A 115,343-nucleotide genomic window follows, 5' to 3' on the forward strand; every position below is an offset into this window, starting at 1 on the left:
ATAGCCCGCTTTTGTGCTGGATAACAGATGGCAATGGTCAATTTGTTTATTGTAATAAAAGCTTTGAAAACTGGTGCGAGCAACCAGTATCAGAGGTAATGGGAAAGACAATTTTTGACCTCTATCCACCAGAAATTGCTCAACAACAACTTAACTGTATTAAATATGTTATCAGTACTGGGAATGTCTTTGAATTAAACGAGTCTATCTTGAACCCCAATGGAAAAATTTATGAGTTTTTGATATATCAGTTTCCATTATTTGACGTGAACGGGCAAACTTTAATAGGTGGTGTAGCTGTTGATATCAGCGAACGCAAACGAGCAGAAGCAGACCTTTTGTTACGAAATCAACAATTACTCACCCTTCATAAAATTTCTGAAATAGCTCTGAACACAGAATCTCTCGAAGCAGCAGTTCAAGAAACAGTCACAGAAATTAGTCTAGCGACTTGTTTTCCTGCTGTGGCGATTGAACTTTACAATCGCGATCGTCAAGTTATGGAATTTATTGGGGCGACAGGAATTCCTGCACTAGCTTCTTGTAACAGTCTGGAAGTTCCCATAGACCAAACGCTTTCTGGAACAGTTGTTTTGACAGGACAGCCTTTGGTTAAACTGTATCAACCAGAAGGAATTACTATAGATTCTACCAATCCAATCTTACAACAACTAAATGTCCAAGCGTTCGTATGTCAGCCAATGGTAGTTAACCAACAAGTTATTGGAACTTTGAGTTTGGCTCATCTCGAACGAATTCAACCAGATGCATTATTTCTAAGATGGGTAGCGAGTTTGGCAAACTTTGTCGCATCTTTAGTGGAACGCAAACAAGCGCAGCAAGCATTGCAGCAAGCTAATACGCAACTCAATAAATGGGTCAAAGAATTAGAAGTACGCAATCGCGAAATTGCATCGTTAGGTGAACTTAGAGATATTTTACAGGCTTGTGTGTCTGTTGAAGAAGCACATCAAGCATTAGCTAGATTAGTTCAACATTTGTTTCTTGACATATCGGGTGCAATCTTTGTGCTGAACCGCGCAAAAAACCTGTTGGAAGTAGTGGCGGTTTGGGGAAACCCTGGTGCTACAACTGAGTTGCTTTTTGAAGCGCAGGATTGTTGGGGACTGCGGCGGGGAAGGGTACATTTAGCGGATGCAAATCTTTTGAGTATACCGTGTCATCACAGGAAACAAAAAAGTTATTCTCCATCTTTTGAATCACTTTGCATTCCCATGATGGCTCAAGGAGAAGCCTTAGGGTTGCTGTATTTAAGTTCTGAAGAGCCAGAAAAACTGGTAGCAAAACAGCAATTTGCTGTAACAACAGCCGAACACATCGCTGTGGGATTAGCTAACTTAAAGCTGCATGAAGCTCTTAAGCAACAGAGTATTTGCGATCCCTTGACTGGTTTATTCAATAGACGCTACCTCGAAGACACTTTAGAACGGGAAATTCAGCATGCGGAACGCCAGCAAACCACTATTGGGATCGTAATGATAGACATTGACCACTTTAAACACTTCAATGACACTTTTGGTCATGATGCTGGTGATGCTGTATTGCAAGAATTAGCCACATTCTTGAAAAAACATATTCGAGAAGCTGATATTGCTTGTCGTTATGGTGGTGAGGAAATGATGTTAATCCTACCATTGGCTTCTTTGGCAACAACTCTAGAGCGTGCTGAACTAATTCGAGAAAGTGTCAAGGATTTGGTTATGCAACATCACAACCAAAGCTTGGGTGCTATATCCTTATCGTTGGGAGTTGCTTGCTATCCAGAACACGGTTTGACAGAAGGGGCTGTGATGAAAGCTGCAGATGCTGCTTTGTATCGCGCCAAACAAGAAGGTCGCGATCGCGTTTGCGTTGCTTACCCTTTACTAAATACTTGATGCTCAACAATAGTGAGTTCTGGAGGCTGGCACCACTTAACCTGGGCAAACATCACTTGAGATCCTTCTTGTTCTAAGTCTTCGATGTAGCCAGCTTTCGATCTATCTGCTTCCTCGGCACTCATAAAAGGGCCAAAGAAATAACTACAACGCGGAAATACAGTCATAATCTCCACCCACCAAGCTAATTCCAACGGCTCTGTTATCGTTTCTGTTGAGTGCATAATAACCTTCTATTTGTTAGGAGATTTCAGCTTGATAATACATCATCAATCGATTGGTTATCTGATTGACTTAAATGCAATCAGAGCAGCGATCGCTGCTCTCAAACCTTTCAGTCATAAAATCCTGACAATTCCTGAAAAAGAAGCACTGAATTGGGAAGATTTTGATAAACTTTAAATCTTCTTAAAAATTGACGATACGGGAAGTCATATGAAAATCCAATGGTTAATCTACCCAATTTATCAAAAACAGATAGGGAATTTTACCCAGGAATTGTAAATTTGTGTAAAGCGAATAGAATTCACTGCTATAGGAATCCTATTTGATTTTTTGATTTTTGAACTACATCGGGGAGAGGTCAATTCTTGAATTTGTAGAGACGTATCCTACATCCTACATCCCTACCTAAATTACAAACGCTGAAAACCTTTTGCTGACTTTTGATGCTTACCCTTAGGCTTAGATTTACTCATCTCAACCACTACTTTCTGAAATAAATTATGCAGATGTATTGGGACACTGGCAATTTCTGGTAACTCTGGTTCTAGAGGCTTATCGAATGTTACTAACAGTGCATCTAAATCCGTTTGCAGTCGAAACTTTGGATGTTGCAGAACTATTTGTAACACTTTTTCTAACTGTGTTGGATACTGTTGGGCTAATCGATGCCAAATAGAAGCATTTATACTTTTATCTTCCAAGTAAAAACGAATGAGTTTTTTAGCCCCTTCTATACTTTGCCAATCCTCTGCTGCTAAAATAGCTTTTATCTTGGCATAGGTTGGGAGAAACATCTGTCCCCAACGAGGATGAGAAAGGGCTGTCAACTGTTCTGCTTTCTTAAGTTCCGCAGGTAAATCCACTTTTGGAATCACCATTTTACTGGTGCCTTTTTGAGGATTAAACATTTGCGTTACTGTGTTGATTCCATCACCCAATTCTTCAGTGACTTTTTTGATTTTTTCCTCATCAACACCAGCTTTTTTTGCTATTTCTTCCAATGATTTTGAAGAGTCTATACCTGCTGCCTTCAGGTATGTTTGTATTAGGATTTCTTGAAAATCAGTAATTTTTTGATTGAGTCGATATCCCGGCATTGTGACTTCGTCACTACCAAAGAATTCCACAAATTGCTGATGATAGTACCCCACTGATTGCCAAGCTTCTTCTAACAACTCCGGTGCATCGCCGTAAAGTTGGTCTTTATAATTGTCCTTAAAGTTACCAATAGCTACAGCCAGTTTTGGTTTACCTAACTTTCCCATCAGCGTGTAAAAACCGGAGAAAGTCCAGTAAGTATCAGTGACAGGAGCAATGCGAGTCAGTATAATTTCTCCTTTTCCTAATCGAGATGTATCTTTTTTGGCTCGATTATTGTTTAACTTGACTATATAGTGTTTGGCTGTTAACCAGTTTATCAGTTCAAAGCCATCGGGTAAGATGTTTTGAACAGCGAATAAGCCAGTAAATGTACGGTGCCAATTTTTAATCAGTTGACGCTCTTCATTCGTCAACTGAGGATGGCTTTGGATAAATAAATCCAGCACAGTGGAGTTTCCTAATCTCCCTTCTGTAATAAAGGAGTCAATGACGTGGTCTTTGTGGAAATTATCCCCATTACCACTTTTTGACTTTTTCGCAGCATAGATTTCTAGCGCTTTTGCAAGTTCATCGTCTGCATCAAAAACAAAATTTGTTAAGGCTTGTTGTAGTTGGTGCGATCGCTCTAGTATGGCATCCACTCGTTTATCTCTATGACCCGACATTATGTAGATTAGAGGTTCACGGATAGATTAAGCATCTGCGTTAAGTAAGATACAAGCTGAAACCTCATACTACATTTGTAATATGAGTTTAAGGAGTTCCTCAATCCCTATTCCCTATTTTCAGAACAAACAACCCGATCACGCCCCTCTTTTTTGGCACGGTACAAAGCTTCATCAGCTGCATGAATAACTGATTCTGCTGTCAAACCATGTTCTGGGAAACACGCAACTCCCACAGACAAGGTCATAGTGCCAAGGTTTTGATTGCGATTTTGCAATTTGAGATGCTTTACACCTTCCCGGATTTGTTCGGCTCTTTCTTTCGCAACTTCTAAAGATGTTTCCGGCAGAATTAATGTCATCTCCTCACCCCCATAACGACAAGCAATATCCGATCCCCGCACCTGTTTCTTTAAAAATCTCCCTAACTCCCGCAGAACCATATCACCAGCCTCGTGGCTGAATGTATCGTTAAATCGCTTGAAGTAGTCAACGTCAAGCATCATAACTCCCAAACAAAGCTGCTTGCGTTTGGCTCGTTGAATTTCCCGTTCTAAAGACTCTTCTAAGTAACGACGATTAAACAATCCTGTAAGAGGATCGCGAATATTTTGCTCCTGAATCGTTTCGTGAAGCTTTAAGTTTGCCAATGCCAATGCAATATGTTCGGCAACTGTGATTGCTAGCTGTTTTTTTGCTGTGGTTAGCTGTCCTTGCACTTGGGAACTTAGATGCAGTACACCCATCGCCTTTCCCTGTGCCATCATTGGGACACACAGAGTGTCTGTGAAAAAAGCATTCGGGATTATATGCTTGCACTCTAAACTACAAGCATCAACTGCAAATAAGTGGGTGCGTCCGCGTCGCAATCCCCAACATTCTCTTGGGGTAAAGATTTTCTGACTTACAAGGGTTTCTTTACCCCAGGTAGCAACAGCCTCTACTAAGTTTTTTGAAGCGTTTATCAAAAACACACCTCCTGACATATTGGGAAATAAAGATTGAATGAGTCGAGATAAAGTGTAATATGCTTCTTCAACCGTCAAACAAGCTTGTAGCATATCGCTCAACTTACCCATCAAAACAATTTCATGATTGCGTTGCTCCAATTCTTTTACCCAGTTAGTCAGTTGTGCATTCAACTGTTGAAGTTGGACGGTACGTTCTGCCACTCGCGTTTCTAAATCAGCTTTTGCTCGTTGTAATTCCAGTTCTGCTTGTTTGCGAAACGTAATATCTGTAAGCGTTAAAATACAACCTTTTAAACTGCTTTCTGGGTTAGAAAGCAAACGAGCATTGAGTAGTAAATTAAATTGCTGTCCATCTTTTTGTTGGAAAAAAACTTCAATTCCTTGAAAACTTTCTCCATTAAGAACAGTGGCAACAGAAAACAATTTTTTTGTTGCCAAATTGTTTTCTTCTTTAACTGTAACTTCTAATTGTCCCGAAGATTTTGGTTGCCAGTTACTCTGACAAAGTTGTAAGGGAAAAATCACATCAAAGGGTTGAAACAAAAGATTGTGTCCGCAAAGCTGATGAGCCGCTATACTTGCGCGAATAATCTGTCCGTTTTCATCACAAACAACAATAGCTTCAGCCGCTTGTTCCACAATGGAACGAGCAAGTTTTTCAGCAACAATAATTTCTTCATTTCGTTTTTGTTCTGTCAAATCTGTAACAATAAGGTAGTTAGCTTTGACATCATTCATTGTCAAAGAACTAATACATAAATGGACGGGTATCGTGGTTAAATCATTAGCAATCAGGTCAAATTCTCCTTGATAATGTCCTCGATTTTGCTGTAATAATGTCTGCAATAGAGGTTTTTGACTGGGTATAATATATTGATTAAAGTCCGAACCGATAACTTTTTTTATGGATCTCTTTAAGAGACGCGCCAAACTTTTATTACAGTATAAAATAAATCCATCATCTGTTAGTGTAGCAGCCCCTTCTTTCATCTCTTCTATCAACAGTAGATAAAGAGAATCAGTACTTTGTAAAGTAAAAATCTGTGTGCCTTGACTTCCCGAAACCACTAAAGCATCTGCCTCTCCTTGACAGATAGCCCGCAGAGTTTCTTCAGCAATTTCAAGGCGATCGCTCAGTTCTTGAACTTCTTGTTGTAATTCTTCCCTTGATTTGTCATTTGTCATTTGTCATTTGTCATTTGTCACTGGTCACTGGTCACTGGTCACTGGTCACTGGTCACTGGTCACTGGTCACTGGTCATTGGTCACTGATTCTGCAGCAGTTATCACCCGATCGCGACCTTCTTGTTTAGCATGATATAAAGCTGCATTAGCAGCATCAATAATTGCTTCTCCTGTCAAGCCGTCTTCTGGAAAAACTGCCACTCCCAACGATATGGCGATCGTACCGAGAGAATGGTATCGGTTATGCCAACAAAGGTGCTTGACATCTTCTCGTATTTGCTCGGCTCGTTTTTTAGTGGCGTCTAAACATGCTTCCGGTAGAATTAACACGATTTCTTCACCTCCATAACGACAAGCTATATCACCTCCGCGAATATTTTTTTCCAAAAACTTACCTAATTCTTGCAACACGGTGTCACCCGCGTCTTGTCCAAAAGTATCGTTAAAACGTTTGAAATTGTCTATATCCAGCATGATAATGCCTACAGATTGCTGTTTGCGATCGGCGCGGCTAATCTCCCGTTCTAAGGATTCTTCTAAATAACGGCGATTGAACAATCCAGTAAGAGGATCGCGGATGCTTTGTTGCTGAAGGGCTTCATGCAATTGTAGGTTTGCTAGCCCCAAGGCGATGTGTTCGGCAGCTGTTACAGCAAATTGCTGTTTAGCTTCTGTTAGTTTTTCTGGTTGATTGGAACTTAAATACAATACCCCTAGTGCTTCCCCCTGTGCCATCATGGGAATGCAGAGTGATTCAATGGGGGTGGAAGATTTGCAACAATCTTTTTTTCTATGTTGACATAGTATACTTTCTGTAGTCCTATCTGCTAAGTGCGATCGCCCTCTACGAAGTCCCCAACATTCTCCTGGTGCGAATATCAACTCTGTAGCTTCATTGACGTCTCCCCAAGTTGCTACGGCTTCAAGTAAGTTTTCTGAATGGTTCAGTACAAACACTGCACCCGATACATCAGGAAATAAAAGTTGGACTAATCGAGCCAGAGCTTGATGTGCTTCATCAATGGACAAACATGCTTGGAGAATATCGCTTAATTGACTCAGTAAAGCAATTTCGCGATTGCGTATTTCCAATTCCTCCACCCAGTTATTAAGTTGAACATTAGCTTGTTCCAATGCACTTTTTGCCTGTTTCAATGCACTAATATCATGAACAACTGAGTAAAGTAGTGTTTTTCCTTGCCGAGTTACCGGGCAAGAGTAAATTTCCACATCTCGAATTTCTCCACTGGCTAGTTTGTGGCGAAACTGAAAGTAACTTTGTTGATTGAATAGATGTTGCTGCATGAGAGAAAACACCTGTTCGGAAGGTAAAACATTGATGTCTGTAATCATCATTTGTTTGAGATGTTGTAAGTTATAACCGTAGAAACGACAAGCCGCTGGATTGGCATCAACAATAGCTCCAGTATCGCGCTCAATAAGCAACTTAATTGCCAAGTTATTTTGAAACATTTGGCGGTAAAGTTCTTCGCTTTCGTGTAAAGCAACTTCAGCTTGCTTTCGTTCTACTAAAGAGGCAACAAAGTTAGCTAAACTAGTTAACCATCTGAGAAATGATGCATCTAGTTGTACTGGTTCGGGATGCGCTAAACTCAATACACCAATGACTTGTTGATTGACAATCATTGGTTGACAGACAAAAGTCCGAATATTCAGTTGACCGATTGTTTGATGAGAATCATAGATTCTGATTTGGGAAGACTCCATTTCATGAGAGTTAAAAATTTTAATCATGGGCTTTCCTGTCAGAACAACTGTTCCAGAAAGAGTCCGATCTACGAAAACTTCTGGTATATCGCAAGAAGCGAGTGAAGGAATTCCCGTCGTTCCAACAAATCTCATCATTTGACTTGCTGGATCGTAAAGTTCAATTGTCACTCTGGGAAACCCAGTTGCATAACTAATTTCTGCTACAGCATCTTGAGCGGCTAGTTTCAAAGAATCAGTCCGTAGTGCAACTTCAGAAAGTTTATAAAGAGTGAGCAATTCTTGATTTCTTATCTGCAGATCTGCTTCTGCTTGTTTGCGTTCGGTAATGTCAATTGCTACACCCCCTACTAAAAGTTGTTCTTCTGTGTCAAACACGGGAAACTTATAGACTAAAAACTCACCAAGTGTCCCATCTGGATAAATAGCAGACTCATTCACTTCAAGAACTTGTCCTGTTTGTAAAACTTGTTTGATATGTTCGAGGTGTTGTTGAGCAAGATGGGGTGGATTAAAGTCAAAAATTGATTTTCCAATAATTTCCCACGTCGAGCGCTGACACCAACGTTCAAAACTTTTATTGCAATAAAGTAACTGACCTTCATCATCGGTAATCCAAGATAAAGGGGGAATGTGATTCATAAAAGCTTGAAACTGGGCTTCAGTTCTCCGCAAGGCAGCTTCAGTTGCTTTAAGCTCTGTTAGATCCCGCAAAATCAGGGTAAATACGTTACTGCTGACTAATTCCAACGGAGACATCGACACTTCTATGGGGAAGAATGTCCCATTTTTACGACAACCCGTCATCTGCCGACGTTCTCCTATCTTGCCGTTTGCTATATTTGAGTGGCAAGAGTCAAAAATGTATTGGCAATCTCCATTTGCCAACTGTTTTGGCAATAGCAAATCAAGTGTTTGTCCTAAAACCTCTGATGTTGCGTAGCCAAAAATCTTTTCTGCTTCTTTACTAAAAAGTGCAATCTTGTGGGCAGAGTCTACTGAAATAATAGCATCTGAAGCATTATCCAAAATTCCCACTAAACGGACACCAGCAGTCAGTAGGGCTTCTTCAGTTTGCTTGTACTTTGTAATATTTCTATTGATTTCCACAATCTCAGGTTCACCCCAATTGTTTTGTCGTACTACCCAGCTACTAGCAACCATAATCTCTGTCCCATCCCTTTGACTGTGAATGAGATCCCCTTCCCATCTTCCGTTTTCAAATAAGAAATTATTTAATTCTGACAATGGTTTGGGAAATTGTGCTTTAATTAACGAACAATACTCTTTTCCTACAGCTTCTTGTTGAGAAAAGCCATACATTGTTTCAGCACCATGGTTCCAAAAGGTAATCGCGCCATCTAGCTCTCGAACGATTATTGCTTCTTGCACTAAATCAAGAATTTCTACTTGCTTCTGTAGTCTCTGCTCTCGGAGTAAACTCTCTTTTAGTTTAGTTTGCAGTTGTTCATTAGCATGGTTTAATTCTAACTTTTCCTTAAAGGAATTGACAAATACTGCAACTTTTGATAGTAAAATTTCTGGTTGAATTGGCATGAATAGATAATCTACCGCACCAATCTCATAACCTTTGAGAATCATTTGTTCGCGATCGCTGGAGGTAGTGAAAAATATAATAGGAGTTTGTTGGTTCTTAGGGCGTTTTCTAATTAACTCGGCTGTTTCAAACCCATTAATTCCTGGCATTTGAACATTCATTAAAATTACGGCAAACTCTCGTTCGAGAAGTTGATATAAGGCTTTTTCCCCAGACAAGGCTTTAACTAAGTTTTCTCCCAATTGATTAAGGACTTCTTCTAAAACTAGTAAATTCGCTAAGTGGTTTTCTACAAGAAGAATATTAACCTTCTGTTCAGTTGGTTTCTCCGCACTACACAAACATGGTTCTAATTCTTGGCTGCATTGAATAATAAACGTGTTCATAAGGCTTAATATGGATTTTAAAGTCTGAAAACGTATTTATTTATATATCTATGCTCAGTCATTGATATATAAATAAATATTAAGATAATGAGGATTTGTAAAAAATCCCGATGTATATAAATAATCAATAATTCTGACAGATAACTTAGTATTTGTAATAGTGAATTATACAAGCTTAATGAAGTTTTTAGAATTTGTCTTAAAAACCTATTATAAGAGGATGTCTGAGAAGGAGAATAGAATTCGCACAGCAGGTGCTACAACTCTAGAGCGCCGGTACAGAAATCACAAAAACCCGGTAACTTCATCGTTGAGCATACGAGATATCAAGCTTTCCAACAGAGAGAAACCGGGTTTCTAAATAACTGCTTAACTGAACTGTATTGAATTATGGAAGAATTATTTTTTGAGCAAAAATTCAAGGTTTCGCTCCCATTAAGGCGGTAACTGCTTCACTATTTAGTGCTTTGGAGAAAAAGTATCCTTGCCCATATTCACATCCTAGCGATCGCAAATGAATTAATTGTTCTTCTGTCTCAACTCCTTCTGCAATGACATCTAACTCCAAACTATGGGCTAAGTTAACAATTGTCCTGACTATATCGGAATTTTTACTCCCAACAGCTATTTGACGGATGAACGAACGGTCAATCTTCAAAGCATTGATGGGAAGACAGTGTAAGTAAGACAAAGAAGAATAACCAGTACCAAAATCGTCAAGCAACAGTTGAATTTGTCTTTCTTGCAGTTGCTTCAAGACGGTGGCTGCTTTATCAGCATTATTCATCAAAACACTTTCAGTAATTTCTATCTTTAAAAAAGAGCTATTCAAACCCACCGCTTGTAAAATCTGGTCAATTTGTTCCACCAAATCAGGTTGAACCAGTTGAATGCCAGATAAATTCACACTGATGGAAACAGGCAAGCGTTTGGGTAATTTCTCTTGCCAGTGACGTAATTGCCGACAAGCTTCCATTAAAACCCATTGACCGAGGGCAATAATTAGCCCTGTTTCTTCTGCAACTGGAATAAAATCATTTGGGGAAATCAGCCCTTGTTTGGGGTGCTGCCATCTAACCAACGCTTCAAAACCAGTGATTTCTCCAGTTATGAGTGACACTATGGGCTGGTAGTTGAGATGTAACTTCTGGAGTTGAATTGCTTGAGCAAGCTCTGCTTCCATTTGCAGTCTGGCAACAACTTGCAACTGCATATTCGTATTAAACACCGCCGTGTTGCACGTTAAGTGCTTTTTGGCATAATGCATTGCAGTATCTGCCGCCTGCAGAAAATCTTCAGCTTGACTGTAATCAATCTCGTTATGAACGATGCCAATGCTAGCAGTACAAGATTCCACAGACTCCATAAGTTTAAAAGGTAATTTCATGGCTTGATGGATGCGTTTTGCTGCAAACTCTGCATCCTGTGCATTGGGAGTATATGCCAGCAAGATAGCAAACTCTTCTTCTCCCACTCGTGCGAGTATGTCTACAGGACACAAGTACGTCAAAAAACGACATGCTGCCTCAATGAGCAGTTGTTCGCCTTGGTAGTGACCGAGGCTGTACTTAATCATTTGGTAGCGGTTCAGGCTGATATACAACACAGCAAAATGATAGTCATAGTTAGTTTGAGTCCGCTTGATACATTGATTTAAGCAATCTAAAAACTTGACACGGTTGGGTAAACCTGTGAGGGAGTCATAAAAAACTTGGTGCTGTAGTTTTTCCTGTGCTTGTTTGTGTGAAGTGATGTCAAAGCGAATCGCTAAATATTGAAACGGTTTTCCCTCACTATCGAGAAATGGAACGATAACAGTGTCAACCCAATAATATGTTCCGTCTTTAGCTTTATTCTTAATTTCTCCTTGCCAAACTTTTCCTTGGGAAATAGTTGACCAAAGGTTTTGAAAAAAAGCTTTGGAATGATAACCAGAATTGACAAGTTGATGGGTTTTTCCAATGAGTTCTTCTCGAAAGTATTGGGAAATTTCACAGAACTTATCATTTACATAGGTGATAACTCCCTTAGCATCAGTAATGACCACAATAGTAGCTCTATCTAAAGCAAATTGAATATCTGATAAGTTTTTGAGAGACTTGCTTAGCTCCGATTCTACAGCTTGGCGAGCAGCAATTTGAGTTTGAAGTTCTTTGTGAATAGTTTTGAAGTGCATTGCTTGTTGTTCTAACTTCATCGTCATCTTAAACAAATTTACAAATACTTTAACTTTGGCTATCAGTACTTCTGCGGAAATAGGTTTCAAGACATAATCTACTAAACCTAACGCATAACCTTTAAAGATAGAATCTTCAGATTGGCTAAATGTCGGAAGAATGAAAATGATTGGCGTTAGCTCAGTTTTCTGTCGTTGTCGAATAAGCTTGGCTGTCTCAAATCCATCCATTTCCGTCATTTGAGCATTCAGTAAAATCACGGCAAATTCCTCATTTAGAAGAAATCGCAAGGCTTCATAACCAGAGTTTGCTTTTACCAAATTTTGTTTGAGACAACCCAGAATTGCTTCTAAAGCAAGTAAATTTTTACGGCAATTATCTACCAGAAGAATGTTAATTTTATTTTCTTTGTAAGTGGTTTTACTGATTTCATAATTAGCTAGAGATAATTCCATATTCTGGATAATCATAGAATGCCCTTTACAAACTTCATAAGTGACTGCGTGATTTTACTGATGACTTTATAACAGGTTTAAAAAAAGTGTTTGTTAACAAAGAGAATTTATATATTTTAAGAAATTTACCCTCTTTTATAACCTAAATCAAGGTATAAATTGTAATATTACAAAAGCCAAGAAGTCAATTCACAAATGAAGTCATATAAAATGAGATTAATTATCTTTTGCCTTATCAGAAATAATGCAGAGGGTAGAAGGTAAAAAAAAACACCGTCACAACACTATCTGCTGTGGCGGTGGGTGCTTTGCTAAACTACCTTTGTATATAAGAAGTGAGGCAGGCCTTGACGCCCACCCCATTCATAGTTAGGTTGACTGAGGCTATGCAAGTTATAAAATTATATTAAGAAGTGAGGCAGGCCTTGACGCCCACCCCACAAGATGGATAAATTTTTTGGCAAGATCTTCAGCAGAAGCCAAGAATAATAAGACGTTCAGACGCTCTCGTTCCCAGCCGAGGCTTCTAAATTTTCACTTGCCTTACATGAAAATCCCTCTTCCCCACTCCCCACTCCCTATTCCCTATTTTCAAGTCAGAGCCACCAGAACGAGAAATGAGGCGAGATAATTAAATAATTTTAAAGATAACAGGATTCAGCGAGCAACTTCCAAACCTTTTTATGAAGCCAAAACTTTTTCAGCTTTTCTTGACCTGTTGATCTTAAATTCGGCAACTTTGCAAGGATTTTTAATATTTATTTCAAGCAAGTTAATTTTTTTAACTTCTTTGCTAAAGTTTGGCATCTCTTGCCGACAGGATGGGCAAAACCAATAAACTCCTTGAGAGCGGACGTGGCGCAATAACTGGTCGGTGCAGCAAGGGCAGTAATTCATGGTATTTTTGACCTCCAGTCGCGGGTAGATTAAGAAATCGTTGATAAAGCAGTTGATATTAAAATTGGGTAGAGCATGACTGCGATCGCCAGCCCCTAAACTTGATATCTTGACGGTTTTCAGGACGCGTTGTTTTTACCGGAATGCTTTCATGCTAAGGTAACAATGTGAGAATCTTGTGAGGATGAAGTAGCAACATCATCAGTCGAGTTACGTGTTAACTCCGTTAAAAATACTCTCTTCGTCAATGTGACTTACGTAGGTCTTCGCAATTCTGTACCATCAAGTCAATTGCAAGAAAGCAGAAAAATGTATAAGTTTAGAAAATGCAATATTGTTGACTATTGTTAACCACCTAATTTAAGATTAATTAAGATTCAACCCATACCAACTCATAGCTGATGAGAGGCGGCGCAATCGCTGTGGTTGTGAAGGGAAAATTTACCGATACAACTTAAAACCAAAATTTGCCGATGTTATTTTTAATGCAAGTATAGGAGAATTAATAGGACTGATGAGCACGGAGAGAGGGAGCCATTTATTAATGGTTGAATGGATGCTGCAACGTAACAATTCTGAAGAGTTGTAAAGTCAATTTTCTATGAGTGCAGGTAACACGCAGTTGCATCCAGTTGCTTTAGCGCGATCGAGAGCAATATTGGCAGATTTGTATAAAGATTGCAAATCATCGCCATCCTCAGAATATTGGGCTATACCTGCACTGGCAGTTACCTGAAACTTGCTGTTATTGCTGGCAATAAACTCGTGCTCGTGTAGTGTTTCTAGAATTTGAACAACCCGTTGGAGTCCGTGACTTCGAGTCATACCATACATACCAACTACAAATTCCTCTGCGCCCCAACGCGATACAACATCTTCCCCACGAAATGATTGCTGTAGAAGTTGTCCGAGTTGACGCAGCACGGCATCACCAGATGCATGACCAAAATCACTGTTAATTTGCTTGAAGTGGTCTAATTCTAGAATAGCCAAGCACATGGGTTGATTGTGCCTCAAACTCAAGCGTAGTAGTTTGTTCAAGTCTTGAGTGGCTCGATAACGGTTATACACTCTAGTTAGTGGGTCAATTTCTGCTAAACTCTGTTGCAGTTTAGTCCGTTCTAACCGATGGAGGATGCGAGTGACTAGTTCCGATCCCACGATGGGGTTGCTGACAAAGTCATCTGCACCTGCAGCAAAAATTTGATGAATAGTTGTGGTATCTATATTCTTGGCAAGGAATAAAATTGGCAATCCACCCCACCGTACATCATTTCGCACCACTTGACACAGTTCAATTCCATTCAAGTTGGGCATATCGAGGTTCACGATCAGCAAATCCGGTGCAGATGCTTCTAGAGTTTCCCAAAACTGTTGAGGATCGTTCTCTACTATTGCTTTCAGTCCCCAAGGCTCTATTAAAGCTCGTAAAGTGGCTGGGGTTTGGGGATTGTTGTCTGCAACCATCACCACTGCTTCTGAACCGACGTTAGTTGGTTGCAAGATGTGCGTGACGACTTGTATCACATCATTTGCAGGTATTGGCTTTTGTAAAAAAGTGCGTCCCCCCAATCGAGCCACTTTCAAACGAGCATCCAAATTGCTATGGGCTGTAAAGACTACAACAGGTACTGGTGGCGTTTGTAACAAAAGTTCTGCTAACAGGGCAAAACTCTCTTCAGTTGTATTGCCAACAATGGGGTCAAGTAAAACCGCATCAGGACGGACACAGTCAATTTTATCCCTAACTTCAAATAAGGTTGTAGCTACTTCTGCAATAATTCCTTGAGCTTCAGCCCTAATCACTAATTCACGCGCCAGTTGGCGATCGCTATCAACTACTAATAACTTGGGACGCCCGTCTTTTGAATTTGCCAACTTTGACACCGCTCCTTGGGATGAAGACTCAATCTCTTTACGTAAAGCCATCACCAACTTATGCAAGTATTTGGCTTCTTTAGTTGAAGGTTGGCTGAGTTGGAGATGATGTTTGATTGTACGAGCTAACTGTGCGCCTTTGTTCAAACCATAATGAGACAATGAACCCACTAGTATCTGAGCTTCTCGTTCAGCAAGAGTCCGTAGTTCCTGATTCAGTGTCTCTTGTAAATACGCTGTAGCCGCTTGTTCGAGGACAGCTATATGCTGGTTAATTCTTTTTTTAAACCGACTCTGAACTTCAGTCAATGCAGATGATGTCTGCTGTTGCTGTTTACTTTCCCCCTTAAGAGAGATGTTACTGATTGGTTTTGTTGGTAAAGCTTTGAGACGATACCCAATACCATAAACAGTTTCAATCAAATCGGCGGCGGCTCCCACAGCCTTTAGCTTTTGTCGCAATCCTTTGATTTGAGTTCTAACTGCTTCTTCTGTCGGTGTGTTTTCAAATGACCAAATATGTTCGAGAATTACATCACAACTAAACACTCTTTTAGGATATCGCATCAGCAACTCTAAAAGAGCATACTCTTTGGATGTTAACTGTATGGGTTGTGTTTCATAGCGCACTTCAAGATTGCTGGGGTCAAGGCGCAATTTACCCCACTCTAATATAGGTGATAGAGTGGAGCTATTCCGACGCAGTAAAGCGCGGATACGAGCAACTAATTCTTTGGAATCAAAAGGTTTTACCACATAATCATCTGCTCCTGCATCTAGCCCCATTGCTTTATCATGACCACTATCTCGACCTGTTAACAAAAGAATGGGGACTTTAGAACCGTGCGATCGCAACTGGCGACACAGGCTAATACCATCAAGTCCCGGTAACATGATATCGAGTAGTATCAAATCGTAGTTGAAAGCTTGTACTAAGTCCCAAGCTACTTGACCATTTGTTGCCACTTCAACTGCATAACTTTGATAATGGAGGAGTGCAGTGAGTGATTTCACGATCAATTCATTATCCTCTACAATGAGAATCCTCATGATTACTCATCCCTCTAATTTTTGTTTTTATCTGCGTTAAGAGTTTGTAACAATTTTTAGACTAAGACACAGCCAGTCAAAATCGCGCTTGAAGCTCAGCTTCAAACATACTAAAATGACAAAAATTTTGTTGAATTCAGCGACAATAACTGATTTTACATCACTTACTAGCCCAAGTTATTACACACTTTGGCTGCGTTTTTTATACATAAACCCATAACACCTAGACTGCAGTTTAATATAAAAATTCTCTGACTGCAACTTTAATTTAAACTTTAGGGATAAAGATTTGATGAATACAAAAATCTTAGAGAGTCTCAATCACCGTAGATATAACTATTAGGTTGCCGACCATTTTATACTTTATGGTGATGAACATCTTTAAAGTAAGAACAACCTATTTAACTGTTATCAATCAATCCCCTCAGACTTAAATTATATTTCACCTACACCGTTAAATTACTGAAAAGCCAGTATCAGAATCTTATAATTATTCTATCTTTGGAAGAATAAGAAAGAAATGTAATAATTTCATAAAGATAAAATTACAATATGTTAAGTGCAGATTCCCGACTTCTTAGAGAAGTCGGGAATCTTGCGCCGTCAGCCTTATTCAAATCCCCTGCTTTGAAGTATGGGATTAACTGGTCACTGGTCACTGGTCACTGGTCACTGTTAATCGTAATGACTCCCTTAATATTTTCTTAAGAATTTCCTCACAAGTGTCCCAACTTTGACCTTTATGTTGGAAATTAAAGAGATTCTAATATCTACGTCATTAAAAATATTGTGGCTTTTGAGTTGTCTAGCTGTAACTAATAGTTCTCAGCGTCTTCAAGAGTATTTTCAAACTCACATTAACAAAAAGTAGTCGCCGTGGAGGTACTCTATGTCGGGCATCAAATTTCATATCTTGTACCACGAGACCTTCAGACTAAAAGTTTAGGGCTAATGCCTTATGTTCCTTGAAATCCTACCCGTTCTGGTTGTGGGATGATCTGAATTTTTGTCTCTTCAACACATAGAAAACATACTTATTTATGACTTCTCAATGGCTCGGTCAAAAATCAATCAATTCTTTGCTGAGCAGCTTGCTCAATCTGAGAAACCGTCATTTGTTTATTTGCGATCTTGTTATTTTCTCCATCACTCCAATACTTGCATTAATCCTGCGTTTAGATGGCAATCTAGCTTTAGAACCATATGTTTCAGATTTAACAGCAGTGACAATACTGTTTTTAACAGTGAAACTCAGTGTATTTTGGAACTGTGGTTTTTACAGACGTTACTGGCGCTATGCTAGTGTTGAAGAACTCTCTTTTCTAGCCATGCTGATGTCAGCAGCCGCGATCGTTCAAACTTTAGTTTTTTACGTTGTTTACTATATATTTCATCATACTGTAGACAATCTGCCACATTCACTACCATTCATTGATGGTTTGCTTTCATGTATCTTTATAGGGGCATTGCGTTTTAGTGTTAGAGCTTTGGAAAGCGTTAACCCAAAACATACATTTAACCCACAAAAACGGGTGTTAGTTATTGGTGCAGGCAGTGCCGGGGTGTCTCTAGTTCAAGAAATGCAAAGAAATCCGCAACTTGGTTTTCATCCTGTTGCTTTCATTGACGATAATCCTCGAAAATTTCATGCACGGATTCGCGGTATTCCTGTTGTTGGCGATCGCGATCGCATTGCTGATGTTGTAAAATCTTTTGACATTCATAAAGTTATCATCGCTATGCCGACAGTTGCAGGACAAGTGATTCGAGAAATTGTAGATATTTGCAAAGCTACTGGAATACAACCCAGTACTCTACCTGGAATACATGAAATTCTCAACGGGCGCGTGCGAGTAGATAGCATTCGGGATGTGCGAATTGAGGATTTGCTCAGACGCGAACCCATAGAAACAGATATTGTAGAAGTTTCGCAATTTCTCAAAGATAAGAAAGTTCTGATTACAGGGGCGGGTGGATCGATTGGCAGTGAATTGTGCCGTCAAATCTTTAGATGCTGTCCTGCTAAAATGATACTGATAGGACACGGAGAAAATTCTGTATTCAATATTCAGCAAGAACTCGAACAGTTTGTTCAAGGTTTGAAAAAAAATGGTGTTTCACAAATAGAAACTCCCTGTATTTCTACCTTCATTGCCGATATCCGCTTTCAAGACAGGCTGAAATACGCTTTTGAGGAATTCCGTCCTGATGTGATTTTTCATGCAGCCGCACACAAACACGTTCCTCTGATGGAATTAAATTCACCAGAAGCAATCACCAACAATGTGCTAGGAACCAAAAATCTGTTGGATCTTGCCTTACAGTATGATGTGAAACACTTTGTGATGATTTCTACAGATAAGGCAGTCAATCCAACCAATATCATGGGCGCAAGCAAGAGAGTTGCTGAAATGCTAGTCTTACAAGCTGCTAGAGAAAGTAGTAAACCTTTTGTTGCTGTGCGTTTTGGCAATGTTTTAGGTAGTCGTGGAAGTGTTGTACCGACGTTTAAAAAGCAAATTGCTGCGGGTGGTCCGGTTACGGTGACTCATCCTGATATCTGTCGTTACTTTATGACTATTCCAGAGGCTGTTCAACTTGTTTTACAGGCTGCAATTCTTGGTCGTGGAGGTGAGGTGTTAATGCTGAATATGGGTGAACCTGTGAAAATTGTAGACTTGGCAAAGGAATTGATTCGTCTTTCTGGATATGAGGTTAATAAGGATATTGATATTGTGTTTACAGGTTTGCGTCCGGGAGAAAAGCTGTTTGAGGAGTTGTTTATTCCTGGAGAGGAGTATGAGGATACCGAACACGAAAATTTATTTGTTGTGAAGAATGCCAGTCGCATTATTTCTAAGAATTTGAATTGTCAAATAAATGCTTTGTGTCAAGCTGCTTATCAGAATGATTGTAATACTATCAAATTGTTGCTTGAAGAAATTGTTTCTGGATATAGCTCGGAATCTTTGAGGATTTATGCGCCTTTGGGTAATAAGTGGGGTGTTACAGTTCAGGAAAGTTTTCACGGGTTAGGAACTTTAAAATCGCTATAAGATTACCGATTTCTTTTCCTCTTTCTTTGCGCTCTTTGCGTCTTTGCGGTTCATTTAAATAAACAGTCTTCGAGTGGGAAAGGAGTAATTTGAATTATGAATTTTTCTTTTTTAACCGCAAAGACGCAAAGGACACAAAGAAAGAGGAAGAGAAAGTGCAGATACAAAGGAAGGAATCATGAGTATTGGGTTGGGGTTACATAATATATTTCAAAGGTTTGATACTCTCTCTGTGGGTGATGGGAAAAGTATTGCTTATTTTAAGAGGTTTGTTAGGTCTGTTATTAGAAGAAGATGTGAGTGGTCTATTGGGATTTATGTGGGTGAATCTCTGTTTGATTTTGGTTCGCCTGATGGGATGATTAATCCTGTTTTGACTGCAAAGGATGTCACGGATGTACCAGCCCTCTTTGTTGCTGACCCGTTTATGGTTTGCGATCGCAACACGTGGTATATGTTTTTTGAGGTGTTAAATGGTCGAGATAATAAGGGAGATATAGGTTTAGCGACGAGTGATGATAGTTTTAAGTGGCATTATCGACAAATTGTTCTTGATGAACCTTTTCATTTATCTTATCCCTATGTGTTTAAAGTGGATAATGACTATTACATGATTCCGGAAAGTTATGAGGCCAATTCTGTTCGGTTATATAAGGCGATCAATTTTCCGAATCAATGGTCTTTTGTAAAAATTTTACTGGATGGTTCTGATTATGTAGATTCTTCTATTTTTTATGACAAGGGAATGTGGTGGATGTTTACCACTTCTTTTAAGGGGAATATCTTGCGTCTTTATTATGCTAGTGAGTTAATGGGGAATTGGATTGAACATCCTAATAGCCCTGTTATTCAAGAAAATTTAAATATCGCTAGACCGGGAGGTAGAGTTGTTGTATCTGATGGAAAAATTTTTCGATATACTCAAGATGTTGAGGGCTTTTATGGCAATCAAGTTCGAGTTGTTGAAATTACTGATCTGACAAAAACAACTTATAAAGAAGTCGCAGTTACAAACAATTCTATCCTTAAAGCTAGCGGTCATGGTTGGAATAAAATTGGAATGCACAATATTGACCCCCATCAAACTGAGAAAGGTCAATGGTTGGCTTGTGTGGATGGATATCGTATAGTTTTTGTTTTTGGATTTGATAATAATTATAACTTGATTTGGAGATATTAGGTAGGAGAAAAATGGCTCTTCTGAGAAAAGAAATTATCTCAATAGCAGAAGTTTGGTTTGATGAAGAACTTCAAGATACGAGTTTTGTAGATTTGGTTTACTATCTTCAAAGAACAAATCCTATTGAAAAATTTGAATATCAGGATTTTTACACAATTTTAATTGATTTAACAAAAAATGAGGATGAACTTTGGAAAAAACTTCATGGAAATAATAAATATAAGATTAGACGGGCATCTCAAAAGGATAAAGTTATTTATCAGTTTTGGGATGGCGATCGCGTTGATGCTAAACTGGTGAATAACTTTTCAAATGCCTACGACAGTTTTGCTTTGGAAAAAGGTCTAAGCAAACTCAAAAGGAATCGCCTAATGCAATATGCAGAGGCTAGCATTTTAAATATTTCTACAGTCCAATTACCCGACGAGCGACCATTAGTTTGGCACGTTTATTATCGGGGAGAAAACCGAGTTCGTCTTTTACATTCTGTATCAATTAAGAAAAACAGCGAAATAGCAACCCAAATCATTGGACGTGCAAATCGTTATCTTCACTGGCAAGATATTTTGAAGTTTAAAAGTTTGGGAATAGCCGCTTACGATTTAGGAGGATGGTATGCAGGAAACACAGATCAAGAAAGACTAAATATAAATAAATTCAAAGAAGAATTTGGTGGTGAAATTGTGAAAAATTTTAACCAGAGTTATGCCACCACGATGAAAGGCAAGTTGTATTTACTCGCACGAAAAATGAGGGGGTTATAAGTTATAAAATGCAACACCACAAGCCACTCACATTAGGTCGAAATTTTTCTTGGACTTTTGCAGGTAATCTTGTCTATGCAGCTTGCCAGTGGTGTATTTTGGTAGCATTGGCAAAACTTGGCACACCAGAAATGGTGGGACAGTTTACCTTGGGGCTAGCGGTGACTGCACCAATCGTACTGTTTGCGAATTTACAGTTGCGGGCTGTTCAGGTTACAGATGCCAAAAACCAGTATCTTTTCAGCGACTACTTGGGGCTAAGGTTGGTGACAACAGCTTTGGCACTTGTGATGATTGTATTTGTAACTATCATTGCCGGATATCGTTGGGAGACATCTATTATTATCTTGGTAATTGGTTTGGCTAAGGCATTGGAGTCTTTTTGTGATTTGATTTACGGGCTTGTTCAGCAACACGAACGTATGGATTGTATTGCTATCTCTTTGATGCTGAGAGGTTTGCTGTCACTGGTGTTGTTAAGTGGTGGGGTATATCTTGCTGGGAGTGTGATGTGGGGGGCGGTAGGTTTGGCTGTTGGGTGGGCTGTTGTTTTGGTTTTTTACGACATCCGCAATGCTGTCTTGATTCTGAATAATTCCATCGCATTGCAACCGCGTTGGAGGTTAAAAACATTACTACAGTTAGTCTGGCTTGCTCTACCACTCGGTTTTGTGATGATGCTAATTTCTTTGAACACAAACATACCCCGTTACATTATTGAACAATATTTAGGTGAACGGGAACTAGGTGTGTTTGCTGCTATGGCTTATCTGACAGTCGTAGGGGGTATGGTGGTGAATGCACTTGGTGAATCAGCTAGCGCACGATTGGCAAAATATTATGCAGATGAAGATGGTGCCGCTTTCTGGCAACTCCTTCTTAAGTTAGTTGCGATCGGTTTTCTACTTGGTGTATTTGGTGTTTTAGTGGCTGTTGTTATGGGTCGGGAAATTCTGACACTCCTCTATCAGTCTGAGTATGCTTTGCAAGCTGATGTCTTTGTTTGGTTGATGGTGGCTGCGGGTATAGGATATGTCGGTTCTTTTTTGGGAAGTGGAGTGACTGCAACGAGACAATTTGACCAATTTCCTATTCCTTTTTTGGTTGCAACTATAATGACTGCGGGGTTTTCGTGGTTGCTAATACCTAGATATTCGCTTGTGGGAGCGGCTTGGGCTGTTTGTGCTTCTGCCTTCTTTAGCTGTGCTATGACAATTTTTATTCTTTTTTCGATTGAGCGTAAAAAACAAAAACTGTGAAGGTTGTTATGGGGGTGGATATGAAACCGCAGATGAACGCAGATGAACGCGGACAATTATTGGTCACTGGTCACCGATCGCTGGTCACTGAAGAAATTCGCATCCTTCATGTTCTTGGAAGCATGAATCGGGGTGGTATTGAAACTTGGTTGATGGAGATTTTAAGGCATATCGATCGCGATCGCTACAGGATGGACTTTTTAGTTCATACAACTCAACCGGGTGCTTATGATGAGGAGATTCGCGCGATGGGGTGTCGAATTTTTCCCTGTCTTGCTCCATCTCGCCCTTGGGCTTATGCCGTAAATTTTCAACGTATTCTGCGTGAGTTTGGACCTTATGATATTGTCCACAGCCACGTCCATCACTTTAGTGGTTATGTTCTTCGTCTAGCAAAGTATGCTGGTGTACCGATTCGGATTGCCCATACTCATACAGATACAGTTTCTAGCGAGCAGAGGGGAGGGTTTTATCGACGTATATATTTCCATTTAATGAAGTCTTGGATTAACGGCTTTGCAACAGTTGGTTTGGGGAGTAGTTATAAGGCGCTAGCAGCTATATTTGGTTCGGATTGCGATCGCGATTTGCGTTGGCGGGTGATTGATTATGGATTTGATTTGACTCAATTTCATGGGTATATCGATTCAGCCCAAGTGCGTGCTGAGTTGGGTATACCAGCTGATGCTTTTGTTATCGGTCATGTTGGTCGCTTTGCATCTGTGAAAAATCATACATTTATTTTGGATATTGCTGCGGAGGTTATTCAACGAGAACCAAAAATGTATCTCTTGCTTGTGGGTGATGGACCCCTGCGCCCAGATATAGAGCAAAAAGCCGTAGAATTGGGTTTAGGCGATCGTGTTATTTTTGCAGGTGTTCGGTCTGACATACCGCGACTGATGCGTGGTGCCATGGATGTTTTTCTCTTTCCCTCTTTGTATGAAGGATTGGGAAATGTCCGGCTTGAGGCGCAGGCTGCGGGGCTTCCCAGTGTTATTTCAGATGTTGTTCCAGAACAAGGAGATATTGTTCTACCTTTGGTGAAGCGGGTTTCTCTATCTTTGCCTGCTTTTTTGTGGGCTGAGATGCTTTTGCTACACAGAGATGCGGTTTCTAGAGTCAGTCCGTCGGATGCTTTCGCACAAATGGTAGATAGTCAGTTCAATATTAAAACAGCAGTAAAGCAGTTGGAGAATACTTATTTGAGTCAATTCATTGGTTTGTAGTTGCGCTTTAGCGCATATATTGTCACTACAAACTAATTTGAATTATAAATTTTTCTTTTTGAACCGCAAAGACGCAAAGGACGCAAAGAAAGAGGGAAGGAAGTATAACATGAATCAACAAAATATTAAGACTCAATCTCGTAACGATAGTGTTATCTTTGCTATCTTGATTTGTATTCTCACATTGGTCTTTTTCTTTCAAACTTCAGAGCAATTCCTTCATTGGTTTGTGATTCCGGTGACGTTGTGTGGAATCTTAATTTGTATTGATGCTATTGAATGGTTTCGGGGTCGGTTAGATATTTTTTCTCCTATCGGTGTCCTGGGTTTATTGGGTTTTCATTTTTTCTTTTTAGCGCCTTTACTTCATGTTGGTTGGGATAAATGGTTTGATGGTATTACGCCTCCTAACGATTGGCGACCTTGGTTGGGCGGTATGGCAATTCTTAACTTTTTGGGTTTGTTAATGTATCGCTTCTCCAGGGAGATTTATTTAAAGCCTGCTCAGGGAAAGCTAGCACAGACGGTTTGGATAATAAATAAGCAGCACTTTGCTATTGTTCTTAGTTTTGCTCTGACTCTTTGTGGTGTTTTGCAGTTACTGGTTTACAAACAATATGGAGGGCTTGCAGGATATATCAATGCTTTTGCCGATCTAGAAAGTCAGGCTGGGGTAGGTCAGGGCTGGTTATTGATGATTTGTGAAAGTTTCCCAATTATAGCAATGATGGGGTTTACAATCTATGCTCGCAATAAGAAATATTTGCAAAATTGGTGCGTACTACTCATCGTTCTAATTGTATTTTTTGGACTGAAGTTACTTTTTGGCGGTCTGCGAGGGAGTCGGAGTAATACAGTTTGGGCGCTGTTATGGGCTGTGGGTATGATTCATTTGTGGATTCGACCCATTAATAAAAAACAGATTGGTCTTGTCCTTGTCTTTGTGTTTCTTTTCATGTTCTTTTATGGTTTTTTAAAATCAGGAGGTATCGAAGGAGTTGAAGTTGCTTTCCAAGGACAGGAAGCACGACAAGAGTACATACAAGAAAAAGGTCGAACTTGGGATAATGTCATACTTGGGGATTTAGGTAGAAGCGATTTACATGCTTTTATGCTCTACAGAATTATGCATCCTGATACTGATTATCAACTAGCGTGGGGCAGAACATATTTTGCTGCATTTAGCATTTTAATACCCAAACCACTATGGCCTTTACCTGAAAAGCCATTTAACAAGTCTCAAGAAGGAACAGATTTACAATACGGAATGGGTTCATATGCTCCTGAAGACTTTGTATCCTCTAAGGTTTACGGGTTAGCTGGAGAAACTATGCTAAACTTCGGTCCTTTTGCTATTCCATTTGCTTTTATATTATTGGGGATTGTTGTTGGATATATTGAACGTTGGTTTCAGACCTTGTCTGCTTTAGATACTCGTTTGCTTATGCTACCAATGCTCGTCAATTTTAACTTTATTATTCTTGTTGGTGACTTAGATAATATCATCTTTTTTCTAGTCACAGTTGGTGCAGTTCCTTTTTTAGTGCTTCTTTTAAGTTCTAAAAAAACAATTGTGAATTTTAGGTTGGGTTGAAGTACGAACCTAACATTGATTAAGCATTTGTCGTATGGCAGTCCTATTTGATAGATAAAAATTATCAACCGCTAAGACGCTAAGAGCGCCAAGAAAAGAAAGAAGAGAGAAATTTCAAGATTTTTCAATCTAAAATCCAAAATCCAAAATCCAAAATCCAAAATCCAAAATTTTATATGCGTGTATTAGTCACAACCAGTGCTCGTTTTGCTATTATAAAAGATGGAACATTATGGACTTCCGATCCATCTGTATCTTATCAATTTTGGTCTCGATATCTAGACGTATATGATGAAGTTCATCTGCTAGTACGTGCAACACCACGTGACATACCACCGTTAGGATGGAAAATGGCGTCGGGAGTGGGAATTAAGCCAGTACCACTACCAGACTATCGAGGTGTATGGCAGTATGCCAAAAATTATCGTTGCGTCAAACAGATTGTCAATGACGCTATAGCCAATGCAGAAGCCGTACATTTACGCATACCTTGTGAAATTGGTGGAATGGTTCAACATTCACTAGAATCTTCAAGACCTTACGGTGTGGAGGTGATAGGTGACCCATATGATGTTTTTGCACCTGGTGCTTACAAACATCTGTTGCGTCCAGCTTTCCGTTGGTGGTTTACAAAACGATTACAGCATCAATGCAAACAAGCTACTGCGGCTGCTTACGTTACGGAAAAAGCTCTTCAACGTCGATATCCTCCTAACGCTGAGGCATTTTCTACTCATTTTTCCAGTATTCATTTGCCAACTTCAACCTTTGTCACTGCACCACCTTCACGAGGTGAAGTTCCACCATACATTCTCGTATGCGTAGGTACTTTAGCTCAACTCTATAAAGCTCCAGACATACTCATTGATGCGATCGCTATTTGTGTTCAACAAGGATTAGACCTGCGATTAATTTGGGTAGGAGATGGCAAATACAAGCAAGAATTGGAAGCAAGAACTCAAATGAGAGGCTTGAGCAAGCAAGTTACTTTTTGCGGTCAATTGCATAGCAGAGATGAAGTTATTAAACAGTTAGATCGAGCCGATCTTTTCGTTTTGCCATCTCGACAAGAAGGCTTACCCAGAGCCACAATTGAGGCGATGGCGCGAGGTTTACCTTGCATTGGTTCCTCTGTAGGGGGCTTCCCCGAACTACTACTCCCAGAGGAAATGGTACCTCCCAACGATGTAGCTAGTTTAGCAGCCAAAATTTCCGAAATCTTAGCAGACCCACAACGCATGGCTGTCATGTCAGCCCGCAATCTAGAAAAAGCCCAACTCTACAGAGATGACATCTTACGCCAACGCCGGATTAAATTTTACAAATATGTGCGCGATCGCACTCAAGAATGGCTGACCTATCGATCTTACACTCAACCTGAAATCACCCTCCTCTAATTCTTCTTTATCCGCGTTCGTCCGCGTTCATCTGCGGTTTATATTTCAACAGGAGCAAAAACAATGTCCAAAAACATTAAACTACTCCACATTACTACCGTACCCGAATCATTCAACTTTTTTAAAGGACAAATAGGCTACATGAAGGCACGAGGAGTTGAAATTCATGCCCTATCCTCTCCCGGAGACCTTCTAGAAGAATTCGGCAAGCGCGAGCAAGTGCCTACATATGCAGTTACAATGCCACGAAGCATTACCCCATTAAAAGACATTTACTCTATATTTCAAATTTGGCAGCACATACGACGTATTTGTCCCCATATAGTTCATACTCACACTCCCAAAGGTGGTCTATTAGGAACGATCGCTGCTTGGCTTGCAGGAGTACCTGTTCTGATTTACCATATTCATGGTTTACCACTGATGACGGCAAAAGGCTACAAGCGCGTATTGCTGACCTGGAGTGAAAAAGTTTCTTGCTTGCTAGCACATCGAGTTATTAGCGTCAGTCACTCAATTCGTAAAGTTGCCATTAGGGAAGGTCTTTGTCCACCAGAAAAGATAACAGTGATGTTAGGAGGTAGCTACAATGGTGTAGACGCATCAGATCGGTTTAACCTTGCCAATTTACCTTCCAACACCCGTCTAGAAATACGCAGAAAATACAGTATTCCAAAAGATGCGATCGTCCTTGGGTTTGTTGGTCGCCTCGTTCGCGATAAAGGCGTAGAAGAATTAGTAGGAGCATGGCAAATCTTACGAGAAGAATTTCCCAACCTGCATTTACTTGTTGTTGGCTATTTTGAACCCCAAGATCCACTCTCTGACGATGCCAAAGAATTACTCATGAGCGACCCGCGCATTCATATGACTGGAAGAATGAGTCATATGCCACCATTGTATGCAGCAATGGACATCTTTACCTTACCTACTTATCGTGAAGGATTGGGCGACGTTCTTTTAGAAGCATCAGCAATGAAATTACCTGTAGTCGCCACTGATATTCCAGGCTGTGTGGATGCCGTAGAAGATGGCTATACGGGACTACTAGTCCCACCTTGCGATCCTGAGGTATTAGCCGAGAAAATTCGGAAATATATACAAAATGCTAAATTACGCTACCAACACGGAAACGCAGGACGCGATCGCATTTTACAAAAATTCCGTCAAGAACCCATTTGGGAAGCCTTATACCAAGAGTATTTAAAACTTTTACCTCCCGATTCTGCATCAGGTATTGAAGAAGAGATAGTGCTGCTTCATTCCAAACTTTTTTAGAAAACAGAGGATACATCAATGATTACCAAATATTTACCAGGTGCTTATTTCTCTAGACATAGCAAAATCATCAAGTCTCTGCTAGATAAAGTTGTTGCAGCAATTGCACTACTAATTCTTTCGCCACTGATGTTGATACTGGCGATCGCCATCTACATTCAGATGGGTCACCCAATTTTCTTCACCCAACCCCGTCCCGGTAAAAACGCTCGTATTTTTACCTTCTATAAATTTCGGACAATGACAGACCATCGCGATGAAAAAGGCAATCTTCTTCCTGATGAAAAACGCCTGACAGCATTTGGGCAATTTCTCCGCAAAACCAGTTTAGACGAACTTCCTCAATTATGGAATGTCCTCAAAGGAGACATGAGTTTTGTCGGTCCCCGCCCATTATTAGTGAGATACCTCGATCGCTACACATCCGAACAAGCACACCGCCACGAAGTCAAACCAGGTATCACGGGTTTAGCACAAATTAAAGGTCGTAACGCTATTAGTTGGGAGGAAAAATTTAAACTTGATGTTTGGTACGTAAATAATTGGAGTTTATGGCTGGACTTAAAAATTCTTTATCTAACAGCCTTTAAAGTTTTGCAGCAAGAAGGAATCAGCCAACAAGGCTATATTTCATCAGAAGAATTTAGAGGTCAGTTGAATCCCACAGTCAGTAAATTGAGTTAAGCGATCGCCTACTCTCTGGGTACTCTGCGCCTAGTAAGGTTAAAAAATAATTTGTTGAACCGCAGAGGACGCAGAGAACACAGAGAAAAGAGAAATAATGCTACCAAACTTTCTTCTTCGCAACGAGTGCGTGAGACAAAAATATATATGCAAAACTTCACCGCATTTACCAGAGCTATAGCCATAACTACAGCCTTATGGCTCAGTACTATACTACCAACCGTACCATCAAAAACGGTAAGAACAGTCATAGACAATGAAAGAGGATTGTACTACGTATTTCCCCACGATCAAGACTGGACAAAAGTTGGTGCTTACATAGGTTTACCTCATTATAATGATATTTTCTCCGCCATGAATCCCGAAGCCATTCAAGGTATTCATGGGCGTTTTCAACACTTTCATCCCCAGGATGAAGATGACTATGTTTATTTTCCATATGCTGAGTTAAAAAAATATGAATTAGATGAGTTAGCCCAACGCCGTCCTCCTCTTTGGATAACTGCCACTTATCAAGGAAAGAAAAGACCTGTCATTTTTGAGTGGCAATCAAAAGAAAAAGCACAAGCAGTTAATATTGGCGACCAACGCTATATTGATTTTTTTATTAAAAACTATATCCGCAACAGACTTCAAAAAGGTTCATATCAAAATTTGTGGGTGGGATTAGACAATTGTGCTTTTATCTACAATCTTTATGGTGTATTTGATGATCGAGGCAATTATACTAACAAAATAAAATGGGATAAATCGTTTCCACAAAATGATAGAGAATTTTTACAAGCAGTTCAATACTTTTTTAAACGTTTAAAAGAACTTGCACCAGATATCAAAACTATTTGTAATGAAGGAAGCATCTCTGATGAGAGCCAGTATAAAGAAATCTTTGCTCATACTGATGGAGTATTACTAGAAGATTTTCTTGGCGAAATTTATAGTTCTGGTAGCGATTATGCAAGGTTAAGAACTTATCGTTCTTACAGACGAATGCAAAATTTTTCAGCCAATAAAGTACAGATATATCAACCTAACACGCGTAACAAAGATGAACTTATTCGCAATATGTATCTTGCTTATTTGATTTTTGCAGGCGAAAACCGCTTTTATAGTGGTGATGATGGTCACAGTCTAGAAATCGATCCAAAACGCTATACAAAAATTAAGAATTTACTTGGCAATTCTACAAATCCAGCACAAGACAAACAAGAGCTAGGCAAAGGTGAAGGATACCGTCTTTATTGGAGAATTTTTGAGGGAGGAATTGCTTATTTTAATTTAACAGGAAAAACTCAGATAATAAATTTAAACTCAGGTAAGAAATACTTTGATGAAAATGGAAATTCTATAAAACGTATTTCCATTAAGGATAAAGAAGCAAAGTATACGCTTTTCACTGCTGGAAGTCGAACTGCAAAACCTGTATTTTATCCAATCAGAACAACATCTGTGGCTGATTCAGTTTCTGTTCAACTCAGCACAACAGCACCAAATGCATCTATTCGGTACACTCTTGATGGTAGTGAACCCAGTCAAAAATCTTTACTTTATACAAGCTCAATTAAGCTAACTAAAAGTACAGTACTGAAAGCTAAAGCTTTTGGCTTAAATTTACACGAAAGCTTTGTTTCTACAACTCTTTATAGTATTACAAATAAACAACCATCTGTAGAATTTTATCTCAATAGCAACAGTGGTAGCGAATTTCTTAAAGCCGATTATCCCTTAGTATCGCTCAGCCATCTTTCAGCAAAACCTATAACAGTTAATTATTCTGTCACAGGTGGAACAGCAACAAGCAATGAAGATTATAACTTACTTTCCGGAACTCTCACCTTTTTACCAGGAGAAAAGTATAAGTATTTTCCTATTGAAATTAGAAATGATAGCAAAATCGAAAACAATGAAACTATCAAAGTATCACTTTTGCAATCTAATAATGCAAATTTAGGAAATCAGAGACTGTATACATACACTATTCAAGATAACGATCGCTCATCTTTCAAAAAAACCGGGTTTCTTACAAATTATACAATCTCTATCCCTTGATTGTTCGCCCAGAAACTCTGTTTTTGAAGTATCTAGTCAATTAAATTAGGAATCAAACCATGGTAACTCAAATTATTACTTTATCCAGTGACTTATGGATGAACACCTTGAAAACACTTCCACATGATATTTATCACGAACCGGAGTATATATACGTGGATGCCATTAGAACTAACACAATACCAGAAGCTATTTTATTGACTCAAGATGATAAACTCTTCTTTTTACCTTATTTACTACGCTGTTGCGCTCCAGAGGAAAAAGAAGTTTTTGATGTTATCTCTCCTTATGGATATCCCGGAATTTTGTTCAATGAAGCAGCAACTCATTCACCTCAGTTTTTAAAACAAGCAATTGAAGAGTTAAAGACTGTATTGTTTTATAAAAACGTGTGCTCGGCATTTTTTCGACTTCACCCAATTCTTAATCAAGGTTTAGACAAGCTTTTACCTCCTCGTGTTTGTCAAGTCAGTGGTGAAACTATTTCTATCAATTTAGAGCTTTCTGAAGTAGAAATATGGCAACAAACGCGCAATAGCGATCGCACGAGAATTAGTAAGTGCAAACGTGCGGGTATGGTAGCCAAAATGGTTCCATTTATGGAGTACATCGATGATTTTATTGAAATATATGAAGAAACAATGCATCGCGTGGAGGCTAATAATTCCTATTACTTTGATTATAGCTACTATTTAAATTTGGCAATCTTAGGCAAAAAAATTCATTTATGTATTGTTGAATGGCAAGGGGAAGTCACTTGTGCTGGGTTGTTCACAGAATGCTGTGGTATTGTACAATTCCATCTTTCAGGAACAAGAGAGCGATTTTTGAAACAAGCACCAAGTAAACTCATGTTAGATTATGTGAGATTTTGGGCTAAAGAACGAGGCAATAAAGTTTTCCATTTGGGCGGTGGAGTGGGAAGTTCTCATGATAGCCTTTATGAGTTTAAATCAGGTTTTTCCAAACAAAGACACAATTTTTTAACCATGCGCCTGATTATTAATGAAAAAAAGTATCTGGATCTAGTTAATTTCCAAGCACAAATGTTGGAGACAGAACCTGAAAAATTACTCGTCAATGGTTTTTTCCCCGCATATCGTTGCACAGCCATCAAATAGTAAAGAGGGAGATGGAGATGATAAAACCTATTTTACTTTCAACACCCCACATGGGCGATCGCGAACTGGAATTTGTGAAAGAGGCGTTTGACACAAACTGGATTGCCCCTGTAGGACCCCATGTCGATGCTTTCGAGCAAGAATTTTGTCAACTGACTGGTGCGCGTCATGCGGCTGCTTTAAGTTCTGGAACAGCAGCACTTCATTTAGCGTTAAGATTAGTTGGCGTTGAACGTGGCGATGAAGTTTTTTGTTCGACACTCACATTTATTGCCACTGCTAACCCAATAACATATCTAGGCGCAAAACCAGTTTTTATCGATAGCGATCTGATGACTTGGAACATGAATCCCGACTTATTGTGGGAAGCATTAGAACGCCGTTCCAGACGCGGTAAATTCCCTAAAGCCGTTGTTCTGGTGCATCTCTACGGTCAAAGTGCAGATATCGATCCCATTGTGGAAATTTGCGCTCATTATGAGATTCCTTTGATAGAAGATGCGGCTGAATCGTTAGGAGCAACTTACAAAGGTCGAGCAACGGGTACTTTTGGGCGCATTGGGATATACTCGTTCAACGGGAATAAAATTATTACTACCTCTGGTGGTGGAATGTTAGTTTCTGATGACGAAAAACTCGTAGCCAAAGCCCGTTTTCTAGCAACCCAAGCACGAGATTTAGCTCCTCATTACCAACACTCCGACATAGGCTATAACTATCGCCTCAGTAATGTTTTAGCAGGAATTGGTCGGGGTCAATTGCGTGTTTTGAATGAGCGAATAGCTGCTAGACGCCGAAACTATGAGACTTACGCAGCAGCGTTGGGAAATTTACCAGGAATTGAATTCATGCCTGAAGCTGATTTTGGACGAGCCACGCGATGGTTGACCTGTTTAACCATTGACCCAGAAGCTTTTGGCGCAGATCGAGAACAGGTTCGGTTAGCACTTGCCAAACAGCAGATAGAAACTCGTCCTGTATGGAAGCCCCTGCATTTACAACCCGTATTTACTAAAAGTAAATGTATTGACGGTGTGATTGCTGAATATTTATTTGCACGCGGTTTGTGCTTGCCCTCTGGATCTAATCTTACAGTAGAAGACTTAGAGAGAGTAATTTCTGTGATCGAGTTTGTACATAACTGTCACTCTCTGGTCTCTCGTCCCCAGGCGGAGCCTGGGAATGCAGTCTGCGAGACTCTGCCTCACCAGCTTTTGCTGAATGCAGGAGGCGGAGCCTCTTAAGAAGATATTCCCAGGCAGTCGCGATGAAAAAATTTCATCACCAATCATGAAAATCTTCCTCCCCTACTCCCTACTCCCCACTCCCCACTCCCTATTTTTAAATTATGGAATTCCAAGAATCTTCCTTCATACTTGATAAATATTGGTACATAGCCAAACGCCGTTGGCTAACTATCATAGCAGTATTTTTTCCAGTTTTTCTAGTGTTTACTTTAGCTTCATTTATGCTGAAAAAACCATTTTATGCAGCAGAAGGAAAGCTCATTTTTGAAAGAACAAATACAATTTCTGCCCTTACAGGAGTAGGAGCAGAAATTGGGAAGTTAGAGTCAGTGGTACAGGAGAAAAGTAACCCTCTTAACACAGAAGCAGAAATTATACGTTCTATTCCTATTGTCAAAAAAGTTATTAATCAACTTAACTTACAAGAGAAGAACGGGCAGCCTCTAAAATATAAGGATTTTCTGAAACAACTAACTGTAAATGATATTCAAAGAACCGACATACTCAAGGTGTCCTATATGGATACTAACCCTGCAAAGGCTGCACGAGTTGTTAACGCTTTGATGGAGAATTATTTAGAGCAGAATATTTATGCCCACAGAACCCAAGCAACAGTTGCCCGTAAGTTTTTGGAAAAACAGGTTCCCAATGCAGAATTAATTGTCAAGAGAGCAGAAGCGGAACTGCGTGAGTTCAAAGAAAAAAACAAAGTTGTTGCCCTAGGACAAGAAGCAACCAAAGCAGTAGAAGTGATTGCAGAGTTGCACAAACAACTCGGAAACACTGCATCTGAAATCGTCAATGTCGATTTTCAGGCTGAAACAATTCGCCAACAATTAAGCATGAACCTGAAAAAGGCAGTCACCACGACTTCCCTCAGCCAGTCTCCAGGGGTACAGGATATTCTCAAAGAAGTTCAGCAAACCGAGTCTCAACTTGCAGTTAGGCGGACTGTTCTCCAAGAAGAACATCCCGAAATCCAAAATTTAGAAAACAAGTTAACAGTTTTACAACAGATACTGCAAAGGCGAACAAAACAGGTTGCAGGAACAACACCTGTAAATCAAAATGATAACCTTCAAGTAGGGATTTTGCAACAGCAACTCTCTGCTAAATTAGTAGAATTAGAGTCAACTCACCAAGGGTTAAGTCATAAATTATCAGCTTTAAACAAGTTAGAAACAATTTACAGAGAACGGCTCAAAAATTTGCCTCAGCTAGAACAGCAACAGCGTGAAGCTGAACGCAACGTACAAGTGGCGCAATCTACTTATTTACTTCTTCAACAAAAGCTGCAAGAGAGTAGAATTGCAGAAAATCAAAATATAGGTAATGCTAGGATGGCATCTGCGGCAGAAATTCCAGATGAACCCGTGTCTTCTAGAACGCTTGTCTATGTAAGTGCAGCTTTAGTAGCTAGTTTGGCTTCTTTGGCGACTATTTATCTATTGGAAGCAACAGATAAATCAATCAAAACCATTGATGAAGCAAAGCAGTTATTGGGATTGACTTTATTAGGAGTTATTCCTTCTTTTTATAAGTCGAAAAAATTGCCTCGCAGTTATCAACAGCTAGAATTACAAGCACATCAACTTGTAGTTAGGGATACTCCTCGCTCATATCTTAGTGAGGCTTTCCGGATGCTGCGGGCAAATTTGAAATTTGTGAGTGCTGATAAAGAAATTAGAGTAATAGTTGTGACTAGCTCTATACCTAAAGAAGGAAAATCAACAATTGCTGCTAATTTAGCCATAGCTATGGCTCAAATGGAACGAAAAGTCTTACTGATAGATGGAGATTTACATCGTCCAGTTCAACAGCAGATTTGGGAGTTACCTAATAACAAAGGTTTAAGCAATGCGATCGTGGGACAGGTTGATGTTAAGACAGCGATCGCAAAAGTTATGGATAATTTATATGTCCTCACTTCTGGAGTTGTACCTCCTTCTCCAGGGTCTCTCCTTGACTCAAAACGCATGGCTGGTTTAATTGACAGTTTTGCATCTCAGTACGACTTTGTCATCATTGATGCTCCATCCTTAACTGTTGCGGCTGATGCGGTGACGTTAGGTCAAATGGCTGACGGTGTATTGTTTGTGGTGCGACCTGGGGTCATTGATGCTACCAATGCTATCTTTGCTAAAGAACTTTTGGAAAAATCAGGGCAGAATGTTTTGGGGCAAGTGGTGAATGGAGTAATTTCCAACAATGAACGCTATAGTTACTACTTTACTGAAGAATACAGTTCTGATACTCAGGTCATTAGAAATCGGGTGTCTCGATTGGGTAATATGAGCAGAAGAGTCTAAGAAACTTGACTAACTCTTGGGCTATCGAAACCATTGGGTTGAAGTGTCCAGTTGCTGGCAAGGTTGCTATCAGGATACGAGCCATTTGTATTCTCCTGCTATCAAGACTGAAGCTATTTTTCCGTGAGCTTGAGGTTAAGAGGTACTGCTTGTTGTGCTTGGTATTTTAAAACACCTACAAGTACTGGTAAACGAAACTCAGCACCACCCAAACCGATTAAACCTCCTAGCACACCAATTGGTATGGCATAGGTAAAAGCCAAGCGAGAAAGGTGTTTTTGAAAGATACCACCCAAAAAAGATGTATTTTTGCCCATTTGTGCTTGTTAGTCTTTTTGCTAAGTTTACCAGTTATCTACTTGATGGCGATCTTGGTACATTGTGTACTTATGACAATTGCAAGGAAAAACGTGCTCTGTCGTTTTCGTTTCTGTTTGTAAATTTTTGCTTGAAAAATCAATTTTTTTTGAAATAATGATGATCGTGCCTCTACTTAGGAGCGTCCCACAGGCGGCGTGCCACCTCTTATGAATGAAAGAAACACTCTTTTCCCACTCCCTACTCCCTACTCCCCACTCCCCGTGTTTCTTGAGAGTGATGTATGCGATCGCCCAAATTCCCAGAAACACTTAGTCTCAGTATGTACGAAATACACTTACTTGGCTTGAGATAGTAGACTTCTGGGCAAAGGATGTGACGGTAGCAGAACTGAAAAAAGTTTGGGACAAAGCAGCCCAGGGTAAAGTGACTAATTGGAATCAAATACGAGCAACATATCCCAATCGGCCATTAAAACTTTATGGTGCAGGCAAAGACTCTGGTACATACGACTACTTTAACGAAGCTATTGTGGGTAATAAAAGCAATAGTTGTTCTGACTACACAGGTAGTGAAGATGATAATCGATGGGATAAGCAAAGATCCAAATGCACTTGGTTATATTCCTTTTGCCTACTTTGAATCTAACCAAAACAAACTGAAAGCACTAGCAATTGATAACGACAAACGTTCAGTTTCTCCTTCATCTGAAGTCGTGAAAAATGCTCAGTATCAACCTTTGTCTCGCCCGCTCTTTATTTATGTCAATTCAAAGTCCACTCAAGATAAGCCATAATTGCGAGCTTTTGTTGAGTTTTATCTGAACAATGCTAAAAACTTAGCAACTACTGTAGGCTATATTCCGTTACCAGATGAAGGCTATCAACTGGCAAAAGTTCAATACCATAAAGCTGAAATCGGAACTACCTTTGAAGGAGTTCCAGAGCCAAATGTAACCATTGCGGAAGTATTACGCAGACAAGCTAAGTTCCAAACTGAACAAGAGGCTAAAAGAGCTAGTAACAGTAATCAGTGACCAGTGAATACTTTGACTGGTTAGCTTTACTAGTGCTGATTTACTTAATATATATAATCAAACAACACTTTGTCTGTCATTAATACAGATTTGGAATGGATGTTTACCTTCCTATTTCTGTAAATCGATTGCAGACACTTTTTTATATAAAAAAATAATTTATCTCATAATTAATATATCAAAGAAATCAGAAAAACTACTGATTTTTTCAAAAAATTAACCCAAATTTAACCTAAACAGAAATTAATTTTAACTTTAATCTAGGATTCTAATTATTGAAGGCAAATATTCTAATAAGTAAGTGAATAGAGAAGCTTTTTGCCTATCTTTAAAAATAGGAATTTATGTAGTTAAGAATGAAATTTGTTTGAATGTGTACCCGAAATTTAACTTTTGGCGATTACCAACAAGAGGACTTTTAACACATCCTCTTATACCCATTACATGGAGCAATCAAAATGAAAGGTTCCCTTCACCCTAAAAATGATGTCACAATCAACCCATCAAACAACGAGTCAATTCTTGATGTGATTGGGCGCATGGGTATGAATCGTCGGCAGTTCATACTAACGGCAGCAACTACATCAGCGCTTACCGTTATAGGTGAGGTGTCTATTGGTGGCTTTCTCCGCACTGTCGAGGCAGCACCAATCCCACCCGGAGCAGGCTTTGGCGGTATTGGCTTTGAGAGCATACCACCGAATTTAAATAACTCAAGTACAGGTCTCTTGGAAAAGGATCTTGTTAGTGTTCCTGCTGGATATAAAGCTGAAGTGTTGGTTGCTTGGGGTGACCCCATCGCACCTGGTGGACCGGAGTGGCAAGCAGATGCATCCCAGGATGCTGCAACACAGGAAAAGCAGTTTGGGATGCATGCGGATGGTATGCATTACTTCTCACTGAAAAAACGTGGTTTTTTTGGTCGCTCCCAAGAGCGCGGTTTGTTGTGTGTAAACCATGAGTATACCCATGAAGAAATTCTTCATTCTGATGGTCTGACCTTTGTTCCAGCAACAGGGACTGCTGCACAGCGAGGGTTGCCCGGTTCGCAAGTGACAATTCAGAAGGTGCGGAAATCTCAAGCTGCTCACGGTGTTTCTGTTGTGGAAATTGTCAAGAGTGGGAATAAGTGGAGTGTAGATCGCTACTCCCCTTATGGTCGTCGTATCACTGGAAACACTGAGATGTACGTTTCGGGACCAGCAGCAGGCGATGCACTCTTGAAATCTAAGAAGTTCCAGATTACACCAAACGGTTCAATTGATACTGTCCGGTTGAATAACGGTTACACTACATACGGCACCCTCAACAACTGTGCTCACGGATATACGCCTTGGGGTACTTACTTGACCTGTGAGGAAAACTGGAACGGTTATTTTGCAAACCCCGCAGGAGATGTAGAGCCAATTCCAGGTGTAGACAAAGCTGATATCCTAGCAGGACAGAATCGGTACGGAATTTCCGGAACAGGATCTGGCTACCGTTGGCATGAGGTCGATCCACGCTTTAATGCCAGCACAAATCCACTCGAACCTCATTTATTTGGTTGGGTTGTTGAGATCGATCCGTACAATCCTAAGAGCACGCCAGTCAAGCGTACCGGGCTTGGTCGTTTCAAACACGAAAGCGCTCAAGTTGTGGTTGACGGGAGCGATCGTGTAGCTTTTTACATGGGCGATGACGAGCGTAACGAGTATATCTATAAGTTCGTTTGTGCCAGATCTTTGAACAAGTACGATCGCAACGCCAACCGCGATATGTTAGATTACGGCACTCTGTACGTTGCTAAATTTAAAGACGATGGTACTGGCGAGTGGATTCCTCTCGTCTACGGTCAAAACGGTCTCACACCTGAAAATGGATTCAGAAGCCAAGCTGAAGTGCTGATTAAGACACGACAAGCGGCAGATCGAGTTGGAGCAACCATGATGGATCGCCCAGAGTGGACTGCGGTACGTCCCCGGATAGGAGGATTTGAGGAGATTGAAGTCTACTGTACCTTAACCAACAACAATCGTCGCGGAACAACTCCAGTCTCCTCTAACCAAGCAGACGGTACGACAGGTGCAGGTAGCGCACGTCCTCCAGTCGATGCTGCCAATCCACGCCCCGACAATCGTTACGGTCATATCATCCGTTGGCGCGAGGATGGACGAACTGTTACAGCCTCTACTTTCACCTGGGATCTTTTTGTTGAATGCGGTGACAGCCTCAATCCTGCGGAAAATTTGACTGGCAACATCAACGGTGACGCCTTTGGCGCACCAGATGGTCTCTGGTTTGATGACTTTGGTCGCCTGTGGATTCAAACTGACCAAGAGGGTAATGGTCTTGGAGATTGGAAAAACATCGGTAGCAACGTCATGATGTGTGCCGATCCCAACACCAAACAGATTAGACGATTCCTAACTAGCCCAACGAACTGTGAAGTCACTGGCGTTATTACCACACCTGATGGCAAAGCCATGTTCATTAACATTCAACACCCAGGAGATGATGCAGTCGCCTCTAATCCAACCCAGTATAGCAACTGGCCGCACAGTCAAGGCTACGGTCTTTCTGGACGCCCACGTTCTGCGACGGTAGTCATTACACGCGATGATGGGGGCATAATCGGTGGGCTTTAACGGATTCTTTCACGTTTTGATTGTCAAGTGAAAATTTACAGCCATTTTCAGGTAAATAGACTAAATAGACCACAGATGTAGGGGCGCAAGGCATTGTGTCCTTACAAACAGTGTGGTTCATTTAGGTGAAAACTGCTGTAATAGACTGCAAGTACAACCAGAGTTCCTTATAGGAACTCTGGTTGTGGCTTAAAAGAAGCTCTTGTGGGGTAGGCGTCCTCGCCAGCCCAGTTCATCCCATCCCACAAGAAATGTAATTTATGTAGTTTAGTTCATCTCAAGAGCCTTATTCGCGACTGCTGTTATCTCTTTGGCTGCTTTTTCCTTACGTTCGCTATAACGGTCTGTTAAGTAGTCAACCTGATCGCGTAACAATAAAGTAAACTTATAAAGTTCTTCCATGACATCAATGACGCGATCGCGGTAAGGTGAATCCTTCATCGTTCCGTCTTCATTAAACTCCTGATAAGCTTTAGCGACACTAGACTGATTGGGAATTGTAAACATTCGCATCCAACGCCCCAAAATCCTCAAAGTGTTCACAGCATTAAAAGACTGAGAACCCCCACTCACTTGCATGACTGCTAAGGTTCTGCCTTGAGTTGGTCTGACTGCGCCTAGAGATAGAGGAATCCAGTCGATTTGGTTTTTCATAATACCAGTAATATTGCCATGCATTTCCGGTGAAGACCAGACTTGACCTTCAGACCACAGGCTCAACTCGCGTAATTCCTGTACCTTGGGATGAGTATCCGGTACACTGTTGTGAATAGGTAACTCACGAGGGTCAAAAAATCGGATTTCAGCACCAAATCCCTCGATGATTCGAGCGGCTTCTTCTGCTAAAAGACGACTATAGGAACGCTCCCGCAAAGAGCCATATAAAAACAAGATTCTGGGTGGATGATCGAAAGTTGTCATGAAAATCAACGATAAGCTTCTAACTGAGGTTTAAATCTGGTCACTGGTCACTGGTCACTGGTTACTGTTAAACCTGGTCACTGTTAAACAACGGGGGTCTCGTAAAGTTGCCTTTTCAGGTTCCCGTGGAAACCAAGCTGCTGTACGTTTGCAAAACTCAACCAACATCAACATCACTGGCACTTCAATCAAAACACCAACGACCGTAGCTAACGCTGCACCAGAATTTAAACCAAATAACATCACTGCCGTAGCTATAGCAACTTCAAAATGATTGCTAGCTCCTATCAAGGCTGCTGGTGCAGCATCTTCATAAAAGAGATTAAGCTTTAACGCGGCTACATAACTCATCAAGAAAATGAAATTAGTTTGAATAAAGAGCGGTACGGCTATTAACAAGATATGCGAAGGATTATTGACAATCAGTTCTCCTTTAAAAGCAAATAGCAGTACCAATGTAATTAACAAGGCAGCGATCGAAATAGGAGTGAGATACTTCAAAAATCTCCGTTCAAACCACTCTCTACCTTTATTCTTTAAGATCCAGTAACGGCTGTACATTCCAGCAACTAACGGCAAACCTACATAAATGAGTACTGACAAAAATATTGTTTGCCACGGTACTGCTAAATCATTTGCTGCTAATAACCATCTACCTAAGGGTGCATACAAAAACAGCATTGCTAAAGAATTCACTGCCACCATGACCAAAGTATGCCCTTGGTTGCCATAGGAAAGATACCCCCACATTAATACCATTGCCGTACAAGGAGCTATTCCAAGTAAAATTGTACCCGCAATGTAGGAATTAGAAAGTGCAACTTCAGTGCCGCGAACGATTTCAGATCCACTTATCAAAGGACGGAACAACCATCCTAAGAAAAACTGTGCGAAAACCACCATTGTGAATGGTTTGATTAACCAGTTCACTACCAAGGTGAGAACAACCGGTTTTGGAGCACGAATGGCATTCGTCGCTTGAGAAAAGTCAATCTTCACCATGATGGGATACATCATGAAGAACAAACAAACAGCAATTGGGATAGATACCTGGTAAATGCTCATGCTATCGAGAGCCACTGCTACCCCAGGAAACAATCTTCCCAGTGCAATTCCCGCAATAATGCATAAAAAGACCCAAACGGTAAGGTACTTTTCAAAAAAACTGAGATTGCTCCCAGCTTTTACTTGGGTTGTACTGGCTTGTGGATTGTGTATACCCATCAAAATTTCCTTTTAAACCTAAAAAGAACTGACTTCTGGTTGATTTTGACGTAAATTGTTCAAATATGTAAAATTGTTGCAAAGTGAGTCATGGCGTGCTTATTCTCCTGCCAACTCTCGCAAAAAAGTGGTTTGAGCTTCTCGCAGTTCGACTTCAGGGTTTGCACTGTGAATTGTTTGGATGGCATCGTCATAAGATGCGCCCGTACAAATCAGGTAAGCAGCTAGGATTGTTCCCGTCCTCCGTCTTCCACTTGTGCAATGAACGGCAACTGCATTGCTAAGGTTATTTTGAGTATCAATAAAATTCTGTAATTCCTGAAGCTGTTCCTCGTTAGGGGCAGTACCTCCTTTAATCGGTACCCAGAGATGAGGAATGTTTGCCTGCTGATACACATCCAGGTTGGAGGGGTCATCCATTACAGAGACAATCGCTCCAACTCCAGACGCTTGCAGTTCAGGCAGTTCCTGTGCCATTGGCTTACGAACACCCGCAAGTTTGTTAGGAATCACCCACCACAGGTTTTCTGAAATGGGTTCGATGAGTTGCTGCTCCATTGGTTTAAACCTTTGTCTCATTTGTTAACAACGACTTGACCGAACAAGGTGAACCTCAGCTGGCAGAAGTGAGTTCTTAATTGAGAGACGCAATCAGTTGCACAACCCGGTCTTTAATTTCATCACGCACCTGGGGAAAAATTTCAGGTTGTTCTGCTGGGTCATCCAACTGCCAGTCTTCAAATACTTCCCTCACTACCCACTCCGATGGCAAATTCACGCCACAGCCACACAGTGAAATCACTGCATCAAAATCTTCGGCGTTAAAGTCACTCAGAGGTTTGGAATATTGGTCAGTGATGTCAATACCAACTTCTTGCATGGCAGAGATCGCCTCTGGTCTGACTTGGCTTGCTTCTAACCCAGAGCTAGTTACATCAATCTTTCCCTTGCCAAGAGTTTTGGCAAAGCCTTCCGCCATTTGAGAACGGGCAGAATTCTTCTTGCAGACAAACATGACACGTTTCATGGTTGAATTTCTCCGTTGAGATCGCGAAATTTATTTGGAATTGGTTATTGAAGAAGGCAGGAGGCAGGAGGCAGAGGCTTGATTGCTCACTTCTGTTGGGGATTCTGACTCCAACCGATTGTAGACACCGTATAGACGGTGGGGTTTTATACCCCATTGGCAGAGGTCAGACGGTACAAAGGGTATTACTTGATACCTTCTTAACTTATTCCTCCCTTCTGCCCTCTGCCCTCTGCCCTCTGCCTTTCCCAGATAAAGGTATCGACTCCAGGGACGAAATAACCGATGCAGACTCCAATAGCCATTGCTAAAAAAATCCACAGGGTTAGGAAGCGGTCAAGAAACGAAAGCTGCGCTATAAGATTTTTTCTCTTCATCACTAATTCCGCATAATATCTAGGTGGATGCAATTTTCGGAAATCGGTCAATCTTCAAGTAATATTTTTTACTTTTTTAGAGAAGTGAGTTGGGAGAAATGCGTAAATTTTAGCCTCATGCCTCCTTTTACTTCCAAGACTCCTTAATCTTTAAAAAATTTGATACTTTTATGCTAAATTAGCATAATCGGTTTTCAAGTGATTTGCCCATTTAAGTTTTAAGTGTAGCTTGTTTGGTAATTAACTTAAAAAAATTGATAAATTCTCCTTTCGAGAGCGCCGCTCAAATGCTTTATTAAGCAATCAAAGCGACAACGGTATCAAACGCTCATCTGTACCCACTTAAGTACCTGCACAACTGCTGATGATACTTAGCGTCACTGCGTCAGTACCTGAACTCTCTTTAAAACTGCTTTCGTTTCCTTAATAACTCCCCGATTGTCAGATCGAACTGAGCTTTTCCTGCAAACACTGTTCCCACTTTGCCTTGATGCAAGTGAACATAATCGATATGGTAAGCTTCTGCAGGCAAAGGTACATAACCTACAGAGCTTGAGACTTTTGGTGCTCTCTTAATATAAAAATCTACAAATTGGTATACTGCTTGTTTGTGCTCGCTAGACCAAGGATTAACATAGATAAATAGAGGTCTCGATAGTGGTTGATACTTGGCTTTCTCTACAGTTTCACGCGAAGGCAGCACCACTCCTTTACCACTATCTACACCTAGTGCTTTTAACTTAGTTTTGTGTTCTTCAAGATAGGCATAACCAAAGTAACCTAGAGCTTCTGGATCTTTACTAATTCCCTCTGCTAAGACTTCATCGTCTTCGCTGGCTACGTAGTCTGTTCGACTGGCTCTGGATTTTCCAACAATTGCTTCTGTAAAGTAGTCAAAAGTACCAGACTTGTTACCTGCACCATACAATTTTAAGGGACGGTTGGGCCATGATGCACGTACTTGATTCCAACGAGTGATTTTGCCTTGAGCCGCAGGTGCCCAAATCTTTTTCAACTCCGCTATGGTAATGTCTTTTGCCCAGTCATTTTGTGGATTTACAACTATGGTAAGAGCATCAAAGGCAATGGGAAGTTCTATGTACCTTACACCATTTTTCTTACAAACTTCCATCTCCGAAGTCACAATCGGTCGAGAGGCGTTGCTGATGTCTGTTTTTCCAGCACAGAATTTTTCAAAACCACCTGTTGTACCGGACACACCAACTGTCACTTGCACCTGATTGTTTCGGTTTGACTGATACTCTTTTGCGATCGCCTGTGTTATCGGATAAACCGTACTAGAACCATCGATATTAATCGTTGGTGCTTGCGCTATCTTTGACGGCTCTGTTGCTGGTATCTGTAATTGCGATCGCTTAGCTTCCGATAAGCTAGGTGTTGCCAACCAACTAGGCATCACAAGCAACATTCCCATTGCAAAAGCCAACTTCACTGACCTTTTCATGGCTTATTTCTATGACATTTAAGAATATACTTCTATCATTTCAAAAAAAATTGATTTGTCAACAAAAATCTTGTATCTGTTTACAGAAATTTATCAAAAAAATTAATATTTAGGATAACTCGTTACAGGCACGAGTAGGCAAGATCTGGCTGAAGCGGCGGAACTCTGATAAGTACTGCTCAAGGACAACAAATTGAGGTAGATTAAGGCTGTAATAAATCCAGCGTCCTTCCTGACGCGAACGGACTAAACCTGCTTCTTTGAGGGTTTTGAGGTGAAAAGACAATTTTGATTGGGTTACCCCTAACGCTTCGCATAAGTCACATACACAAAATTCGTTGTCTCGAAGGAGTTCCAATATACTAACTCGTAGCGGCTCGGAAAGGGCATGGAATCCAGAAACAACTAAATCGGGAATCGTAGGAGAAGAGGGTTGCATCAATATATTTTGATAAAAAAGTCTCTCTCTATTCTGAACCATAAACTATGAACTTGGCTTAGTTTAGAGCGATCGCAGGCTAACCTTTCAACCACCAATACTTACATCATTCTCTGAATTTATACCAACAACCAACTCGTATTTGCGGCGTTCCAACTGTTCCCAGAGTGTCTCAATCTGCTTGTAAGCTTCTTCAGGAGCTAATTTTCCCCCAGTTTTTAAACAAGTAATGTATGTAACCTTCTGTGCAAATTCTTGGAGGTTAGCATTAAAGACTAAATTCTCTGGTTTAACTTGACCGTAGTAACGACGGCGAGAGTAAAGGAAGTTGTTCAAGTCTTTCAATTGAGTCTGTGTCATAGCCCTGGTCACTGGTCAGGTGACTATCCAATAGTACATGAAAGCTGTGTAGTCAGAAAGGCGAGCAGCTTGCAGTCCTTGAAGTGGAAATGAAGTTTTCATAAGTTGCATAACATATTATGAAGTTAAACAGCGTTCAGATCTCCGCTCGCTCCACCTCTGCCGTTGGGTTGTTCAGCATATAGATATTTTAAAATCTCTCTAATCCTTTCATTGTTTGCTGTAGCTAAGTTTAGAGCTAGATTGGTATTGGCGGTTAGCTGTGCGATACGGCTTTAGCCGTTAAGCTTCGCTTATCGCTTCGGCGCAAGCTGAAAGAGCGCTTATCGCGCTCTCAATTCTAGTGAGCGCTCTACTTCAATTTGACAATGCGGTCTTAGTACAATCTCTCCTTAAGCATTTAAAAGCTCAGGATTATGTTCATAGTTAGCGTTGTGTTACCTTGGTATTAATTGTAGAACAACGTGTTGAACAAGTAAGAGGAAATCATTATCGTAATCCAAAAGCAACCCATTAACTCACAAATCAAGTCACCTCAAGTCTTCTTGATTGACCATGAGAATAACAATCGTGGGCTGAGCGACACCCGTGAGGCTCTAGAGCTAGCCCAGAGCGTAGATCTTGACCTAGTTGTCGTCTCCGAAGGCAAAGAGGCCCCAGTGGCGAAGATTCTCAACTATGGCAAGCTTCAGTATCAAAAGAAAAAACGTCAGAGCCAGAGTGCTAGACCGATACTTAAGGAAGTTCGGCTGCGTCCAAATGTGGGTGTGGCTGATTACAATTTACGCATCAATCAAGCCATTGAGTGGTTGAGTAAAGGCGATTCAGTAAAGTTTGTCATTCGTTTGCGAGGTCGAGAACATCAAAATCGCGGTCATGCTGGAGAACTGCTAGACCGCATTGTAACTAATCTAAGTTCAGTGGGTAAAGTCCAGTCGCTTGATAAACGCTCACTTATTGTTCAAGTGATTCCTGCCTAAATTAACCAGGAATCTCTTAAGGTTTTCTCAATAAAGGGATGAGGCTTCCGGAGCGATTTGAGTCTATCAATCAACTATCTAATTTGTATATTTCTATTGGGCATTAGTCACATAATTTAACATAGCCTACTTGTCCACAGCGACAGCCCAATAGAAGATTTACACTACGCGTTGGCTTTAGAAAAAATGGTGAGCTTGTGGCAACAGTAAATTATAAACAAACAGGGAAATATCTCCCACCTAAGATATTTATTTTGGGAATATGTTTTGTTCCTGGAATAACTGAAATTAGCGGCGAACAGTTAACTGAAATCCGGCAATTTATCAAGAGCGATCGTTTGCTTCAGCATTATTTGGAGCAGAAAATTTTGATCCTCCACGATTGAAGATTTCGCCCCTTAAACTTGTTTCGCTTGAGCTTAACTTGTTGGCTGTACCACAAAAGGTTTACCCCCACATACGGTACGGGGGCAATAAGAGCTATGAGTACAAAATTGCTATACTCTCAAAAGGATTCAACAACTGTAAGCTCTCAATCCATTGAAAATCTTTCATGTTTCGCGTAACCAGCTTTAGATTATGCGATAATGCAGTTCCCGCAATAATGGCATCCCCTAAGCTCATGCGTCGTATTTGTCGTAACGCGACTGCTCGATCCAGTACGGGTTGGGAAATAGGGATAACTAGCGATACCGAGAAAAATTCTTCAAGAAACTGTTGTTCTATATCGCTCAGGCGATGATAACCTAGTGTTTCCACGTAGCTCAAAGCTGAAACCGCAGGCTCCTGTTCTGCAATAAACTCACGTAGCCTGCTATTTTCAAGTTGAGCCGCATAAATAATAATATTGCTATCCAGAAGCATTATTCATTCCGACCAGGAAGTTCTCGATCTTGTCGCACATCTTGCTGCCAAGCTACTGGATCGATTTCTGCAAAAGCTTGTGCTTGTGCTAGCTTCTCCAACACTGCTGCCATCCGTTGACCGCGCCCATTCTTCTCTTGCATTGGCTCTTCTTCGAGAATTGTAACTAGCACTTGCACTGGGCGACTGTCTTTAGACAAGCGCTGCACTTCTTCCCCCCACTCCAATGAGTCTCCCCTTAAGGTTGCTCTAAACGTTTGTAACATAACGAAATTTTAGAATTTGATGGTGTACCAATAGCTCGATTCTAACCTTTCACATAATTTACACCAAACTTTTGTTGCACGAAGAATGCGATCGCATATTGACCGAGCGTTTCTAGCAGTTGGTTGGTAATGTTTGGATGCAGGCATGGACAGTTAAAGAGGAGCAGGAGCAATGTGAACTACTCTTAAAATGCCCATTTCTCTCATCCTTCTAACTCACCAATTAAGTGTACTGGTCACTGGTCACTGATTACTTGACTTGTGCTCGCTTGTTGACTTCCGACCAGTTCACTATATTCCACCACTTCTCTAAATACTCAGCGCGACGATTGCGGTATTTGAGGTAATATGCATGTTCCCACACGTCATTACCCATAATCGGGTAAGAGCCTTCAGCAATCGGGTTGTCTTGATTGGGTGTGGGTACAATTTGCAGTTGACCTTGGGGATTACGCACTAACCAAACCCAACCACTACCGAATTGCTTTGCTCCTGCTTCGTTAAATTGTTTCTTAAAGGCATCAAAGCTACCGAAAGTTTGATTAATTTCTGTTGCTATTGCTCCTGTTGGTTCCCCACCACCTTTGGGACTCATAAGCTGCCAAAAAATAGTATGGTTGAGATGTCCGCCACCGTTGTTGCGTACTGTGTTACGAATATCCTCAGGTACATTGTTTAAGTCACGCAATAAAGATTCTACACTTCTGTTTTGCAGTTCGGTATGCTTCTTTAATGCATCGTTCAGATTGTTAACGTATGCTGCATGGTGCTTGTCGTGATGCAGTTTCATAGTTTCTGCATCAATAACTTTCTCTAGCGCTTCATAAGCATAGGGTAATGGCGGTAACTGTGCGGGGGTTTCCAGTTCGCGATCGACATAGGCTACAGGTAGAGCTGGTGCGGTTTGAGCTTGTGTGGCTGCGGGTGTGGCTGCAGTTGTCTCTGCTGGAGATGGTGACTCAGCTGTTGGTGCTGTTGGCTGACAAGAAGCGAGTAGTGCAAACAGCAAGATTCCTATCAAAAGGTAATTTATTTTTTGCCACAAAAACCTCACCATATCTTAGGCTCCAAATCTATATACTAATACATTGCTGGCTATTATTAGCACTATATTCAGTATATTATTTTTCGTTGTTTTGGGATCTGTAAATTGTAAATTATAGGACTTACGCACTGTACAAATTACACACCATACGTATCAACGGATAATGGTCGTTTTAGACTAATAGGGGCGCAAGGTCTTGCGCCCCTACGGTAGGTGGAGAAAGCTCTCATTCTTAAAAGACAGTTATTACCTCTTCTTCTTCTGCTTGCCCTTTGAAGAATTATTTCTATCAAACAAATCTGCTGCTTGCATGAGCGGAGACTTACGTTTCTTGGGTGGCTTTTCTGATTTTATATCAGGTGGCTCAGATGGTCTTGGATTTGGCAAAAATTGTGATTCTTCCTCATCAGTTATATCCAAATCAAAATCTTTAAATTGATTGTAAAAGGACTCAAGATTACCTTTCCCTGGTTCAGTTGCAAGAGGAGTCACTTTTTCAATACTCCTAGCAAACAAGGTAGCTTCAGCAGTAAAATCAGCCTCAGATACACTATCGGGAGGTAGCCAGCGATGGACAAAATCTAACTGCCACAAGTACTTATCAAAAAATTCAATCATTTTTTGTTTAAGTACATTTGTCACAGCAATTGCCTGTTGATGTACTGCTTGTCCAATGACTTGCTTGTTCAATAAAAAGTCATAGACATAAGGAGTTCCCCAAAGTACGGCGGCTGCTTCTGCTTGACCATCAGATAGTAAACCTCCAATCAACTGGGCAATGTGTTTGTCTAGTGTTTCTTCAGAAAAAGTAAAGAATTGATCGGGATAGCTCAATTGGTTGCGTGGTAATTTTCGGGAACTCAGAAATTCAAAAAAGGCTCCCCAAAGTCTTTGGCTTGTGATAAAACTGACTTGTTTTTGAACAGCCATATAGATAGAAAATGCCAATGATAAAGCACGTAGATTATCATCCCGTTTCTGCTCTGTTTTAAAATCAGCAAAAAATTGTTGATTGACTTCTATTTCTTTAGTTAAGTTGCGACGAACTTCCGCAATCCAAAGTTGAGACTCTTCTGTTACATACTGCTTGGCTGCATCACCAAATGCATCCCAATCAACTGTTTCACCTTGTTGCAACTGGCGATAAACTTTTTCCATAAGATCGATCAGGATGACACTAGCCAGTTCATCCTCTGTGCCAGGAAGCACTTCCTGTGAATTTTTGATCGGCTGATAAGTACTCTTGCATAAATCAACGATTTCTCGTGTTGCACCATAAAATCGCAGATACTCAACAAGGGAAGACATCATTTGATCGATGCTGCTAATAGGATCGTTCTTAAATTGAGCAAGACAGTAGCTCAAAAGTTCCGGTTGATTGGAAAAAAGGTAATACTTTACCTGTAGGGTATCAAGATATTGAAATTCTTGAGCATAAAGTTCTGGCTGCTGCTGCTGAACTTTTTCCATCAGTGCTAAAGCATCTGAAATGAGATTATTGCTACCCAACTCATCTACGAGTTCTACTAGCAATATCCCCAAATCGCTTTCCTCAATCACTTTTGATGGAATTGGGTTTTCTAGCGCCTCTACCATCAACAAATGTTTGTCTTTAGCAGAAGCAGCTTCGTAGTCAAGGCACCACTGCTGGGTGTTAGTCAAAATTAAAGACATAATTTAAACTGCAAGCATTGCGGCAATTAACATTGTATGCTTGACAATAACGCAGATTATTTTTTTCGCCCCTTAACAGGGAAACTGAAGTTTAGTAGTTTCTCCGTCGTATACAAGTGATATCCAGCTATTATCAGGATGGAACCTGCAAGGATAGCTAGCAGGGGTATTGGTGCAAAGGCTTTTTCACTGAACAACATAATTGAGATTCCCAAGCCCATCAAAAGCCATCCTACATTTTGGTTGATACGAGGCAAAGATAAAGCTCCGACGGCAGCAGAGCATAGTATAACACCTGGAAGACCCATTTTCATATCAATGAGTATATTCACTGCTAAAATCAAAACACCTAAAAGCATCACCATTATGCCTACAAATTTGTTAGAACGCTCCACAAGAGATGGTTTGGCGTTTGCCAACAATTCAACCTGAATCACTGTAGGAAAGTGGTTTAATGCAGTTTTATCAGATTGAGCAACCGCACTCTGTTTATTCAAAAATAAAAATGTTACGTTCCCCCCAGACCCCAAATCAATTTTGTCGCCAAAGTTGAGCTTATGGCGCTTTCCTGGCTTTAGCCTAATATTGTTAACAAATGTACCATTAGCGCTTCCCAGATCGACAAGACAGTATGTGCCTTTTTCTACATGAATTTCTGCATGAAGACGCGAAACAAAGTCAGCATTGGGTAAGTTAACAACATTGATATCTGGTACTATCTGGTCTTTTGGCTTACCAATACGAAGTACGGTAAAATTTAGTGGTAAGTCAAACGAAGTGTTCGTTTGAACGTGAAAAAGCTCTAAACTCAGTCCTGTTGGCTGTGCTCTAGTTGTGTTATGCATAACTTGTTCTACAGTTTCATGTATTAATTCATTTAAAAATAGCAATTCTTGTGTCTCAATTGTAATACTTGTACTGCCTGTGGATTATTATGTTTAGGTAATTTATTGTAGAAAATACGCAAAGTCAAATACCTTGTTAAAAAGCTTGCACCAAGCAGTCTTGAGGTCAATCGGTGCTTTAGTACAGCTTCGGCTTTATGAAAACTTGATATAGACAAAGTTTGTATAAATGAAAACTTGTTATCTGATAGGAATGCGAATCGCACGATTGTACTTTCGTACACCAAAACCAATGAAAATTTTCTTCTCCCATGCCCAATGCCCAATGCTCTATTTTTAAGTTAGTAGGCGTAATAGTATTAACCTATTTGTCTGTAGTTAATTACAGATTGGCAAAACTCTAAAAGTTCTTCTTCTTTAAAATCTCTCTTAGCAAAATTAGCCATTACGCTAACAAATTGAACATTTCCTGGGATGTAACCAATTGAGGAGTCTATTCTGTCCAAACTAGCAGTTCTGGGATGTAGCTTATGACTTTTAAGTGATACCTGTAGGGAGAAAAAGCATCCCTTCTAATGATGTTCCGTAAATAAGAAGTATCCTTATTTATCTTATCGCCAAAATTCATTAAACCTTTAAACTTTCCGTAACATGACTTAGAACAAAAATGCTGTCTTCCTAATTTTTCACTTCTCTTAACTTCAGCCAATCGCTTGGTAAATTCTTTACTACAAGCTGGATTTTCACAAATAACAAAAATTTCTGATTTACTCATAGCGATGGCAATATTACTCGGATAAGCGGAAATTATAACCCCGGTTTCGTACTTATTTACCGGGGTTCTGACACCTCAATTATCTTAACCGAGCAGTATTGATAGCAATCGTATTTTATTTTTAAATCTTACTCCCTTCTCGCCAGAAGATTACTTATGGAAGTTGGCAATGCCCACCCTACAAGTATCGATAATTTTAGAGAGGAAAAGGAGTAAAAGCAAACCCATCAGTAAAAGTTATCAACTGATGGGTGCGCCTTTAGATTAACTTATGGAGCTTATGGGAGTTGAACCCATGTCCGCAATGGGTATTCACCCCCCACTCATTCACAGGTTTAGCCCTTTTTACCCTCAGGGCGGGGATCGTTCTTTATCCCGAACGGTAGGATGCTCTGATTAAGTCTTAGCTAGTCAGCCAATCAGAGAACACTGCTAGCGCATCCGTTGGGGGTTGCCTCTAGCCTTTAACGGAGTCAGACTAGAAGCGCTCGAACCAGTTAGAGGTTATTAGGCAGCTACAGGAGCTTGCTTACGAGCAAAAGGTACGATGTTGTTTGCATCTATTTTTTTGAGCCTTTGATTTTCGAGAGACGACTCACTCTCGACCTGAATCATAGAGCAGCTTTCGCCACCACGTCGAAACCGTTAAAGCCCCGTGTGGTTTATATGTTCTATTGTAGTACGGAATTTTCAAATGTGCCACTAGAAATTTTGGATTTTAGATTTTGGATTTTGGATTGAATCTAAAATCCAAAATCTAAAATCTAAAATCTATTTATTTTAGCGCTTCTGCACCACTCACCACCTCAAGAATTTGATCGGTAATTGAGGCTTGGCGTGCTTTGTTGTATGACCGGGTGAGAGTATTGATGAGTTCTTTAGCGTTGTCGCTAGCGCTACTCATTGCTGTCATCCGCGCTGCTAATTCGCTAGCAGCAGATTCTTGCAGTGCTCGCAGTAACTGGTTACTCAGATACAGAGGTAGCAGAGAATCCAGAATTTGTACGGGGTCTTGCTCAAAAATCATGTCGCGAGGCAAAGTCCGTGTTGGGGTAGCTACTTTTGAGCGTTCTACCTCAAATTGACCGCCACGGGTTGTTAAGCGGAAAATTTCATCATCTTGTGCTTCCAAGCCCTGTGGGTCAAGAGGAAGCAGGGTCTGTACTACAGGACGAGAACTGACCAAAGAGACGAACTTGGTGTATACTAACTCAATCCGGTCTACTTTTTCAGACAAGAACAAGGAGAGTAGTTCGTCAGAAATCTTTGTGGCTTCTGCTGCAGTAGGAATTTGCTCTAAGCCAGTGTAGGTTGCATCAATAGGTTGCTCTCGGCGTTGGAAGTACTGACCGGCTTTGCGTCCTACAATGACAAATGTGTAATCAAGACCTTCTGCCTTGATTTCTTTGGCACGGTTTTCAGCACGCTTAATAATGTTGTTGTTGTAACCGCCGCACAATCCCCGATCGCCTGAAATCACGAGCATCCCTACTGACCGCACTTCTCTTTTCCGCAGTAGGGGGAGGTCTGCATCTTCAAACCGCAAGCGGGTTTGCAAACCATACAGTACCTGAGCCAAGCGGTCTGCAAAGGGGCGGGTTGCAATCACCTGTTCTTGAGCGCGACGTACCCTAGCAGCAGCCACGAGCCGCATGGCTTCTGTAATTTTCTTGGTATTTTTGACCGACTGAATGCGATCGCGTATTGCTTTTAGATTTGGCATAATTCGATTTTAGATTTTAGATTTTAGATTTTGGATTTAGGACTTTAGATTCAATCCAAAATCCCAAATCCCAAATCCAAAATTGTTACGCTGTTGCTAAGAAGGTCTTCTTGAATTCGGTAATTGCTTCCTTGAGGGCTTTTTCCTCATCATCACCTAGAACTTTCTTTGCCTTTACGCTATCTGTATACTGAGGCTTCCCAGTCTTCAAATATTCGCGCAGACCCTTAGCAAAAGCAGTCACTTTGTTTGCTGGTACATCATCTAAGTAACCGTTAATACCAGCGTAAAGAAGAGCAACTTGCTCGTGAACTGATAGAGGCGAGTTTTGTGGCTGTTTCAAGAGTTCCCGCAAACGAGCACCTCTTGCCAACTGGTCTTGAGTGGCTTTATCTAGGTCAGAAGCGAATTGTGAGAAAGCTTGCAATTCGTCAAACTGAGCTAACTCCAACTTCAACTTACCAGCAACTTTTTTCATTGCCTTTGTTTGAGCAGCTGAACCCACCCGCGATACAGAAATACCGGGGTTAATCGCCGGACGGATACCAGCGTTAAACAAGTCAGAGGACAAGAATATCTGACCGTCTGTGATGGAAATCACGTTGGTGGGGATGTAAGCAGATACGTCCCCTGCTTGGGTTTCGATGATGGGTAGAGCCGTCATGCTACCAGCACCGAGTTCATCGTTGAGTTTAGCCGCCCGTTCCAACAAGCGGGAGTGGATGTAGAAAACGTCTCCAGGGTAAGCTTCCCGTCCGGGTGGACGACGCAGCAGCAGGGACATTTGGCGATAAGCTTGAGCCTGCTTGGAAAGGTCATCATAAATCACCAAGGTCGCTTTCCCTTTGTACATAAAGTACTCAGCAAGGGTAGCACCAGTGTAAGGAGCCAAATATTGCAGGGTAGCGGCGTCACTGGCATTGGCGGCGACAACAATTGTGTATGCCATTGCGCCTTTGTCCTGCAGTGTTTGTACCACGTTAGCTACAGTAGACGCCTTTTGACCGATCGCAACGTAAACGCAAATCACATTCTCTTCCTTTTGGTTGAGGATAGTGTCAATTGCGATCGCAGTTTTTCCAGTTTGGCGGTCACCAATAATCAATTCCCGTTGACCGCGACCAACGGGAATCATTGCGTCAATAGCTGTGATCCCCGTTTGCATGGGTTCGTGTACGGAACGACGAGCCACAATCCCCGGTGCTGGTGATTCAATCAAACGGGTTTCTGTGGTTCTGATTTCCCCTTTGCCATCAATTGGACGACCGAGAGAATCTACAACTCGTCCAATCATCGCTTCCCCTACTGGCACCTGAGCAATTCTGCCAGTTGCAGTTACGGAGCTACCTTCTTGAATTTGACGACCATCACCGATAAGCACCGCACCCACGTTGTCTTCTTCCAAGTTTTGGGCGATGCCAACAGTGCCGTCTTCAAACTCTAGTAGCTCGCTTGCCATGGCCTTGTCGAGACCATAGATGCGGGCAATACCGTCACCCACTTGTAGAACAGTACCAACATTATTTACCTTGACTTGTTGGTCGTATTGTTCTATCTGTTGCTGAATAATGTTGCTGATTTCGTCTGGTCTGATGCTAATTGCCATTTGTCTTACTCTTAGAACTTGGAACTCTACTAAAAACTCAGGGAGTAGGGAGTAGGGAGTAGGAATTGGCTGCTTACTTACCCCATTTCCTATTCCCCATTCCCCATTCCCACTCCCTCATTAATTAGCCGCTAGTTAAGCGTAATGATAAGCGGCGCAGCTGACCCCGTATACTGGCGTCAATCACTTGAGATCCTACTCTAATGATGACACCTCCAATCAAATCGCGGTCAATTTTTGTATCCAATTCCACTTCACGAGCATTAGTCAACGCAATGACTTTTTCTCTGACAGATTGTTGCTGTGCTTCAGTGAGGGAAACCGCAGAAACTACTTCCGCAAGAACAGTTTGTTTTAGTTGCCGCAACAGCGTTAAATATTGCTGACAAATTGGTTCGAGCAATGAAATCCGCCTTCTATCTACCAGCAGCAGTAAAAAATTCCGGAAGTAGGTATCAGCACCATCTCCAAGGATGCGGGTGATGACAGCTTTTTTATCTTCTAGCTTCACAAACGGGTTAATCAGAAAGCTTCGCAATTCCTCACTTCCCGATAGCAAACCAAGTAACGAACGGACTTCTTCGCCGCAACGATCTGTCAGGTTTCTCGCTTGCGCTAGTGACATCAACGCCTGGGCGTAGGGATTGGCTATTTCAGATGTTGCTATTTTGCTTGTCATTAGCTCCCTCCGAGTAGCGCTATGCTGCGATCGATTAATCTATGTTGAGCATCGTCGGCAATTCCAGTCTGTAGTTGCGACTCGACTTTTTGCAATGCCATAGCGACGACTTGCGCTCTCACGAACGCGATCGCTTTATCCCTTTCCGCGTCCAAATCCCGAGATGCTGTTTCTTTCAAGCGTTGCACATCCTTAGCTGCCTCCGCCAGAATTGCTTCACGAGATGCGCGAGCATTTTCTTCAGACGCTTTGAGAATTTTCTGTGCTTCTGCTTGTGCCTGAGTCAGTCTTTGCTGAACCTCAAAGAGGGCGCTCGCTGCCTCCTTTGCACGCGCTTCTGCTTCCTGAATTGTCGCTTCAATATTTGAGCGCCGTTCGTTCAGGGTATTGCTTAAAACATTACGTCCAAAGTAGAATAATACGCCAACTAGAATCGCCAGGTTAATGATGTTGGTTTCTAGGATGTCCGTGTTCAGACCGAAACCACCTTCCGATTCTGTTCCTGCTAATGCCTCAGTGGCTAAAAATAAAACAGTCCCTATGATACCCATCTACAACTGCGCTGCTCCCTTGCTAGTTACGTTGAATTTTCCCCAAGGGAAAAAGTGTCAAATTGACACTCGAATGAAGCGCTGACCGGAGCAACGCCCCGTTGCGCGTATGCTTACACAGAACCGCTTTATCTAATAAGTTGGTTCCAGTAGTTTGTCTAGAATTTGCCTACTGAGAGCATCGACTTGTTGCTCTAATGAACGCAAAGCCTCTTGTTTTTGCTGGTCTATTTCTTGAGCCACCTGTTCTCGCTGAGCCTGAGCTTCTTTTTCCGCCTCAGCCACTTTTTCGGCAGTTATCTTTTGTGCTTCAGCCTGAGCTTGTGCTACAACAGATTGTGCTTGCCTGCGAGCGTCGGCTAGCTGCAACTCATAGTCTTTAGTTAAGCGCTCGGCTTTAGCCAAACGTTCTTTAGCTTCAAGATTATTCGTTCGGATGTAATTTTCCCGATCGTCCAGCGCTTTGGTAAGGGGCTTGTAGAAAATGACGTTCAATAAAGCTGCCAACAGCAGGAACTGCAATGCCATTACGGGCAAAGTAGCATCGAAATCAAACATTTCTCTCCTTATTCGGCTCGAACCGCTGTTTTTGTGGCATCTACAATCATCCAGCCTTTCATTTTAGAGACCCTATAGCTATCAAGGATCGACTAACTTATAAAGGTCTTGTCAGTTGTCAAGACTTGAACCATCGCGTCTCTACAACTGACAAGTTTTAACTCTTAGGAAAATGGGTTAGCAAACAATAGTACTAGGGCAATTACCAGACCGTAAATGGTCAGAGATTCCATGAATGCTAGGGTCAACAGCAAAGTTCCGCGAATTTTTCCTTCAGCTTCTGGCTGACGGGCAATACCTTCTACTGCTTGACCTGCAGCATTTCCTTGACCAATACCAGGTCCAATCGCAGCCAAACCAATCGCCAAAGCAGCAGCTAGAACTGAAGCAGCAGAAACTAATGGATCCATCTTGATTTCCTTACCTTTACTACAAAATGAATGGGTTTTGATTTGAGAGATTCTTAGATTTTAGATCGCGCCTTGAACTTAATATTCAGGCATCTAAAATCTTATTGAGTTGGTCAATGACCTTCGTGTTCTTCACCACCATGTCCCTCTAGTGCCTCGTGAACGTAAGCCGCAGCTAGGGTGGCAAAAACCAAGGCTTGAATGGCACTGGTAAATAATCCCAACGCCATGACTGGCAGAGGTACGAACAGAGGAACCAAGAGAACCAACACAGCCACAACTAACTCATCCGCCAAAATGTTACCAAATAGACGGAAGCTTAGGGATAGGGGCTTGGTGAAATCTTCAAGAATCGCGATCGGTAATAAAATGGGCGTCGGTTCTATATACTTTTTAAAGTAACCCAAACCGCGCTTGCTAAAACCGGCGTAAAAGTAAGCTAATGAAGTCAGTAACGCCAGTGCTACTGTCGTATTGATATCATTGGTCGGAGCAGCCAACTCTCCCGACGGCAATTTGAGGACCTTCCAAGGAATCAGAGCGCCTGACCAATTCGATACGAAGATAAACAGAAACAGCGTGCCGATGAATGGCACCCAGGGGCGGTACTCTTTCTCACCTATTTGATTTTTTGCCAGATCTCGAATAAATTCCAGGGCATATTCCATGAGATTCTGTATGCCGCTAGGAATTTTTTGGATGCTGCGAGTAGCTGCTAGTGAAGCTATTACTAAAATAGCAATTACAAACCAAGAGGTGAGAAAAACCTGCCCGTGCAGTTTCAGGTTACCCAATTGCCAGTAGAAATGATGACCCACTTCCAATGAGGCAAAAGGAAAGGAATAAAAAACGTTCAGAAAATTTAGCATTTTCTTTCCATGTCATTCGTTTCTCCAATCTTAACTGGAGATAAAGAGGCAAGCGATAAGTGAGCGATTACGGCTAAAGCTGTATCGCGTTATGGATTTTCCTCCCGAAAAGCACTCGCGCCATCGCCTTTTAAGGTCTGGTGGAGCTTTGACGAGTCAGGGATGAATGCCCCCCTAACTACGTAGATGAGAAGCGTACCTTTATAAGTGAGAAATCCCAAAAATATGGGCAACATTTGCAGTTTATTCCACTGTGATGCCAGTAGAATAACTCCTACTAATAAAGCTAACCGAGTTTTGCTCAGCTGGCTATTTTCTCTGCTCAAACGCTCAACATCTTTTGCCAACATCCTCAAGTAAACCACACCAGTGCATGCTCCAAGTAAATAATTCAGAGCAACGTTTCGGGAATAAAAAATCCATACGGAGATAAATACGATCCCTGTCAATACAAGAGTGATGAGTAACACTTCTCGGTAGAGATGGTAAAACTCTTGCATTGAGGAGCTTTTCGGTTCTGGGCTCTCCAAACCGGGCTTTGAATCTTGTCCTGTTGTCGGCGTGTATTTAATTGAGTCGTTTGACAAGCTCACGGGAGTTGAAACCAGTACAGTTATTTGTGTTGACTGTTTGCTCAGCCAGCTGAATCATATCACGATTGGGTAACAATACTTTAGAAAAAAACAATTAACTTATTGTCTGAAGAAAAAATTTAGTAGATGCGAATGCATAAAAAAGATTTTTAATACACAAGACTTGGGTAAAAAGAATAAATTTTTACCCTTTTATCCATTGATGAACTCCTAGATCCCCGACTTCTTGAAGAATTTGGGGATCTAACAGCGCGAATATTCTTCTAACTCTTATTTTACCGTTTTAGTGGTGTTGTGCATCTCAAGTTGGCAAGGTGATTATTTCAACCTAGATACGCACAAGCAAGAGCTTACAATGCTTGTGGGTAAAAATTTTCTTACCCCTACTCCCTATTCCCCACTCCCTACTCCCTTTAACATAATTAACTGTTGTTTAAGAAGCTCTCGCACCCTATCTAACTCTAACTGTACGCTTGCCAAAATTTCTCCCACTGTTGATTTCCCATCACAACTTTGTAAAAACTTTAACTCTGCTTCCAATAAATTAACAAGTTGGTAATCGTAGTTCAACAGACATTGACTGGGGAAACCTTCTATGCATGGATTTCTTTCTGGAATTGCTGCTAGTATTGTGTCTGAAGCTGACCAATCTGTTTTAGGTAGCGGTGGGCGGTTCAAAAAAAACTCGTAGTGACTCACTTCAGGATCTAATAACTCTATTAAGCGATAACGCTGGCGATCGCTCAACTCTTTTGTTCGCTCTACTAACTCCGGTGCTTTACTCAAAAGTCTCCCCAACTCCCAAAAACTGGGATTGGAAAAACCCACAAAATCCAACCCCGAAGCATCAATGAGTTCAAACAAAGTTTCTATGTTGTAATCAATTTCCTGAGGATGTACGTACATATCAGCAAAGCACTCATCCCGTTGATTTTCCAACAACCATCGTTCCCGTTCTCTTTTAAGAATGCGGTTATTATCTGGTAAAGAAGCAAATATTTGCCGTCCAACTCGAACACCATCGCGGTAATCGCCCCGCTTGTCACCTTGAAGGAGTGCGATCGCTTTTTGCATGAGTTGAATTTCCCAGCGTCCCAACTCTCCGTATACGAAGATATGCATCAAACCACCCGGAGCTAACTTCTTCGCCAAAGATTGAATGCCACGGATAGGATCGGGTAAGTGGTGAAGTACACCCACACAATTAATCAAATCAAACTCACCCGGTAACTGTTCCACGTCATACAAACTCAGGTGATGAAACTCCACACGATTTGTACCAGAACGCTGACAACGCTCTTTTGCCACTGCCAAAGCATTAGCACTAAGATCGATACCGACAACACGAGCATGAGGATTGAGGTGAACGAGATACTCAGTTCCCACCCCCGTACCGCAGCCAGCATCCAAGATACGGATATCCTGCTTGTGAGGTTTTTGACCCGTGCAAAAGTTATAAGCAGCCAACCAATTCCAGCGCCAATTGTAACCTGGGGGCGGTTCGTCCAATAATGGTTCAGGGGGGAAGGGGTAGGTGTTGTAAAGTTTAGCGACAGCAGCGCTAATCGTTTGATCGGACATAGTGAGCCTCGGACAACTATCTTGATCCCCCTTAGACTATAAGTCTAGACGGCAGTTGCTTCAACTGGTAGTTACCACAAGCTAGTACTACTACCTTGGAGATACAAACAAAGCCTGCTCGCGCAGGCTTAATTTTATTATTTCAAAAAATTTGTTAATACTGTATCAACAACACGGTTCAAGCATAACCAAAACTGATTCGTTTAGGGGATTTTGAGAGTTTCTAGGTGAAACGACTAGTTTGTTCTTGTTGACTCCCGAACGGGTTATTAGCTCTAGTCTTTCCCTGAGTGTCCCAGTAGCTTGACCCATTCCGTTTCCTTTAGCATCAGTTTGTAAGGCAGTAATGATTTCTGGTGAACGGTTATCGTCCACAAGATACAATCCATATTCTTGATTGGGCAAGAGTTCCATAACTAATATATCCAATCCATCTAAATAACCGAGAGAGCGAATCGTCACATTACCCATCGCTTTACCTTGCTTTGGTGATTTGAGCCCTATATTGAGGGTAAGGTTTTCCTTGGGGGATTGAAGATTTTCTCGACCTTCACCTTTAGGAACGGCATTAGAGACGTAAACCAGCGCTTGCGGCATATAACCAACAGGTATGCGCTCGATCCGTTGCTGCGCTATAGTGTCAATCACATCAACGGCATCTCCATTTTCCAGTCCCACGTACACTCGCGTACCGTCATCCGAAGACCAAATTCCATGCGGTAATTGGCCAACGGGAATTGTTGCAACTAGGTTAGGATTTGTACCGCGCTGATAGACTTTTACATGATTCAGCCCACCTACAGTAACATAAGCGAACTTACCTTTGCTGTTATCAGCGAAGTTGACATGATTTGTGATTGGACCTGTTTCTAGAGTTGTCTTAACCGTTAAGCTCTGAGTATCAAGAATGCTAACTTTTCCAATGTCCTTATGGGTAAACCAAACCTCTCCACCATCAGGAGTAACTGCCACATTTGGACAAAATGGGCTGACAACAGGAATTCGCTTCTCCACTTTGTAAGAACGTGTATTTACTACATCAAATTCTGGTGTAAAGCTAGAGCAAACAAAAGCTCGACTTCCATCGGGGCTAAACATAAGCATACCAGGACCATTTGCCACTTTGACTTGGCGTATCTCTTTCAATGCTTTAGGGTCGATAACAGAGATGTAGTCTTCACCACGTACAGTAACCCACAGTTCTTGTCCGTTAGGAGTGAAGAAGCCTTCGTGTGGTGAACGCCCCAGGTAAATTGTTCCTTTAATGGCATTGGTTGCTGTATCAATTAGTGTGACAGCATTAGAACCAGTTGAAATGACAGCCAACGTCCGATGATCTGGTGAGAAGCCCAAGCCATGAACGTTTAATTCTCCTTTATACAAAGGGCTGAGAACATTGGGGCGAGGATTTCCTAAAGTAATTCGCCCCACAAGAGTATTGGTTGCTGGGTTAATGACAGAAACTGTATTGGAGGATTGATCGGCGGTGTAGACGCGATCGGAAATTGGTATCTCTACTGAAGGAGAAACTGCTTTTACTGATTGAAGAAAAGTAGTCTCTATAACTAAAGCTATTAGTAAAGAAACGAGCAGTATGCAGACAAACAGTGTTTTCTTAAGCACCCACATAGATGAACATCCTCTAAATTGATGACGACTGCTCATTCTAATACAAAAGTTTTAAAAATCTGTGAATCTGTTGTCAAAGAAAAAAGAGCGTTTTATATCTCTTTAACCAATACTGTAAGGGTTCTCGAATATTAGGTTGGGTTGAGGAACGAAACCCAACAAACACATTTTTATTTTTTCCGCAAAACCTACGCAGTCTTGACTCTTCAACAAATTGCTAAGGATTCACACATTTTTAATATCTATCAATCAAAATGAAGCTCAAAGCAACAAATGGAACTTTGACTTATTAATAAAGGAAATTACAAATACCTATGGATAGTTACGGTGTTTTGGAGCAATTACTCAGAAATCCACAGAGAAAATGCGCTTATGGCATCCTACTACTTTGCTTAAATACTGAATACAATCTTGTCTATTCACTCAAAACACAGGAAGATGATAAAAGTACAAGGCTTAAGTATCTTAAATAAGACTATGGTAGCCACTCCGAGTGTGCTAATTATTGAAGATGATACCAGTCTTCAAGAAACGGTGCAGCTTTACATTGAGCAAGAAGGATGGCGCTGTCTAAGGGCTATCAATGGTTATGAGGGCATTGCTCAAGTTCAACGTTTTCATCCAGATATAGTAGTATTAGATATTATGTTGCCTGATGTTAACGGTTTTCAAATATGCCAACAAATACGAACATCAGGTTACTTCATGCCTGTTTTGATGCTAACAGCACGAGCAGAAGAAAGCGATCGCCTTCAGGGACTGGCAATCGGTGCAGACGACTATCTTATCAAACCGTTCAGCGCAAAGGAACTCGTTGCACGAATAAAAGCCCTGCTACGACGGGCATACACACAAGGTTATTGTGATGTCATACGCAAGCGTGGTATTGTAGTTGACTGCGAACAGCACCATGCATACCTCAAAGGGAAGTTGTTGGATTTGCGTGGCAAAGAATTTGACTTGTTAGCTCAGTTAGCTTCTTCGCCGGGACGTGCTTACACTCGTGAAGAACTGCTAGAGCGAGTTTGGGGATATGATTTTGAGGGCGATGTCAGGATTGTAGATGTTTACATTCGCAAGTTAAGGGAAAAAATTGAATTAAACTCAGCGCATCCTGAATATATTCAAACTGTTTGGGGAGTTGGTTATCGCTTTCAAGTGAGCGAATAATGAAACTGTTGCAAAGCGTTTCTACCAGATTAACACTCACTCTACTAAGCGTAACTCTAGGTAGTTTTGTTGCATTTTCCTTTACTTTGGATACAGCACTGAAGCAGTTTTTTGTTCAGGATGCTCAAGCAAGTTTGAAGCAGCAAGCAAATGCTTTGGCGACCCAAGCACAAATCAACCAGAACAATTTTAGTATTGTCAATCAGCTTGCTGGCTTAACTAGCCAACAAGGAAAAGTACAAGTTGTTGTTTTTTATAATACTACAGAGGTAAGGATAATTAGCCAGGGAGTACAAGATTCTCGTCCTGTCAAGATACCTTCTGATTTAGTCCTCAAAACTTTAGCAGGTGTAGCTCAAAGGGGTAGTTTGCAGGTGGAGGGAGATTCTCACTACCCTTGGTGGCTCTACAGTACAACCCCTATTCGAGATGTGACCAGTAACCAAGTTGTAGGAGCAGTTTATGTTGCTATGCCTCTGAGACGTCCCAGACAATTTGCCCAACAAGTCAAAGGACTGGTGATGGGAATGGCAATTGTTGCTGTGACCGTCGCTGTAACTGCTGGCTTGCTCCTCTCGCGAACTTTGACCAATCCCTTGCAAGTTCTTCATCGTCAAGCACGACAGTTAGAAGCAGGTGATTATACCGCTCGCTCTGCTTTAAAAGGTAACGATGAACTTGCTCAGCTGAGTCGTTTACTCGACCAAATGACACACAAGCTCATGCAGACGCTCATGGCTCTTCAAGCACAAGAAACAGCGCGTCGAGAATTAGTAGCAAACGTTTCTCATGATTTGCGAACTCCACTGACGAGCTTGCGTTTGGGGTTGGAAGCAGTAATTGATGGTATGGTAACCGGAGATAAAGCGCTCAATTATCTGAAACGTTCTTGTCGTGAGACAGACTATCTCTCTCACCTGGTAGAGCGGTTGCTTCTGCTATCTAAAGTTGATGCAGGACAACTCCAGATTCAACCTCAAGCAGTTTCCGTTGTGGCGATCGCTCAAGAATGTATTTTCCGGATGCAGCCCTCTGCCATGCAAGCAGATTTAAAACTAGAGCTATGTGTTACTTCCCCTGTACCTACCATTTGGGTCGATCCAGAGCTAACAGGACAAGTCATCCTTAGCTTGCTTGATAATGCTATTAAATACGCTCCTAACTCTCAAGTTGTACATTTGAATGTCCTGGCACCTGTGGAGATCGAGCAGCATCAGTATGTTCCTTTACAAGTACAAGATTACGGGCAGGGTATAACACCAGAATTACTTAAGCGCGTGACAGAGCGTTTTTATCGAGGGGATAATGCTCGACCAAGAGGGGGGTTTGGTTTAGGGCTAGCAATTGCCCACCAAGTTTGTCAACTTCAGGCTTGCCCTTTAAAAATTGAAAGTGAAGAAGGACAAGGAACCGTTGTCACTCTTTTGTTGCCTGTTGTGGAATAGCAGTTATGGACAATGGGGAATGCAGGAAGAAATAATATTTTAATACTTTTTTACAAAAGTTCAACGAGTTCTCAGAGAGGTTGGAGTGACTGCTTTATAGTTTGATACAAAAGAACTATAGTTTCTACACACTTCTTAATAAAGCCCCTGATAAAACGCAAAACGTTCTAATCTAAAAGCTGACTGGGTTAATTTTTTCTGGCAGTCTTTGTCTTTAAGGCGGCACTCTTTAGGCATAACAACACGCCCGTGTCAAGCCTAGAGCAACCCAGACTTAACACAAGAAAAAATTATGATGGGAGTTTTACAAATCCGATGAGTGTTAAGGCAAGTGGTGGAAGCTCAGTTGCGCGTCCGCAACTATATCAAACCCTAGCTGTATCAACAATTTCCCAAGCAGAGCAACAAGATCGCTTTCTGGGTGCTGGGGAACTCAATGAACTGGCAAATTATTTTGCATCGGGTGTGAAGCGTCTAGAAATCGCCCAGACGCTCACGGACAATTCCGAGATTATTGTCTCTCGCGCTGCCAACCGGATTTTCGTCGGTGGTTCACCAATGTCTTTCTTAGAAAAGCCAAGGGAACCTGAGATGGCGGCGGTTGCTGCATCTGGGGATGTACGAGAAAGCATGAAGTTGGGAACTGTCACCTATGTTGAATCTCGTGGTGGTTTCTTAGAAAACTTACGCTCTATCTTTAACTCCTCTCCGGGTGCTCCAGTTCCTCCGGGTTTTCGACCCATCAACGTTGCCCGTTATGGTCCAGCAAACATGGCGAAGAGTTTGCGGGACTTATCGTGGTTTTTGCGCTACGTGACTTATGCGATTGTGGCTGGTGACCCCAACATTATTGCTGTAAATACCCGTGGTTTGCGAGAAATTATTGAAAACGCTTGTTCCGGTGAAGCGACAATTGTGGCTTTGCAGGAAATGAAAATCGCAGCGCTTTCTTATTTCCGCAAAAATCCAGAAGGTACAGACATCGTGTCTCAGTACATGGATGTTTTGATTACAGAATTTAAAGCACCCAGCCCTTCTAATAAATTACGTCAACGTCCTTCCAGTGACCAACAGGGTCTGGAACTGCCACAAATTTACTTTAATGCGGCAGAACGGCGTCCTAAGTTTGTGATGAAGCCCGGATTGTCAGCAACAGAAAAAACCGAAGTCGTAAAAGCGGCTTATCGGCAAATTTTTGAGCGTGATATTACTCGTGCTTACGGTCAGTCCATTTCTTACCTGGAATCTCAGGTGAAAAATGGCACCCTCTCAATGAAAGAGTTTGTCCGCCGCCTGGGCAAATCTCCACTTTATCAAAAACAGTTTTTCCTCCCCTTTATTAACAGTCGCGCCCTAGAACTTGCTTTCCGTCACTTTTTAGGACGAGGACCAAGTAGCCGAGAAGAAGTACAAAAGTACTTTGATATCGTTTCTAGAGGTGGTCTATCGGCTCTCATTGATGCTTTGGTAGATTCTGAAGAATACAGCGATTACTTTGGTGAGGAAACCGTACCCTACCTCCGGGGTTTGGGTCAAGAAGCCCAAGAATGTCGCAACTGGGGACCGCAGCAAGACCTGTTTAACTACAGCGCACCTTTCCGCAAAGTTCCTCAGTTTATTACACTGTTCGCTGACTACGAACAACCACTACCTGACCAGCATCCATATGGTTCCGGTAACGACCCATTGGAAATTCAGTTTGGGGCAATCTTCCCGAAAGAAACTCGGAACCCAAGCAACCGTCCTGCTCCTTTTGGTAAAGATACTAAACGCATCCTGATTCACTCTGGACCTGGTATCAACAACCAAAATAGCAATCCGAGAGCCAGAGGTCAATTCCCCGGTAGTCTGGGACCAAAGGTATTCCGTTTGGATCAACTACCCGGTACAAGAGGTAAAAAAGCACCCACGGGAACCAGTGTTAAGTTCTCGGAAAGCTCTACTCAAGCGGTGATTCGAGGTGCTTACCTGCAAGTGTTTGGTCGCGACGTTTACGAAGGTCAGCGTCTGAAAGTAGCGGAAATTAAGCTGGAAAACGGTGAAATTCCCGTTCGGGAGTTTGTCCGTGCTTTGGCTAAGTCGGACTTGTTCCGCAAGATGTACTGGACTTCGCTTTATGTATGTAAGGCAATTGAGTACATCCACCGTCGTTTGTTAGGTCGTCCCACTTACGGTCGTCAGGAAAATAATAAGTACTTTGATATTGCCTCGAAGAAAGGTTTCTATGCTGTCGTTGATGCCATTATCGATAGCCTAGAGTATAACGAGGCATTTGGTGAAGATACTGTTCCCTACGAACGTTATCTGACTCCTAGCGGGACTGCTTTACGGAAACTGCGTATTGGCAGTATTGGCGAGGATATTGGTGTCAGGGTTGACAAGGGAGAAACCCCACGCTTTGTGGAATTGGGTGCTGTTAAACAAATGCGGACAGAACCAGATATTCAGTTCCGCATTAACCAAGGTGTTAGCAAAAAGCGCGAGCAAACGAAAGTCTTTAAGTTGGTAGCAGCTACGAGCGATAAAGTTTCTGTAGAAACTATTATCGGCGCGGCATACCGCCAGGTTTTCGAGCGCAATATTGAGCCTTACATCGCCCAAAACGAATTTTCGGGTTTAGAAAGTAAGTTGGGTAACGGGGAAATTTCTGTTAAGGAATTTATTGAAGGTTTGGGGAATTCTCAACTTTACTTGAAAGAGTTCTATACTCCTTATCCCAATACTAAGGTGATTGAACTAGGAACCAAGCATTTCCTGGGAAGAGCACCGCTTGACCAAGCAGAAATTCGCAAGTACAACCAACTACTGGCAACTCAAGGTTTGCGTGCATTTATTGGGGCGCTGCTGAGTTCTCAGGAATACCTGCAAGCTTTTGGTGAGGATACAGTCCCATACAACCGCTTCCCAACCTTGCCTGCAGCTAACTTCCCGAATACACAGAAACTGTACAACCAGCTAACCAAGCAAACTAAGGATATAGTTGTCCCCAGTTTTGATACCGTACAACCGCGTATCAGTAGCGACAAGACACCGATTTTAGCGAAAGCGATCGCAGATTTGGCAGCGAAAGGTCGTGAAATCGATGGGAGCAAGCCACGGTTTGTTGAACTGGGTCGTTCTTTTAATGATGGACGCGGACAGTCAGTGGAAGTTGGTGTAGGTACAACTCGCCGCAAGCCAGCACGCATTTACCGCTTTACAGTTGGCACAACCCAAGGCGAAATACAGCAGGTTATCAACGCTATTTACGTTCAGGTGATGGATGTGTTTAGCGGTCAAGTTCCTGCCAACTTCCGCCGGACTAACTTGGAAAGCCGACTGCGGAATGGTGAAATTTCTGTACGAGAGTTTGTTCGCGAACTGGCAAGTTCAGAAATTTATCGCCAGCGCTTCTACACCCCCTATCCCAACACCAAAGTTATTGAGTTCCTCTTCCGTCATATTTTGGGACGCGCACCAGCAACCCAGGCGGAAATTCGCACCTACAACAAACTGTTAGCTGATAGCGGTTTGAAAGTTGCTGTGGAGGCGATCGTCAATAGTGCCGAGTACTCTCGGTACTTTGGTGAAGACGTAGTACCTTACCCACGCTACCCATCCCTACCTGCAGGTAACTACCTGGGTAGTGTGAAGGCAGCCGCTGACCTAGTGAAGCAATCTTGGTCTAGCCTATCTCCTGCTGTGCTGACAGGACGGTCTAATTTGCGTTAAGGCAAAGGCAATGGGCAGAGGTTAGATCCCCGACTTCTTTCAGAAGTCAGGGATCTTGCAAGGCGTAGGGTGGGCACTGCCCACCAGCAACATTGAGTGGTGGGCAGTGCCCACCCTACTAGTTTGGTCAAACAAGTCATGAGTAATTAGTTGACAAATGACTAATTACTCATGGCTGAGTTTACTATTGCAATAATTCTTAATAGTTTGCTCAGATTGCAGCCGCAATCGGAAACATGAAAAAGAATATTACAAACTATTAAGAAGAGTCATAATTGCTCAACAGAATGCCCGAAAATAATTCCGGAAGGTAGATGAGTTAGAAAGCTTGTGTACGACTTGAGACACAAGCCAACTCTGTCAACCGAATCAAAGTCACACCAGTTTAACTAAAGTTCTGGTTTCATTAGTTCTGGAGGAATCCATTAATGAGTATTGTCACGAAGTCCATCGTGAATGCTGATGCAGAAGCTCGTTATCTTAGCCCAGGTGAACTGGATCGGATCAAGAGCTTTGTTACCAGTGGTGACCGTCGTCTTCGCATCGCTCAAGTGATTACAGACAATCGCGAGCGTATTGTTAAGCAAGCTGGCGATCAGTTGTTCCAAAAGCGCCCTGACGTTGTTTCGCCTGGTGGCAATGCTTACGGTCAAGAAATGACCGCAACCTGCTTGCGCGACCTAGATTATTACCTCCGTCTAGTTACCTACGGTGTTGTAGCTGGTGATGTAACACCTATCGAAGAAATCGGTGTTGTAGGCGTCCGTGAAATGTACAAGTCTCTCGGTACTCCTATCGAAGCCGTTTCTGAAGGTATCCGCGCTCTCAAGAACGTTGCTGCTACTTTGTTGTCTTCTGACGATGCAGCAGAAGCTAGCTCTTACTTCGATTACCTAGCTGGTGCTTTGCAGTAGGTGAAGTTGTTTCCCGACTCAAACAAGAAGTATTGCAATACAGTTGGAAATAAGGAATTAACAACATGGCTCAAGACGCAATTACCTCTGTCATTAATACTGCAGACGTTCAAGGTAAGTATCTCGACACTGCTGCTTTAGAAAAGCTCAGAGCTTATTTTGGAACTGGTGAACTGCGAGTACGTGCGGCTACCACCATTGCTGCTAACGCATCTGCAATCATCAAAGAAGCTGTGGCTAAGTCCCTGCTTTACTCTGATATCACCCGTCCCGGCGGTAACATGTACACCACACGTCGCTATGCTGCTTGTATCCGCGACTTGGATTACTACCTCCGCTATGCTACTTACGCTATGTTAGCTGGCGACCCATCTATCCTAGATGAGCGCGTACTCAATGGTTTGAAAGAAACCTACAACTCCTTGGGAGTACCTGTTGGTGCTACCGTACAAGCTATCCAAGCAATCAAGGAAGTCACTGCTAGCTTGGTAGGTCCTGATGCTGGTAAGGAAATGGGCGTTTACTTAGACTACATTTCCTCTGGCTTAAGCTAGGAAACAGTTTGCGCTTAAGAATTTAGGTGCGGCAACTTTAAGGACTGGAAATCAATCGTGAGTGCTAGAACGTTTGTGGCTTTTCCTAGTGCTAAGTGCTAGCGGTCTGGTATTGACGCCTGATTTCCAGCCTTTGAGTGATTAGAGAAGAATTTGCACTTTACAGAATTTTTGAGATAAAAAAGTTTCCACTTTCACTACAGGAGATCGAACACAATGTCACGGACATTTAAAATTACTGCTTGCGTACCTAGCCAAACCCGAATTCGCACTCAGCGTGAACTGCAAAACACCTACTTCACAAAGCTAGTTCCCTACGAAAACTGGTTCCGCGAACAGCAAAGAATTCAAAAAATGGGTGGCAAAATCGTTAAGGTTGAACTTGCTACTGGTAAGCAAGGTGCTAACACTGGTTTGCTGTAGTTCTTTTCAATCAGAACGATTTGTAGGGAGTTGTCAAGAGGTCAAGAAGACCTCTTTTTTGTTTTTCATAATTTGGGCAGGCAGGATGCCCACCCCACATTCTAGTATGATTCACACCAGGAAGTTGAGGCACAGCTTACACCTGGAACTCAATTTCACGAATTTCTGCGTCATGCAATCGATCTTCAAGGGCTGCTAAATATTCTCGGATTGCATCCTGAATATTCGCTAATGCTTCTTCCTCGGTATCTCCTTCAGACCAACAACCAGGAAGTGCTGGGACAGAAATGCTGATGCCCTCTTCTGAACGGTAAAGTGCTACTTTGTATTTCATCACTACCTCTTGTGAAAAGACATGATTTCAGAGTAGCTTAGGATTTACGATATTAGCTCCAATCAAGAGGCTTTAGGATCTGCAAGTTGCATATGAAAGCAATTACTCTGAGCGTAGGGCTTTAACTGGGTCAAGATGGCTGGCTCGCAACGCAGGGGGTAAACCAGCGCCCACCCCCACCAGTAGCGCCGATCCCAATGCCAGTGCTGCGATCTTATTGTCAAACTGATAGGGCAAGTTCAAGGTATTGGTAACTACAATCGTCAATCCATGCACCGCCCCAAGACCTACTGTTCCTCCTATAAGACTCAAAAGCGCCGCTTCCAAAATAAACTGCAGCATGATTTCTTGCTGGGTTGCGCCCAAAGCTCGTCTCAAACCAATTTCAGTGGTTCGTTCCGTCACTGAGGCAATCATAATATTCGCAATTCCAACACCGCCAACCAGCAACGCGATCGCTCCCACCACAGTCAGTCCCTGGGACGCCATCTCAAGAGTTTGCTGCTGCTGTAGGATATCTGAGACATTGTTCCAAGACTTAAATTTTTGACCGGGGAATCGCTTCTGTAGCAGTTCTTTAGCTTGCTGGCTCAAAGCGTCTACATCTTCAAGTTTGTAGGGACGCATTTGGATGCTACCAATGTCGCGGCTACCGGTTAGGGCATTGTAAACAGACATCGGTACATAGAGTTGACCTGCGGGAGGTGCATTAATATCAAGACTAGTCGTCACCACCCCCACAACGATATAAGGTCTGTTCCCAGCATAAATCATCTTACCTAGAGCCGTTTGCCCACCGAAAAGTTGTTCTGCCAGCAGTTGGTCGATAACAGCCACAGGGCGGTAGTTAGCAAAATCTTTAGCCGTAAAGAATCGCCCCGACACTAATGCTTTTCCTGAAGTCAGCAAAAAATCTTGAGAAACAGGTGACATGGGCGGAGCAAACTCCTTGTCCTGAAATAAAGTTGGCGTAGGACCAGCCCAATTAAAAGAACTAATTGCCCGCAAGCCCACCATCCGCTCGCGTAAGAATTCCATGTCTTCCAACTTGAGTTGGGTAGTACGACCACCATCCCTATTGGGGTATACTGAAACCTGAGGTGCGCCTCGCTTTGCCAGCTCCTGAGCAATTACAGCCCGACTAATGTTACCGACTTGAAGCGTAGCGCTGACAGCAGCCACACCCATAAACACCCCTAGAGTCGTCAGTGTAGAACGCAAAGGGTTACTACCTAAGGAGCGAAAGGTGATATCCAGTAAGTCTAAAGGTGAAAGACCCATAATAATCGCTTTGCTTCAACTTTTGACTGGTGTTCCTGGCTTTAATTGCGACTGGGGGGGTGGCACTATGACCTGTTCGCCAGTACGTAACCCAGAAGTTACTTCTATGGTCACTAATCCCTCTAATCCGAGGTTGATGGTTCGTTTTTGGGCTTTATTTTGACTATCCCGAATCCACACAAAGGGATGCGTGTCAGAGCGTTGAATAGCTTCTGTGTCTAAAACAACTACGTTTTCTTGTTGCTCTAAAACAATCTCAACATTCACTCGGCTACCAGGGAGCAGCGTGCGAGTCGGGGTATCAAGCCGCACTATTGCAGGTACCGTGGCTTGAGTAGATTGGTTTTGACTGCCACCCTCCTGTTTCTGAGTTTCTTCAGGTGTAAGTGCTTGAGGATACAAACTTTGTACGTATCCACTGAATGTTTGTGGATTAGGTCCGATCGCACTGACACGGGTAACTTGGTTGACTCGAACTCGACTAGCGTTGAGGGTAGAAAGCTGGAGCTTTACCCGTACTTGCTTGGGGTCACCTAGGGTGAGCAGATTAGTCCTTAACTCAACCCCATCACCGTCCTTAACATTGACACCCAGAACTACGCCATTCAGTGGTGCAGTTACAGTAGCGTCTTGGAGTTGCTGCTGAATGACTTGGCGATCCAGCTTCAGACTCTGTAGTTCAAAAGTAGTTTCACCAGCTTCTTGTTGAGCATCTCGCAGGTTAGCCAGAGCTTCGCGGACTTTGTCTTCCTGCGCTAGGAAGAGTTGTCTTGCGATCGCTCCTTCTTTCATCAAAGGGGTCAGTTTCTGGAGTTCCCGTTCCTCAGCTATTAGCTTTTCCTGAGACTCAGTAATTTTCTGCTGGCTGCGTACTAGCTTAAGTTTCTCTTGCTGAATCTGCAACTGTTGCTTGGCAAGAGCAATTTTTCGCTCGGGGTAGCGCAGGGTGAGTAGTACTTGACCAGCCCTGACGTTGTCCCCTGGCTTGACTAGTACCCGATCAACTGCACCCTCTGTTGGTGACTTGAGAACTCGTTGTTCGCGCAGTTCAACAGTACCACTCTCTGTAACTGTGGTTTCAACATTGCCTCGCTTTACAGTGAGCAAGCGTACTGCCACTGGCTCGGGAGGTTGATTCATAACTAGGAAATAAGTCAGCCAGCCACTGACACCGACAAAAGCCAGAGCTACTGGCCAAGCTAGCCATTGAACTCCGGTTTTAAATTTATTTTTTTCCTTATGCCAGATCGCCATCGCTTCATCCAGTCAGTTTGCAGTTCACTACAAGCGAGTGCAGCCTAAGGCGCTCACCTCACGTTAATGTTAGAAAACCTCATGGTCCCAGGTCGAACACAATCAGGCGACTGTTGTGCAAAACGCAACGGAAATTTGAACTGAGATAATTTCTCAGTTGAGAGTAGTAATCAAGCCACCAGAACGCTGGCCAACCGATGACCATGAAGCTTGCTCCTTCTTGACGCATTCGTTCCATTTCTCGGATAGCAGTTTGGTCATCAGGTGGATATCCCCAGTACTGACCCTCATGTTCGAGAAAGGGAAGAGCGCAGAATTCTAGTAAAATATCCTCACCCCATTGATTTTCATCAACCAAAATAAAACGCTTCCCTGTAGGAATCACGGCTACAATTTCCTGAATGGCAATTCGCAGTCGTTCCGACCAACTCAGATTGAGTTCGGGTACCAGCCCAGACGTACACTCACTGCGGCGCATACTGATGTACAACAGGCGATCTGATAGCCATCGACGATAGGATGCACTCTCTGCACGCGGTGACTGTAGCAGATAGGCGATCGCATCAGTACGTTCTGCCATCACAGCCAGCGCTCCTATTCCTCCAGGGGAGTGAAAGCTAACCTGGGAATCCTGTTCGACATGGAATCGGACTTGAGCCAGTTCTTTAGCAATAAAGACGAAATCGAATTGCGCTGCCATCCGCAAGTATAAGTTCAAATCTAGCAAGTACTTAGTGTGAGTTAGGTCGAAGCCGCCAACTTCTCTTAGTGCATCAGCGCGAAACATGACCGCTGAGGTACGCAGAATCCATTTTCGCCCATCAACAATTTGATGGATGAACTCTATACCGGAGACTAGCCCTTGTGGTAACTTATCTGACAGCTCTGTACCTGCCACTTGCAGTGTAACACCGTTCATATTAATAAATTCGGCTTGGGCAGCTGAGAGTCCAGTCTGTGGATGGTTGTCTAATGCTAGAACAGATTCGTGGATGAAGTTGGGCAGCAGTACATCATCGTCTGACAAAATGCTTAGATAGGGGCTAGAGTTGAGTTCAACAGTCCTCTGCCAATTGCCAAATATTCCAATGTTGCTTTCATTACGTACATAAGCGATACGCGAATCTTCAAATGAGCGAACAACTGCTTCCGTATCATCGCTAGAAGCATTATCTAATACAAGAACTTGAAAATCAGGATAGTCCTGTGCCAGTGCGCTTTCAAGACTAATTTTGAGTAACTTCGAGCGATTGTAGGTTGGAATTGCTATGGTAACTTTGGTTTTAGGTAACATTTTGTTTTTACTCACCTCTCTTTGTTAATAACGCCCAGATATACCACTCCTAAATCATCTGTAAAATGCGATCTTCTCTCTTTTCTTAGCGCTCTTTGCGTCTTTGCGGTTCATAATTATACAACTCAAATAGGACTGCTATAGTATCAAGCGGCTAACCGCAAATCAAACACAACCAAGCGATCGCAATCCAAAACACAGCGAAACTTGCTACGCAAATAGCTAGCAAATTTAGCATAGTAGTCAAACCACCAAAAAGCTGGCCATGCAAACACGATGAAACTTGCGCCTTCACGGTGCAGTCGCTCAAATTCCTGAATTGCTATAGTATCGTCACTAGGAGGTCCCCAATACACACCCTCTTTTTCTAAAAAAGGAATCGCTTGGCAATTTTCAAGTAGCTGATGATGACCCAATTCGTCCATGTCAACTAAAATATAATTCTGCCCTTGTGCAATCAAAGCTCCTAAGTCTTTTCCTAACTTGACCATACTCTGAAGATAGTTGTAACAAGAATCTTCCCTATATTCAAATGCACCATTAACTTTAATGCCTTGTTTCTGTAAATATTCCCTTAGAACTTTCTCTTCATAATAATAGTGGTTAAGTCGCCAGCTATAAGTCCGCTTATTTGTACCATTACGACCGTGAATGCGGTATAGTGACTGATAGTCATTAATGCGTTTTATACTGCCAGAAAAAGGAGCTAAAAAGCCCAGGTATGATTCTGCATTTAATCGATAGTTCTCTTCAGGCATAGGTAAAATTTTCTCTAAATACCTGCGTAACCAAACGTTCCCACTGGTAGGTGGAAAAATATGACCTTCGATACCATATTTAAGCTGCTCGTTATACAAATTTCCTTCTGGCAAAATATCTTCACAATCAATTTTTTCTAGTAAGTTGCTATCAACATCAATGACACGCAAAGGCCAATGAACCTTAACTGCGTGTGGGTCATTTTGCAATATTTGAACTGCTTTTTCAATACCACTCGGTAGCAAAACATCATCTGAATCTAAGAAGCATATAACCTCACCACCACTAGTAGCAAAACCCGTATTGAATGCAGAAGCTTGTCCACCGTTCTCTTTTAATATGGGGACAATTTTGTCTCCATAACTGGCAATAATTTGTTGTGAGTTATCGGTTGAACCATCATCAACCACAATGATTTCTGTAGGCTGATAGCTTTGATTTAGAGCACTGTCAATTGCCTCAGGCAGAAAACGTCCATAATTATAATTGGTAATGATGATACTGGCTAGAGTTTTTTGCATATACTTTTTCTTTTACCGTAAGCCAAACACAATGACACAATCGTTTTTTAATAAGTAAGGAAACTTTTGACGCAAATAGTCATAAAATCCCGTAAAGTACTCCAGCCACCAAAAAGCAGTCCAAAGGAAGACAATTGCACAGACACCAGTTTGGTGCAATCGCTCAAATTCTTGAATTGCCATATTGTCATCTGTTGGAACTCCCCAATACTGTCCATTGCGTTCGGTAAAGGGGATAGTCTGAAAATCTGTGATGATTTTGTTGCCATACAGGCAATTCTCATCAACTAAGATGAAAGATTCCTGTGGTGAGAACAGAGCTTTCAGTTCCTCCCTCAAATCATACATACGAGCAATGCGATTTCGCTCTTCAACGAAAAATAAATCTGCTGTCATTTGAGCTAGATTCCACTTTTTTTGAATCCGCTCTAACTCATTTGCGGCTTGTTGAAGATCCCATCTTCTTAAGAAATAATCTAGGTCATCAAGTTCTGGAGGAAAAGGATGCCAGAAATGAACAACAGACTTCGGTTCAAACACCACTGAGATGTTAGCTTTATACAAAGCCATGCTAGAATCAATCCAGTCTAAATAGATGACATCATCAAAAGGATTCACTCGCTCGAACACACTTCGACGGTAAAGTTGACAATGAACCTCTCCAGACAACTCTAGCGTTCGACGATGGGAACCTAAATCGAGTTGTAGATCCCCTGTAGGTGGCAAAATTTCCAACTCGATCCCATCTGTTGTTTCTACTGAACGGACTTGACCTAAGTTTGGGTCCCAGTGAATTTTAGTTGCACCCAAACGACCTTCGATAATACGAGGAATGGCTACATCAGCTGGATGTTCTTCGCAAGCCTGGATGAGATAAGATAGCCAATCTTCTTCTACGAGAACATCATTTTCGATGAAACACAAGAAATCATCATGAGAATTAGATTCCTGGAGCACTAGATTTCTTGATTGGTTGGGCATCAAATAATAATCTTTAGAAATGACTTTGACATTGCTACGTCCCTTAATCACCTGTTCTATTTGCTTCCAGTAAACTTCAGGAGTGTTGCAGTCGATCGCAATTAAATTAAAAGGAATATGCGTGCAGTCAAAAATTCGCTGCAACGATTCTGCCGCTAATGAGAACTGTTCGCGAGGAAAAAATCCAATGGTGACTGTTGGCATATTGATATTCCTAAATTGAATCTGATGATTAATTCATGGCTGCTTCTAGCAGCGAGGACAGAACTTTATCTGAGTTAAAATATTCTTCTGCTAACTGCCGTGCTGCATACTGATGTCTTTCATAGTCAGCGTTGATAGCTTCTGTACCTTTTAATGCCTCCTTTTGGTCGCAAAAGGTTAAAATCCCTTCTCCTACTGGCAGCCAATCGCTTAAGCCTGTATCTTGAACTAGAACGGGCTTGCCAGAGGCTAGATAACAGACGCTGCGATCGCTAAACCAACCGCCCTTTGTAGCAACATAACCCTGCTTTGCGACTCCAAACTCAGCACGGGATTCTTGAACGAATGTCTGGTAAGAGTCTGGTGTAAAGGACGCAATCCATCCGGGGAGGACTTCCCAACTGTACTGGGATAGCTCATTAGGAAAGCCGCCACTCAGCGCAATCCGAAACCGTTGTTTTGTCAGTTGCGGTATATCAATGAACTTGAGAAATTCTTTATCCTTGTTACCGTAGGTGACTCCCTCGTAGACCACCTCCCGATAACTGTGCCACTGCATAATAGAACTGAAGTGGGTGGAGCTATCGTTTTCAGTCACTGGCCAGTAAGACAATGCTACTGGAGGTAATGTCAAGAGCCAATGCTTGCCGATTGTGGGGATAAGACAATCTGTAGCACCAATGCGCTGCCCAATGGTGAAGAGGCGATCGCAACGTTCGATGGTGTTGATTAATTCCCCATGACCGCAAGCAATGTTAATCTGAGTAAAACCGGGATCTGCATCAATATAAATGCGGCGCTTTGGTAACTCATATTCCTCTCTCCAGAGAGAAATTGGTGAGCCACGGACAATCATCAAATCAGCCTGAGAACAGACATCCCGAAATGCGTCAACCTCCATCCCAACTGAGCGATCGCCAGCCCGGTAAATCCATTGGTTTTCAAAACCAAGCGGTTCCAGACAGTTTCTGACATAATTGGTGGGATAGTCCAATTCCGTTGTGAGTTGCTCGCTCTCCCAGTCGTAAACCCACGACTCCGGTCCACATTCTTCCAAATAAAAAACATTATGCCCAAGCGATCGCAAACCCAAAAGGTATTGTAGGTCAGACCAGGCATTGCCTCCTATAGGAAAACGACCGATAGCACTCGCGAAAATGACGTTCATCTTACCTCAACCCTCCTTAACTCGTTTCGAGCATGGTTTGCTGTCTCTAATAGTCGAGGTAGCACCACTTTGTAACTAAAGGTTTGTTCGGCTATTTCCCTTGCTGCCAAGCAATGCGCCGGATAATCCGCATTGACGCGATCTATGCAATCTACTGCTTCTTTTAAGGAGGAAAAAGCCAGCACGCCGCGACCCGTCTGTAACCAGTCACTAAATCCGGTATCTTGTAAGATGACCGGGCGACCCGCAGCGAGATAGCAAACGCTGCGATCGCTAAACCAACCGCTGCCAGTTTTGACATAAGCTTGTTTGGCAACGCTAAATTCTCCGCGAGAGCCAGTAATGTAGGTGATATAAGTTGATAGGTGAGCGCTAATTTCCCTGGCATCTCGAACTAACCAGCCTGCTGTTTGTAAAGACTTCGCAATCTCTGCTATTTCTTTATCCTTGCCCGAAAGAGCGAGTTCGAGTGGCTGCGTACAGTAGCTTGGAAGTTCCAGCAGGCGCATGAATTCCTCATCTTTCTGTCCGTAACTTTCGCCTTCGTATATAATTTTACCATAGGCACTCCAGTTGGCAATGGTAGTAAATGGTGCGATTGCCTGCTCTTCGCTACCCTGTCCTGGAATAAGTACCGGGCTTCTCCAGATTTCCGGCACAACAGGCGGTACAGTAGGGAGCCATGTTATACCATCACTCGGAATACCGCAATTGCTTTGTCCAATATTAGCACCATAACTAAAGTAGGCGTGATAGTCATTGCGACCCTCTGCGGCGAATGTCCCAGTTTGAGTAAAGAATGGGTCCATATCGATCAATAATCGGCGCTTACACAGAAGAAATTCAGGTAACCAGCAAACTCCACCGATATTCATTAGCAAATCCGCTGTCTTGAGCATTCGCTCTACCTCTTGCCAATCCGCACCATAGACGGTTCCCGTGTCCCGATTCACATAGCACACAGTGGCATTCGCGACATATGTGTTTATAAATGTTTGCACTGCGTGAAGACCAACGAGTGGATCGTCACTGTAATCGCGGTTTATCGGGTTATAGCAGGACTGCGACCAACCGCTTTCTTCCAGGTATAGGACTTCATGTCCTAGGAGATGTAGCCCTAACACATAGTGGAAGTAGGCGAAAAGATTACCAGCCAAGGGATGTCGGATCATATATCCGCAAACAACAATGCGTGCCATACTTAAAACCCCGCTCGCTCCATAAGACTGCCAATCACCTTCTCTGCAGCAAAGTACTCCGAGGCAATTTCGCGAGCTGCTTGGCAATTGCCTTTGTAGTCGCTTTCAATGGCGTCGAGTGCTGTGAGAATATCCTCCATAGTGTTAAAGGCAAAAAGTCCTTTACCTGTTGGCAGATATTTGCTAAATCCTGTTTCCTGAGTAATTACAGGACGACCAGCAGCTAGATAGCAAGCAGAGCGATCGCTAAACCAACCACTTAAGAGGCGCGTATATTGCTCCTTTGCTACCGTGAACTCCCCGCGCGATCGCTGGATATAAGTGCAATAATTATTCATATCTTGAGAAAGTTCCACCGCATCCACCTGGCTCCAACCATGCTGCTGAAGCAGGCATCGCACGTTCTCTCTTTCATCCTCACTCACATTCGTAGCCATCTCAAATTGCAACGGACGCGCTTTGGGAAGATCGAGAAATTTTTCTAATTCACGCGCCTTGCGCCAGTAGTAAGTTTTGCCCTGATAAGTAATGTCCTTTCCCTTGTTATTCCAAGTGGCGATGGTGTTGTAAGCAATTCCTGGTGGGGGATTTGACGTTTCCCACAAATCCAACATAATGGGTTGACGGGTAGGTAACCACTGAAAGTGCCCGACAGGAACACCACAGTCTGGTGCTCCCAGATTTTCCCCAAAACTGAAATGGGTATCGTGGGCGGACAGATGAGCAATGAGTTTTTTGTCGTCCTGAGCGACCCGAATCTGAGAGGCCACCGGATCGGATTCCACATAGATGCGGCGGTGGCAAGCCAAATGCTCGTCGCGGATTTCCTGGTCACCCGTTACGTTCAAGAAGGCGTCTGCTTCCTTATATAATTGCAAAATTTGAGATTCAGTCATGCCATAACATTCACCCCCCAGATAGTCGCGAAATGCCCAGCGATCCTTAAAGCCATACGCCTCTAAAATGGGGACAATGTGCTGGATATTCTCAGTAGCATCTGGAGAAAGGTCGTTGATGCGGGGATTGTAAATCCAACGCCAGGAATCTTCTATATAATAAGCGTCATACCCCAGGCGACGAAGCCCCAGCAAGTAGTGGAGGAACTGGTAAGTCACTCCTGCCAAGGGATACCAAAATAGAATACCAAAAACTATAATTTTCCCCTTACTGGGGCGTTCATGCTTCACGGTCAACACCTCCTGCATCTAACTGACGAATGATACGGGCAGGATTGCCAGCCACAATGGTATATGGAGGGACATCCTGAGTGACAACAGACCGTGCTCCGACGATCGCCCCCTCTCCGATAGTGACGCCCGGTAGTACGCAGGCATCAAAACCGATCCAAACGTTACACCCGATGAAGATCGGTTGCGCTGGTACCGTTGCATCAATGTGTCGGGGCGAACGAAATGGCAGAAGTTCTAGTTCGCGCTGCCGCTCTGTTGGGTCAAACGGTAGCCGATAGGTGTCCATGAGAACAACATTCCAAGAGATGAGGGCATAATCGCCGATCTCGATCTGAGAATCACAAATAATCCTGGCACCGTGGACAAGCGCATAGTTGCCCAAGCTGACTCGCCCACGCGGACCAACATCAAACATCGTTCCCAGATAGGTGGAAGCGCCGCGACCGTATTTGACCCCCATTGGTGCTTCGCTGCGGTATAAGTGAAAACTAAAGGTAGTCTCAACGTAGGCAGTTTCATCAAGAATGACGTTTTCCGGAATTGTTCCTGGATACCAATCCCAGGAGAGAGTGCGCGTAGAAACCATATCGCCGTTAGACCTCCCCAATAATCTGCGCCGGGTTACCCATAACTCGGCTGCGTGGCGGTACATCTCGGCTCACCATTGCACCCGCCTCCACGAGAGCACCCGCTCCAATATGGACTCCCTTTAAGATTGTGGCGTTCGGTCCGATCCAGACGCCATCCTCAATAACCACGGGTCGCTTGACGATTTCCGGTCGCGGTAAGGTTTTTCCCAGAGGTGAGCACGCTATTGCGTCAGCAATGCGCTCAGCAGGTGCGATGGGATGAAAGTCTGTATCAGTCAGTGTTGCGTTCCATCCAATCACAACGTAGCTGCCAATGCGAAGTTCTAACTCGCACAGGAGAACAGCATTTGTGAAGTAGCAGTAGTCGCCAATCTCGACCTGTCCCTTCTCACCAATATCGAAGTGGACGCCGTCCATGGTGCAGTTATCGCCGATTATGAGTCCCCGTTCTCTGTGGCTATGGAATCGCTTGAACGCGAGATTGCCCATCACAATTGTATTTGAACCAATTTGGACATTCGCTGGGAAATCAGAAATGTTCTTGTAATCCGAGCGATGATTGGTTAAGTCATTCACCTTTGCTCTCCTCGTTTATGCTGATTCAGAATGAATTGTCACTCTGCTGGACTGGATTTGGTGCAGGCGATAGTACAGCCCACGAGCGTTGAGCAATGCTTGATGAGTTCCGCTTTCCACAACTCGTCCTTGTTCCAACACCACGATCCGGTCTGCTCTTTGCACTGTCGAGAGGCGATGGGCAATAATAAATGTAGTTCGTCCTGCCATCAGTCGTTCTAATGCCTCTAGCAGCAGAAACTCGGTTTGAGCATCTAGGGCAGAGGTGGGTTCATCCAGAATCAGTACTGGAGCATCCTTGAGCAGAGCACGAGCGATCGCTAACCGTTGCTTCTCTCCCCCTGAAAGGGTAGCACCGCGCTCGCCAATGACCGTGTCATAACCTTGGGGTAATCGTTGAATAAAGTTGTCCGCATTCGCAGCTTGGGCGGCGGCGACAATTGCTTCGCGGCTAGCACTGGATCTGCCATAAGCAATGTTCTCAGCGATGGTTAGCGGCAGCAAAAATGGCTCCTGTAGAACTAGCGAAATCTGAGAGCGCAGACTTTTCAGTTGTACGCTGCGGATATCTACCCCATCAAAGAGGACTCGTCCGGACCAGGGATCGAAAAAACGAGGAATGAGGGAAACCAAGGTACTCTTACCAACTCCTGTCTCTCCTATCAACGCTATGGTTTCTCCAGGCTGTGCCTCAAAGGAAACGTCCTGGAGTACGGGTCTCCCTTGCTCGTAGCCGAAGGTGACTCCCTCTAGGCATACGTATCCCCTCGCTCTACCTGGTTGTGAGCGCAGAGGGCTGGCACCAGTAACCTCCTGCACCTCATCCTTGGTGTCCAACACCTGTAGCACTCTCATAGCACTAGCTGCAGCTGCAGCAAAACCGGATGACATATAAGCCAGAGTCTCCATGGGCATATACAGGGAAGTGAGATAAGAAAGGAAGATCAGTAAAGAACCAATTGAGAGCGATCCATCCAGAACCTGGAAGCCTCCTACTAGCATGATGATTGCTGTTCCCACTGCAGTTACCCCACTCACCCCTACTTTGAATTGCATCTGGGCAAGAATAGCATGTAAATAAGCTTGAAGTGCTTGGCGAGATAGGTAGCAAAAGCGCTCATCTTCATGTGCTTCGCGACCAAATGCTTGAATAATCGGTAGTGCTGTTAAGGTCTGCTCGCTAAGCGCCATAATCTCGCCTTCAAATTGTTGATGCTGATAGGTACGCTCAATCATGGGCTGGTTAAAAACCCAAATGAGTAACACAATCGGGGGAGCAACAAGCAACGAGATCAGTGAAAGTAGGCGATTGATTTGCCACATCACGGCGAACATGGCTACCAGGCTCACTAGGGAAGTGACTACAGGCAGAAAAACTCCCATCGCCAGATTCCGAATGCAGATGCTGTCAGTCATAACTCGCCGGACGAGGTCTCCAGCCCGGTTTTGGTTATGAAACCTCAGGGAAAGATGCTGCAGGCGATCGAACAGTGCCGCTCCCAAGTCATAACTCATTTGACTTCCTACGCCTGCTCCCACATAGTCCTGGAGCAGACGAACTCCCTCACTAGTCAAAAATAGCACAATTGTAGAACCGGCTAACCAACCGAGCAACTGAATGTCTGATTCAGCACCACTGAAGGTTTTGAACCAAACAATGGTATGTGGGAGGGATTGGTTACCCAGGACGGAATCAACGATCAGCTTCAAAGGCCAGGGCTTGAGCACATTCAGCCCTACATTCATGAGCATGAGCAGCAGCACAAACACAAGTCCGCGCCAACGAAGCAGGGCGTAGCGTACCAGTCGCAGCCACCACTGTTTCATAAGACGACCTCCTGCTGCGGATCGGTAAACTGTAAGGAGTGCAAATGCTTGTAGATACCAGAGGTGGCAAGCAACTCTTGGTGCGTTCCCGTTTCTACAACCTTCCCCTGCTCGAGCACTACGATCCGATCTGCCCGGAGAATAGTCGAGAGCCGATGGGCAATAATGAAAACTGTCCGCCCTTGCATCAAGCGCTCTAAAGCTTCTAGCAACAGTGCTTCAGTTTGGGCATCCAGAGCGGAAGTCGGTTCATCAAGAATCAGTACCGGCGCATCCAGTAGCAATGCCCGTGCGATCGCCAGCCTCTGTTTCTGCCCTCCGGACAAGATTGCTCCTCTTTCACTCAGAATAGTGTCATATCCCTGAGGTAGCTGACGGATGAAGTCGTCTGCTTTAGCCGCTTTGGCTGCGGCTACAATCTCCTCCTGGCTTGCTCCAGGACGCCCGTAGGCAATATTTTGTGCTACCGAGAGCGGCAGGAGAAACGGCTCCTGTAGCACTAGGGCTATTTGCGATCGCAGGCTTTTTAGTTCTATGCTTCGAACATCTGCCCCATCGAAGATGACTCTTCCCTGCCAAGGGTCAAAAAAGCGGGGAATTAGGGAGACCAAAGTACTCTTACCAGCACCCGTCGCACCGACCAGAGCAATGGTTTCTCCCGGTTGAGCTTCCAGTGTAATATCTTGGAGGACGGGATAGCCAGGATTGTAACCAAAGGTAACTCCCTCCAGGCATATATGTCCCCGCGCTCCTGTAGGACGAACAGGCAATGGTTTAGCTCCAGGAGCATCATGTACCCCATCTTTAGCATCCAAAACCTCTAGCACTCTATCTATATTGGCTTCCACAGACTTAAGGCTCCCGTAGATCCCAAACAGACCCCTAAATGCTCCTTGTATCGGCTGTAGATATGCCAGGAAGACGAGCAAGCTGCCAACACTCATGACCCCTAATAACACCTGCTGCCCGCCCACATAAAGGATAACTGCATTACAAATTGTTGCCACAGCACCATTTGCAAGACCGTAAGCACTCTTGAGCAGGGTTTCGCGTTGGGCGATCGCAACTCCATCTGCCGCTAGGTGCTGAAACAGTTTAGTATTGTAACTCTCCCGTACATATGCCTGAATCATTGGGATTGCTGTCAGTGTTTGGTGGACAAAACTAGTGAGGCGAGATTGCACTTCGCGGTTGAGCTTTGTCCGGCGCTTGATGCGGGAACCAAACATGAGGGCGGAAGCAGCCATGATTGGCGCAACCAAGAGCGAAAGCAGCGTCAGTAAAGGATTTAGATTCCAGGCGACGATGCTAATAGTTCCTAGCGTCAGCAGGTGCTGTATGGGTGAAATCAGCACGGCACCGATTAAGGTGTAAATGCAATAAGAATCACCTGTCAAACGGCTTAGGGAATCGCCAACGGTGCGCTGGCTATGGAACAGGAGTGAAAGGCGTTGAAGACGATAGAACAAGCTCTGGGCTAGTTCGTAGACCATACCTTGCCCAGCAGCGCTCCAAGCCCAGCTAAGACCCGTGTCAAGTGTAGCGTTCAGGGCATATAGCCCAAGGCTACAAAGAGCAGCGACAACGACTAGCAGTGGCGGCGTAAGGGACAAGTTGAAGTTTCCAAAGAGTGAGTTAACTGGCAGGGGGATAGCTGCTTGACCGAGGGCATAATCCACCAGAATTTTTATTGGCCAGGGTTGAAGGGTTGCAGTGGCTGAAGTGCCAGCCACCAGACCAAGGATTACTATTAAGGTGCGCCATTGGCGCAGTGGATACCGGAGCAAGCGCCCGTATCGGTGTATCATCGCTTTAATCCCTTGCCTCATCTACGGATTCACCTCCCGTTTAACAATTCACTCACTAGATCCTCACAGGCGAGTGCCCACAACGAGTTAATGAAAATTTCTTACCACCTACTCCCTACTCCCTATTCCCCACTCCCTTAGTTATGAATGTAATATTGCACTTGGGGTCATAGCTTGAGCATCGGTGGTGTGTATCGGCAGCAGGTGCATTTTTTTGGTTACAATCAAGAGCACCTGATAGATAATACGCCCCAAACCAAAGTTCTGATATAATATAACGGCGGCGTTGAGCACACCTGCTATAACTGCAACTGTAGCTAATTCTGGCATTCCCAAAATAAGTGCCACAACTGTCAAAAGAGAATAGCCAGCCATAGCCATAGTGGCTAACTGTGACATCCTAAGCGCACATCGCATTCTTAGAAGTCTTTTATTTCCTCCATGATTTTCAGCACATACCTTAACTTCAACCTTTGACCAAATCCCCCAGTAAATTTCTAAATCCCAGCCGCTCCACCCGCGATCGACAGCGATGAAATACTTGTAGGGTATGAGAAAATCTATGACCTCTTGCAGCAACTTTTCCTTCTCCAGCCCCGCCTCTGTCCAATAGGATAAGCAAAAGGCGCGATCGCTCCAGGAGATATTTGGTCTATATGCTGGTCGATCAAAGTTGATTAACCCTACTTGAGTCAGTGTTTGAGCCATTTTTTTTAAAATTATTAAAAACTAGTTGACTTTTGATTTACAACTCATCAAACTGAATTTTCTCCACCTTAGTGAGTCTTCTGATACGCCATCGGTAGCGCTCTACACTGCGTACAAGAGGACCCAGGTAGATCAACAGAGCAACAAGCAGGCGTGCCCTCGCTCCTTGAAAACGAGGATCGATGCCTGCCTGTAGAGCACCTGCTACACACCAAATACAAGAAATAATGAACATTGCTGCACCCACCCACGGGCGATGGCCAGACAAAAGCCCAGACAAAAAGAGGATGGCAGCGGCTACATTCCACTCTAAGGTTAGGGGTAGAAAAGACATGAGGGAGGAAGGAGGCTCATACAAGGTTTGAAACAAACCGCGACCAAACACCCCAGAATAGATCACTGGTTGACCGAAACGGAGATAAGAAGATAGGTCTCCGTAGATCCTCCCCAGCCAGCTAGGTTGTCCCAGAAGATTAAAGCGGTAGGGATGCTTAAAATAAACGAGGGCCTCCGCCTTGCCATAACCTCGTTGCTGCTTAAGATACGCATCTACCGTGTTACGACGAAAATGCCACACTATTGCAGCTGGGCTGAAGCCAATTGTGTAGCCTTTGTCTTGCAGCCGCCAGCAGAGGTCAACATCGTCACCAGCAACACGAAACTGCGGGTCGAAGCCGCAAATTTCCTGTAGAACCTCCCGACGAAAAGCCATGTTGCAACCTGCAATATGTTCGGCAACTTCATCGCTTAAAAGTACGTGGGTAGGTACGCCCGGAGAGACAGCAACGCAAGCAGGGACAAGAGAGTCCTCAGGAGGAGATAAGTTTGGACCACCGACTGCGGCCAAACCAGAGGAGAGAAACTTTGCTACTACATAGGTGAGCCAGTCTGGATCTGCCATACAATCAGAATCGGTAAAGGCAACAATCTCGCCCGTTGCGGCGGCAATGCCGACATTGCGTGCTGCACTCAGTCCCTTGTTTTCCTGACTAATCAGACGTACATAGTCATAGCGTTGAGTAATCTCTAGAGTGCGGTCAGTCGAGCCATCATTGACTACAATGACCTCATAGTTGGGGTAGTTGAGATTCTTGAGAGAAGCTAGGCAACTATCCATAGTGCGCTCAGCATTGTAAGCGCATATAACCACTGAGACTTTAGGATACTCAGGTAACACTGGTGGCAGAGGCGCTGTGTAATACTGCTGCACCATGTCGAACGAAGGCTTTTTGTTACGTTCAGCATCAACCAAGCCAAAAGCCCAGTCTTGTACAGCATACCCGCCGGTAAACCACTCGTCAGTCCAGGAAAAAATTATCGTCCCGGCTGCTCCCATCTCAAAGCTTGATGACAACTTCTGGGAGAGGATTTCGGCTTGCGCTTGGGTTCCCTCACGGATCGAGTCAACACCAAACTCACTCAGCACCAGAGGTTTATCCCCCGCTAGATTATGGAGTCGGGATAGGTAGCGGCGAAAATCTTTTTCTTGATGCAGGTAGACGTTAAAGCATAAAAAATCGGTAAAGTCAATATTTAAATACTCGGTACAGGGGTAATTGGCATAGCTGACCAAAGCCTCTGGATCGCTGTCTTTTGCTACCGCCATTAACTCTTCGACAAAAGCACGAACCGGTTTTTGACCATGCCAACGCACAATATCCGCAGGAATCTCATTGCCCACCAAATAGGCAAAGGCAGCAGGATGGTTCCGGCAGGCTTCGACTCCAGTGGCAATGCAGTTCCGGATTTCTGCCTGAACTGTAGATGAGTCAAGAAAGGCGATATGCTGAGACCAGGGGATACCGATGAGCATCCTTAAACCGTAGGCACAAGCTAGATCCAAAAGCCAATTAGGTGGAACAGTATATATACGCAGACAGTTAACCCCCAACTGTGCCATCATGGCAAAGTCTTTTTCCACAACTGTTTTTTCTGGAAAAGGCTTACCGTGTGTGCCAGTGGAAAAGGGACCGTAGCTAACTCCTTTAAGAAAAAATTTTTGCTCTCCAATAAAGAAAAATTTGCCCTTGACTGTAACTGCTTCCCAACCTGCAAGCGTTGTAGGGCTACAGCCAGAAGATGACAAGGTCAGATTTTGCAAAATACCCCCTACAATTCACTGCAAATTCGTTAACTCCTGACGAGCTACTTCTACTCGCAACATACTCCGTATTATCCCCCCCAGGGGGAACTAACTGTATATGAAAGAACAGTGTGCCGTCAGCTTGTTTGCGATCGCGTCTTTGAAAATGTATGACTTAACGTATAAGTTTGGTTTGTTTTTGTCACCTCCACCCGGTACATCATACGTGGCTACCATAGCTTCACCACATTTCCTGTTGCTAAATATACATTATTTTCCACTGCATCACTTGATGTCCTCGTGATGGGCAACAACAACGTTTCCGAAATCTGCTCTCGCACTGTGGGAGTGATGTCACAAGCGACCTTGAGGCAATTCACCAGCAACTGGTTAGCAGCGTAGTACTGCTTAAGTAATTCCTTTTGCTTGTCGCTGAACTGCCATTGATGACGTATATTGCGACACCGAAGCATTAGAGACCTCAATTTCTCAATCCAAGTCTGACCGTTAGCGTTCCACCATTTCTTTAACCTTTCTCTGCTTTGATTTGGGGCTGGTAGTTGTTTTTTAAGTTGTTGCAGCGATTGCTCGAACTTACAGTCACAGAAAATATCTATGTCATAAGTCAGAGCAAAATTTAGGGCAAGGACTCGATCCAAAGTCGCGTCAGATGCCAGAGCAAGGCTGAGGGATAGCGCACGGTTAAGAGCCAGATCTACCTTCAAATCAGTGGCAAGATTACCAGCAAGCCTCGGATCGATGGCAACCGAGAGAGTCAGGTCACGGGCTATGCTTAGATCGCGAGGAAGAACCAGTGTCAGGTAAAAGGCACGAATAGCTGCTGTTTTGTAGGGAGCTTGTACGGAAAGGGACTTCTGATTGAGCCAGATGAGGAACTGCTGCAATTGCTCATCAGCGCCCACAAGGGCATCAATCTGTTGCTTGAGTAACTGGAGCAGGTCAGGGGCATTACCCAACATATCAGCTGTGAGTAAAAAAATTTTGCGCCAACGAGGTTCGGTCACGTGGCTGACCAACTCGATCAATTTTTCTTTTAATATCTCTGGTTCAAGTCTAGTAACAATGTTTCTAGCCGTTAAATACTCTTGAAACGTGAGATGTGAGAACGAGTAAATCCCCCGCGCCCGTTCCACCAGTAGTCCATGTGCTAAGAACGATTTCAGCACTGCCTCACTATTAAGTTGCAGTACCTCGGGCTCATCAGCTTGGACTGTCGGTAAGTTACGCAGATAGTCCGCGATGTATTGCCGGACATTGCTTTTTGTAAAAAAGTAACGTTCTTGCTTAAAGGTGATGGCGGCAATTTGACTCAGCAGTTTGAGCTTGTGGGGTACAGACAAATCAGGATAAATATTATCGCGTTTAATGCTCCTCACTCGATCCCAGCGATTGAGCAAAAGGTCCAATCCATGTTTGTAAAGTTCGACCTGTCTGGCAGGAAAGTCCGCTCGGTCTTGAAACACACAACAAAGCAGGTTGAGCAAAAGCGGTAACACACCTAGTTCTCGAATGTGCCAATTTTCCGATAACTGCAACTTTTGCATGAATTGACAAGCCAACGCTAGTGCTTGTTCGGTGCAATTCCTACTAAGACTGACAAACCATTTGTAGACAAAGGCTTCAATTTGGGAGGAATCAAAATCGGCAATCTCAATATCGGTGAATGAGTCAAACAGACACTGCTGGGTACCAATCCGACAGGTGATAATAAACTGATTTTTGTAATAGTCCTCAGACAATTTGCGAATTTTTTTCACTATTTCGGCGCTATCATCTTCTGGAATTTCATCCAAGCCATCTAGTAGAATCAACAGTTTGCCATGAGCGAGTAATGTTTGGATTTGCTGGTCGCCAATGCCGAAGTCAGCAAGCTCTTGATTGATATAGTTCAATAAACTAAAGTCCCCTGTTTCTCTTGTATGCTCAGCAAACTTTTGTAGTCGGATAAAAATCGGAATCCGGTCTCTTTGGAACTTGCCTTGATTACATTGCGTGGCGATATGTTGTAACAATGTGGTTTTACCAGACCCTGGTTTGCCTAGCACCATCAGTTTGGGATAGGTTGCCACTGCCTGCATCGCAGGAACTCGTTCCTGACAAACTTGATCCCAAGGGAAGCAGTGGAATTCTTCACAAAATAAGCCTTGTAATTCAAAGATATCTAACCATCTTTGACTTGTAATATTGTTCTGAATATTGACATCGACATAAATGTCTTCTAGCTCAATCGGTTGAGAAATATCTAACAACCGCATCGTGGCGCACTGGGCTTGAATTTTATCGCTTCTTTGCTTTCGCACCATTTCCACCAAAGCATCGACATCCTGGCAGTTGTCCCAATCGAGCTTTTTTTCCGTTGGTGCGCCTCCTGTCGGTAGCTCAGCAATCTCTTGCCAATCTAAACCAAGTTGAAAGCAAATCTCCATAAAGCTATGACGCTCAATCGGTCTGCCTGTAAAAAACTTCCAAATTGGCTGACGAGTTTCTAGTCCTACCTCACTAGCTAGATATTCTTGCGTCCATTCTCGGATTTGAAAAGCCCTTTTTGCTTTCTCGATTCCTACGGTAGATGCCTTTAGCGAACGTCGTGCCATAATCTAAACTGTGAACCTCTAGATATTATCAACTTAAGGCAGCATTGAATAAATTAAGTTTGTTATAAGCAAGAAATTAAACTACTAATTTTTCCCTAGCTTCTACCGTGAGATATATATCATGTTAAATGAGATTGAAGTGTTAAGTATAAAGAAGTCTTTGTAAACTATTGTTAAAACCCTCATCTTTCATTTTGTTATTGCGCTCTATTTAATCATAAATATATTGATCTGACAATTAATTGAGTTTTTGATATGTAAAAAATTTATCCACTTAAGTAGCAATAATAATTATTATCGTGCAATAAAGTTGCTCATCTTTAGCGGCAGCACAGTAGGAAAACTCTGAATAGTAGCCTAACTTTGTATAAAGAAGTCTTTGTAAACCATTGCCGAAACTCTTATCTTCCAGTTTGTTATTGCGATCAATTTAATCAAAAATATGTTTATCTTACAATTAAACTCCGTCAAGATTGAAAACTGGAAGGGGTTTAATTGAGTTGATGATATGTAAAAAAGTCATAAAATCAAAGGATTAATAATCAGGCTCATCCGGTAAAATTGCTCATCTTTAGCGGCAGAAAAGTGGGAAAAGTATGAATAGTAGGATGACTTTTAGTGAGTATCCAAATCTACTGATTTGGGCAGATCGCCTATTGCTAAAGGCAGTTAGGTTAATCTCTCTACCTTTGCATAAGGGCAATGCCTCCATCAAGCTGTTAAGAGTCTAGCCTGCTTTGGTGACTCGTTACTTTGGGAAATGAATTTGCAGTAACCAGAGCATTCTTCCATGCAACCAAAGGCATAAATAAACTCAAACTATACAACTTATACGTTAAATTATACATTTTCCAGAACGCGATCGCAAACAGGTCAGTTGCACACTATTCTTTCATAAACAATTGCGCTGCTATCACAGCATGAGGACAGCCGGCTGTAGCACGTGGCTCTTCTGCAAGAAAGGCTCGTTACTTTGGAAATGGTTTTGTAGTAAGTTTGGGAGGTATTTTACAGAACCTGACTTGATTTAGTCATATTTGACACCTATAAAAATACTCGTAACTGGATCTGAAGGTTATATCGGCTCGTGATTAGCCCCAATCTTGATGCAACATGGACATGAAATTATTGCGGTTGCAGGATTTTATTATCAAGTTACACATAACACTTAGAGAAGCTAATAAATGATTAAGACAACTTTGGAGTCCTACCTACAGAATGGTAAAACCCTGAATCGTGGTTGCTGTCGATTTTGTGGGTCGAAATTAAAGCACACTTTTGTTGACTTGGGAATGTCACCGCTTTGTGAAAGCTACGTATCACTTGAACAGCTAAACCAAATGGAGGCTTTCTATCCGCTGCACGTATGCGTATGCGATCGCTGTTTTTTAGTTCAACTGCAGGAATATGTCACTCCGCAAGACATCTTCAGCGAGTATGCCTACTTTTCGTCTTACTCTGACTCTTGGCTACAACACGCCAAAAACTATACCGAAAAGGTAATAGTGCGATTTGGGTTGCACTCATATAGTCAAGTTGTGGAAATAGCTAGTAACGATGGTTACTTATTGCAATATTTTTTGGAAAAAAACATCCCTGTTCTAGGCATAGAACCAGCAGCTAATGTCGCTGAAGTAGCTATTAAAAAAGGTATTTCCACAGTTGTCAAGTTTTTTGGAAAAAACACAGCATCTGAATTAGCTGCTAGCGGTAAGCAAGCCGATTTATTAATAGGTAATAATGTACTTGCTCACGTACCTGATATCAATGATTTTGTCGGAGGCGCTAAAATTCTACTTAAACCTCAAGGTATCATTACCATGGAGTTTCCTCATTTAATGCGACTCATTGAGGAGAATCAGTTCGACACCATTTATCACGAACACTTCTCTTACTTATCGTTGCTGACAGTCGAAAAGATTTTTGCACATCATGGTTTAACAATCTTTGATGTAGAAGAATTATCAACTCATGGTGGTTCTCTAAGAATTTATGCGAAACAAGCAGAAGATACTTCTAAACCTATTAGTCAACAGGTAATGGAACTAAGAGCTAAGGAAGAAGCTGCTGGATTTACCAACATCAAACATTATTTTTCATTTGGTGAAAAAGTTAAGGAAACAAAATTCAAACTTTTAGAATTTTTAATTTTAGCTAAACGACAGGGAAAAACAATTGCTGGTTACGGCGCTCCTGGTAAAGGTAACACACTTTTGAATTATTGTGGAATTAGAGAAGATTTCATTGATTACACCGTAGACCGAAATCCATATAAACAAGGTAAATTCTTACCAGGAACTCATATACCCATCTTTCATCCAGACAAAATTCAAGAAACAAAACCTGACTATTTACTGATTTTACCTTGGAATTTAAAAAACGAAATTATGTCGCAGATGTTGTTTGTACATGATTGGGGTTGTAAATTTATCGTGCCGATTCCTGAAGTTAATGTCTATTCTTGAGTCAATTAGAAATCAACTCACAACTAATTGAAATTTCATCATAAGTAAGGAAGGAAAATTCCGATGAAAGTAGTTTTATTCTGCGGTGGTTTAGGAACAAGATTAAGAGAATTTTTTGCTAATGTCCCCAAGCCTATGGTTAATATTGGCTACAGACCGATATTGTGGCATGTGATGAAATACTATGCCCACTACGGACACAAAGATTTTATTTTGTGTCTTGGTTATAAAGCAGATGTTATTAAGAATTACTTTCTCAATTATGATGAGTGTATTTCCAATGATTTTACCTTACAAGAAGGAGGCAAAAAAATCCAACTTCTAAATAGTGATATTGAAGATTGGAAAATTACTTTTGTCGATACAGGGTTGACTTCAAATATTGGTCAAAGATTCAAGGCTGTTGAAGAATACTTAGAAGGGGAAGAGGTATTTTTAGCTAACTATAGCGACGGTTTAACAGATTTACATCTACCTGACATAATTGAAGACTTTCATAAACATAACAAAATAGCTAGCTTTCTGTGCGTCAAACCATCGCAAAGCTTTCATTTAGTTTCAATGGAAGAAAATGGTTTGGTAAGTGATATCCAAAATGTTCAGCAAGCCGGCATTCGGATAAATGGAGGTTTCTTTGTATTTAAGAAAGATATCTTTAAATATATTCAAGCTGGAGAAGAATTAGTGAACGAACCATTTCAAAGACTAATTAATTTAAAACAGCTAGTTGCTTATAAATACAGTGGCTTTTGGGCGTGTATGGATACATTTAAAGAGCAACAGCAGTTAGATGATATGTATTGTCAAGGTAACGCTCCTTGGGCAGTATGGAATCTTGAAAGGAAGGCAAAATCTTTGGATTATAGTCGGCTTCATCATGTTGCTAATGATTCTATACCATTAAAATTAGCTTAACTCAAATCTTGCACGCCTTTACCCGACAGACTAAAGCTTGTGGTTACATAAACCCACAAGATGTAGAGACGTTGCACTGCAACGTCTCTACATCCATGGAATTGTCTTTGTAAGTGTAGCCATAGGAAGCCTATGGGTGACGAGGTGCAGACAAAGTATTCCCTAACAATCACAAATCAGCAATTATGCTTAAATTCAATTTTGAACAAAAAAATAACTCAAGTTATAAAGTTTTGTGTTTAGGAGCGCATTGCGATGATATAGAAATTGGTTGTGGAGGTACAATCTTAAGATTGATAGAAAGTTACCCAAATCTTGTGTTTTATTGGGTTGTCTTTAGTTCCAACTTACAAAGAGAAAAAGAAGCTTATCATAGTGCTAATAAGTTTTTAGAAAAAGTCTCAGAAAAAAATATAATTATCAAACAATTTCAGGACGGTTGTTTTCCTTTCGTGGGAATTGAAATTAAACAATTTTTCGAAGAATTAAAGCGAGATTATCATCCTGATTTAATTTTTACACATTATCGTCATGACCTGCATCAAGATCATCGCTTAATTTCTGATTTTACCTGGAATACATTTAGGAATCATTTCATACTAGAATATGAAATACCTAAGTATGATGGAGATTTAGGAAATCCTAATTTCTTTGTTCATTTAACTGAGGACATTTGCCAAGACAAAATCAACTATATTATTGATAGCTTTCCATCGCAAAACCACAAACAATGGTTTACAGAAGAAACATTTTTATCAATTCTAAGACTGCGAGGAATTGAATCTAATGCGCCTAATAAGTATGCGGAAGCTTTCTATTGCCGTAAAGTAGTTTTTTAACTTGAATAGTAAACTAGAAAGCTGAGGAAATCTAGCTTTCTCATAGCAAAATTTTTATTCAGAACCTTCTTTCAATAAATTGAATTGTAACAATGTATCTGCTGTTTTATTAATAAAATCAAACTCTAATCCTGATTTTTCCGAAATATCTAGCAGTGTATGATTGCCATCAGACAAATTTAAAATCCACAACATAGCCATTTCATTTTTTTTGGTATCAGTCTGCCCGCCGAGGGCACTATATAGTCCTCTTTTACCCAACTGCGGCTCACATTTAGGGTTTTGATTTAAGTATTTTTTATTGTTTTCTATAATTTGTAAAACTGACAAAAGTTTTGATAATGAATCGGCAAGATATTGAGGTTTTACAAGCTCCAAATTGTCTGCAGATGTATGATATTGGGGATAAGTACCATGAGGCGATCGCATAAAACAGCCCATAGGAAGATTAAATCCTGGAGAGCAAAATTGCCGTTCATCATAACCGTAGGGAGAAAAGTCCATAATTTCATAATCTTGACTGGAGTGTTTCAACACATGAATAACGGCTTTATCAATATCGGCATTACCTCGACGGCTTTTTTTGTAGTGAGACTTACCCGGATCGCCCACACAAGTTACAACCAAACCATGTTTAATTTTGTCAACATTTGCTTCATTTAAAGCAAGCCAGGTAATGGAACCAATGGTTCCAGGAATAAAGAGAAAACGATAGGAGTAAGAAGGCGAAAGTTGGGTGAGATGTTTGGCTAAGAACGTTGCTAGTGCTATACCGGAAAGATTGTCATTACAAAGAGATGGGTGGCAGGTGTGACATGAAATCAGAACCTCATCTGCTTTTTCGCCTCTAATGTAACACTCTCCGTAAGTTAAATGACCATTTTCTAAAGAAGAATCGATGTAAACTTCATACTCTTCTTCTTTTAATTCTAATAATTGGTTATGGGTGATACAAAATCCCCAGTTCTCTGTGTAGTAGGAAGTTCTATAAGGAATCCAATTAGGGCGATCGGGTAATGTAAAAAGATGTGCCTTTAAATCCTCTAAAGGCATTTTTTCATGAATATTTACGCTGTAATTAACTACATGAAGGTTTGATTGATTAAAATCTATAATTTTTTCGCCTTGGGAATTTTTAATATAAGCATCTTTTATATTCCACTCTTTAGGAACAGTCCAGTCAAAGACTTGAGTACCTGTGGGTACATTATGCATAACTAAGGGAATATATTTGTGAATAATATCCATTGTTTTTCGTAAGCCCTCGCCAGTAATGCTACGACAAATAGGATACAACTCAGAGATTAACTGGTACATTTGATGGCTAATATCATTCACGCTAATACTGTTGTTTATATCAATACTTGTATGCATATTATTTGTTTGACGATTCTATAAAATATATATGTATATATTTTACAATATTATTATGTTTACACTCACCAGTATTTTTATACACACATATTGCAGCCGCTTTTTTATGTAAAAGTAATATTTCTCCTAAATAGAACAAAACAGGTAAAAATTCATGTAGAGAGGTAGCATACTACGTCTCTCCTATTGATAGGCTACCTCTCTACACGCGTAGAACGATTGTAAATTACACCCTTGAATATCAACTTACAGCATAAGCTGGGAAAACTTTTGCCTGCTTGGGTTTAAAAAACACTTGCTGTCCTTCCTTTATCTTAAGCTGATTAAACTGCTCGCGAGTTAAGTAAGCAATGACCGGTTCTCCAGACTGAAGAACTAACTCTACCCGAATTTCCCAACCTAAGTTAATAATCCGGTACACCTTAGCCGACACAGAATTTTCTTCAGTAGCGCTAGTTTTAATCGCGACATCATGAGGACGTAAGAAAACTTGATGGCTTGATGGAGTGACAAAATCTTTATTTGCCACAATACCAGCGTTACTGGGAAGAATATTGACCGGACCAATAAAGCTCATGACAAAAGGTGTGGCTGGGTGGTCGTAAATCTCAGCAGGTGTACCCATTTGCTCTACACGACCTTTATTCATCACTACAATTTGATCGGAAACTTCCATCGCTTCCTCTTGGTCGTGGGTCACAAATACGGTTGTCACATGCACCTCTTCATGCAGTTGTCTCAACCACATTCTCAATTCCTTGCGGACTTTCGCATCTAACGCCCCAAAAGGTTCATCTAAAAGCAATATTCTTGGCTGCACTGCCAATGCTCTTGCTAATGCTACTCTCTGACGCTGACCTCCAGAAAGTTGTGAGGGATAGCGTTCCCCAAAACCCCCCAACTGAACTAATTCCAAAAGTTCTGCAACTCTATCCTGAATCCTATTTTTAGGGAACTTGCGGATTTCTAGTGCAAAGGCGACGTTCTGACGCACCGTCATGTGCTTAAATAGGGCATAATGTTGAAATACAAACCCTATCTGACGTTCTTGTACTGATTTGTAAGTGGCATCCTCTCCAACCAACCAAACATGACCGGAATCAGGTACTTCCAATCCGGCTATCATTCGCAGTAAAGTCGATTTCCCAGATCCTGACGGACCTAAAAGAGCTACTAAAGACCCTGTTTTGACCTCCAAACTTACATCGTCAACAGCATAAAAAGAGCCGTACTGCTTAGTTACATTTTCAACTGCAATTCCCATAGCGATCTCCTTCAAAAAATTGATATATTTAGAAACTACGGTTTTTTTATCGGAAAGAAGTAATTTAAACAACAATGTCTATTTCATCACATTTTCCCAATTCATCTAGTCAAACCACTAGAAAAAGCTTTAAGACCCGCTCATCGCTACCTCTGAAAGAAAATAGTTTGTGGAAAATTGAAACAGGAGTGGTGAGAGTTATCACTTGGCATGAAGACGGTACACTTGTCACCTTAGGAATTTGGGGACCGGGAGATATTGTCAGCCAAGCTTTTTCTGGAGTCGATCCCTATCAAATTGAGTGTTTGACTAAAGTTGAAGCAGTAGCACTACCCTTAGATGGGTGGTTCCCACTGACACAGGTATTGCTTGCTCACATTCAACAAGCAGAAGAACTGATGATAATTCGCAGTCATAAAACAGTAGAGATTATGGTTGTTAAGCTGCTGACTTGGTTAGCTAAAAAATTTGGTCGTGAAGTAGCATCGGGAAATCTCATTGATCTACGCCTCACTCACCAAGACATTGCGGATATGCTCAATTCAACTCGCGTAACGATTACTCGTATCCTTACTCAGTTGGAAGAACAGGGTTTGATTCATCGTCTTCCCCTACATAGGATTGTCTTGAAAGAAGAAGAACTTTGGCATTATGAAATCTAAGCATTCATTTCTCGATCGCTTTGTGTTGATTTTTTATGCCCTAACAACTGTTTGCGGTTAAGCGATGACTGACCTAGCAGTACCAACCATCTCCATCCGTATGAGGCTTACCCTCAATTTTCAGATTTAGAGATTCCAAGTAATTCAAACCATGCCAAAGTTGTGGCACAGTTCCACGAATTTCTAAGTCAAATCGTCCCTCTCCATTTGTGTGTTTTCCCAGCACTGCTCCTGTAATGTTAACAACTAAGCCATGACTGGCAATTAGTCGAGAAATTACAGGTTCTTCTTTGTAAAAAGAAGGAATATGCAAACGCAAGCGAACTTTTGTGGTACTGCTACTTTCAAACATAGTCACTAATAATTCATCAAGCACAAATTATGAATTATATCAAGTTGAAAGTGAAATTTAGTCCGGGTAAAGCTTTCCCAATCCAAAATCCACGCATCCAAAATGGTATTAGTAATCGCCTGTATTGATGTCATGCCAAATTTCTAAATCTAGATCGTTGATGTAGATTAAGGCGCTCTCGATTTGTTCGCAACTTCCTTGTAAATCTAAGTCAAACCAACCATCACCAATACCATTAGAACCGAGCATCGCAGCCGCGATATTCACTGTTAAACCGTAGTTTGATACTAAACGCGAAATCACAGGTTCCTGATGATATTCTTGAGGAATTCTCAGTCGAATTCGTTTGTGGACAAGCTGATTTTCTGCAACCATAATTGTCATCTGTGCAATTAATGTTTTGACCTATTTTTGATCCCCGTTTTCCGTTCTAAAATCTCCTTCACCACCAACGTAACAACTGCTAGCAACGCTAACAGCACCGCTGCGGAGAAAGCTGCTTCCGTTTCATACTGTTTGTAAGCATCTTCTACATAGAGAGGTAAGCTTTGAGTTTTCTTAGCAATGTTCCCGGACACTACCGAAACAGCACCAAATTCACCCATTGCTCGCGCATTTGTCAAAATCAAGCCGTAAAGTAAGCCCCAACGGATGTTTGGCAGGGTAACACGCCAAAATATCTGCCAATCTTTTGCACCAAGTGTTCTAGCGGCTTCCTCTTGATCGCTACCCAACTCTTCTAAAACAGGAATCACTTCCCGTGCGACAAAGGGTAAACTCACAAAGGCTGTGGCTAGTACCATACCTGGAAAGGCAAAGACGACTTTGATATCGCTGCCTTCCAAAATCTGACCAAACCACCCATTTCGTCCGTATAGCAGCACAATCATTAATCCTGCTACTACGGGTGAAATAGAAAAGGGCAGATCGATAAGGCTGAGAACAAAAGCGCGACCGGGAAATTTATGGCGTGCGATCGCCCAAGCGGCACACAAACCAAATACTGTATTCACAGGCACGGAGATGACAGCTAGAGCCACTGTCAACCAAGCGGCGTGAGTGAATTCCGGACGCGTGAGGTTAGAGAAAAATGTTCCTACTCCGCTTTGAAAAGCTTGGACAAAGACGTTGATTGCGGGGATATATATGATTAAAGCTAAGTAACCAACTGCGATCGCAATCAGTATGGCTGGAGCAAAACTTTTTGGTTTGACTTGCTTTTGCTCGTTCGGTCCGCTTGTTGTTGAGTGAAAGTGTGGCTGTGGAAATTCATCTTGCGTCATATCTTCTTCCCCAAGCTTGTATCAGATTAATTCCCAGCAACATCACCAACGAGATGATTAATAACACCATACCAATCACTGTTGCACCCGAATAGTCATACTGCTCCAATCGCTGGAAAATAAGCACGGGAGCAATCAAGTCCTTGAAAGGAGTGTTAGAAGCAATAATGACAGTTGAACCATATTCTCCAACTGCACGGGAGAAACCTAACGCAACACCCGTCAAAATAGAAGGAAACAATGGAGGCAAAATCACCTTCAAAAAAGTCTGTAATTGAGAAGCACCAAGGCACCAAGCTGCTTCTTCAATTTCCTTTTCCATTTCCAGTAACACGGGCTGCACCGTTCTCACAATAAAGGGAAGGGATATAAATATCATTGCTATCCCTACACCCAAACGAGTAAAGGATACCTTGATTCCCAAAGGTGCTAGTAAAGAGCCAATCCAACCATTCTCACTGTAGACAGTTGTTAAAGTTAACCCAGCGACTGCTGTTGGTAATGCAAAAGGTAAATCTATAGTCGCATCAAGCAAGCGCTTCAAAGGGAAATCGTACCGCACAAAGACCCAAGCAATGAGAGTTCCAAAAAACCCATTGATGAGACCAGCAGACAATGAGGTAACAAAAGTCACTTCGTAAGTTGCCAGAGCAATCGGGCTGGTCGCAATTTCCCAAAATCGGGCTGGAGGTTCAGTACTTGCCTTTGCGACCATTGCAAGGACAGGTAGAAACAACATGACACTTAAATAGGCAATGGTGATTCGCCAAGTCCAAGGCAAGTTGTAGAGATGTTGTAAATACCTTTTCCAAATAGGAGGCTGTTGGCGAACAGTTCTCCTGGTAGAAGTTGATGGAGGAGATGAAATGGTCATTAGTTGTTAGTTGTTTAATTCCTATTTTGCTTTTCCTTGAATTTGGTCAAAGATTGCGCCATCTGCAAAGAACTTTGTCTGGATGGAGTCCCAACCACTGTAGTCTTGCACTGTGCCTAGATTTTTAACTTTTGGATACTTGTCTGAAATAGCTTTGTTCTGAGCGACTGTCTCATTTACAGATCGGAATCCTACCTTGGCAAACTCTTCCTGAGCTTCCGGTTCATACAAGAATTTGACAAAAGCTTCTGTAACTTCACGGTTTCCGTGTTTATCAACGTTCTTATCTACAACTGCAATTGGATTATCGATGGATATATTGATATCAGGTATGATGTAATTGACTTTCTCTCCCTTCTGCTGTGCCAAAATAATTTCGTTCTCGTAGTTGATGAGGGCGTCACCTTGTCCTTGCTTAAAAAAGGCGTCAGTTGCTTCACGAGCATCTTTTGTCAGGACTGGCACGTTGCTGTAGACTGTTCTTACAAACTCAATCGCCTTATCTTCTCCCGCTCCACTCTTGATGGCTGAATTCCATAATGTGAGGAAGTTCCAGCGTGCAATACCAGAGGTTTTGGGGTCAGCCGTGATGAGTTTTACACCATTTTTTGCTAAATCTGCCCAAGTTTTAATACCTTTGGGGTTTCCTTCACGAGTGACTAAGGCTGCAACTGATTTGGAAACAATACCATTGTTAGGAACTTCTTTCTCCCATCCTGGCTGAATCAAACCAGCTTTCTCAATTCTTCCCACGTCTAAGCCAAGTGCCAAGTGAACAACGTCCGCTTCCAAACCATCAATCACCGCACGGGTTTGGGATCCAGAACCGCCATAGCTTTGATTGAACGTGACATTTTGGTTGTGCTCTTTCTTCCACTTTTCCACAAATTTTGGAATAATGGCTTCATGCGCTGCTTTTGTCACGGCGAAGGAAACAAGAGTGATTTCAGCATCTTGTTTGTTTGCAGCGACAGGGCTGGCTGTTGCATCAGATCCTGTGCTATTTCCAGAAGAACTATTTGTATTGCCACCAGAACAAGCTGCGATCGCTACACTTAAACTGATTCCTACTAAAAAGAGTGATAAAAAGCTTTTTAAAGACTTAAGCTTAAATTTATCGGTGATTTGCAAAAATGATTGCCCTGCTTGTCTCAGAACAGCCTGCCAAAAACTCATACTCTCGCCCCCCGAAGTTATACGGTTCATTAGTTAGCTAACCGTATTTATTGTTCATTGTGAGAGATATTACATGGCATACGCTAAAAAAGCAAGAGGAAAACTGCACTTTATCTATCAGAAAAGTGGTATTTTTGACAGTGACCAGTAATCAGTGACCAGTGACCAAGACAGCTTGGGTGTTTATCGGTAACTCATGGGTAAGCCATCCTGAAATGCTAAAAGTTCTCCTGGTTGGATTGTTGTCCAAACTTCATTGTCAGTTAGGGGGGTAGTGGCAATGATGGCAACGCGATCGCTTGGAGTTGTTAGTTCGTTAAAGTCTACAGTCAAGTCCTCATCAATCAAATGGGCAGCAGCAAAAGGAGCTTGACGCACTATGTAGCTGAGTTTGGTTGAGCAATGGGCAAAAAAGTGTTCCCCATCTGATAGCAAATAGTTAAAAGTACCCTTTTCTGCAATAAAACTAGTGATTTCACTGAGAACTAAATAAAATTTTTCTATAGGTGGCTTACTATGAGGAAAAGAGGCTCGCAGCTTGTCTAAGATAAGGCAGAATGCTTTTTCGCTATCAGTGTTGCCTACAGGTTGATAAAACTCTAAATCCTGAGGATGAAAATCGCGCAAATCCCCATTGTGAGCAAAAACCCAATACTTACCCCACATTTCCCGCCGAAACGGGTGGCAATTTTCTAGAGAAATTTCACCTTGAGTCGCTTTGCGAATGTGGGCGATCGCGTGTTTGGTGTGGATGGGAAAGCACCGCACCAAATCCGCAATGGGAGAAGCAATAGAAGGTTTGGCATCTAAGAAAAGCCGACACCCCTTTCCTTCAAAAAAGGCGATACCCCAGCCATCGCGATGGTCATCAGTTTTTCCTCCCCGTGCTGCAAAGCCCTCAAACGAAAAACAAATATCAGTAGGTACATTGCAGTTCATTCCTAGCAGCTGGCACATGGCTGTTGAAATCCCGAACTCTATGAAAACGACTCTGGGATCAAGATACTTTAAAAGCTCTACACTATTCTGGCACTAATGTTTCAATTGGTCATTTGTCACTGGTCACTGGTCACTGGTCACTTGGTTACTGAAAAATGACTTGCATTAGACATCTATCTTATGGGATTGTTATTCTCATCAATAAGCTCGCAATCCTGTAAAATTACCGTATTTAAAAATTCATCAGGAATCATTGACCATGAAGATGTCCCTGCTAAATGCTTGTTCATCCTTATTACAACCATGGAAGCAATCTTCCACTCGTACACGTACCTTACTGGTTGCTACAGGTTTTACTGTCAGTGCAGCACTACCTGTTTATGCAGGTATGACTTTGGAAAAGCCTCCTACAAATACTCAAACTCAACTGATTAGCCAAAATCCCAAAACAGTTGAATTAACTTTGGTATCTTATGCTGTAACTAAAGAGGCATACTCCAAAATTATTCCCCTGTTTACGCAAAAGTGGAAGAAAGAGCGCAATCAAGAAGTTATTTTTCGAGAGAGTTACGGTGGTTCTGGTTCCCAAGCACGAGCTGTTATTGATGGTTTGGAGGCGGATGTTGTAGCACTCGCTTTGGGGCTAGATGTAGATAAAATCCAGAACGCAGGGCTGATTGCACCAGGTTGGGAAAAAGAGGTTCCCAACAATGGGATTGTGACTCGTTCTGCAGTTGTGCTTGTGACTCGTCCGGGGAATCCTAAAAAAATTCGTGATTGGAACGATTTAGTTAAACCGGGCGTGACAGTCATCACAGCTAACCCAAAAACCTCTGGAGGTGCTCGTTGGAACTTTTTAGGGCTTTGGGGTTCCGTAATTAAGACAGGTGGAAATGAAGCAAAAGCTCGCGATTATGTTGCTAAGGTTTATAAAAATGTCCCCGTGTTACCTAAGGATGCGCGAGAAGCGAGTGATACCTTTTATAAGCGCAATCAAGGGGACGTGTTGTTAAATTATGAGAATGAGGAAATTCTGGCAAAGATAAAAGGCGAATCTAACTTTCCTTCTATACTGCCTCAAGTCAATATTTCAATTGATAACCCAGTGGCTGTGGTGGACAAAGTTGTAGACAAGCGCGGTACTCGCCAAGTCGCAGAAGCTTTTGTTAAGTTTCTTTATACACCAGAAGCGCAACGGCAATTTGCGAAGGTAGGTTTTCGCCCTGTGAACGCTACTGCAGTTAAAGAAAATCAAAAACAGTTTCCCCCAATAAGCAAGCTTTATACTGTCAAAGACTTTGGTGGTTGGGATGCAATTCAGAAGAAATTCTTTGATGATAAGGCTATTTTTGACCAGATTCAGGGAGGGAAATTTTAAAGGCTAATAGCTCATGGCTAATGGCTAATAGTTAATAGTAAATAGTAAGTAGCGCAAACAGATTACAGGAGTTTTCAAGATCTAGAACTACACTATGCTTGCTCTTGTGGTACGGGCGTCCTCGCCCGTACATTCTGTAAAGGGCAGGAAATTTTTAACTATTTAACATATTCGCGGAATTCCCCATCCGCCATGCGGTGGGGATGGATAGCGCGACAACTACGAGGTACACCCTTTATGGGTGTCCGAGTGGTTGTCAACCTCTAAGCTCGGCAATCTATCAATCCAATTTTCAACCAATTGAGTCATAGTTTTCTCCTTGCTTGCGGCATATAACCTTAGCTTATTCAGCCTCCGCTCAGATATCCGTAAGTTCAATCCTTTTTTGGTCACGAATTTTGCGAAAGAAAAAAGGGGAATGCCATTACGGGATATCCTGCACTACCCCTCGATTAATCTAGGGGCTTGGGCATTCCCCTTTTTTCAGAGCTTGGTCTCCGGTCATAGCTATCTACACAACGTCTACATGAATGTCAGAATAAAAGGGTAACGACAAAACGGCAAGGTGGTGGTTCAAATATGTCATTCAAAAGTAAGGAACAAAAAGAGCAGGATAAAGAAAAGAATAAAAATACTCACATTTCAACTGTTGTGCAGCATCTGAAATTGTCCAATCTTGGGTATGCTGTAATATCAGACATATTGTCACACGCAAACAGTTTATACAATACTTTAACCTTCAATCTGAGGCAAGGATTTTTTGTACACAAAATTCTGAATTTTCAATCTCTAACTATTGATTTACAAACTGACTTCAAAGAAAACTATCATTACAAAATGCTGCATTCTCAAGCAGCACAATCCGTGTGTCACAAGGTAACTGAGAATTTCAAATCATTCAAACAGCTTTTAGACAAACATTTTAGAGAGGGGACAAAGAAACCATTATTACCAGGTTATCGTCAAAAAGGTGGTATGTTTGAAGTGACATATCCCAGTCAATCAGTCAATATATCACAAGAGCATGGCATTATATTTGCTACTGTTTCTACTGGCATTATGTTCAAGAAGCAGCACAAAGAAGATGTCATGGGAACAAGTTTAAATGAGAGATTGAGATTCAGAGTTCCCGATGACATTGACCCCTCTAACCTCGTTGAGCTAGTGATTACATCAAAGCATAGAGAGATTTATCTACATTGGGTATGCAGAAAGAAAAATGAAATTGTTGCCACATTAAATAAGTCAAGTGTTTTAGGAATTGACATCGGATTGAACAACTTTGTTACCTGTATTCCGAACACAGGTGAAGAAGGATTTCTCATAAATGGGCGACCATTAAAGGCAATAAATCAGTTTTATAACAAGACTGTATCTAAGCTAAAAAAGGGTAAGGATGAGAATTTCTGGAGTGGTAGTTTAGCTAGGGCAACGCAGTCTAGGAATAACCAAGTCCGCGATTTTATCAAGAAATCTGCACGGACAATAATCAATAAATGTTTAGAATCAGGAATAAGTAAAATTGTATTTGGTTGGAACCAAGGAATTAAGAATGAAATAGATAACGGACGTGTCAATAATCAAAATTTTGTACAGGTTCCATTCACCGCATTACGTGATACACTCAAGTATCTCTGTGAGAGATCTGGTATAGAATTTGTAGTTGTAGAAGAATCATACACCTCAAAAATGTCATTTTTTGACGGTGATGAATTACCCGTTTACGGTCAAGAAACCGAAGAACAGAAGAATCTTAAGCCTTCTGGAAGAAGAACAAAACGCGGGGAATACAAAACAGGAAATAACACAATTATCAACGCGGATGCCAATGGGGCTTCCAATATTTTGAGAAAGGCCAAAATTGATACATCAAAAATTACTTTTCGGGTGTGTCAAATTCTCAAGACAATCAATATTTGGATAGGTCACGCACAGGGCAAGAAAAAAAGGGGGAATGCCATTAATGGATATCCTGCACTACCCCTCAATAAATCAAGGGGCTTGGGCATTCCCCCTTTTTTTAAAGGCTTAATCCTCGGTAAAAAATTCCCATCACGTAAAGGTACGGCAGCAGGCTTGTCTTGTTGTACGACTATAGGACTCACTGAACCGGGTCAGTAAATTAGAAACCCCATCCGCCATGCGGTGGGGTGGTTCATTTCTCAATTAGTTATTAGTGGATACTTATTCCTCTTCAAAGTTGTGAGTTGTGAACTTGAGGGTACGACAATTTTCACTGACTGTACGAATTACGTGTTCTGGTACTCCATCGGGCAATTGTACTTGAATTTCGAGAGTCACTTGCACGTCTGCACCGATTAAGCTGGCTAGATGTTGCAACACCTCATTGGCTACTAGTCCTGTATCTCGCGTCACTCGCACGGGATCTAAATCGACAGAGCCGTAAAAACGCCGTAGTTTTTTCTGTGGTTGAATTGCGGTAGAGTCACTGCTACTAATTTCAGAAACTGTACTGGTTGCTATGTGACTGACATCGACTTTAGTTTCATTGCTAAGAGTTGTTGTCTCTTGGTGTTGGCGTTCTTGTTCGGCTGCATCTGCATTCTTCTGGGTGGCTGCAACATCAGGTTTTACAAGAAAGCTTTGGCTGCTAATGGTAGCTGTAATGTGTTCGTTTGTTTTTAATCCCAAGTAGCGCTGCTTGGTTTCATCGTAACCTGTCGCATAAGCAAAGTTTTCTGATAACAGCAGTGCTGCAACTCCTTCCTGGATAGCGTTTAGTAGCACTTGTTCGTTTTTTAGGCGGGGTAAATAGGGGTAGTTTGTCAGATATTTCCAGAGTGTTTTTAAGTCAATGCGATCGCTATTGCGCCAGATAAAGGGGTCGAGAACTTCGAGTTGCAAGCGTGCTGCGGAGTAATTGGGGATAAGATATTCTTCGTGAACGAGTCTGCGGCTTGCTCGCAAAATGGGAGAATCTTGTCCTTGAAGTCGAATTTCTTCCCAAACAATTGTGTTTTGCGCGTCGGGTTGGGTGGGAACGAGGAGCCACTGATAAGTTTCTTGTAGTAAAAGATCGACTGTTTTGTTGGCATCTTTTTGCTTTTGTGTTGCTTGATTGGTTTGAGCAACGCCAAGTTCTAAGCTTTCTTTGTCTTGGACGATAGAATCCCAAGCTAAGAATTGACAAACAGACTGCACCAAGCCATCCAGTTTGGTTTTATCTGGTGCGAGGAACAGGAGCAAGTTTTTGCAGTACCGGGGACTGGCTCCTTTGGTGGAGAGCATTTCTGCTACTTTCTCATAACCAGAGCTATCTTTAGCTTTGCTGCTGTGGGGATATTGCGGACTGAGGACAACTAAACGCACGCCCATATTCTCATCATCTGGAATATCAGCACTGGAGTTGGGCGCAATGTGGACTCCTGCAAATTCACCGCGCTGACGGTCTTCTCTGAGTCTACGAATAATCTCTGACCAAACACGGTCTTCATCTTGTTGAATTTGGTTGGCTCGGTCTTGGGCGGTACGGGTAACATTGGGTTGAGTGGAAATCCAATAGCGATGATTCCCGTCTACATAAAGATAAGTTGCTTGGTCGGTGAGGCGGCGCAAAGCATCGCCAAAAGTTGCTGGACTTTCACCTGGTTGGACGCAGCCAAGTTTGATTCGACGGTCTTCTAATCCTCGATTCGCTGCTCGTAAGGTGGGGGCGGAACCAAGATAAATGGTGCGAGTAACGCGGCGACAAGCAGAGTAGCGTCCCAAGTTGGGATTTTGACCGTCTAGGAAAACGGGGAGGGAGTTTGTTCCATCTACGTCTTTTTCAATAACGGGAACCCAGGAGTCATCTAGGTAACGGGTGAGTTCTGACTGGACTTGAGCGTCAGCCATTGGTATGTTAGCTGGTAGAACGATTAAGCTGCGATCGCTCTGTTCCCAAAGAAAGTGAATCACCTTTGCCATTAAGCGCAGTACGCCTCTGGTACGCTGAAATTTGTCCAGACTAGACCAATCACTATAGAGGCGGTCGAATAGTTCGGGATGGATGGGATAAGCTTCTCGCAAACGGCGTTCGTAGTCAGCTTCTCGACATTCTGAGGGGAATTCTTGAGCTTGGCTGCGATACATTTCACTAAACGCCCGCACCACTGCATCACGAGCCACAAATAAATTGGCGTCGGTAAGCGGTTGAAACAAGCGACGGCGGACGATTTCAAAACTTTCTTCAGCACTTGCTGGACGCCAAGGAGACTCAACCCGACCAATGGCATTTTTGAGGCGGTTGAGGGCTTCCTTACCGCGATCGCCTCCTATTTCGATATCAGAGGAAGGAATGCTGACCACTAACAGGGTGCGATCGGCATTTTTTGCTGATTCGCTCAGGGTTTGAGCAAAGGTGAAGTGAGTATCAAAACTACCTGCTGGTAAGTCGCGGATATCGTGGAGTTGACGGGCATAAGATACCCATTCATCAATAAGAATGAGACAGGGAGCATAGCGATTAAAGAGTTGTTTGAGGTTGTCACCGGGGTTAGTTGCAGTTTCGTCTGCTTCCCGTACCATTTCATAACCTTCTTTCCCGCCTAGTTGCCAAGCCAATTCACCCCACAAGGTTCTAACAACAGTACCATCTTTTTTATGGTGCAATTGACCCGGAGAAATTTTATTACCCACCAAAACAACAGTCTTGACATCAGTAGGGAGTTCTGAAACGCCCGCCGCCGCAAACACTGGTTCCAAACCCGGTAATTCGCTAGCAGAAACACCGAAAAACAAATGATACAGGGCAAGTATAGCGTGGGTTTTTCCACCACCAAAGTTGGTTTGCAGTTCAATCACGGGATCGCCTCCCTTACCGGAAAGACGCATTAAACCGTTGGTGAGTAATTGTTTAAGCCCTTCTGTTAGGTAAGTACGACGGAAAAATTCTGTAGGCAAGCGGTATTCATCAGAACCTTCATCTAAGTAAACCTGCCAAAGGTCAGCAGCAAATTCCGCTTGTTGGTAGCGACCAGAAGCAACATCAGGATGAGGAGTTACGATTTCCCGCCAGGGTTTAAGACCGCCTCCAGGATTAGTTTCTATGGCTGTAACAGCAGCTTTACGAGTTTCACGACGAGCTTGTTCTTCAAAGCGGATGCGGAGAAGTTCTTGTTTTTGTTTTTCAACAGCATCAGATTCAGGGGCGGAGATAGCACTCAGGAGTCGAGTGATACTGTCCAGAGCGCGATAGGTATCATCTGTAGAGAAAGCATCATTGTGCGCCCAACCATTGCGAGTGACCATTAACTCGCCCACTAAGTTCTTCTCTGAATTGCCCAAAGTTTTTTTGAAGACCTCACGCCACTGATTCCACATCACTTTCATCAGTTCTGAGACATCCTGCTTGAGGATTTGAGCGACAGTGCGGCGCAGGGTGCGGTCTTCTGAAACAAACGGGGTAGCCGCAACTATCCACTTATCTCCATAACTTCCCCGCATTTCTCGTTCTACAAAGGGATACAAACCCTCTTGTAGTAACTCCAAGGCTCTGCCAACTCGTTCGCGGTTACTAATAGCCATAGTTTTTTATACTACTCATTACAATCATGTTGTAGGCTTAGCCTCCGCGATCTAGCTTGAGTTGTAGCCTATAATTATAGTATATTTTCTCACTTACAAAACAGCAAATTTTATGTGTATTGATAAGAGTTGAGGTTTAAATGAATATTTCACTTAAATTGAAACCGGAAGTTGAAGCACGTCTCATTATCCAAGCCAATGCTCAAGGGGTTTCTATAGAAACTTATCTTGAGTCCCTAATTGAAGAAAAACTAACCAGCAAGGTGGAAAAAAGAGTAGCTCCAGAAAATTGGACGAGTATGCTCGATCGACTCGGTAGAAGTCCTTCTCTTGCAAAAGCACCTATGCTTTCAGATGAGGATATTAGCCGTGAGAGCATATACGATTGAAGAGAAGATAGCCAGTTATGAGTTATCTAGTTGATACTAATGTTTGATTACAGCTTGTACATAGGAGCTATAACACTGCTTTGACTTCTTCCTTGAGATTTTCTGTTTGTCGCATTGCAGCTAGATGCTCCAGGTAAAAATCGTCCATTTTGGCAATAAATTTATCATTAATAATTTCTACACCTAATGCATCTCTAACAGCTAAAAAATCTAGGAATGATGCATTTTGATAGTCTCGATCTTCAAAAGATTTAATTTGTTCTTCGGTGCGATCGCATAGTGCAGCAAGTTCTTTTTGGGTAATTTTAAAAGCTATTCTGGCTTTAATTAATAATTGAGATATTTTATTCATGCACTCCACTTGGAGCGTAATAGGTTCGTTGGGATTATGAGCGATTAATGCTTCGTATTCTGCTATTTGTTCTTGTAGGTCTTCGCGTTGAGAGGTGACCCCATCATATTGAATCTGCCAATCGTCTGGTTGATTTTTTTTCTTATGGTCGTCTTGCTCTAACATGGTGATTGCTCGACTCATTCCCTCTGCCCAATTCTTGGTAACGTTATACTCTAGCTCGTTTTTAATCATGGTTCCCACCTTAACAGGTCTATTGCTATAATACCTTTTCTATTATTCTGTCTGTCGAGTAGGAAGAAATCTAGAGATGTTGTGCCTTCGTCATTAACAATCTGGTCAGTGCGAAATAATTCACCTTTATACTTAGCCTTTTGGGCAGCTCGTTTGTTTGTAAAATTTAATAAAGTTGGGTGATTTTGTCTCAAATAGTCCATATCAACAGCATCTGGTTCCCAACATGCATCAAAATCGTTTGGATTTGGTTCGCTTGTTACGAAGGAACCATTTATAAAAAAATTTCGACACCCAGCGTCTTTTAAATCAGTCATTGCTGCTTCCATTCCGCGAATCATTCTTGCACGTGCGGGTGTATAACCAAAATTTTCTTTAAACTCGCTCCAATCACAAAAATATACGCCTGGTGGTAAATTACCATTCTCATCAAAATCTGGAATCATTCGTTAATAAAAAGCAGCTAATTACTGATATAAATAGCATACCATTCTTGTAAATAATTAAGTACATGAGGAAACTACTTCTTGGTATACGGTGCTTGTTCTTTATCGAATTGTCTTTTCACCTTGAGAAATTCTGTAAATAATTCAAAGAAACGATTTAAAGCGTCGATCTCGTCTTCAGAATAGAAAAGAATGATACGTGACCATGATTGAGTTGAATGCTGGTTAAAGCGCTGCTCTATCCACTCTTGAAATTCTTCAAATTCCTGCTCTTCTTGTGTTTGAGCAATAGCTAATTCTCGGCGAGCAAACGTATATCCATCTAAAAAAATTTGTAAATGGCTAATTGATTTTTTTCCTAGATATAAAGCAGGTCTTTTTTGAATTTTTTCTATCAATTCATAAAATGACATTATGTCTACCTATTCAAATGAAATAAGTTACTAAAATAACTGTCCTTGAACTGGTTCTTGTTTTGTTTCTACAGCAAGGCGTGAAATTTCTGACCAAGAGATCACTATGCTGTTGTAACCAATGGCTTCTTGCGTCCATCCTTTGCGATCGCAGATACTATACAAGCGATAAGCCAAATCTCGTGCTGTTTCACCGCGACTGCCTAACTGAGCTAACATAGCAGCAGATGCCATCTCCCCTTTTTGGTCTAGAGTATAGATAAGGTATTGAGTTATTTCCCAATCAGAAATACGAGAGTCGGTAGCCGGGTTCCAGTTTTTTGGTAGTTCTTCACGGCGTAGGAGTCTCACTTTACCGCTTTTTGCTGTGAGAATTCCCCCATTCACCAGTCCTTGTACGCTAGTGTTTTTGGCTTTGGAGAGAGTTTCTGCATCTCCATACAATCCTTCGTTGTATTGGTGTTGTTCAAACCAAGTCAGAGCATAGCGAGTATCGGCGTCAAATTCCCCTTCTTGTTCGGTGAGGTATTCGTCGAGCATTTGGTTGATAAGTTGCAAGGCGGTACGCACGCGCATAGGAACACCGTCAGCATCAAGGACTTTAGAGTAACGGGAGAAAATCGCCATACCAGGACCAATGCTAGCTTGAGCTAAGTCAACGGGAGCGATATTACCTTGTTGTAGATTTTTGAGGGCTTCGGGGAGTTCGCGTTTAAGTTCGTTAAGGAATTGGCGACGGGTAGTAGAGGGGGCATTTTCTGGGCGTGGGCGACAGACAAGGACTATTGAAGTAGCAAGAGCATTAATTTTGGCCTTAATACCAGTTGGTCGTTCGGTTCGCATAGGCCAAGTGCCAGTGACAGAGAAACCAGCACTAAGTAATCCTTCTAGCATAGTTTCCCATCCAGTAGACGCAATGGAAAAACTACTCTTACTGCCTTTTGAATTTTCATCAGCCTCTGATTGCTTAAAGGCATAAAAAACAGTGAGCGGGTACTCAGCACAAGAAGCACCATTCATGGAGGCAAAAGCTTTACCCAAGCCTTCCTCAAAGAATACTTGAGCTTTTTTTTTGTTTCCATCAAATCGATAAGGCGTTGCTATTAATTCTTCTGATTTAGGAGTTACTACAGTGCTAAAAAGATTGGTGTAGACTTTGCCTAGTGAACGACGCAGCCAAACATAAAAAAAATCTGACAAGTCAGCATAGCCGATAGCGTCATAATAGGGTGGGTCTGTTGATATACAAAATTTTACCGTATCCATCTCCCATTTAGCTGTGGCATCTTTTTGATAAACCTTCAAGACTGATTGATTATTTGTGGACAGATCTTGAATAGCAAGTTTATCTAATACTTTAGGTACAAATTCTAAACATTTGCTCCAACTTGCTGCTTGGCAAAATGGATTAATTTCTCCAAAGTCCCATGTCATTGGGATAGCTTGTCTTGCAAACATGTGTACAACTAATTCGTGTGCGGGATTGCTACTCCAAGGACAGAGCGTTGAAGACAAATCCATTAGCCTACTTATTCCAAAAGCTAAATAAGTCGCCGTAGCATCAGCATAAGCGAGTGCATCTACTCCTCCCTGACACAATGGTAAACTACTATCAGATATTCCACTAGCCACTACATCGCGTTTGATACGCTCCTGTACTTCGCTGACTAAATCACTAAACGTAGTTAGTACTGAAAGCTGACGTGGTGTAAATATTTCTGCATAGCGATTCAAGCCGTACAGTGGTGGAGAAAACCAACGAGGGTTTTTTGGTAATTCCGTTAACGGCTCCCATTCTGGTTTTGCTTTGGATGCAATTTGTGCGTGTTCCCGATTGGGAGATAAATAAACTCGCTGACGCTGACCTTCTGCCACAATTGCCATTAACTGAGCACTCATTTGCCCCACTTTGCCTTCAGTACGGATATAGTCGGTAGGTACTGGAGTGCCGCAGCAAATACAAGTTGTACCTTTGCGGTTAATTGTTCCATCTGCTGGTTTGAGCGAAATACTGTCACGTTCTGCCTCAGTTTTTGCATTCTTATGCTTTTTCTCTTGTTCTTGCTGTGTCCGCACCACAAACCGCTAGTTTGCTAGTCCATCTTCCATTTGGTAACTGTCTAGCAACATGAGTTGGGACACCATCTAGCTCTCCTGAAGGCTTAGTATAAATTGCAATTTTTTGAAATCCTGACTCTAATTCAAAACTGTTGCAACGTGTATACCCAAAAGTTTGATAGAGCATAATGAATGCCTCTAATGTTAATTCCCTTGGTACTTCATTGAGCCAATACGCATCTGGATCTGTCGGGTCCTACCAGCAGTCGTCTGACTCTGCGCCCCAAGCAATGCAATTGTAATCTGACGTTGCAGGACTGGTAATTTGATAAGAACCAGGAGATAAGTTTGGACAATAAGTTGCAATCCAAGAATCTATTCTTGACACTTCATCCTACCATTTATATCCGTGTTCTTTTCCCCATTGCAACCAAGCGGCTGCCATTTGTTTGATTTTTCCACGCTGTTCTGGTTTTACAGGGTTTTCACCAGTAAGGGATCTTAGTGCTGCAAACCAATGATTTGGTCTTGTCTCAAGTTCTTTCAGTATCAAAGGTATGACTGCATCTCCCATTTCTATAATTTGCTGATATGCTTTATGGTTTGTTTTTTCTCCAACAAATGATGAACCATTCACCTCTAATTCCCATAGAGTTACTAATTCCTTAAATTTCTGTGCTATGTCTGTTGTCAGCATAATTATCTTGACCTTCACCTATTTAAATAATTAAACTATATGAACATACTAGTACAGCGCATTGGAAATAACCTCGCGATTCAATTCCCGACGCTATTGCATATAAAAATGTTAACTTGGTTCGCTTCCCTGCTGCCACAATTCTTTCCAATTGTAGTTTACACTCGTGACGCCAAAATCCGGTTCTTTTTGAAAGGGACGCTGTACGTAGTGAATAACACAGGCATTATCTCGCACTTTATAAGTTCCCTGTGATTCTTTCACTTTCCACACATCACCTTCGGTAAATTTCTTGGATTTAGGTACTTGCACGAGTGCCAAAATAAAATTATCTGGCTTATTCAGAGCAGTGATAATTTCATTTTTGGTGACTGTCACTGTATCAGATCCCTCTATCCGTCCCTTAACTTCAATAAATCGCAATTTTCCCGTATTGGGAATACGCGATTCTATATCATAGCCGCACTTATCAGCACTGACATCTTTTGGTTCGTAACCCAACTGCTTTTCTGCATCCAAAACTGCTTGCATTGCTAGTTGTTCTACTCTCTGCTTTTCCTGGGCGAAGGTATCGGCTGTGGCTTGACGCTTTCCTTGCAGTCGTTGCAGTAACCCTATCGATACAACTAACGCACCTCCTACTACAACAGGAGGTAGGGGGGAAAGACGGCTTTCTTGCTCTAATTCTCCCATCCGCTTTTGCAATCGTGCTTGTAGCTCGTCGGCTCTTGCTCTTGCTTTGGCTGAGTTAATTTTAGCATTCGCCTTACCTGCCATTTCTTGCAGTTGCAAATCTTCTGCACGGCGATCCCAATAATTAATTTCCTTAATCAATCGGTCTTTTACCGCCGCCATTGTCTTGTCTATCAATTCCTCTTTGTGATGCTTTACTTCCTGTAAATGTTGGGGAACAATATGAGCGATTGCATAACTTGCTGCTTGAGCTTCAATATCTTTTCGCAACCAAGTTTGTTCTAATATTGGCTCTAGCAGTGGTTGCATTTCTTCTGGGAGTGCTTGATAGTTTAAGTAAGGTGCATAACCCGCATTCCGTGCTTGTCCAGTTGGATCGATTTCTACATACTGCATCCGTCGCGATACGACTCGACGATTCCCCGTTACATCTGTCCGAGCATCTTGTATAGAATGTTCTAAATAAACTAAAGCACGAACTTGTTCGCCCGGATCGTTTTCATCGACTAAGATACTACCCTGTTTCAGAACATCTCTGTGGCGTTCGAGAATTAGGTCGATAGTAGCATCTAACAAAGGATGTCCGGGACAAACCAAGGCAGCTAGTGGTTTACCGGAAACGCTA

At 42.2% G+C, this 115,343-nt stretch carries 94 protein-coding genes, 1 other RNA gene and 2 pseudogenes (2 of these 97 running past the window's edge); 33 read left to right on the plus strand and 64 right to left on the minus strand.

Going from position 1 to position 115,343, the window contains the following annotated elements; genetic code table 11:
- Positions 1-1,898, plus strand: partial view of a diguanylate cyclase gene (locus WA1_RS46330; protein ID WP_017744887.1) — the 3' portion only. 907 nt of this gene lie to the left of the window's left edge; the window shows 1,898 of its 2,805 coding nt (coding positions 908-2,805); its start codon lies beyond the left edge, outside the window; it ends in the stop codon at positions 1,896-1,898.
- Here WA1_RS46330 and WA1_RS46335 read toward each other — a convergent pair.
- A complete protein-coding gene (locus WA1_RS46335; RefSeq protein ID WP_017744888.1) occupies positions 1,877-2,122 on the minus strand; it encodes a DUF1816 domain-containing protein in 246 nt (81 codons plus the stop codon). The two genes, WA1_RS46330 and WA1_RS46335, sit on opposite strands and share 22 nt — an antisense overlap.
- A 31-nt stretch (positions 2,123-2,153) precedes the next feature.
- On the opposite strand from WA1_RS46335, the gene WA1_RS57820 reads away from it, so the two are divergent.
- On the plus strand, positions 2,154-2,300 hold the full coding sequence (locus WA1_RS57820) for a hypothetical protein (RefSeq protein WP_017744889.1): 147 nt from the start codon (positions 2,154-2,156) through the stop codon (positions 2,298-2,300).
- A gap of 233 nt (positions 2,301-2,533) precedes the next feature.
- On the opposite strand, the gene WA1_RS46340 is transcribed toward WA1_RS57820, so the two are convergent.
- The 5 genes from WA1_RS46340 to WA1_RS46360 all read right to left on the minus strand — a co-directional run bounded on the left by WA1_RS46340 (position 2,534) and on the right by WA1_RS46360 (position 16,174).
- Positions 2,534-3,865 carry a DUF7986 domain-containing protein gene (locus tag WA1_RS46340; RefSeq protein ID WP_026134822.1) on the minus strand — a complete coding sequence of 444 codons (1,332 nt, stop codon included), beginning with the start codon at positions 3,863-3,865 and terminating at the stop codon, positions 2,534-2,536.
- A gap of 131 nt (positions 3,866-3,996) precedes the next feature.
- The gene (locus WA1_RS46345) at positions 3,997-6,045 is read right to left on the minus strand and encodes a sensor domain-containing diguanylate cyclase (RefSeq protein ID WP_017744891.1); all 2,049 of its coding nucleotides are present in this window, start codon (positions 6,043-6,045) and stop codon (positions 3,997-3,999) included.
- Positions 6,046-6,111: 66 nt separating this feature from the next.
- A complete protein-coding gene (locus WA1_RS46350; protein ID WP_017744892.1) occupies positions 6,112-9,717 on the minus strand; it encodes a PAS domain S-box protein in 3,606 nt (1,201 codons plus the stop codon).
- A 418-nt stretch (positions 9,718-10,135) separates the two neighbouring features.
- Entirely contained in the window at positions 10,136-12,364 is a 2,229-nt protein-coding gene (locus WA1_RS46355; RefSeq protein ID WP_051077066.1) for a two-component system response regulator, read from the minus strand.
- Between the two features lie 1,473 nt (positions 12,365-13,837).
- On the minus strand, positions 13,838-16,174 hold the full coding sequence (locus tag WA1_RS46360) for a response regulator (RefSeq protein ID WP_017744895.1): 2,337 nt from the start codon (positions 16,172-16,174) through the stop codon (positions 13,838-13,840).
- A 1,040-nt stretch (positions 16,175-17,214) separates the two neighbouring features.
- On the opposite strand from WA1_RS46360, the gene WA1_RS46365 reads away from it, so the two are divergent.
- From WA1_RS46365 to WA1_RS46425, 13 genes are all read left to right on the plus strand, one after another.
- The gene (locus tag WA1_RS46365) at positions 17,215-19,230 is read left to right on the plus strand and encodes a polysaccharide biosynthesis protein (RefSeq protein WP_017744896.1); all 2,016 of its coding nucleotides are present in this window, start codon (positions 17,215-17,217) and stop codon (positions 19,228-19,230) included.
- A gap of 178 nt (positions 19,231-19,408) precedes the next feature.
- Positions 19,409-20,410 (plus strand): glucosamine inositolphosphorylceramide transferase family protein, encoded by a 1,002-nt coding sequence (locus WA1_RS46370; RefSeq protein ID WP_017744897.1) that lies wholly within the window; start codon positions 19,409-19,411, stop codon positions 20,408-20,410.
- An 11-nt stretch (positions 20,411-20,421) separates the two neighbouring features.
- A complete protein-coding gene (locus WA1_RS46375; RefSeq protein ID WP_017744898.1) occupies positions 20,422-21,174 on the plus strand; it encodes a hypothetical protein in 753 nt (250 codons plus the stop codon).
- A gap of 8 nt (positions 21,175-21,182) precedes the next feature.
- On the plus strand, positions 21,183-22,433 hold the full coding sequence (locus WA1_RS46380; RefSeq protein WP_017744899.1) for an oligosaccharide flippase family protein: 1,251 nt from the start codon (positions 21,183-21,185) through the stop codon (positions 22,431-22,433).
- Positions 22,434-22,465: 32 nt separating this feature from the next.
- Positions 22,466-23,662, plus strand: a complete 1,197-nt coding sequence (locus WA1_RS46385) for a glycosyltransferase family 1 protein (RefSeq protein WP_081403175.1) — start codon at positions 22,466-22,468, stop codon at positions 23,660-23,662.
- A 109-nt stretch (positions 23,663-23,771) separates the two neighbouring features.
- Entirely contained in the window at positions 23,772-25,256 is a 1,485-nt protein-coding gene (locus tag WA1_RS46390; RefSeq protein WP_017744901.1) for a hypothetical protein, read from the plus strand.
- Between the two features lie 176 nt (positions 25,257-25,432).
- Positions 25,433-26,653, plus strand: a complete 1,221-nt coding sequence (locus WA1_RS46395) for a glycosyltransferase family 4 protein (RefSeq protein WP_017744902.1) — start codon at positions 25,433-25,435, stop codon at positions 26,651-26,653.
- A 63-nt stretch (positions 26,654-26,716) separates the two neighbouring features.
- On the plus strand, positions 26,717-27,931 hold the full coding sequence (locus tag WA1_RS46400) for a glycosyltransferase family 4 protein (protein WP_017744903.1): 1,215 nt from the start codon (positions 26,717-26,719) through the stop codon (positions 27,929-27,931).
- Between the two features lie 18 nt (positions 27,932-27,949).
- Entirely contained in the window at positions 27,950-28,615 is a 666-nt protein-coding gene (locus WA1_RS46405; protein WP_017744904.1) for a sugar transferase, read from the plus strand.
- A 147-nt stretch (positions 28,616-28,762) separates the two neighbouring features.
- Complete coding sequence (locus WA1_RS46410) at positions 28,763-30,661, plus strand: chitobiase/beta-hexosaminidase C-terminal domain-containing protein (protein WP_017744905.1); 1,899 nt, start codon at positions 28,763-28,765, stop codon at positions 30,659-30,661.
- A 59-nt stretch (positions 30,662-30,720) separates the two neighbouring features.
- Positions 30,721-31,782, plus strand: a complete 1,062-nt coding sequence (locus WA1_RS46415; RefSeq protein ID WP_017744906.1) for a hypothetical protein — start codon at positions 30,721-30,723, stop codon at positions 31,780-31,782.
- Between the two features lie 17 nt (positions 31,783-31,799).
- Complete coding sequence (locus WA1_RS46420; RefSeq protein ID WP_081403081.1) at positions 31,800-33,026, plus strand: DegT/DnrJ/EryC1/StrS family aminotransferase; 1,227 nt, start codon at positions 31,800-31,802, stop codon at positions 33,024-33,026.
- A 104-nt stretch (positions 33,027-33,130) separates the two neighbouring features.
- The gene (locus WA1_RS46425; RefSeq protein ID WP_017744908.1) at positions 33,131-35,338 is read left to right on the plus strand and encodes a GumC family protein; all 2,208 of its coding nucleotides are present in this window, start codon (positions 33,131-33,133) and stop codon (positions 35,336-35,338) included.
- Between the two features lie 113 nt (positions 35,339-35,451).
- Here the strand turns inward: WA1_RS46425 and WA1_RS46430 are convergent, their stop codons facing one another.
- Positions 35,452-35,655 (minus strand): hypothetical protein, encoded by a 204-nt coding sequence (locus tag WA1_RS46430; RefSeq protein ID WP_017744909.1) that lies wholly within the window; start codon positions 35,653-35,655, stop codon positions 35,452-35,454.
- Between the two features lie 482 nt (positions 35,656-36,137).
- On the opposite strand from WA1_RS46430, the gene WA1_RS61475 reads away from it, so the two are divergent.
- From WA1_RS61475 to WA1_RS46450, 3 genes are all read left to right on the plus strand, one after another.
- Positions 36,138-36,452, plus strand: a complete 315-nt coding sequence (locus WA1_RS61475; RefSeq protein ID WP_026134824.1) for a type 2 periplasmic-binding domain-containing protein — start codon at positions 36,138-36,140, stop codon at positions 36,450-36,452.
- Positions 36,453-36,692 (plus strand): hypothetical protein, encoded by a 240-nt coding sequence (locus WA1_RS61015; protein ID WP_026134825.1) that lies wholly within the window; start codon positions 36,453-36,455, stop codon positions 36,690-36,692.
- A gap of 458 nt (positions 36,693-37,150) precedes the next feature.
- The gene (locus WA1_RS46450; protein WP_017744911.1) at positions 37,151-39,319 is read left to right on the plus strand and encodes a PhoX family protein; all 2,169 of its coding nucleotides are present in this window, start codon (positions 37,151-37,153) and stop codon (positions 39,317-39,319) included.
- Positions 39,320-39,586: 267 nt separating this feature from the next.
- On the opposite strand, the gene arsH is transcribed toward WA1_RS46450, so the two are convergent.
- The 7 genes from arsH to WA1_RS46485 form a co-directional block, all read right to left on the minus strand.
- A complete protein-coding gene (gene arsH, locus WA1_RS46455) occupies positions 39,587-40,240 on the minus strand; it encodes an arsenical resistance protein ArsH (RefSeq protein ID WP_017744912.1) in 654 nt (217 codons plus the stop codon).
- A 54-nt stretch (positions 40,241-40,294) separates the two neighbouring features.
- The gene (gene arsB / locus WA1_RS46460) at positions 40,295-41,464 is read right to left on the minus strand and encodes an ACR3 family arsenite efflux transporter (protein ID WP_017744913.1); all 1,170 of its coding nucleotides are present in this window, start codon (positions 41,462-41,464) and stop codon (positions 40,295-40,297) included.
- A gap of 99 nt (positions 41,465-41,563) precedes the next feature.
- The gene (locus WA1_RS46465; protein WP_017744914.1) at positions 41,564-42,022 is read right to left on the minus strand and encodes a phosphatase domain-containing putative toxin; all 459 of its coding nucleotides are present in this window, start codon (positions 42,020-42,022) and stop codon (positions 41,564-41,566) included.
- A 76-nt stretch (positions 42,023-42,098) separates the two neighbouring features.
- The gene (gene arsC / locus WA1_RS46470) at positions 42,099-42,491 is read right to left on the minus strand and encodes an arsenate reductase, glutathione/glutaredoxin type (protein ID WP_017744915.1); all 393 of its coding nucleotides are present in this window, start codon (positions 42,489-42,491) and stop codon (positions 42,099-42,101) included.
- A 780-nt stretch (positions 42,492-43,271) separates the two neighbouring features.
- Complete coding sequence (locus WA1_RS46475) at positions 43,272-44,333, minus strand: PstS family phosphate ABC transporter substrate-binding protein (RefSeq protein ID WP_017744917.1); 1,062 nt, start codon at positions 44,331-44,333, stop codon at positions 43,272-43,274.
- Between the two features lie 109 nt (positions 44,334-44,442).
- Positions 44,443-44,772 carry an ArsR/SmtB family transcription factor gene (locus WA1_RS46480; RefSeq protein WP_017744918.1) on the minus strand — a complete coding sequence of 110 codons (330 nt, stop codon included), beginning with the start codon at positions 44,770-44,772 and terminating at the stop codon, positions 44,443-44,445.
- An 87-nt stretch (positions 44,773-44,859) separates the two neighbouring features.
- Entirely contained in the window at positions 44,860-45,132 is a 273-nt protein-coding gene (locus WA1_RS46485) for a DUF7219 family protein (RefSeq protein ID WP_017744919.1), read from the minus strand.
- Positions 45,133-45,644: 512 nt separating this feature from the next.
- Here WA1_RS46485 and infC point away from each other — a divergent pair.
- The gene (gene infC, locus WA1_RS46490; RefSeq protein WP_272819474.1) at positions 45,645-46,112 is read left to right on the plus strand and encodes a translation initiation factor IF-3; all 468 of its coding nucleotides are present in this window, start codon (positions 45,645-45,647) and stop codon (positions 46,110-46,112) included.
- 197 nt (positions 46,113-46,309) lie between these two features.
- Positions 46,310-46,498, plus strand: a complete 189-nt coding sequence (locus tag WA1_RS46495; protein WP_017744921.1) for a hypothetical protein — start codon at positions 46,310-46,312, stop codon at positions 46,496-46,498.
- A gap of 94 nt (positions 46,499-46,592) precedes the next feature.
- Here WA1_RS46495 and WA1_RS46500 read toward each other — a convergent pair whose 3' ends face one another.
- From WA1_RS46500 to WA1_RS46580, 18 genes are all read right to left on the minus strand, one after another.
- A complete protein-coding gene (locus WA1_RS46500) occupies positions 46,593-46,976 on the minus strand; it encodes a type II toxin-antitoxin system VapC family toxin (protein ID WP_017744922.1) in 384 nt (127 codons plus the stop codon).
- The gene (locus WA1_RS46505; RefSeq protein ID WP_017744923.1) at positions 46,976-47,242 is read right to left on the minus strand and encodes a hypothetical protein; all 267 of its coding nucleotides are present in this window, start codon (positions 47,240-47,242) and stop codon (positions 46,976-46,978) included. The genes WA1_RS46500 and WA1_RS46505 overlap by 1 nt, the downstream gene beginning before the upstream one ends.
- 41 nt (positions 47,243-47,283) lie before the next feature.
- On the minus strand, positions 47,284-47,415 hold the full coding sequence (locus WA1_RS61020; RefSeq protein WP_272819370.1) for a hypothetical protein: 132 nt from the start codon (positions 47,413-47,415) through the stop codon (positions 47,284-47,286).
- Between the two features lie 77 nt (positions 47,416-47,492).
- Complete coding sequence (locus WA1_RS46510) at positions 47,493-48,299, minus strand: superoxide dismutase (protein WP_017744924.1); 807 nt, start codon at positions 48,297-48,299, stop codon at positions 47,493-47,495.
- Between the two features lie 234 nt (positions 48,300-48,533).
- Positions 48,534-49,961 carry a hypothetical protein gene (locus WA1_RS46515; protein ID WP_017744925.1) on the minus strand — a complete coding sequence of 476 codons (1,428 nt, stop codon included), beginning with the start codon at positions 49,959-49,961 and terminating at the stop codon, positions 48,534-48,536.
- Positions 49,962-50,017: 56 nt separating this feature from the next.
- Positions 50,018-50,806, minus strand: coding sequence for an FHA domain-containing protein (locus WA1_RS46520; protein ID WP_033335627.1), 789 nt, complete (start codon positions 50,804-50,806; stop codon positions 50,018-50,020).
- A 493-nt stretch (positions 50,807-51,299) separates the two neighbouring features.
- Positions 51,300-51,581, minus strand: a complete 282-nt coding sequence (locus WA1_RS46525) for a hypothetical protein (protein WP_017744927.1) — start codon at positions 51,579-51,581, stop codon at positions 51,300-51,302.
- A gap of 269 nt (positions 51,582-51,850) precedes the next feature.
- Positions 51,851-52,236: a transfer-messenger RNA gene (gene ssrA, locus WA1_RS46530) on the minus strand.
- A gap of 120 nt (positions 52,237-52,356) precedes the next feature.
- Positions 52,357-53,304: a F0F1 ATP synthase subunit gamma gene (locus WA1_RS46535; protein WP_017744928.1), complete on the minus strand. Its 948-nt coding sequence runs from the start codon at positions 53,302-53,304 to the stop codon at positions 52,357-52,359.
- A gap of 85 nt (positions 53,305-53,389) precedes the next feature.
- Complete coding sequence (gene atpA / locus WA1_RS46540; RefSeq protein WP_017744929.1) at positions 53,390-54,910, minus strand: F0F1 ATP synthase subunit alpha; 1,521 nt, start codon at positions 54,908-54,910, stop codon at positions 53,390-53,392.
- 124 nt (positions 54,911-55,034) lie between these two features.
- Entirely contained in the window at positions 55,035-55,589 is a 555-nt protein-coding gene (gene atpH, locus WA1_RS46545; protein WP_017744930.1) for an ATP synthase F1 subunit delta, read from the minus strand.
- On the minus strand, positions 55,589-56,140 hold the full coding sequence (locus WA1_RS46550; RefSeq protein WP_017744931.1) for a F0F1 ATP synthase subunit B: 552 nt from the start codon (positions 56,138-56,140) through the stop codon (positions 55,589-55,591). The genes atpH and WA1_RS46550 overlap by 1 nt, the downstream gene beginning before the upstream one ends.
- Positions 56,141-56,272: 132 nt before the next feature.
- Complete coding sequence (locus tag WA1_RS46555; protein ID WP_017744932.1) at positions 56,273-56,698, minus strand: F0F1 ATP synthase subunit B'; 426 nt, start codon at positions 56,696-56,698, stop codon at positions 56,273-56,275.
- Positions 56,699-56,862: 164 nt separating this feature from the next.
- Positions 56,863-57,108 (minus strand): ATP synthase F0 subunit C, encoded by a 246-nt coding sequence (gene atpE, locus WA1_RS46560; RefSeq protein ID WP_008233924.1) that lies wholly within the window; start codon positions 57,106-57,108, stop codon positions 56,863-56,865.
- A gap of 113 nt (positions 57,109-57,221) precedes the next feature.
- Entirely contained in the window at positions 57,222-57,977 is a 756-nt protein-coding gene (atpB, locus tag WA1_RS46565; protein ID WP_017744933.1) for a F0F1 ATP synthase subunit A, read from the minus strand.
- Positions 57,978-58,066: 89 nt separating this feature from the next.
- Complete coding sequence (locus WA1_RS46570; protein ID WP_051077068.1) at positions 58,067-58,570, minus strand: ATP synthase subunit I; 504 nt, start codon at positions 58,568-58,570, stop codon at positions 58,067-58,069.
- Positions 58,571-58,960: 390 nt separating this feature from the next.
- Positions 58,961-60,151, minus strand: coding sequence for a class I SAM-dependent methyltransferase (locus WA1_RS46575; RefSeq protein ID WP_017744935.1), 1,191 nt, complete (start codon positions 60,149-60,151; stop codon positions 58,961-58,963).
- Positions 60,152-60,316: 165 nt separating this feature from the next.
- A complete protein-coding gene (locus tag WA1_RS46580) occupies positions 60,317-61,780 on the minus strand; it encodes a YncE family protein (RefSeq protein WP_017744936.1) in 1,464 nt (487 codons plus the stop codon).
- A 477-nt stretch (positions 61,781-62,257) separates the two neighbouring features.
- Between WA1_RS46580 and WA1_RS46585 the strand changes: the two genes are divergently transcribed.
- The 6 genes from WA1_RS46585 to WA1_RS46610 all read left to right on the plus strand — a co-directional run bounded on the left by WA1_RS46585 (position 62,258) and on the right by WA1_RS46610 (position 69,997).
- Positions 62,258-62,950 carry a response regulator transcription factor gene (locus WA1_RS46585; protein ID WP_026134827.1) on the plus strand — a complete coding sequence of 231 codons (693 nt, stop codon included), beginning with the start codon at positions 62,258-62,260 and terminating at the stop codon, positions 62,948-62,950.
- A complete protein-coding gene (locus tag WA1_RS46590; RefSeq protein WP_017744938.1) occupies positions 62,950-64,395 on the plus strand; it encodes a sensor histidine kinase in 1,446 nt (481 codons plus the stop codon). The genes WA1_RS46585 and WA1_RS46590 overlap by 1 nt, the downstream gene beginning before the upstream one ends.
- Before the next feature lie 315 nt (positions 64,396-64,710).
- Entirely contained in the window at positions 64,711-68,106 is a 3,396-nt protein-coding gene (locus tag WA1_RS46595; RefSeq protein ID WP_017744939.1) for a phycobilisome rod-core linker polypeptide, read from the plus strand.
- A 428-nt stretch (positions 68,107-68,534) separates the two neighbouring features.
- Positions 68,535-69,020: an allophycocyanin subunit alpha gene (gene apcA / locus WA1_RS46600; RefSeq protein WP_017744940.1), complete on the plus strand. Its 486-nt coding sequence runs from the start codon at positions 68,535-68,537 to the stop codon at positions 69,018-69,020.
- A gap of 65 nt (positions 69,021-69,085) precedes the next feature.
- Positions 69,086-69,574: an allophycocyanin subunit beta gene (gene apcB / locus WA1_RS46605; RefSeq protein ID WP_017744941.1), complete on the plus strand. Its 489-nt coding sequence runs from the start codon at positions 69,086-69,088 to the stop codon at positions 69,572-69,574.
- Between the two features lie 216 nt (positions 69,575-69,790).
- The gene (locus tag WA1_RS46610) at positions 69,791-69,997 is read left to right on the plus strand and encodes a phycobilisome linker polypeptide (RefSeq protein ID WP_017744942.1); all 207 of its coding nucleotides are present in this window, start codon (positions 69,791-69,793) and stop codon (positions 69,995-69,997) included.
- A gap of 136 nt (positions 69,998-70,133) precedes the next feature.
- On the opposite strand, the gene WA1_RS46615 is transcribed toward WA1_RS46610, so the two are convergent.
- From WA1_RS46615 to WA1_RS46690, 16 genes and pseudogenes are all read right to left on the minus strand, one after another.
- A complete protein-coding gene (locus WA1_RS46615; RefSeq protein WP_017744943.1) occupies positions 70,134-70,331 on the minus strand; it encodes a type II toxin-antitoxin system HicB family antitoxin in 198 nt (65 codons plus the stop codon).
- Between the two features lie 102 nt (positions 70,332-70,433).
- The gene (locus tag WA1_RS46620; protein WP_017744944.1) at positions 70,434-71,612 is read right to left on the minus strand and encodes an ABC transporter permease; all 1,179 of its coding nucleotides are present in this window, start codon (positions 71,610-71,612) and stop codon (positions 70,434-70,436) included.
- A 15-nt stretch (positions 71,613-71,627) separates the two neighbouring features.
- Positions 71,628-72,866, minus strand: a complete 1,239-nt coding sequence (locus tag WA1_RS46625; protein ID WP_017744945.1) for an efflux RND transporter periplasmic adaptor subunit — start codon at positions 72,864-72,866, stop codon at positions 71,628-71,630.
- Positions 72,867-72,945: 79 nt separating this feature from the next.
- A complete protein-coding gene (locus WA1_RS46630) occupies positions 72,946-74,160 on the minus strand; it encodes a glycosyltransferase family A protein (RefSeq protein WP_017744946.1) in 1,215 nt (404 codons plus the stop codon).
- Positions 74,161-74,306: 146 nt separating this feature from the next.
- Positions 74,307-75,440: a glycosyltransferase family 2 protein gene (locus tag WA1_RS46635; protein ID WP_017744947.1), complete on the minus strand. Its 1,134-nt coding sequence runs from the start codon at positions 75,438-75,440 to the stop codon at positions 74,307-74,309.
- 12 nt (positions 75,441-75,452) lie between these two features.
- Entirely contained in the window at positions 75,453-76,625 is a 1,173-nt protein-coding gene (locus tag WA1_RS46640) for a glycosyltransferase family 2 protein (protein ID WP_017744948.1), read from the minus strand.
- 28 nt (positions 76,626-76,653) lie between these two features.
- Entirely contained in the window at positions 76,654-77,793 is a 1,140-nt protein-coding gene (locus WA1_RS46645) for a hypothetical protein (RefSeq protein WP_017744949.1), read from the minus strand.
- Positions 77,790-78,992, minus strand: coding sequence for a hypothetical protein (locus WA1_RS46650; RefSeq protein WP_017744950.1), 1,203 nt, complete (start codon positions 78,990-78,992; stop codon positions 77,790-77,792). Before WA1_RS46650 ends, WA1_RS46645 begins: the two co-directional genes overlap by 4 nt.
- Positions 78,993-78,994: 2 nt before the next feature.
- Positions 78,995-80,179 (minus strand): hypothetical protein, encoded by a 1,185-nt coding sequence (locus WA1_RS46655; protein WP_017744951.1) that lies wholly within the window; start codon positions 80,177-80,179, stop codon positions 78,995-78,997.
- Positions 80,169-80,354, minus strand: a pseudogene (locus WA1_RS61025) (LbetaH domain-containing protein); the annotation flags it as partial. The gene WA1_RS46655 and the pseudogene WA1_RS61025, both read right to left, overlap by 11 nt.
- A gap of 421 nt (positions 80,355-80,775) precedes the next feature.
- Positions 80,776-81,189, minus strand: coding sequence for an acyltransferase (locus WA1_RS46665; RefSeq protein ID WP_158516783.1), 414 nt, complete (start codon positions 81,187-81,189; stop codon positions 80,776-80,778).
- Between the two features lie 174 nt (positions 81,190-81,363).
- Entirely contained in the window at positions 81,364-83,175 is a 1,812-nt protein-coding gene (locus tag WA1_RS46670) for an ABC transporter ATP-binding protein (protein ID WP_017744954.1), read from the minus strand.
- A complete protein-coding gene (locus WA1_RS46675) occupies positions 83,172-84,983 on the minus strand; it encodes an ABC transporter ATP-binding protein (protein ID WP_148663060.1) in 1,812 nt (603 codons plus the stop codon). The genes WA1_RS46670 and WA1_RS46675 overlap by 4 nt, the downstream gene beginning before the upstream one ends.
- 141 nt (positions 84,984-85,124) lie before the next feature.
- Positions 85,125-85,691, minus strand: coding sequence for a hypothetical protein (locus WA1_RS46680; RefSeq protein ID WP_020480620.1), 567 nt, complete (start codon positions 85,689-85,691; stop codon positions 85,125-85,127).
- A 37-nt stretch (positions 85,692-85,728) separates the two neighbouring features.
- Positions 85,729-87,792 (minus strand): glycosyltransferase, encoded by a 2,064-nt coding sequence (locus tag WA1_RS46685; protein ID WP_020480621.1) that lies wholly within the window; start codon positions 87,790-87,792, stop codon positions 85,729-85,731.
- 212 nt (positions 87,793-88,004) lie between these two features.
- A complete protein-coding gene (locus tag WA1_RS46690) occupies positions 88,005-90,389 on the minus strand; it encodes an NACHT domain-containing protein (RefSeq protein ID WP_017744956.1) in 2,385 nt (794 codons plus the stop codon).
- A 1,184-nt stretch (positions 90,390-91,573) separates the two neighbouring features.
- On the opposite strand from WA1_RS46690, the gene WA1_RS46695 reads away from it, so the two are divergent.
- From WA1_RS46695 to WA1_RS46705, 3 genes are all read left to right on the plus strand, one after another.
- Complete coding sequence (locus WA1_RS46695) at positions 91,574-92,854, plus strand: class I SAM-dependent methyltransferase (protein WP_017744957.1); 1,281 nt, start codon at positions 91,574-91,576, stop codon at positions 92,852-92,854.
- Positions 92,855-92,917: 63 nt separating this feature from the next.
- The gene (locus WA1_RS46700; protein WP_017744958.1) at positions 92,918-93,769 is read left to right on the plus strand and encodes a glucose-1-phosphate cytidylyltransferase; all 852 of its coding nucleotides are present in this window, start codon (positions 92,918-92,920) and stop codon (positions 93,767-93,769) included.
- A 185-nt stretch (positions 93,770-93,954) separates the two neighbouring features.
- Positions 93,955-94,608: a PIG-L deacetylase family protein gene (locus WA1_RS46705; protein ID WP_017744959.1), complete on the plus strand. Its 654-nt coding sequence runs from the start codon at positions 93,955-93,957 to the stop codon at positions 94,606-94,608.
- Between the two features lie 54 nt (positions 94,609-94,662).
- Here WA1_RS46705 and WA1_RS46710 read toward each other — a convergent pair whose 3' ends face one another.
- Together WA1_RS46710 and WA1_RS46715 are read right to left on the minus strand one after the other, a co-directional pair.
- Positions 94,663-95,982, minus strand: coding sequence for a DUF4910 domain-containing protein (locus WA1_RS46710; RefSeq protein WP_017744960.1), 1,320 nt, complete (start codon positions 95,980-95,982; stop codon positions 94,663-94,665).
- Between the two features lie 241 nt (positions 95,983-96,223).
- Positions 96,224-97,246: a sulfate/molybdate ABC transporter ATP-binding protein gene (locus tag WA1_RS46715; RefSeq protein WP_017744961.1), complete on the minus strand. Its 1,023-nt coding sequence runs from the start codon at positions 97,244-97,246 to the stop codon at positions 96,224-96,226.
- Positions 97,247-97,320: 74 nt separating this feature from the next.
- Between WA1_RS46715 and WA1_RS46720 the strand changes: the two genes are divergently transcribed.
- Positions 97,321-97,908 (plus strand): Crp/Fnr family transcriptional regulator, encoded by a 588-nt coding sequence (locus WA1_RS46720; RefSeq protein ID WP_017744962.1) that lies wholly within the window; start codon positions 97,321-97,323, stop codon positions 97,906-97,908.
- A 73-nt stretch (positions 97,909-97,981) separates the two neighbouring features.
- Here the strand turns inward: WA1_RS46720 and WA1_RS46725 are convergent, their stop codons facing one another.
- From WA1_RS46725 to WA1_RS46750, 6 genes are all read right to left on the minus strand, one after another.
- A complete protein-coding gene (locus WA1_RS46725; protein WP_017744963.1) occupies positions 97,982-98,260 on the minus strand; it encodes an NIL domain-containing protein in 279 nt (92 codons plus the stop codon).
- Positions 98,261-98,368: 108 nt separating this feature from the next.
- On the minus strand, positions 98,369-98,635 hold the full coding sequence (locus WA1_RS46730) for an NIL domain-containing protein (RefSeq protein ID WP_026134829.1): 267 nt from the start codon (positions 98,633-98,635) through the stop codon (positions 98,369-98,371).
- 17 nt (positions 98,636-98,652) lie between these two features.
- Positions 98,653-99,543 (minus strand): sulfate ABC transporter permease subunit CysW, encoded by an 891-nt coding sequence (gene cysW, locus WA1_RS46735; protein ID WP_017744965.1) that lies wholly within the window; start codon positions 99,541-99,543, stop codon positions 98,653-98,655.
- Entirely contained in the window at positions 99,530-100,417 is an 888-nt protein-coding gene (cysT, locus tag WA1_RS46740) for a sulfate ABC transporter permease subunit CysT (RefSeq protein WP_017744966.1), read from the minus strand. The genes cysW and cysT overlap by 14 nt, the downstream gene beginning before the upstream one ends.
- 21 nt (positions 100,418-100,438) lie before the next feature.
- Entirely contained in the window at positions 100,439-101,593 is a 1,155-nt protein-coding gene (locus WA1_RS46745; RefSeq protein WP_017744967.1) for a sulfate ABC transporter substrate-binding protein, read from the minus strand.
- A 183-nt stretch (positions 101,594-101,776) separates the two neighbouring features.
- Positions 101,777-102,550: a class II glutamine amidotransferase gene (locus tag WA1_RS46750; protein WP_026134830.1), complete on the minus strand. Its 774-nt coding sequence runs from the start codon at positions 102,548-102,550 to the stop codon at positions 101,777-101,779.
- Between the two features lie 247 nt (positions 102,551-102,797).
- Between WA1_RS46750 and WA1_RS46755 the strand changes: the two genes are divergently transcribed.
- Together WA1_RS46755 and WA1_RS46760 are read left to right on the plus strand one after the other, a co-directional pair.
- Positions 102,798-103,910, plus strand: a complete 1,113-nt coding sequence (locus WA1_RS46755) for a sulfate ABC transporter substrate-binding protein (RefSeq protein ID WP_033335633.1) — start codon at positions 102,798-102,800, stop codon at positions 103,908-103,910.
- Positions 103,911-104,489: 579 nt separating this feature from the next.
- Positions 104,490-106,031 (plus strand): RNA-guided endonuclease InsQ/TnpB family protein, encoded by a 1,542-nt coding sequence (locus tag WA1_RS46760; RefSeq protein ID WP_017750194.1) that lies wholly within the window; start codon positions 104,490-104,492, stop codon positions 106,029-106,031.
- A 63-nt stretch (positions 106,032-106,094) separates the two neighbouring features.
- On the opposite strand, the gene WA1_RS46765 is transcribed toward WA1_RS46760, so the two are convergent.
- Positions 106,095-109,436: a Swt1 family HEPN domain-containing protein gene (locus tag WA1_RS46765; RefSeq protein ID WP_017744970.1), complete on the minus strand. Its 3,342-nt coding sequence runs from the start codon at positions 109,434-109,436 to the stop codon at positions 106,095-106,097.
- Between the two features lie 140 nt (positions 109,437-109,576).
- Here WA1_RS46765 and WA1_RS46770 point away from each other — a divergent pair, with 140 nt between their 5' ends.
- Positions 109,577-109,825 carry a hypothetical protein gene (locus WA1_RS46770; protein ID WP_017744971.1) on the plus strand — a complete coding sequence of 83 codons (249 nt, stop codon included), beginning with the start codon at positions 109,577-109,579 and terminating at the stop codon, positions 109,823-109,825.
- Between the two features lie 67 nt (positions 109,826-109,892).
- Here WA1_RS46770 and WA1_RS46775 read toward each other — a convergent pair whose 3' ends face one another.
- The 7 genes and pseudogenes from WA1_RS46775 to WA1_RS46805 all read right to left on the minus strand — a co-directional run.
- A complete protein-coding gene (locus WA1_RS46775) occupies positions 109,893-110,411 on the minus strand; it encodes a hypothetical protein (protein ID WP_017744972.1) in 519 nt (172 codons plus the stop codon).
- Positions 110,408-110,857, minus strand: coding sequence for a DUF6932 family protein (locus WA1_RS46780; RefSeq protein ID WP_017744973.1), 450 nt, complete (start codon positions 110,855-110,857; stop codon positions 110,408-110,410). The genes WA1_RS46775 and WA1_RS46780 overlap by 4 nt, the downstream gene beginning before the upstream one ends.
- A 74-nt stretch (positions 110,858-110,931) precedes the next feature.
- A complete protein-coding gene (locus tag WA1_RS46785; protein ID WP_017744974.1) occupies positions 110,932-111,270 on the minus strand; it encodes a hypothetical protein in 339 nt (112 codons plus the stop codon).
- 30 nt (positions 111,271-111,300) lie between these two features.
- Positions 111,301-113,349: a DUF1156 domain-containing protein gene (locus tag WA1_RS61030; protein ID WP_148662905.1), complete on the minus strand. Its 2,049-nt coding sequence runs from the start codon at positions 113,347-113,349 to the stop codon at positions 111,301-111,303.
- Positions 113,312-113,716, minus strand: a pseudogene (locus WA1_RS62030) (DUF7689 domain-containing protein). Before WA1_RS62030 ends, WA1_RS61030 begins: the two are co-directional and overlap by 38 nt.
- A 6-nt stretch (positions 113,717-113,722) precedes the next feature.
- Positions 113,723-114,025, minus strand: a complete 303-nt coding sequence (locus tag WA1_RS46800) for a hypothetical protein (RefSeq protein WP_017744977.1) — start codon at positions 114,023-114,025, stop codon at positions 113,723-113,725.
- Positions 114,026-114,136: 111 nt separating this feature from the next.
- Positions 114,137-115,343 carry the end of a helicase-related protein gene (locus tag WA1_RS46805; protein ID WP_017744978.1) on the minus strand. The gene runs 2,357 nt beyond the window's last position, so only the last 1,207 of its 3,564 coding nucleotides appear in the window; its start codon lies off the right edge, out of view; its stop codon occupies positions 114,137-114,139.

The organism is Scytonema hofmannii PCC 7110, from assembly GCF_000346485.2.
Lineage (GTDB): Bacteria > Cyanobacteriota > Cyanobacteriia > Cyanobacteriales > Nostocaceae > Scytonema > Scytonema hofmannii.

Bases quoted from the DNA above. Each gene is read 5' to 3' on its own strand.
- WA1_RS46335 (WP_017744888.1), bottom strand. From the start codon at position 2,122: ATGCACTCAACAGAAACGATAACAGAGCCGTTGGAATTAGCTTGGTGG.
- WA1_RS46345 (WP_017744891.1), bottom strand. From the start codon at position 6,045: ATGACAAATGACAAATCAAGGGAAGAATTACAACAAGAAGTTCAAGAA.
- WA1_RS46350 (WP_017744892.1), bottom strand. From the start codon at position 9,717: ATGAACACGTTTATTATTCAATGCAGCCAAGAATTAGAACCATGTTTG.
- WA1_RS46355 (WP_051077066.1), bottom strand. From the start codon at position 12,364: ATGATTATCCAGAATATGGAATTATCTCTAGCTAATTATGAAATCAGT.
- WA1_RS46360 (WP_017744895.1), bottom strand. From the start codon at position 16,174: ATGAGGATTCTCATTGTAGAGGATAATGAATTGATCGTGAAATCACTC.
- WA1_RS46365 (WP_017744896.1), top strand. From the start codon at position 17,215: ATGACTTCTCAATGGCTCGGTCAAAAATCAATCAATTCTTTGCTGAGC.
- WA1_RS46370 (WP_017744897.1), top strand. From the start codon at position 19,409: ATGAGTATTGGGTTGGGGTTACATAATATATTTCAAAGGTTTGATACT.
- WA1_RS46375 (WP_017744898.1), top strand. From the start codon at position 20,422: ATGGCTCTTCTGAGAAAAGAAATTATCTCAATAGCAGAAGTTTGGTTT.
- WA1_RS46380 (WP_017744899.1), top strand. From the start codon at position 21,183: ATGCAACACCACAAGCCACTCACATTAGGTCGAAATTTTTCTTGGACT.
- WA1_RS46385 (WP_081403175.1), top strand. From the start codon at position 22,466: ATGAACGCAGATGAACGCGGACAATTATTGGTCACTGGTCACCGATCG.
- WA1_RS46390 (WP_017744901.1), top strand. From the start codon at position 23,772: ATGAATCAACAAAATATTAAGACTCAATCTCGTAACGATAGTGTTATC.
- WA1_RS46395 (WP_017744902.1), top strand. From the start codon at position 25,433: ATGCGTGTATTAGTCACAACCAGTGCTCGTTTTGCTATTATAAAAGAT.
- WA1_RS46400 (WP_017744903.1), top strand. From the start codon at position 26,717: ATGTCCAAAAACATTAAACTACTCCACATTACTACCGTACCCGAATCA.
- WA1_RS46405 (WP_017744904.1), top strand. From the start codon at position 27,950: ATGATTACCAAATATTTACCAGGTGCTTATTTCTCTAGACATAGCAAA.
- WA1_RS46410 (WP_017744905.1), top strand. From the start codon at position 28,763: ATGCAAAACTTCACCGCATTTACCAGAGCTATAGCCATAACTACAGCC.
- WA1_RS46415 (WP_017744906.1), top strand. From the start codon at position 30,721: ATGGTAACTCAAATTATTACTTTATCCAGTGACTTATGGATGAACACC.
- WA1_RS46420 (WP_081403081.1), top strand. From the start codon at position 31,800: ATGATAAAACCTATTTTACTTTCAACACCCCACATGGGCGATCGCGAA.
- WA1_RS46425 (WP_017744908.1), top strand. From the start codon at position 33,131: ATGGAATTCCAAGAATCTTCCTTCATACTTGATAAATATTGGTACATA.
- WA1_RS46430 (WP_017744909.1), bottom strand. From the start codon at position 35,655: ATGGGCAAAAATACATCTTTTTTGGGTGGTATCTTTCAAAAACACCTT.
- WA1_RS61475 (WP_026134824.1), top strand. From the start codon at position 36,138: ATGGTGCAGGCAAAGACTCTGGTACATACGACTACTTTAACGAAGCTA.
- WA1_RS46450 (WP_017744911.1), top strand. From the start codon at position 37,151: ATGAAAGGTTCCCTTCACCCTAAAAATGATGTCACAATCAACCCATCA.
- arsH (WP_017744912.1), bottom strand. From the start codon at position 40,240: ATGACAACTTTCGATCATCCACCCAGAATCTTGTTTTTATATGGCTCT.
- arsB (WP_017744913.1), bottom strand. From the start codon at position 41,464: ATGGGTATACACAATCCACAAGCCAGTACAACCCAAGTAAAAGCTGGG.
- WA1_RS46465 (WP_017744914.1), bottom strand. From the start codon at position 42,022: ATGGAGCAGCAACTCATCGAACCCATTTCAGAAAACCTGTGGTGGGTG.
- arsC (WP_017744915.1), bottom strand. From the start codon at position 42,491: ATGAAACGTGTCATGTTTGTCTGCAAGAAGAATTCTGCCCGTTCTCAA.
- WA1_RS46475 (WP_017744917.1), bottom strand. From the start codon at position 44,333: ATGAAAAGGTCAGTGAAGTTGGCTTTTGCAATGGGAATGTTGCTTGTG.
- WA1_RS46480 (WP_017744918.1), bottom strand. From the start codon at position 44,772: ATGCAACCCTCTTCTCCTACGATTCCCGATTTAGTTGTTTCTGGATTC.
- WA1_RS46485 (WP_017744919.1), bottom strand. From the start codon at position 45,132: ATGACACAGACTCAATTGAAAGACTTGAACAACTTCCTTTACTCTCGC.
- WA1_RS46500 (WP_017744922.1), bottom strand. From the start codon at position 46,976: ATGCTTCTGGATAGCAATATTATTATTTATGCGGCTCAACTTGAAAAT.
- WA1_RS46505 (WP_017744923.1), bottom strand. From the start codon at position 47,242: ATGTTACAAACGTTTAGAGCAACCTTAAGGGGAGACTCATTGGAGTGG.
- WA1_RS46510 (WP_017744924.1), bottom strand. From the start codon at position 48,299: ATGGTGAGGTTTTTGTGGCAAAAAATAAATTACCTTTTGATAGGAATC.
- WA1_RS46515 (WP_017744925.1), bottom strand. From the start codon at position 49,961: ATGTCTTTAATTTTGACTAACACCCAGCAGTGGTGCCTTGACTACGAA.
- WA1_RS46520 (WP_033335627.1), bottom strand. From the start codon at position 50,806: ATGCATAACACAACTAGAGCACAGCCAACAGGACTGAGTTTAGAGCTT.
- WA1_RS46525 (WP_017744927.1), bottom strand. From the start codon at position 51,581: ATGAGTAAATCAGAAATTTTTGTTATTTGTGAAAATCCAGCTTGTAGT.
- WA1_RS46535 (WP_017744928.1), bottom strand. From the start codon at position 53,304: ATGCCAAATCTAAAAGCAATACGCGATCGCATTCAGTCGGTCAAAAAT.
- atpA (WP_017744929.1), bottom strand. From the start codon at position 54,910: ATGGCAATTAGCATCAGACCAGACGAAATCAGCAACATTATTCAGCAA.
- atpH (WP_017744930.1), bottom strand. From the start codon at position 55,589: ATGACAAGCAAAATAGCAACATCTGAAATAGCCAATCCCTACGCCCAG.
- WA1_RS46550 (WP_017744931.1), bottom strand. From the start codon at position 56,140: ATGGGTATCATAGGGACTGTTTTATTTTTAGCCACTGAGGCATTAGCA.
- WA1_RS46555 (WP_017744932.1), bottom strand. From the start codon at position 56,698: ATGTTTGATTTCGATGCTACTTTGCCCGTAATGGCATTGCAGTTCCTG.
- atpE (WP_008233924.1), bottom strand. From the start codon at position 57,108: ATGGATCCATTAGTTTCTGCTGCTTCAGTTCTAGCTGCTGCTTTGGCG.
- atpB (WP_017744933.1), bottom strand. From the start codon at position 57,977: ATGCTAAATTTTCTGAACGTTTTTTATTCCTTTCCTTTTGCCTCATTG.
- WA1_RS46575 (WP_017744935.1), bottom strand. From the start codon at position 60,151: ATGTCCGATCAAACGATTAGCGCTGCTGTCGCTAAACTTTACAACACC.
- WA1_RS46580 (WP_017744936.1), bottom strand. From the start codon at position 61,780: ATGTGGGTGCTTAAGAAAACACTGTTTGTCTGCATACTGCTCGTTTCT.
- WA1_RS46585 (WP_026134827.1), top strand. From the start codon at position 62,258: ATGGTAGCCACTCCGAGTGTGCTAATTATTGAAGATGATACCAGTCTT.
- WA1_RS46590 (WP_017744938.1), top strand. From the start codon at position 62,950: ATGAAACTGTTGCAAAGCGTTTCTACCAGATTAACACTCACTCTACTA.
- WA1_RS46595 (WP_017744939.1), top strand. From the start codon at position 64,711: ATGAGTGTTAAGGCAAGTGGTGGAAGCTCAGTTGCGCGTCCGCAACTA.
- apcA (WP_017744940.1), top strand. From the start codon at position 68,535: ATGAGTATTGTCACGAAGTCCATCGTGAATGCTGATGCAGAAGCTCGT.
- apcB (WP_017744941.1), top strand. From the start codon at position 69,086: ATGGCTCAAGACGCAATTACCTCTGTCATTAATACTGCAGACGTTCAA.
- WA1_RS46610 (WP_017744942.1), top strand. From the start codon at position 69,791: ATGTCACGGACATTTAAAATTACTGCTTGCGTACCTAGCCAAACCCGA.
- WA1_RS46615 (WP_017744943.1), bottom strand. From the start codon at position 70,331: ATGAAATACAAAGTAGCACTTTACCGTTCAGAAGAGGGCATCAGCATT.
- WA1_RS46620 (WP_017744944.1), bottom strand. From the start codon at position 71,612: ATGGGTCTTTCACCTTTAGACTTACTGGATATCACCTTTCGCTCCTTA.
- WA1_RS46625 (WP_017744945.1), bottom strand. From the start codon at position 72,866: ATGGCGATCTGGCATAAGGAAAAAAATAAATTTAAAACCGGAGTTCAA.
- WA1_RS46630 (WP_017744946.1), bottom strand. From the start codon at position 74,160: ATGTTACCTAAAACCAAAGTTACCATAGCAATTCCAACCTACAATCGC.
- WA1_RS46635 (WP_017744947.1), bottom strand. From the start codon at position 75,440: ATGCAAAAAACTCTAGCCAGTATCATCATTACCAATTATAATTATGGA.
- WA1_RS46640 (WP_017744948.1), bottom strand. From the start codon at position 76,625: ATGCCAACAGTCACCATTGGATTTTTTCCTCGCGAACAGTTCTCATTA.
- WA1_RS46645 (WP_017744949.1), bottom strand. From the start codon at position 77,793: ATGAACGTCATTTTCGCGAGTGCTATCGGTCGTTTTCCTATAGGAGGC.
- WA1_RS46650 (WP_017744950.1), bottom strand. From the start codon at position 78,992: ATGGCACGCATTGTTGTTTGCGGATATATGATCCGACATCCCTTGGCT.
- WA1_RS46665 (WP_158516783.1), bottom strand. From the start codon at position 81,189: ATGGACGGCGTCCACTTCGATATTGGTGAGAAGGGACAGGTCGAGATT.
- WA1_RS46670 (WP_017744954.1), bottom strand. From the start codon at position 83,175: ATGAAACAGTGGTGGCTGCGACTGGTACGCTACGCCCTGCTTCGTTGG.
- WA1_RS46675 (WP_148663060.1), bottom strand. From the start codon at position 84,983: ATGATACACCGATACGGGCGCTTGCTCCGGTATCCACTGCGCCAATGG.
- WA1_RS46680 (WP_020480620.1), bottom strand. From the start codon at position 85,691: ATGGCTCAAACACTGACTCAAGTAGGGTTAATCAACTTTGATCGACCA.
- WA1_RS46690 (WP_017744956.1), bottom strand. From the start codon at position 90,389: ATGGCACGACGTTCGCTAAAGGCATCTACCGTAGGAATCGAGAAAGCA.
- WA1_RS46695 (WP_017744957.1), top strand. From the start codon at position 91,574: ATGATTAAGACAACTTTGGAGTCCTACCTACAGAATGGTAAAACCCTG.
- WA1_RS46700 (WP_017744958.1), top strand. From the start codon at position 92,918: ATGAAAGTAGTTTTATTCTGCGGTGGTTTAGGAACAAGATTAAGAGAA.
- WA1_RS46705 (WP_017744959.1), top strand. From the start codon at position 93,955: ATGCTTAAATTCAATTTTGAACAAAAAAATAACTCAAGTTATAAAGTT.
- WA1_RS46710 (WP_017744960.1), bottom strand. From the start codon at position 95,982: ATGCATACAAGTATTGATATAAACAACAGTATTAGCGTGAATGATATT.
- WA1_RS46715 (WP_017744961.1), bottom strand. From the start codon at position 97,246: ATGGGAATTGCAGTTGAAAATGTAACTAAGCAGTACGGCTCTTTTTAT.
- WA1_RS46720 (WP_017744962.1), top strand. From the start codon at position 97,321: ATGTCTATTTCATCACATTTTCCCAATTCATCTAGTCAAACCACTAGA.
- WA1_RS46725 (WP_017744963.1), bottom strand. From the start codon at position 98,260: ATGTTTGAAAGTAGCAGTACCACAAAAGTTCGCTTGCGTTTGCATATT.
- WA1_RS46730 (WP_026134829.1), bottom strand. From the start codon at position 98,635: ATGGTTGCAGAAAATCAGCTTGTCCACAAACGAATTCGACTGAGAATT.
- cysW (WP_017744965.1), bottom strand. From the start codon at position 99,543: ATGACGCAAGATGAATTTCCACAGCCACACTTTCACTCAACAACAAGC.
- cysT (WP_017744966.1), bottom strand. From the start codon at position 100,417: ATGACCATTTCATCTCCTCCATCAACTTCTACCAGGAGAACTGTTCGC.
- WA1_RS46745 (WP_017744967.1), bottom strand. From the start codon at position 101,593: ATGAGTTTTTGGCAGGCTGTTCTGAGACAAGCAGGGCAATCATTTTTG.
- WA1_RS46750 (WP_026134830.1), bottom strand. From the start codon at position 102,550: ATGTGCCAGCTGCTAGGAATGAACTGCAATGTACCTACTGATATTTGT.
- WA1_RS46755 (WP_033335633.1), top strand. From the start codon at position 102,798: ATGTCCCTGCTAAATGCTTGTTCATCCTTATTACAACCATGGAAGCAA.
- WA1_RS46760 (WP_017750194.1), top strand. From the start codon at position 104,490: ATGTCATTCAAAAGTAAGGAACAAAAAGAGCAGGATAAAGAAAAGAAT.
- WA1_RS46765 (WP_017744970.1), bottom strand. From the start codon at position 109,436: ATGGCTATTAGTAACCGCGAACGAGTTGGCAGAGCCTTGGAGTTACTA.
- WA1_RS46770 (WP_017744971.1), top strand. From the start codon at position 109,577: ATGAATATTTCACTTAAATTGAAACCGGAAGTTGAAGCACGTCTCATT.
- WA1_RS46775 (WP_017744972.1), bottom strand. From the start codon at position 110,411: ATGATTAAAAACGAGCTAGAGTATAACGTTACCAAGAATTGGGCAGAG.
- WA1_RS46780 (WP_017744973.1), bottom strand. From the start codon at position 110,857: ATGATTCCAGATTTTGATGAGAATGGTAATTTACCACCAGGCGTATAT.
- WA1_RS46785 (WP_017744974.1), bottom strand. From the start codon at position 111,270: ATGTCATTTTATGAATTGATAGAAAAAATTCAAAAAAGACCTGCTTTA.
- WA1_RS46800 (WP_017744977.1), bottom strand. From the start codon at position 114,025: ATGCTGACAACAGACATAGCACAGAAATTTAAGGAATTAGTAACTCTA.